Origin of the sequence: Enterobacter sp. NFIX58 (genome assembly GCF_900110475.1) — a bacterium.
GTDB classification, from domain to species: Bacteria; Pseudomonadota; Gammaproteobacteria; order Enterobacterales; family Enterobacteriaceae; genus Enterobacter; species Enterobacter quasiroggenkampii.
In genome coordinates this window covers 401,226-515,212 of sequence record NZ_FODW01000004.1, presented here as the reverse complement: position 1 = coordinate 515,212, position 113,987 = coordinate 401,226, and the positions used below count along the sequence as shown (strand labels likewise).

The 113,987-nt window shown below is 55.7% G+C and carries 101 protein-coding genes (1 of these 101 only partly in view); 42 read left to right on the top strand and 59 right to left on the bottom strand.

Annotation, left to right across the window (positions count from 1 at the left end; all coding sequences use genetic code 11):
• Positions 1-424 precede the first annotated feature (424 nt).
• Positions 425-991 (bottom strand): D-glycero-beta-D-manno-heptose 1,7-bisphosphate 7-phosphatase, encoded by a 567-nt coding sequence (gene gmhB / locus BMW97_RS18715; RefSeq protein ID WP_045907848.1) that lies wholly within the window; start codon positions 989-991, stop codon positions 425-427.
• Between the two features lie 188 nt (positions 992-1,179).
• Here gmhB and metN point away from each other — a divergent pair, with 188 nt between their 5' ends.
• The 6 genes from metN to proS all read left to right on the top strand — a co-directional run bounded on the left by metN (position 1,180) and on the right by proS (position 6,759).
• Positions 1,180-2,211: a methionine ABC transporter ATP-binding protein MetN gene (gene metN / locus BMW97_RS18710; RefSeq protein WP_045907847.1), complete on the top strand. Its 1,032-nt coding sequence runs from the start codon at positions 1,180-1,182 to the stop codon at positions 2,209-2,211.
• The gene (locus BMW97_RS18705; RefSeq protein ID WP_003856130.1) at positions 2,204-2,857 is read left to right on the top strand and encodes a methionine ABC transporter permease MetI; all 654 of its coding nucleotides are present in this window, start codon (positions 2,204-2,206) and stop codon (positions 2,855-2,857) included. Before metN ends, BMW97_RS18705 begins: the two co-directional genes overlap by 8 nt.
• Before the next feature lie 40 nt (positions 2,858-2,897).
• A complete protein-coding gene (gene metQ, locus BMW97_RS18700; protein WP_014168729.1) occupies positions 2,898-3,713 on the top strand; it encodes a methionine ABC transporter substrate-binding lipoprotein MetQ in 816 nt (271 codons plus the stop codon).
• A 106-nt stretch (positions 3,714-3,819) separates the two neighbouring features.
• Complete coding sequence (gene rcsF / locus BMW97_RS18695) at positions 3,820-4,224, top strand: Rcs stress response system protein RcsF (RefSeq protein WP_008501883.1); 405 nt, start codon at positions 3,820-3,822, stop codon at positions 4,222-4,224.
• Positions 4,221-4,928 carry a tRNA (N6-threonylcarbamoyladenosine(37)-N6)-methyltransferase TrmO gene (gene tsaA, locus BMW97_RS18690; RefSeq protein ID WP_045907846.1) on the top strand — a complete coding sequence of 236 codons (708 nt, stop codon included), beginning with the start codon at positions 4,221-4,223 and terminating at the stop codon, positions 4,926-4,928. Before rcsF ends, tsaA begins: the two co-directional genes overlap by 4 nt.
• Before the next feature lie 112 nt (positions 4,929-5,040).
• Positions 5,041-6,759, top strand: a complete 1,719-nt coding sequence (proS, locus tag BMW97_RS18685; RefSeq protein ID WP_045907845.1) for a proline--tRNA ligase — start codon at positions 5,041-5,043, stop codon at positions 6,757-6,759.
• Positions 6,760-6,806: 47 nt separating this feature from the next.
• Here proS and nlpE read toward each other — a convergent pair whose 3' ends face one another.
• Genes nlpE through BMW97_RS18670 form a run of 3 tightly spaced genes read right to left on the bottom strand, consistent with a single transcriptional unit; the run spans position 6,807 to position 8,504 of the window.
• Positions 6,807-7,505: an envelope stress response activation lipoprotein NlpE gene (nlpE, locus tag BMW97_RS18680; protein WP_045907844.1), complete on the bottom strand. Its 699-nt coding sequence runs from the start codon at positions 7,503-7,505 to the stop codon at positions 6,807-6,809.
• Between the two features lie 34 nt (positions 7,506-7,539).
• Positions 7,540-7,962 (bottom strand): alternative ribosome rescue aminoacyl-tRNA hydrolase ArfB, encoded by a 423-nt coding sequence (gene arfB, locus BMW97_RS18675; RefSeq protein WP_028018285.1) that lies wholly within the window; start codon positions 7,960-7,962, stop codon positions 7,540-7,542.
• A complete protein-coding gene (locus BMW97_RS18670) occupies positions 7,959-8,504 on the bottom strand; it encodes a YaeQ family protein (RefSeq protein WP_021240481.1) in 546 nt (181 codons plus the stop codon). Before BMW97_RS18670 ends, arfB begins: the two co-directional genes overlap by 4 nt.
• Before the next feature lie 196 nt (positions 8,505-8,700).
• On the opposite strand from BMW97_RS18670, the gene BMW97_RS18665 reads away from it, so the two are divergent.
• Positions 8,701-8,901 carry a YaeP family protein gene (locus tag BMW97_RS18665; RefSeq protein WP_008501889.1) on the top strand — a complete coding sequence of 67 codons (201 nt, stop codon included), beginning with the start codon at positions 8,701-8,703 and terminating at the stop codon, positions 8,899-8,901.
• Complete coding sequence (gene rof / locus BMW97_RS18660; RefSeq protein ID WP_024907532.1) at positions 8,888-9,148, top strand: Rho-binding antiterminator; 261 nt, start codon at positions 8,888-8,890, stop codon at positions 9,146-9,148. Before BMW97_RS18665 ends, rof begins: the two co-directional genes overlap by 14 nt.
• Before the next feature lie 28 nt (positions 9,149-9,176).
• On the opposite strand, the gene tilS is transcribed toward rof, so the two are convergent.
• From tilS to rpsB, 20 genes are all read right to left on the bottom strand, one after another.
• Entirely contained in the window at positions 9,177-10,466 is a 1,290-nt protein-coding gene (tilS, locus tag BMW97_RS18655) for a tRNA lysidine(34) synthetase TilS (protein WP_045907843.1), read from the bottom strand.
• 58 nt (positions 10,467-10,524) lie between these two features.
• Complete coding sequence (locus BMW97_RS18650) at positions 10,525-10,914, bottom strand: VOC family protein (protein ID WP_023293230.1); 390 nt, start codon at positions 10,912-10,914, stop codon at positions 10,525-10,527.
• A gap of 65 nt (positions 10,915-10,979) precedes the next feature.
• Entirely contained in the window at positions 10,980-13,112 is a 2,133-nt protein-coding gene (locus BMW97_RS18645) for a lysine decarboxylase LdcC (protein WP_045907842.1), read from the bottom strand.
• A gap of 100 nt (positions 13,113-13,212) precedes the next feature.
• Entirely contained in the window at positions 13,213-14,172 is a 960-nt protein-coding gene (accA, locus tag BMW97_RS18640) for an acetyl-CoA carboxylase carboxyl transferase subunit alpha (RefSeq protein WP_008501895.1), read from the bottom strand.
• A 12-nt stretch (positions 14,173-14,184) separates the two neighbouring features.
• Positions 14,185-17,667: a DNA polymerase III subunit alpha gene (gene dnaE, locus BMW97_RS18635; RefSeq protein WP_045355195.1), complete on the bottom strand. Its 3,483-nt coding sequence runs from the start codon at positions 17,665-17,667 to the stop codon at positions 14,185-14,187.
• Positions 17,668-17,705: 38 nt separating this feature from the next.
• Positions 17,706-18,302, bottom strand: coding sequence for a ribonuclease HII (rnhB, locus tag BMW97_RS18630; RefSeq protein WP_045907841.1), 597 nt, complete (start codon positions 18,300-18,302; stop codon positions 17,706-17,708).
• A complete protein-coding gene (gene lpxB / locus BMW97_RS18625; protein WP_045907840.1) occupies positions 18,299-19,447 on the bottom strand; it encodes a lipid-A-disaccharide synthase in 1,149 nt (382 codons plus the stop codon). The genes rnhB and lpxB overlap by 4 nt, the downstream gene beginning before the upstream one ends.
• Complete coding sequence (gene lpxA, locus BMW97_RS18620; RefSeq protein ID WP_045907839.1) at positions 19,447-20,235, bottom strand: acyl-ACP--UDP-N-acetylglucosamine O-acyltransferase; 789 nt, start codon at positions 20,233-20,235, stop codon at positions 19,447-19,449. Before lpxA ends, lpxB begins: the two co-directional genes overlap by 1 nt.
• A gap of 3 nt (positions 20,236-20,238) precedes the next feature.
• Positions 20,239-20,694, bottom strand: a complete 456-nt coding sequence (gene fabZ, locus BMW97_RS18615) for a 3-hydroxyacyl-ACP dehydratase FabZ (RefSeq protein ID WP_010426706.1) — start codon at positions 20,692-20,694, stop codon at positions 20,239-20,241.
• 102 nt (positions 20,695-20,796) lie between these two features.
• Positions 20,797-21,822: a UDP-3-O-(3-hydroxymyristoyl)glucosamine N-acyltransferase gene (gene lpxD / locus BMW97_RS18610; protein WP_023345460.1), complete on the bottom strand. Its 1,026-nt coding sequence runs from the start codon at positions 21,820-21,822 to the stop codon at positions 20,797-20,799.
• Positions 21,823-21,825: 3 nt separating this feature from the next.
• Entirely contained in the window at positions 21,826-22,320 is a 495-nt protein-coding gene (gene skp / locus BMW97_RS18605) for a molecular chaperone Skp (RefSeq protein ID WP_045907838.1), read from the bottom strand.
• Between the two features lie 122 nt (positions 22,321-22,442).
• Positions 22,443-24,860: an outer membrane protein assembly factor BamA gene (gene bamA, locus BMW97_RS18600; RefSeq protein ID WP_045907837.1), complete on the bottom strand. Its 2,418-nt coding sequence runs from the start codon at positions 24,858-24,860 to the stop codon at positions 22,443-22,445.
• A gap of 31 nt (positions 24,861-24,891) precedes the next feature.
• Entirely contained in the window at positions 24,892-26,244 is a 1,353-nt protein-coding gene (gene rseP, locus BMW97_RS18595; RefSeq protein ID WP_024907524.1) for a sigma E protease regulator RseP, read from the bottom strand.
• 11 nt (positions 26,245-26,255) lie between these two features.
• On the bottom strand, positions 26,256-27,113 hold the full coding sequence (gene cdsA, locus BMW97_RS18590; RefSeq protein ID WP_045907836.1) for a phosphatidate cytidylyltransferase: 858 nt from the start codon (positions 27,111-27,113) through the stop codon (positions 26,256-26,258).
• Between the two features lie 12 nt (positions 27,114-27,125).
• Positions 27,126-27,884 (bottom strand): (2E,6E)-farnesyl-diphosphate-specific ditrans,polycis-undecaprenyl-diphosphate synthase, encoded by a 759-nt coding sequence (gene ispU, locus BMW97_RS18585; protein ID WP_045907835.1) that lies wholly within the window; start codon positions 27,882-27,884, stop codon positions 27,126-27,128.
• 186 nt (positions 27,885-28,070) lie between these two features.
• Complete coding sequence (gene ispC, locus BMW97_RS18580; protein WP_045907834.1) at positions 28,071-29,270, bottom strand: 1-deoxy-D-xylulose-5-phosphate reductoisomerase; 1,200 nt, start codon at positions 29,268-29,270, stop codon at positions 28,071-28,073.
• Between the two features lie 93 nt (positions 29,271-29,363).
• Positions 29,364-29,921, bottom strand: a complete 558-nt coding sequence (gene frr, locus BMW97_RS18575; RefSeq protein ID WP_008501909.1) for a ribosome recycling factor — start codon at positions 29,919-29,921, stop codon at positions 29,364-29,366.
• 167 nt (positions 29,922-30,088) lie between these two features.
• Positions 30,089-30,814 carry a UMP kinase gene (pyrH, locus tag BMW97_RS18570; protein ID WP_008501910.1) on the bottom strand — a complete coding sequence of 242 codons (726 nt, stop codon included), beginning with the start codon at positions 30,812-30,814 and terminating at the stop codon, positions 30,089-30,091.
• 150 nt (positions 30,815-30,964) lie between these two features.
• Entirely contained in the window at positions 30,965-31,816 is an 852-nt protein-coding gene (tsf, locus tag BMW97_RS18565; protein ID WP_014830708.1) for a translation elongation factor Ts, read from the bottom strand.
• 117 nt (positions 31,817-31,933) lie between these two features.
• On the bottom strand, positions 31,934-32,659 hold the full coding sequence (rpsB, locus tag BMW97_RS18560; protein WP_013095653.1) for a 30S ribosomal protein S2: 726 nt from the start codon (positions 32,657-32,659) through the stop codon (positions 31,934-31,936).
• A 321-nt stretch (positions 32,660-32,980) separates the two neighbouring features.
• Here rpsB and map point away from each other — a divergent pair, with 321 nt between their 5' ends.
• The 4 genes from map to BMW97_RS18540 all read left to right on the top strand — a co-directional run bounded on the left by map (position 32,981) and on the right by BMW97_RS18540 (position 37,869).
• Positions 32,981-33,775 carry a type I methionyl aminopeptidase gene (map, locus tag BMW97_RS18555; RefSeq protein WP_045907833.1) on the top strand — a complete coding sequence of 265 codons (795 nt, stop codon included), beginning with the start codon at positions 32,981-32,983 and terminating at the stop codon, positions 33,773-33,775.
• A 63-nt stretch (positions 33,776-33,838) separates the two neighbouring features.
• Complete coding sequence (gene glnD, locus BMW97_RS18550) at positions 33,839-36,514, top strand: bifunctional uridylyltransferase/uridylyl-removing protein GlnD (protein WP_045907832.1); 2,676 nt, start codon at positions 33,839-33,841, stop codon at positions 36,512-36,514.
• A gap of 32 nt (positions 36,515-36,546) precedes the next feature.
• The gene (gene dapD, locus BMW97_RS18545) at positions 36,547-37,371 is read left to right on the top strand and encodes a 2,3,4,5-tetrahydropyridine-2,6-dicarboxylate N-succinyltransferase (protein ID WP_008501915.1); all 825 of its coding nucleotides are present in this window, start codon (positions 36,547-36,549) and stop codon (positions 37,369-37,371) included.
• A 111-nt stretch (positions 37,372-37,482) separates the two neighbouring features.
• Positions 37,483-37,869 carry a DUF3461 family protein gene (locus tag BMW97_RS18540; RefSeq protein ID WP_014168696.1) on the top strand — a complete coding sequence of 129 codons (387 nt, stop codon included), beginning with the start codon at positions 37,483-37,485 and terminating at the stop codon, positions 37,867-37,869.
• Positions 37,870-37,961: 92 nt separating this feature from the next.
• Here the strand turns inward: BMW97_RS18540 and cdaR are convergent, their stop codons facing one another.
• The 3 genes from cdaR to dgt form a co-directional block, all read right to left on the bottom strand.
• Positions 37,962-39,119, bottom strand: coding sequence for a DNA-binding transcriptional regulator CdaR (cdaR, locus tag BMW97_RS18535; protein WP_045907831.1), 1,158 nt, complete (start codon positions 39,117-39,119; stop codon positions 37,962-37,964).
• Between the two features lie 146 nt (positions 39,120-39,265).
• Positions 39,266-40,702, bottom strand: a complete 1,437-nt coding sequence (degP, locus tag BMW97_RS18530; RefSeq protein WP_025756813.1) for a serine endoprotease DegP — start codon at positions 40,700-40,702, stop codon at positions 39,266-39,268.
• Positions 40,703-40,833: 131 nt separating this feature from the next.
• On the bottom strand, positions 40,834-42,348 hold the full coding sequence (gene dgt, locus BMW97_RS18520; protein WP_045907830.1) for a dGTPase: 1,515 nt from the start codon (positions 42,346-42,348) through the stop codon (positions 40,834-40,836).
• 82 nt (positions 42,349-42,430) lie between these two features.
• Here dgt and mtnN point away from each other — a divergent pair, with 82 nt between their 5' ends.
• The 3 genes from mtnN to BMW97_RS18505 are packed head-to-tail and all read left to right on the top strand — an operon-like array spanning position 42,431 to position 44,573.
• Positions 42,431-43,129 (top strand): 5'-methylthioadenosine/S-adenosylhomocysteine nucleosidase, encoded by a 699-nt coding sequence (mtnN, locus tag BMW97_RS18515; protein ID WP_008501920.1) that lies wholly within the window; start codon positions 42,431-42,433, stop codon positions 43,127-43,129.
• Positions 43,122-43,922: a vitamin B12 ABC transporter substrate-binding protein BtuF gene (gene btuF, locus BMW97_RS18510; protein WP_045907829.1), complete on the top strand. Its 801-nt coding sequence runs from the start codon at positions 43,122-43,124 to the stop codon at positions 43,920-43,922. The genes mtnN and btuF overlap by 8 nt, the downstream gene beginning before the upstream one ends.
• A gap of 27 nt (positions 43,923-43,949) precedes the next feature.
• Entirely contained in the window at positions 43,950-44,573 is a 624-nt protein-coding gene (locus tag BMW97_RS18505) for a TRIC cation channel family protein (RefSeq protein WP_045907828.1), read from the top strand.
• A gap of 58 nt (positions 44,574-44,631) precedes the next feature.
• Here the strand turns inward: BMW97_RS18505 and erpA are convergent, their stop codons facing one another.
• Positions 44,632-44,976 (bottom strand): iron-sulfur cluster insertion protein ErpA, encoded by a 345-nt coding sequence (erpA, locus tag BMW97_RS18500; protein ID WP_013095643.1) that lies wholly within the window; start codon positions 44,974-44,976, stop codon positions 44,632-44,634.
• Positions 44,977-45,061: 85 nt separating this feature from the next.
• The gene (gene clcA, locus BMW97_RS18495; protein WP_045907827.1) at positions 45,062-46,462 is read right to left on the bottom strand and encodes a H(+)/Cl(-) exchange transporter ClcA; all 1,401 of its coding nucleotides are present in this window, start codon (positions 46,460-46,462) and stop codon (positions 45,062-45,064) included.
• 176 nt (positions 46,463-46,638) lie between these two features.
• Between clcA and hemL the strand changes: the two genes are divergently transcribed.
• Complete coding sequence (gene hemL / locus BMW97_RS18490) at positions 46,639-47,919, top strand: glutamate-1-semialdehyde 2,1-aminomutase (protein ID WP_090393065.1); 1,281 nt, start codon at positions 46,639-46,641, stop codon at positions 47,917-47,919.
• Positions 47,920-48,003: 84 nt separating this feature from the next.
• On the opposite strand, the gene fhuB is transcribed toward hemL, so the two are convergent.
• The 6 genes from fhuB to hrpB form a co-directional block, all read right to left on the bottom strand.
• Positions 48,004-49,986, bottom strand: a complete 1,983-nt coding sequence (fhuB, locus tag BMW97_RS18485) for a Fe(3+)-hydroxamate ABC transporter permease FhuB (RefSeq protein WP_045907825.1) — start codon at positions 49,984-49,986, stop codon at positions 48,004-48,006.
• Entirely contained in the window at positions 49,983-50,873 is an 891-nt protein-coding gene (gene fhuD, locus BMW97_RS18480; protein ID WP_045907824.1) for a Fe(3+)-hydroxamate ABC transporter substrate-binding protein FhuD, read from the bottom strand. The genes fhuB and fhuD overlap by 4 nt, the downstream gene beginning before the upstream one ends.
• Positions 50,873-51,670, bottom strand: a complete 798-nt coding sequence (gene fhuC / locus BMW97_RS18475; protein WP_045907823.1) for a Fe3+-hydroxamate ABC transporter ATP-binding protein FhuC — start codon at positions 51,668-51,670, stop codon at positions 50,873-50,875. Before fhuC ends, fhuD begins: the two co-directional genes overlap by 1 nt.
• 50 nt (positions 51,671-51,720) lie before the next feature.
• Positions 51,721-53,931 (bottom strand): ferrichrome porin FhuA, encoded by a 2,211-nt coding sequence (gene fhuA, locus BMW97_RS18470; RefSeq protein WP_045907822.1) that lies wholly within the window; start codon positions 53,929-53,931, stop codon positions 51,721-51,723.
• Between the two features lie 234 nt (positions 53,932-54,165).
• Positions 54,166-56,691, bottom strand: a complete 2,526-nt coding sequence (gene mrcB / locus BMW97_RS18465; RefSeq protein WP_045907821.1) for a bifunctional glycosyl transferase/transpeptidase — start codon at positions 56,689-56,691, stop codon at positions 54,166-54,168.
• A 142-nt stretch (positions 56,692-56,833) separates the two neighbouring features.
• On the bottom strand, positions 56,834-59,263 hold the full coding sequence (hrpB, locus tag BMW97_RS18460) for an ATP-dependent helicase HrpB (protein ID WP_090393063.1): 2,430 nt from the start codon (positions 59,261-59,263) through the stop codon (positions 56,834-56,836).
• Positions 59,264-59,336: 73 nt separating this feature from the next.
• Here hrpB and thpR point away from each other — a divergent pair, with 73 nt between their 5' ends.
• The 9 genes from thpR to panD all read left to right on the top strand — a co-directional run bounded on the left by thpR (position 59,337) and on the right by panD (position 66,276).
• Entirely contained in the window at positions 59,337-59,891 is a 555-nt protein-coding gene (gene thpR / locus BMW97_RS18455; protein ID WP_045907819.1) for an RNA 2',3'-cyclic phosphodiesterase, read from the top strand.
• Positions 59,881-60,585, top strand: coding sequence for a DNA/RNA nuclease SfsA (gene sfsA / locus BMW97_RS18450; RefSeq protein WP_039265695.1), 705 nt, complete (start codon positions 59,881-59,883; stop codon positions 60,583-60,585). The genes thpR and sfsA overlap by 11 nt, the downstream gene beginning before the upstream one ends.
• Positions 60,586-60,761: 176 nt before the next feature.
• Entirely contained in the window at positions 60,762-61,217 is a 456-nt protein-coding gene (gene dksA / locus BMW97_RS18445; protein ID WP_001155232.1) for an RNA polymerase-binding protein DksA, read from the top strand.
• 59 nt (positions 61,218-61,276) lie between these two features.
• Positions 61,277-62,167 (top strand): tRNA glutamyl-Q(34) synthetase GluQRS, encoded by an 891-nt coding sequence (gluQRS, locus tag BMW97_RS18440; RefSeq protein WP_045907818.1) that lies wholly within the window; start codon positions 61,277-61,279, stop codon positions 62,165-62,167.
• Positions 62,168-62,209: 42 nt separating this feature from the next.
• On the top strand, positions 62,210-63,607 hold the full coding sequence (gene pcnB / locus BMW97_RS18435) for a polynucleotide adenylyltransferase PcnB (protein ID WP_080347332.1): 1,398 nt from the start codon (positions 62,210-62,212) through the stop codon (positions 63,605-63,607).
• Positions 63,604-64,083, top strand: a complete 480-nt coding sequence (folK, locus tag BMW97_RS18430) for a 2-amino-4-hydroxy-6-hydroxymethyldihydropteridine diphosphokinase (RefSeq protein WP_045907816.1) — start codon at positions 63,604-63,606, stop codon at positions 64,081-64,083. The genes pcnB and folK overlap by 4 nt, the downstream gene beginning before the upstream one ends.
• A 123-nt stretch (positions 64,084-64,206) precedes the next feature.
• Complete coding sequence (gene panB / locus BMW97_RS18425; RefSeq protein ID WP_008501941.1) at positions 64,207-64,998, top strand: 3-methyl-2-oxobutanoate hydroxymethyltransferase; 792 nt, start codon at positions 64,207-64,209, stop codon at positions 64,996-64,998.
• Positions 64,999-65,009: 11 nt separating this feature from the next.
• Positions 65,010-65,861 (top strand): pantoate--beta-alanine ligase, encoded by an 852-nt coding sequence (gene panC / locus BMW97_RS18420; protein WP_008501942.1) that lies wholly within the window; start codon positions 65,010-65,012, stop codon positions 65,859-65,861.
• Between the two features lie 34 nt (positions 65,862-65,895).
• Complete coding sequence (panD, locus tag BMW97_RS18415; protein ID WP_006810068.1) at positions 65,896-66,276, top strand: aspartate 1-decarboxylase; 381 nt, start codon at positions 65,896-65,898, stop codon at positions 66,274-66,276.
• Positions 66,277-66,279: 3 nt separating this feature from the next.
• On the opposite strand, the gene BMW97_RS18410 is transcribed toward panD, so the two are convergent.
• The 4 genes from BMW97_RS18410 to BMW97_RS18395 all read right to left on the bottom strand — a co-directional run bounded on the left by BMW97_RS18410 (position 66,280) and on the right by BMW97_RS18395 (position 69,830).
• Positions 66,280-67,527 (bottom strand): polysaccharide deacetylase family protein, encoded by a 1,248-nt coding sequence (locus BMW97_RS18410; protein ID WP_045907815.1) that lies wholly within the window; start codon positions 67,525-67,527, stop codon positions 66,280-66,282.
• Positions 67,528-67,591: 64 nt separating this feature from the next.
• The gene (locus tag BMW97_RS18405) at positions 67,592-68,032 is read right to left on the bottom strand and encodes a PTS sugar transporter subunit IIA (RefSeq protein WP_045907814.1); all 441 of its coding nucleotides are present in this window, start codon (positions 68,030-68,032) and stop codon (positions 67,592-67,594) included.
• Between the two features lie 104 nt (positions 68,033-68,136).
• Complete coding sequence (locus tag BMW97_RS18400; protein WP_032675960.1) at positions 68,137-68,907, bottom strand: ABC transporter permease; 771 nt, start codon at positions 68,905-68,907, stop codon at positions 68,137-68,139.
• Positions 68,904-69,830, bottom strand: a complete 927-nt coding sequence (locus BMW97_RS18395; RefSeq protein WP_008501946.1) for an ABC transporter ATP-binding protein — start codon at positions 69,828-69,830, stop codon at positions 68,904-68,906. The genes BMW97_RS18400 and BMW97_RS18395 overlap by 4 nt, the downstream gene beginning before the upstream one ends.
• 107 nt (positions 69,831-69,937) lie before the next feature.
• Here BMW97_RS18395 and can point away from each other — a divergent pair, with 107 nt between their 5' ends.
• Entirely contained in the window at positions 69,938-70,600 is a 663-nt protein-coding gene (gene can / locus BMW97_RS18390) for a carbonate dehydratase (protein ID WP_008501947.1), read from the top strand.
• Positions 70,601-70,687: 87 nt separating this feature from the next.
• Here can and hpt read toward each other — a convergent pair whose 3' ends face one another.
• Positions 70,688-71,224: a hypoxanthine phosphoribosyltransferase gene (hpt, locus tag BMW97_RS18385; protein WP_008501948.1), complete on the bottom strand. Its 537-nt coding sequence runs from the start codon at positions 71,222-71,224 to the stop codon at positions 70,688-70,690.
• Positions 71,225-71,432: 208 nt separating this feature from the next.
• Between hpt and BMW97_RS18380 the strand changes: the two genes are divergently transcribed.
• Complete coding sequence (locus tag BMW97_RS18380) at positions 71,433-73,823, top strand: glucose/quinate/shikimate family membrane-bound PQQ-dependent dehydrogenase (protein WP_045907813.1); 2,391 nt, start codon at positions 71,433-71,435, stop codon at positions 73,821-73,823.
• A gap of 86 nt (positions 73,824-73,909) precedes the next feature.
• On the opposite strand, the gene cueO is transcribed toward BMW97_RS18380, so the two are convergent.
• On the bottom strand, positions 73,910-75,478 hold the full coding sequence (cueO, locus tag BMW97_RS18375) for a multicopper oxidase CueO (RefSeq protein WP_090393061.1): 1,569 nt from the start codon (positions 75,476-75,478) through the stop codon (positions 73,910-73,912).
• Between the two features lie 145 nt (positions 75,479-75,623).
• On the opposite strand from cueO, the gene BMW97_RS18370 reads away from it, so the two are divergent.
• The 3 genes from BMW97_RS18370 to speD all read left to right on the top strand — a co-directional run bounded on the left by BMW97_RS18370 (position 75,624) and on the right by speD (position 77,751).
• Positions 75,624-75,971: a YacC family pilotin-like protein gene (locus tag BMW97_RS18370; protein WP_045327862.1), complete on the top strand. Its 348-nt coding sequence runs from the start codon at positions 75,624-75,626 to the stop codon at positions 75,969-75,971.
• Between the two features lie 115 nt (positions 75,972-76,086).
• Positions 76,087-76,956: a polyamine aminopropyltransferase gene (gene speE / locus BMW97_RS18365; RefSeq protein ID WP_039265690.1), complete on the top strand. Its 870-nt coding sequence runs from the start codon at positions 76,087-76,089 to the stop codon at positions 76,954-76,956.
• The gene (speD, locus tag BMW97_RS18360; protein WP_008501953.1) at positions 76,957-77,751 is read left to right on the top strand and encodes an adenosylmethionine decarboxylase; all 795 of its coding nucleotides are present in this window, start codon (positions 76,957-76,959) and stop codon (positions 77,749-77,751) included. It begins immediately after the preceding gene.
• A gap of 31 nt (positions 77,752-77,782) precedes the next feature.
• Here speD and yacL read toward each other — a convergent pair whose 3' ends face one another.
• Positions 77,783-78,145, bottom strand: coding sequence for a protein YacL (gene yacL, locus BMW97_RS18355; protein ID WP_045907811.1), 363 nt, complete (start codon positions 78,143-78,145; stop codon positions 77,783-77,785).
• 190 nt (positions 78,146-78,335) lie between these two features.
• On the bottom strand, positions 78,336-80,933 hold the full coding sequence (acnB, locus tag BMW97_RS18350; RefSeq protein ID WP_032645211.1) for a bifunctional aconitate hydratase 2/2-methylisocitrate dehydratase: 2,598 nt from the start codon (positions 80,931-80,933) through the stop codon (positions 78,336-78,338).
• An 893-nt stretch (positions 80,934-81,826) separates the two neighbouring features.
• Here acnB and BMW97_RS18340 point away from each other — a divergent pair.
• Complete coding sequence (locus tag BMW97_RS18340; protein ID WP_045907810.1) at positions 81,827-83,395, top strand: DUF3300 domain-containing protein; 1,569 nt, start codon at positions 81,827-81,829, stop codon at positions 83,393-83,395.
• 10 nt (positions 83,396-83,405) lie between these two features.
• Positions 83,406-84,197 carry a DUF2950 family protein gene (locus BMW97_RS18335; RefSeq protein WP_045907855.1) on the top strand — a complete coding sequence of 264 codons (792 nt, stop codon included), beginning with the start codon at positions 83,406-83,408 and terminating at the stop codon, positions 84,195-84,197.
• Between the two features lie 55 nt (positions 84,198-84,252).
• On the opposite strand, the gene traT is transcribed toward BMW97_RS18335, so the two are convergent.
• From traT to pdhR, 5 genes are all read right to left on the bottom strand, one after another.
• Positions 84,253-84,939 (bottom strand): complement resistance protein TraT, encoded by a 687-nt coding sequence (gene traT, locus BMW97_RS18330; RefSeq protein ID WP_045907809.1) that lies wholly within the window; start codon positions 84,937-84,939, stop codon positions 84,253-84,255.
• Positions 84,940-85,007: 68 nt separating this feature from the next.
• Entirely contained in the window at positions 85,008-86,432 is a 1,425-nt protein-coding gene (gene lpdA / locus BMW97_RS18325; protein WP_003856313.1) for a dihydrolipoyl dehydrogenase, read from the bottom strand.
• A 175-nt stretch (positions 86,433-86,607) separates the two neighbouring features.
• Positions 86,608-88,503 (bottom strand): pyruvate dehydrogenase complex dihydrolipoyllysine-residue acetyltransferase, encoded by a 1,896-nt coding sequence (aceF, locus tag BMW97_RS18320; RefSeq protein WP_023326706.1) that lies wholly within the window; start codon positions 88,501-88,503, stop codon positions 86,608-86,610.
• Positions 88,504-88,517: 14 nt separating this feature from the next.
• Complete coding sequence (aceE, locus tag BMW97_RS18315) at positions 88,518-91,181, bottom strand: pyruvate dehydrogenase (acetyl-transferring), homodimeric type (protein ID WP_008501959.1); 2,664 nt, start codon at positions 91,179-91,181, stop codon at positions 88,518-88,520.
• Positions 91,182-91,304: 123 nt separating this feature from the next.
• Entirely contained in the window at positions 91,305-92,069 is a 765-nt protein-coding gene (pdhR, locus tag BMW97_RS18310) for a pyruvate dehydrogenase complex transcriptional repressor PdhR (RefSeq protein WP_008501960.1), read from the bottom strand.
• A gap of 538 nt (positions 92,070-92,607) precedes the next feature.
• On the opposite strand from pdhR, the gene aroP reads away from it, so the two are divergent.
• The 3 genes from aroP to BMW97_RS18295 all read left to right on the top strand — a co-directional run bounded on the left by aroP (position 92,608) and on the right by BMW97_RS18295 (position 96,501).
• On the top strand, positions 92,608-93,978 hold the full coding sequence (aroP, locus tag BMW97_RS18305) for an aromatic amino acid transporter AroP (RefSeq protein WP_024907477.1): 1,371 nt from the start codon (positions 92,608-92,610) through the stop codon (positions 93,976-93,978).
• Positions 93,979-94,142: 164 nt separating this feature from the next.
• Complete coding sequence (locus BMW97_RS18300; protein ID WP_090393059.1) at positions 94,143-95,540, top strand: glycoside-pentoside-hexuronide (GPH):cation symporter; 1,398 nt, start codon at positions 94,143-94,145, stop codon at positions 95,538-95,540.
• 10 nt (positions 95,541-95,550) lie between these two features.
• Positions 95,551-96,501, top strand: a complete 951-nt coding sequence (locus BMW97_RS18295) for a glycoside hydrolase family 43 protein (RefSeq protein ID WP_045907807.1) — start codon at positions 95,551-95,553, stop codon at positions 96,499-96,501.
• 18 nt (positions 96,502-96,519) lie between these two features.
• Here the strand turns inward: BMW97_RS18295 and ampE are convergent, their stop codons facing one another.
• Together ampE and ampD are read right to left on the bottom strand one after the other, a co-directional pair.
• Entirely contained in the window at positions 96,520-97,374 is an 855-nt protein-coding gene (gene ampE, locus BMW97_RS18290) for a beta-lactamase regulator AmpE (RefSeq protein WP_045907806.1), read from the bottom strand.
• Between the two features lie 9 nt (positions 97,375-97,383).
• A complete protein-coding gene (gene ampD / locus BMW97_RS18285) occupies positions 97,384-97,935 on the bottom strand; it encodes a 1,6-anhydro-N-acetylmuramyl-L-alanine amidase AmpD (RefSeq protein WP_045907805.1) in 552 nt (183 codons plus the stop codon).
• 87 nt (positions 97,936-98,022) lie between these two features.
• Here ampD and nadC point away from each other — a divergent pair, with 87 nt between their 5' ends.
• From nadC to hofC, 4 genes are all read left to right on the top strand, one after another.
• Positions 98,023-98,916, top strand: coding sequence for a carboxylating nicotinate-nucleotide diphosphorylase (nadC, locus tag BMW97_RS18280; protein WP_021240514.1), 894 nt, complete (start codon positions 98,023-98,025; stop codon positions 98,914-98,916).
• 176 nt (positions 98,917-99,092) lie between these two features.
• A complete protein-coding gene (gene ppdD, locus BMW97_RS18275; RefSeq protein WP_045907804.1) occupies positions 99,093-99,530 on the top strand; it encodes a prepilin peptidase-dependent pilin in 438 nt (145 codons plus the stop codon).
• A 10-nt stretch (positions 99,531-99,540) separates the two neighbouring features.
• Complete coding sequence (gene gspE, locus BMW97_RS18270; protein ID WP_045907803.1) at positions 99,541-100,923, top strand: type II secretion system protein GspE; 1,383 nt, start codon at positions 99,541-99,543, stop codon at positions 100,921-100,923.
• Positions 100,913-102,097 (top strand): protein transport protein HofC, encoded by a 1,185-nt coding sequence (gene hofC / locus BMW97_RS18265; RefSeq protein WP_045907802.1) that lies wholly within the window; start codon positions 100,913-100,915, stop codon positions 102,095-102,097. Before gspE ends, hofC begins: the two co-directional genes overlap by 11 nt.
• 41 nt (positions 102,098-102,138) lie before the next feature.
• Here hofC and BMW97_RS18260 read toward each other — a convergent pair whose 3' ends face one another.
• Positions 102,139-103,182, bottom strand: coding sequence for a GMP reductase (locus BMW97_RS18260; protein ID WP_023293282.1), 1,044 nt, complete (start codon positions 103,180-103,182; stop codon positions 102,139-102,141).
• A 228-nt stretch (positions 103,183-103,410) separates the two neighbouring features.
• On the opposite strand from BMW97_RS18260, the gene coaE reads away from it, so the two are divergent.
• From coaE to yacG, 3 genes are read left to right on the top strand one after another with little or no spacing between them, the layout of a single operon-like run.
• The gene (gene coaE, locus BMW97_RS18255) at positions 103,411-104,031 is read left to right on the top strand and encodes a dephospho-CoA kinase (RefSeq protein WP_045907801.1); all 621 of its coding nucleotides are present in this window, start codon (positions 103,411-103,413) and stop codon (positions 104,029-104,031) included.
• A complete protein-coding gene (zapD, locus tag BMW97_RS18250; RefSeq protein ID WP_008501972.1) occupies positions 104,031-104,774 on the top strand; it encodes a cell division protein ZapD in 744 nt (247 codons plus the stop codon). The genes coaE and zapD overlap by 1 nt, the downstream gene beginning before the upstream one ends.
• A 9-nt stretch (positions 104,775-104,783) precedes the next feature.
• Positions 104,784-104,978 (top strand): DNA gyrase inhibitor YacG, encoded by a 195-nt coding sequence (yacG, locus tag BMW97_RS18245; RefSeq protein WP_045907800.1) that lies wholly within the window; start codon positions 104,784-104,786, stop codon positions 104,976-104,978.
• Between the two features lie 25 nt (positions 104,979-105,003).
• Here yacG and mutT read toward each other — a convergent pair whose 3' ends face one another.
• The 8 genes from mutT to BMW97_RS18205 form a co-directional block, all read right to left on the bottom strand.
• Positions 105,004-105,405, bottom strand: a complete 402-nt coding sequence (gene mutT / locus BMW97_RS18240) for an 8-oxo-dGTP diphosphatase MutT (protein WP_045907799.1) — start codon at positions 105,403-105,405, stop codon at positions 105,004-105,006.
• A 57-nt stretch (positions 105,406-105,462) separates the two neighbouring features.
• Positions 105,463-108,168, bottom strand: a complete 2,706-nt coding sequence (secA, locus tag BMW97_RS18235; RefSeq protein WP_021240521.1) for a preprotein translocase subunit SecA — start codon at positions 108,166-108,168, stop codon at positions 105,463-105,465.
• Positions 108,169-108,226: 58 nt separating this feature from the next.
• Positions 108,227-108,730: a secA translation cis-regulator SecM gene (gene secM / locus BMW97_RS18230; RefSeq protein WP_175481449.1), complete on the bottom strand. Its 504-nt coding sequence runs from the start codon at positions 108,728-108,730 to the stop codon at positions 108,227-108,229.
• Between the two features lie 279 nt (positions 108,731-109,009).
• Positions 109,010-109,927, bottom strand: a complete 918-nt coding sequence (gene lpxC / locus BMW97_RS18225; protein ID WP_010426966.1) for a UDP-3-O-acyl-N-acetylglucosamine deacetylase — start codon at positions 109,925-109,927, stop codon at positions 109,010-109,012.
• Positions 109,928-110,028: 101 nt separating this feature from the next.
• The gene (ftsZ, locus tag BMW97_RS18220; protein ID WP_008501978.1) at positions 110,029-111,180 is read right to left on the bottom strand and encodes a cell division protein FtsZ; all 1,152 of its coding nucleotides are present in this window, start codon (positions 111,178-111,180) and stop codon (positions 110,029-110,031) included.
• Between the two features lie 63 nt (positions 111,181-111,243).
• On the bottom strand, positions 111,244-112,500 hold the full coding sequence (gene ftsA / locus BMW97_RS18215) for a cell division protein FtsA (protein WP_006173845.1): 1,257 nt from the start codon (positions 112,498-112,500) through the stop codon (positions 111,244-111,246).
• Positions 112,497-113,339 carry a cell division protein FtsQ gene (gene ftsQ, locus BMW97_RS18210; protein WP_023293285.1) on the bottom strand — a complete coding sequence of 281 codons (843 nt, stop codon included), beginning with the start codon at positions 113,337-113,339 and terminating at the stop codon, positions 112,497-112,499. The genes ftsA and ftsQ overlap by 4 nt, the downstream gene beginning before the upstream one ends.
• 1 nt (position 113,340) lies before the next feature.
• Positions 113,341-113,987: the 3' portion of a D-alanine--D-alanine ligase gene (locus tag BMW97_RS18205; protein ID WP_045907798.1), read on the bottom strand. 274 nt of this gene lie beyond the right edge of the window; the window shows 647 of its 921 coding nt (coding positions 275-921); its start codon lies beyond the right edge, outside the window; its stop codon occupies positions 113,341-113,343.

The following is a 113,987-nucleotide window of genomic DNA, read 5'->3' as shown; positions in this document are numbered from 1 at the left end:
ATGTGTTAGGCCTGCCGCCAGCGTTCAATCTGAGCCATGATCAAACTCTTCAATTTAAGTTTGATGCTCGTGAATTAAACTTCGTAATGAATTACGCATGTTCACTCAGAGACTTGGTATTCATTTATTGTCCGAAGACATTAAGAATCCATGTCACTTTGAGTGCCCACACAGATTGTCTGATAAATTGTTAAAGAGCAGTGCAACGCGGCTTTCGCTCACCGTTGCGAGGTGGCGTATATTACGCTTTCCTCTTTCAGAGTCAACCCGTTATTTCAGGATTTTTTCTCTTCAACCTACCGCGTTGTCTGTGAAGTGTTTCACATCCGCCGTGTCGATGGAGGCGCATTATAGGGGGCCGCCGAGGAATGACAAGCGGAAAAATGCATTTTTATTTCAACCGCTCATCTTTTCACCAGAAAGGCTATTTTTGGTGCTTTTTAATCTCTTTTGGCAGCTCGGCCAGACTATTAATCACCCAATCCGCCGCATTCTCAGCTTCTGGCGTCACAGGCTTGCCGGTGCGCACTAATATTTTGGTCCCTACACCCGCTGCTGCAGCTGCCTGCATATCTTCCAGTTTATCGCCCACCATATAAGAAGCCGCCATATCAATGTGCAGGAACTCCTGCGCAGAGATGAACATTCCCGGATGCGGCTTACGGCAATCACAGGTCTGACGATATTCTTCTACGGTTCCCTGTGGGTGATGCGGACAATAGTAGATGCCATCGAGATCCACACCGCGGTCGGCCAGTGACCAGTCCATCCATTCCGTCAGCGTCTCAAACTGCGCTTCGGTAAATTTACCGCGTGCAATACCGGACTGGTTCGTCACCACCACCAGCGCATAGCCCATCTCTTTCAGCTGGCGCATGGCATCTATTACGCCCTCGATAAACTCGAACTCATCAATCTCATGGACATAACCGTGATCCACATTAATAGTGCCGTCACGATCGAGGAAAATTGCGGGTACTGATTTTGCCACCGGTTTGCTCCTGAAAAAGGCATGTTCGACTAGTATCTCATGAATCGCAGCGCAATAAAGTGCTCATCGTACAGAGTTGGATTGATTTAGACGTCTGGATGCCTTAACATCCGTTTTGTTTACGGTCATCACCCGTATCTGGCAGAAGAAAATGCCACGGCTAACTTACATACGATAAAAATAATCTAATGATTAAACTTTCCAATATCACCAAAGTGTTCCAGCAGGGGAACCGAACCATTCAGGCGCTGAACAACGTCAGCCTGCATGTTCCTGCTGGTCAAATTTATGGCGTCATTGGCGCATCGGGTGCAGGTAAAAGCACGCTGATCCGTTGTGTTAACCTGCTTGAGCGCCCAACCCAGGGCAGCGTAGAAGTTGGCGGCCAGGAACTTACCGCCCTTTCAGAGAAAGAACTCACCAAAGCGCGTCGTCAGATTGGCATGATTTTCCAGCACTTTAACCTGCTGGCCTCCCGCACCGTGTTCGGCAACGTTGCCTTACCGCTTGAGCTGGATAACACGCCGAAAGAAGAAGTGAAGCGTCGCGTCACCGAGCTGCTCGACCTCGTGGGTCTGGGCGACAAACAGGATAGCTACCCGGCAAATCTGTCCGGTGGGCAAAAACAACGTGTGGCCATTGCCCGCGCGCTGGCAAGCAATCCTAAGGTACTGCTGTGCGATGAAGCCACCAGCGCACTGGATCCGGCAACCACGCGTTCGATTCTGGAACTGCTGAAGGACATTAATCGTCGCCTGGGCCTGACGATCCTCCTTATTACGCATGAGATGGACGTGGTGAAACGCATCTGTGACTGCGTGGCGGTCATCAGCAACGGTGAACTGATCGAGCAGGACACGGTAAGTGAAGTGTTCTCGCATCCGAAAACCCCGCTGGCGCAGCAGTTCATCCAGTCCACGCTGCATCTGGATATTCCGGAAGACTATCTGGAGCGTTTGAAAACCGAACCCGCTGCTGACAGCGTCCCGATGCTGCGCATGGAGTTCACCGGTCAGTCCGTTGATGCTCCCCTGCTTTCCGAAACCGCACGTCGCTTTAACGTGAACAACAACATCATCAGCGCGCAGATGGATTACGCCGGTGGCGTCAAGTTCGGCATCATGCTGACAGAAATGCACGGCACACAAGAAGAAACCCAGGCAGCCATTGCCTGGCTGCAAGAACATCACGTAAAAGTAGAGGTACTGGGTTATGTCTGAGCCGATGATGTGGCTGCTGGTTCGCGGCGTTTGGGAAACGCTGGCAATGACCTTTGTCTCTGGCTTCTTTGGTTTTGTGATTGGCCTGCCGGTCGGCGTGTTGCTGTACGTGACGCGTCCGGGTCAAATCATTGAGAACGCGAAGCTGTACCGTACGCTCTCTGCGCTGGTGAATATTTTCCGTTCTATCCCGTTCATTATTTTACTGGTGTGGATGATTCCGTTTACCCGCGTGATCGTCGGAACGTCTATCGGTCTCCAGGCGGCGATCGTTCCGCTGACCGTTGGCGCTGCGCCGTTTATCGCCCGTATGGTGGAAAACGCCCTGCTGGAAATCCCAACCGGTTTGATCGAAGCTTCCCGTGCGATGGGTGCCACACCGATGCAGATCGTCCGCAAGGTTCTGCTGCCGGAGGCACTGCCAGGGCTGGTGAATGCGGCAACCATTACGCTTATCACCCTGGTCGGTTATTCGGCGATGGGCGGTGCCGTAGGCGCGGGCGGTTTAGGTCAGATTGGTTACCAGTACGGCTATATTGGATATAACGCGACCGTGATGAATACCGTTCTGGTATTGCTGGTTGTGCTGGTTTACTTAATCCAGTTCTCTGGCGATCGCATCGTCCGGGCTGTTACGCATAAATAACGTTACACACAACACAAACTCTACGAGTTAAGGATAAAACATGGCGTTTAAATTAAAGACCTTCGCAGCAGTAGGCGCGCTGATCGGCTCTCTGGCACTGGTGGGTTGCGGTCAGGACGAAAAGGATCCAAACCACATTAAAGTGGGCGTTATCGTAGGTGCAGAACAGCAGGTTGCGGAAGTTGCTCAGAAAGTGGCAAAAGAGAAGTATGGCCTGGACGTGGAGCTGGTGACCTTCAACGATTACGTTCTGCCGAACGAAGCGCTGAGCAAAGGCGATATCGACGCGAACGCCTTCCAGCATAAGCCATACCTGGACCAGCAGATCAAAGATCGCGGCTATAAACTGGTGGGTGTCGGTAACACCTTCGTTTATCCGATTGCCGGTTACTCTAAGAAAATTAAATCACTGGACGAACTGCAGCCGGGCTCTCAGGTTGCCGTGCCTAACGACCCAACTAACCTTGGTCGTTCCCTGCTGCTGCTGCAGAAAGTGGGCCTGATCAAACTGAAAGACGGTGTTGGCCTGCTGCCAACCGTTCTGGACGTCACCGAGAACCCGAAAAATCTGAAAATCGTTGAACTGGAAGCACCGCAGCTGCCACGTTCTCTGGACGATGCGCAGATTGCTCTGGCCGTTATCAACACCACGTACGCCAGCCAGATTGGCCTGACGCCAGCCAAAGACGGTATCTTCGTTGAAGATAAAGACTCCCCGTACGTTAACCTGATCGTGACTCGCGAAGACAACAAGGACGCGGAAAACGTGAAGAAATTCGTTCAGGCCTATCAGTCAGACGAAGTTTACCAGGAAGCCAACAAAGTGTTTAACGGCGGCGCTGTTAAAGGCTGGTAATCTCACCTCAGTGTAATATCATCAGGACGGGCTTATGCCCGTCTTGTCATTTGTGCAGTCAACTGATTCAATATCTGACGTTTTGATTATCCATTGAGGAAATATTATGCGTGCTTTACCGATCTGTCTTTTAGCACTCATGCTGAGCGGCTGTTCTATGCTAAGCAGATCTCCCGTTGAACCTGTTCAAAGCACGGCAACCCCGCCAAAGACCGAGCCTGCGAAACCGAAAGTGGTTCGCCCTGCGCCGGTTCGCATTATCACGAAAGCGGACGAACTCGTCGGTAAACCGTTCCGTGAACTGGGCGAAGTGAGCGGCGAATCCTGTCAGGCGACTAATCAGGACTCACCACCGAATATTCCGACTGCGCGTAAACGCATGCAGATTAATGCCGCAAAAATGAAAGCTAACGCGGTCCTGCTGCACAGCTGTGAAGTCACCAGCGGCACGCCGGGCTGCTACCGTCAGGCGGTGTGCATCGGTTCTGCGCTGAATATCACGGCGAAATGAGTGCATTTCAGTTCGAGCAGATAGGCGTTATCCACTCTCCTTATAAAGAGAAGTTCGCCGTCCCCCGCCAGCCCGGTCTTGTCACCAGCGGACGCGGTGAGCTTCACCTGATTGCGCCTTACAATCAGGCCGATGCGGTACGCGGGCTCGAGGCGTTCAGCCATCTGTGGGTGGTGTTCGTGTTTCACCAGACGATGGAAGGCGGCTGGCGTCCTACCGTGCGTCCTCCTCGTCTTGGCGGCAATGCGAGAATGGGGGTGTTTGCGACGCGCTCGACCTTTCGTCCAAACCCGGTTGGCATGTCGCTGGTTGAACTGAAAGGCATACGCTGCCAGAAAGATCAGGTGATACTCGAGTTAGGTAGCCTGGACCTGGTCGACGGCACGCCGGTGATCGACATCAAACCCTATTTGCCCTTCGCCGAAGCCCTTCCGGACGCGCGTGCAAGCTATGCCCAGGACGCACCACCGGCGGATATGCCGGTGTATTTTACCCCTGAGCTCGCCTCGCTGCTCGGTCAACTGGAGAAACGCTATCCTCGCTTACGGGATTTCATCACCGAAGTGCTGGCACAGGACCCACGTCCGGCCTACCGTAAAGAAGAGGAAGCGGGAAAAACGTACGCCGTCTGGCTGCTGGATTTTAACGTTCGCTGGCGCGTCACCGGGGCAGGTTTTGAAGTGTTTGCCCTGGAACCCAGGTAATTTTGTTCTCCTCTCTTTTGGCATCTTTGCCACACTGGTAAACTAAACCACTTTTTTTGTGTCAGGCTGGTGTTTCAGCCTGTTCCAATCGTCGAAATGGAACCGTAACAACATGCGTACTAGCCAATATCTGCTCTCCACTCTGAAGGAGACGCCTGCCGACGCCGAAGTGATCAGCCATCAGCTGATGCTGCGCGCCGGGATGATCCGCAAGCTGGCCTCCGGGTTATACACCTGGCTGCCGACCGGCGTGCGCGTCCTGAAAAAAGTCGAAAATATCGTGCGTGAAGAGATGAACAACGCCGGTGCTATCGAGGTGTCCATGCCTGTGGTTCAGCCCGCTGACCTGTGGCAGGAGAGTGGCCGTTGGGAACAATATGGCCCTGAACTGCTGCGCTTCGTCGATCGCGGCGAGCGTCCGTTTGTTCTCGGCCCAACGCATGAAGAAGTCATTACCGACCTGATTCGTAATGAGCTGAGCTCTTACAAACAGCTGCCGCTGAACTTCTTCCAGATCCAGACCAAGTTCCGTGACGAAGTTCGCCCACGTTTCGGCGTTATGCGCTCTCGCGAATTCCTGATGAAAGATGCCTACTCTTTCCATACCTCTCAGGAATCCCTGCAAGAGACGTACGACGCAATGTACGCGGCATACAGCAAAATCTTCTCCCGCATGGGTCTGGATTTCCGCGCGGTGCAGGCTGATACCGGCTCCATCGGCGGTAGCGCATCCCATGAATTCCAGGTTCTGGCGCAGAGCGGTGAAGACGATGTGATCTTCTCTGACTCCTCTGATTACGCGGCGAACATCGAATTTGCAGAAGCGCTGGCACCAAAAGAACCGCGTGCTGCGGCAACGCAAGAGATGACGCTGGTTGATACGCCAAACGCGAAAACCATTGCCGAGCTGGTTGAGCAGTTCAACCTGCCGATCGAAAAAACCGTTAAGACCCTGCTGGTGAAATCCACCGAAGGGAGCGCTTACCCGCTGGTTGCCCTGCTGGTGCGTGGCGATCACGAGCTGAACGAAGTGAAAGCCGAGAAGCTGCCGCAGGTCGCCAGCCCGCTGACGTTCGCCACGGAAGCGGAAATCCGCGCCGTGGTCAATGCTGGGCCAGGTTCTCTCGGTCCGGTGAATATGCCGGTGCCTGTTGTTATTGACCGCACGGTAGCCGCGATGAGCGACTTCTCCGCTGGTGCGAACATCGACGGTAAACACTACTTCGGCATCAACTGGGATCGCGACGTGGCGACGCCGGAAGTGGCTGACATCCGTAACGTGGTCGCAGGCGACCCAAGCCCGGACGGTCAGGGTACCCTGATGATCAAGCGCGGTATCGAAGTGGGTCACATCTTCCAGCTGGGCGATAAATACTCGCGCGCGCTGAACGCCGCCGTTCAGGGTGAAGATGGCCGTAACCAGATCCTGACCATGGGTTGCTACGGTATCGGGGTGACGCGCGTGGTAGCTGCGGCGATTGAGCAGAACTACGACGAGCGCGGCATCGTCTGGCCGGACAACATCGCGCCGTTCCAGGTCGCTATTCTGCCAATGAACATGCACAAGTCTTACCGCGTACAGGAGCTGGCCGAGAAGCTGTATGCCGAGCTGCGTGCGCAGGGTATCGAAGTGCTGATGGATGACCGTAAAGAGCGTCCGGGCGTGATGTTTGCCGATATGGAACTGATCGGTATCCCACACACCGTCGTGATCGGCGACCGTAACCTCGATAGCGACGAGATTGAATACAAATACCGTCGCAGCGGCGAAAAACAGATGATCAAGACCGGCGACATTCTTAATTACCTGGTGAAAGCCATCAAAGGCTAAACAAAAAACCCCGCTCAGGCGGGGTTTTTTAATGGCGCTACGTCAGCTTATTTGCTGTTACAGTCTTTGCCCGCAATAAATTTCGCGTCTTTGTCCGCCACCAGCGTTTTCACCATCTCTCCACTATCCGGGTTTGGCTCCAGCGTAAAGTGACCGTCCACCGTCAGCAATATCGGCTTGCTGTCATTGCCGCGCGCCACAGCGTAATCGCGTTCAAGCTGGGCATTGTTTGCCACGCTGAGCTTCTTGCCGGTTGCGCAGTCGGTAAAGATCGCCGCATCCGCCATATAGAAGTACATCCCGCGCATTGCCATCGGCGTCGCGGGCAGAGCCGCTTTCACCGGTGCCAGAGTGTAGTTGAACTGGGATTCAATAGGATTACCTTCTCGGTCGAGCATCTCCATGCTGTCACCTTTAGGGCGGAACCAGGTTTTCTCGCCGGAGGTATCGGTGAGGACAAGTTTCTCCGCCGTACGCGCCCATGTTCCATAAGTCGCAAAAGAAGAAGGCTCTTTCCCGCCCTGATAGCGCTGATTCATCACCCAGGTGCCGTCTTTTTGCAGGAACAGGGACGTTTCAATGCCTTCACAGTCCGCGCAAGGTAATACGCCGCGCCAGCTCTGCTGCATTGGTTTTAATTCTTCCGTTTGCGTGGGTTGCAAAACCTGCGTTTCTGAACGGTTGTTACACCCGAAAAGCGCAAACAGCGTACTCACTGCCAGCGCTGACCATAATGCTTTTTTCACAATGAATTCCTTATGAAATTTGTGTTCCCTTTCGTCACTCTGTCGGGCGACGAACTTTACCGCGTAATGCTTTCACTGTGGATTTTTGGGCCTTCGAGGACAGCCGACGCTCTTTCGATGCGCGGGTTGGCCGCGTTGCCCGGCGGCTTTTTTGTACTGCCGTTAATTCTTTGATGACCGCCACCAGCCTGGCGATGGCCGCTTCCCGGTTGAGCTCCTGGCTGCGGTATTCCTGGGCTTTGATCACCATCACGCCATCGCTGGTGATGAGGTGATGGCTGGCAGCAAGCAGACTTTCTTTATAATACTCTGGCAGGCTTGAGGCCCGAATGTCAAAACGCAAATGGATAGCCGTTGAGGCCTTGTTGACGTGCTGCCCACCGGCCCCCTGAGCACGGATGGCGGTGATCTCCAGCTCGTTGTCCGGAATGCTGACGTTTCGGGACAAGACGATCATGAGGCCGGTTGCCACGCCGTTAAATGAATTTCCAGATTATTCTGAGAATCAGAAAGCCAGATGGCACCGTCCTGAATCGTCGCCTGCAACACCATGGTCCGGCTGGCAAAGTCGCTCAGCTGCGCCAGTTGCTCATCATCCAGATACCAGACGGTGAGATTTTTAAACTGTCCGCACTTGCTCTTGTTTTGCTGCCACCAAATCTCTGCAGCACGCTGATTATACGCGAATAAGGCCACTTCAGCGGACTGGGTGCAGGCCTTCTTAATTCTGCGCTCGTCCGGCAGTCCAAGTTCGATCCACAAATCGATACCCAGATGATCGTTGCGCAGCCAGGCTTCAGGCTCGTCTTCTGCACTTAACCCACGGGTAAACTGCAGACGCTCGTCAGCGTATTTAATCCACGCCAGCAGGCGCAGCATCATGCGCTCCTGGGTTTCGGAGGGGTGGCGTGCCAGCGTCAGCGAGGCGTCCAGGAACTGGTTGCGATCAAGATCGGCCACATTGACCACTGCTTTATAGATTGTCGCTTTCAGCGCCATGAGAGAACTCCATTCGAATCAGGCGCACATTGTAGCGAAAACCGCGGCAAAAGGCTGTTACGGGGTAATAAATACACCGCTATCAAGGCGCTGATATTGCTTAAATGAGTATGGTATAGTCACCTTGCTAAACCGAGTTTATCTTCGTAGGCTTAATGATATCTCACAGTAAGTCAGTGCGCTGGCGGGAGGGGATGTGAATAATTATTGTGAGTTAATTCGCAAACGGTATGCGGAAATCGCCAGCGGAGATCTGGGGTATGTCCCGGACGCGTTGGGCTGTGTATTGAAAGTGCTTAATGAAGTGGCCTCTGATGAGAGCCTTTCAGAGTCGGTCAGGGAAAAAGCAGCGTATGCTGCGGCGAATTTACTGGTGAGCGATTATGTCGATGAATGATACTTATCAACCCATCAATTGTGATGACTATGACAACCTCGAACTCGCCTGCCAGCATCATTTATTACTGACGCTGGAGCTAAAAGATGGCGAAGTGTTGAAGGCGAAAGCCAACGATCTGGTTTCACGTAAGAACGTGGAATACCTGATAGTGGAAGATGCCGGTGCGACGCGTGAGCTGCGTCTGGATAAAATAGCCAGCTTCAGCCACCCGCAAATCGGCACCGTCGTGGTGAGCGAATCCTGATGACACTAACGGGCAGCCAGGCTGCCCGTTACGCTTTCTGCCACTCAAACCTGACCCCGTCTTCCGCCCATCCCGCTTCCGTGATGAAAACCCCTGCCGCAGCAATCAACGTTTCACCATAGAACAGCAGCGGCGTGGAGTCGCGCAGCCACGGCGGTACGTTGCACTCCTGCCAGATTTTCTTCAGCTTGCGTCCCCCGTTGCGCCCGACAATATGCAGCATGCCGCCAGCCTTAAAGCGTACCGTTACCGGTTCACCGGGCTTCGGCAGCCGCACATGACCAGACGGTATGAGGGAGACACGTCCTGCCTCAGCGGGCAATATCAGCGGAAGCTCAGGAGAAAGCCAGTCAAGCACCACATCGGTCAGGCAGGGCGTTGATTTTACCCACCAGAGTTCCCCTTTATAGCGTCTTACGTCAAAACCGTTCAGGTGGACGCGCGGGGAAGCATCGTCCCGCGCCAGGGCAACCTCGTCCCAGATACGGCTCAGCATCGCCCGCGACGGCATCGCAGCGTAATGAGAGGCCAGCCAGCGTCGTAGCAGCGCGGCGCGACGTACCGGGCTCATCGCTGTCAGCGGTGCAATCGCCAGCGCCCCGTCTTTAGAAATCAGTTCAGTCAGCTCGTCACTCAATAGCTCGTCCAGCAGCGTTTCCTGTTCGGCACACAGCATAGCGCTTCTTGCCGTCGCGTCGGCGAAATGCGGCCAGCGCTCGCTCAATAGCGGGAGGACGCGCAGACGCAGAAAGTTACGATCATACCCGTCATCCTGGTTGCTCTCATCTTCAATCCAGCTCAGCTGATGTTCTCGCGCCCAGGCTTCAAGCGAGGCGCGCGTCTCGCCAAGCAGCGGACGCAGTAACGTTGTGCCGGCAAATGCCGAACGCGCCGGCATGGCAGAAAGCCCCGCCGGTCCGCTTCCCCGCTTAAGCGCCAGCAGAAAGGTTTCACACTGATCGTCCAGGTGCTGGGCCGTGACCAGGGCTTCTCCTGTACGCAATGCCCCGGCAAAGGCGGCATAGCGGGCTTTACGCGCCTGCGCCTCAATACCCAGCCCTTCCTCTACCAGCGTGACGCGCTCGACGAGGAGCGGGATCGCCCATGCCGCACACAAGGCTTCGCAGTGCGCCACCCACTCCTCTGCGTGAGGACTTAATCCGTGATGAACATGTATCGCCCGCAGCTGGACGTCAGGCTCCTGGTCGCGCCAACGCTTAAGACGATGGAGCAGAACGGTGGAATCCAGGCCACCGCTAAACCCCACCAGCAGCTGGCGGTACGGTGAAACGGCGTGTGCGATAGCGGGTAAGGTCATAGGGAATTACACATAAAAAATGCCCGAACTGAGCGGGCATTATCACACAGGACGAAGATTACTGCTGATAAAGCTCCAGCGGCAGGCCGTCCGGGTCGTTGAAAAAGGTAAAGCGCTTGTCGGTGAACGGATCGACGCGGATTGCTTCACACGTCACGCCGTGCGCTTCCAGATGTTTGACTGCGCTATCCAGGTCATCGACGCTGAAGGCAAGATGGCGCAGGCCGCAGGCTTCCGGGCGGGACGGACGTGCAGGCGGAAAAGGAAAAGAGAACAGTTCAATCACATACTGCCCGTTTAACGCCAGATCGCCCTTCCAGGAGTCGCGCTCCTCGCGGTACGCCTCGCTCAACAGCGTAAAGCCGAGAATGTCGCAGTAGAAGGCCTTACTCTTCGCGTAATCGGTCGCAATGATCGCAATATGATGAACCTGTTTTAAACCCAGCATAGCTTCTCCTTTTTATGATGCCTGAACGTTACAACCGAAAACCCGCACCATGCAAGCGGTCACCCTTATTTTAGGACTCGCACCCAGTAAACGCCGTTTTCGTCGCGCTTCGCACCGTGGATATCCGTCTCAAAACCGGGGTAGTGACGCCCTACCGAACAGAGCATCAGCAGGAAATCGAGCACCGCCCGACTCTCCTCGGTAATCATCTCTCCTGGCATCAGAAGCGGTACGCCCGGCGGGTAAGGCAGGATCATGTTGGCCGATACGCGTCCAACCAGATTTTCCAGTTCGACGGTTTCGACCTCCCCCCTCACCTGGCGCTGCCACGCCTTGTGCGGGGTAAACTTCATCTCCGGCAACACATCAAACGCCTGAAGCATGAGACGCGGCAGATCGTGCTGACGGATCAGCCTGTGGATCCCCTGAGCCAGATCCTGAATGCGCATATTACGGTAGAAGTCGGGATCCTCCGCATAGAGATCCGGCAGCATGTTCTTCACCCGCAGGTTGAGATCGTAGGCGCGCTTGAACTCCATCAGACCGCGCAACAGCCCCATCGCCCGGGTTTTATCAATACCAATACTGAACAGGAACAGCAAATTATAGGGGCCTGTTTTCTCCACCACCACGCCGCGTTCATCAAGGAATTTCGCCACCAGCGCGGCCGGGATCCCTTCCTCGCTCATCTTGCCCTGCTCATCCATACCCGGCGTCAGGATCGTCACTTTTACCGGGTCGAGGAACATATGGTCGCTATCGGCATCCCGAAAACCATGCCAGTCTTCGCCGGGCGAGACGGGCCAGCACTCCGCCTCATCAATCTCTTCCGGCTGCCAGATATCAAAGAACCAGCCGTCGGCTTCCTCTTTCAGCCGCTGAACCTCTTTGCGGAAATGCAGCGCACGCTCCACCGAACGGTTGATGAGACGTTTGCCCGGATTGCCGCGCAGCATCGCCGCGGCCGTTTCGATAGACGCCACCAGCGGATAGCTCGGTGAGGTGGTGGTATGCATCATAAAGGCTTCGTTAAAGGTCTCTTCATCGTACTCGCCTTTGATGTGAATCAGCGAAGCCTGGGAAAACGCCGCCAGCATTTTGTGCGTCGACTGCGTTTCGAAGAACACTTTACCCGGCACGCGCTCACCGCTCATGCCGCTCTTACCCGCGTAAATCGGGTGGAAATTGGTGTACGGTACCCACGCGGAATCGAAGTGGATCGACGGCACATCCAGCGTCTTTTTGATCCAGTTCGTGTTGTACAGCAGACCGTCATAGGTCGAGTTGGTGATCACCGCATGGACAGGCCAGCCTGCGCCGGGCACTGCCGCAACCTTGCTTTCAATGGCTTCATGCGTGAACTCCCGGCGCGGAATGCCGCCAAGAATACCGAGCGCGTTACGCGTGGGTGACAGCCAGAGCGGTACGACGTCGCTCATCATCAGTAGGTGCGCCAGCGACTTATGGCAGTTACGGTCAATCAGCAGGGTACTGCCCGCAGGCGCGGCGTACATCCCGACGATTTTGTTCGAGGTCGAGGTGCCGTTGGTCACCATATAGCTCTGCTCGGCCCCAAAGGTGCGGGCGATATACTCTTCAGCTTCCAGATGCGGGCCGGTATGATCCAGCAGCGAGCCTAGTTCGGTGACTGAAATGGACACGTCCGCTTTCAGCGTGTTGCCACCGAAGAAATCATAGAACAGGCAGCCCACCGGGCTTTTTTGGTAGGCCGTTCCCGCCATATGCCCTGGCGTACAGAAGGTATATTTCCCCTCTTTCACGTAGGTGAAGAGCGCCCGGGTAAACGGTGGCGTAATGTTATCGAGATATTCATTCGTGTACTGCTGAATGCGGGTCGCAATGTCTTCCGCCACGCCGAGTGAATATTCAAAGAACCACAGCGCCATACGCATATCATTGGCGCTGACGTCCATGGTTGAGTGGGTATTAATAAAGGCGTACAGCGGGAGATATTCGTTCAGCTTGTTGATATCGCTGCACAGTTCGAGGTCATATTCATCCCAGTCGAAGATCACGCCGCAGATACGCGGGTTATGCTCGATGAACTTCAGCAGATCGGCACTGTTGTGCGGCCAGATTAGCTGATACCCGCGCGACTGCAGGGCTTGCTCCAGCTCCTTAATCGGCTCATCTTTATAAAAGACGCCGTGTGGCCCCATAACGGCAATGATATTCATGGGCTTCCTCCTTAAAAAACATTAGCTAAGCATAGTCCGGCTAAACCGCAGGTATAAAAAAAGCCGCAACATTGTGCGGCTTTTCAGATAATTGTGAAGCTTACGCGTAGCCGTAAGTCATCAGACGCTGGTAACGGCGGTTGAGCAGATCTTCTTTGCTCAGCACGTCCAGGTCTGCCAGATCGGCCAGCAGCTGCGCTTTCAGGGACGCGGCCATCACTTCCGGCTTACGATGTGCACCACCCAGCGGTTCCGGGATGATGGAATCGATCAGCTTAAGCTCTTTCAGACGTGGCGCAATGATGCCCATCGCTTCGGCAGCCAGAGGTGCTTTGTCGGCACTTTTCCACAGAATGGATGCACAGCCTTCCGGGGAGATAACGGAATAGGTGCTGTACTGCAGCATATTCACTTTATCACCCACGCCAATCGCCAGCGCGCCACCGGAACCCCCTTCACCGATAACGGTACAGATGACCGGCACCTTCAGACGAGACATCTCGCGCAGGTTGCGCGCGATGGCTTCAGACTGACCGCGCTCTTCCGCGCCCACGCCAGGGTAGGCACCCGGCGTGTCGATGAAGGTGATGATAGGCATATTAAAACGCTCAGCCATCTCCATCAGACGCAGGGCTTTACGGTAGCCTTCTGGGGCTGGCATACCGAAGTTACGACGGATTTTCTCTTTGGTTTCACGACCTTTCTGATGACCAATGATCATCACCGGGCGTCCGTCCAGACGCGCGATACCACCTACGATAGCTTTGTCGTCAGCGTATGCGCGATCGCCTGCCAGTTCGTCAAATTCGTCAAACGCCAGGCGGACATAATCCAGGGTGTACGGACGCTGTGGATGGCGAGCCAGCTGGGCCACCTGCCATGCGCCGAGATCGGCAAAGATTTTGCGCGTCAGCTCTACGCTTTTCTCGCGCAGACGATGCACTTCTTCGTCGATGTTAATATCCAGTTTTTCATCCTGACGGCTTACCGCTGTCAGAGAATCGATTTTCGCTTCCAGCTCAGCAATCGGCTGTTCGAAATCAAGGAAATTCAGACTCATAGTATTCCTGTATTAGTCAAACTCCAGTTCCACCTGCTCCGAACCAATGAGGCCACGGAGATCGTTCAGTAAACGATCGCTCGGAGAGACACGCCACGTTGCACCAAAGCGCAACCGCGCACGTGCATCCGCCCTCTGATAGTAGAGATGTACTGGAATTGTCCCCGAGCGGTGGGGTTCCAGAGACTGACGGAGTCGGTTTAAAAGCTGGTCATCAATTTGCCTGTCCGTCAGCGAGATAGCAAGCCCGCGAGCATATTTTTCCCGGGCTTCGTCAATGTCCATCACTTCGCGGGCGGTCATTTTAAGCCCCCCACTGAAGTCATCAAAGCTGACCTGTCCGCTGACGATAAGTATGCGGTCTTTTTCCAGCAATTGCTGGTATTTATCCAGCGCGTCGGTGAACAGCATCACCTCCAGACGCCCGGAACGGTCATCCAACGTACAGATGCCGATACGATTGCCGCGCTTGGTGACCATAACCCTTGCAGCAATCACGAGCCCCGCAGCCGTGGTGATTTTACCACGTTCTGTCGGATGCATGTCTTTTAGCCTGTGGCCGCCGACATAGCGCTCAATTTCTTTAATGTACTGGTTGATCGGGTGACCCGTCAGGTACAAGCCTAACGTTTCACGCTCGCCGTCCAGCACCACCTGTTCTGGCCACGGCTGGCAGTTGGAATACGACTGTTCAATCTGCTCCGGCTCTTCCGCCAGCACCCCGAACATATCCGCCTGGCCAATGGCTTCCGCTTTCGCGTGCTGATCCGCCGCTTTCAGGGCGTCGCCCAGCGAGTTCATTAGCGCGGCGCGGTGCGGCCCCAGCCTGTCGAACGCGCCGGACATGATCAGTTTTTCCAGCACGCGGCGGTTCAGTTTTTTGGTATCGGTACGGGCGCAAAGATCGAACAGCTCGCGGAAATAGCCGCCGTTGTTGCGCGCTTCGATGATCGCCTCGATCGGCCCCTCACCTACGCCCTTGATCGCGCCAATCCCGTAAACGATCTCCCCGTCGTCGTTGACGTGGAAATGATAAAGACCCGAGTTGATATCCGGCGGCAGGATCTTCAGCCCCATGCGCCAGCACTCATCCACCAGCCCCACCACCTTCTCGGTGTTGTCCATATCCGCGGTCATTACCGCAGCCATAAACTCAGCAGGATAGTGGGCCTTCAGCCACAGCGTTTGATACGACACCAAAGCATAGGCGGCGGAGTGGGATTTGTTAAATCCGTACCCGGCGAATTTCTCCACCAGGTCGAAGATTTTCATCGCCAGTTCGCCGTCAACACCGTTTTTCTTCGCACCATCTTCAAAGATGGAGCGCTGCTTGGCCATCTCTTCCGGCTTTTTCTTACCCATAGCACGACGCAGCATGTCCGCGCCGCCGAGGGTATAGCCGGAAAGCACCTGGGCGATCTGCATCACCTGTTCCTGGTACAGGATGATGCCGTAGGTGGGCTCCAGCACCGGCTTCAGGCTTTCGTGCTGCCACTGAACGTCCGGGTAGGAAATCTCTTCGCGCCCGTGCTTACGGTCGATAAAGTTATCTACCATTCCTGACTGCAGCGGGCCCGGACGGAACAGGGCAACCAGTGCGATCATATCTTCGAAGCAGTCGGGCTGCAGACGCTTAATCAGATCTTTCATGCCGCGGGATTCAAGCTGGAAGACGGCGGTGGTCTCCGAGCGCTGCAGCATGTCGAAACTTTTCTTGTCATCCAGCGGGATGGCCGCGATATCCAACGGCGGCTCGCCGTTCTTCTCGCGACGGGCGTTGATCATCTCCAGCGCCCAGTTAATGATGGTCAACGTACGCAGGCCAAGGAAGTCGAACTTTACCAGCCCGGCGTATTCTACGTCGTTCTTGTCAAACTGGGTAACCGGGTGTTGGCCCGCTTCATCGCAGTAAAGCGGTGCAAAATCCGTAATTTTAGTCGGGGCGATAACCACGCCCCCTGCATGCTTACCGGCGTTACGCGTGACGCCTTCCAGCTTGCGCGCCATGTCGATCAGCGCTTTGACTTCTTCGTCCGCTTCGTAGATTTCCGGCAGCTGCGGTTCAGCCTCAAAGGCTTTTGCCAGCGTCATGCCCGGATCGGGCGGCACCAGTTTAGAGATGCGATCGACAAACCCGTACGGGTGGCCCAGCACGCGGCCCACGTCACGGATAACCGCTTTCGCCGCCATCGTACCGAACGTAATGATCTGCGATACCGCATCACGGCCGTACATATCGGCCACGTGCTCAATCACCTGGTCGCGTTTCTCCATGCAGAAGTCGACGTCGAAGTCGGGCATCGAGACACGTTCCGGGTTGAGGAAACGTTCGAACAGCAGGTCGAATTCCAGCGGATCGAGGTCGGTAATTTTCAGCGCATATGCCACCAGCGAACCTGCACCGGAGCCACGCCCCGGTCCGACCGGCACGCCGTTATCCTTCGACCACTGGATAAACTCCATAACGATCAGGAAGTAGCCCGGGAAGCCCATCTGGTTGATCACCTGGAGTTCAATGTCCAGGCGTTCGTCATATTCAGGGCGACGCTTTTTACGCTCTTCTTCATCCGGGAACAGGAATTCCAGACGCTCTTCCAGACCTTCTTTTGATTTCGCGACCAGGAAATCTTCCGTGGTCATGTCTCCCGTCGGGAATTGCGGCAGGAAGTATTCGCCGAGGCGGACGGTGACGTTGCAGCGCTTGGCAATCTCTACGCTGTTTTCCAGCGCTTCGGGGATATCGGAGAAGAGCTCACACATCTCCTCCTCGCTGCGCATGTACTGTTGTGCGGAGTAATTACGCGGCCGCTTCGGATCGTCGAGGGTGAAACCATCGTGGATCGCCACGCGAATCTCATGCGCGTCGAAATCACCCGCCTCAAGGAACCGCACGTCGTTGGTGGCCACCACGGGCAACCCGCGCTCTTCTGCGAGCGCCACCGCGGCATGAAGATAGCTCTCTTCATCCTGACGGCCGGTACGGATCAACTCCAGGTAATAACGATTCGGGAAATATTCTTCATAGAACGAGACGCATTGATCCACTAGCGCACTATTGCCGCGCAGCAGACATTTGCCGACGTCACCCATACGGCCACCCGAGATCAGCAGTAGCCCTTCGTTCAGCTCGGCCAGCCAGTCACGGTCGATCCACGGCCCCAGCGCGCCATAGCCGCGCTGATAGGCTTTTGAGATAAGCAGGGTGAGGTTTTGATAACCCGTGTTGTTCATCGCCAGCACGGAGATTTGCGTCATTTCATCGCCGATGAGATCGCTCTGCACATGAAAATCTGCACCGACGATGGGCTTCATCCCCGCGCCGTGCGCCGTTCCGTAGAACTTCACCAGGCCACACAGGTTGGTAAAATCGGTGATCGCCAGCGCGGGCATGCCAAGGGAGGCCGCCTTTTTTACCAGCGGCCCGGTCTTCGCCAGCCCATCGATCATGGAGTAGTCGCTATGCACCCGCAGGTGTACGAAACGTGGTTCAGCCATCTTCAGATTCCGCGTTACTTAATTGCTTGCGTAATGATTCAGGACACCCGTCCCAGGGCGCGTTTCACCGGGCCAAAACTGCGCCGATGGTGTTCGGTTGCGCCATGTTCAGCCAGCCTCTCCAGGTGGAAAGGTGTGGGATATCCCTTATGCTGGGCGAAACCATACTGAGGGTAAGTGAGGTCGAGCGCGGCCATTTCGGCGTCGCGTGTCACTTTGGCAATAATAGAAGCTGCGCTAATTTCTGCGACCCGGCTATCGCCTTTGACCACTGCCATTGAAGGCATGGGCAGTGCCGGACAGCGGTTGCCGTCAATCAGGACATATTCAGGGGCGATTTTCAGCCCCGCTACCGCACGCTGCATCGCCAGCATCGTGGCATGCAAAATATTCAGCTCGTCTATCTCATGCGGCTCAGCGCGCCCGAGACTCCAGGCCAGCGCTTTCTCCTGAATCTCACTAAACAGCGCCAGCCGGCGCTTTTCAGACAATTTTTTAGAGTCGTTCAGCCCGACGATCGGCCGAGCCGGATCGAGGATCACCGCAGCGGTCACCACGGCTCCCACTAACGGACCACGACCCACTTCGTCCACACCCGCCACAAGGTGGGTGTGAGGATAAACAAATTCCATCATTTTGCTAACTCCAGCACCGCATCGGCCGCTTGCTCATCAGCATGACAGCGGATCAGTTGATGCAGTTCGCGGAAGGTATCGTGCATCTGGTGGCTGGTTTTACCGTTGGCCAGCAGCGGCAGCAGCGCCTCCGCAAGCGCCTGCGGCTGGCACTCATCCTGCAGCAGCTCTTTCACCAACTCGCGCCCGGCAAGCAGGTTTGGCAGGGAGACATAATCCGTTTTCACCAGACGTTTTGCCAGCCAGAAGGTAAACGGCTTCATGCGATAACCGACCACCATCGGGCATTTCGCCAGCATACACTCCAGCGCCGCCGTGCCGGAGGCCAGCAGTGCGGCATCGCTCGCATACATTGCTTCCCGCCCTTGCCCGTCCAGAAGACGGACGTGAAGATCTGGGGCGACGTCTGCTTTGATGCGCTCAAACTGCTCGCGGCGTTTGGCATTCACCAGCGGCACGACCACTTCGAGATCGGGGTACGTCTGGCGAAGAATTTGCGCTGTCTTGAGGAAATCAGCACTCAGCATCTCCACTTCTGCGCCACGGCTGCCGGGCAGCAAGGCCAGACAGTGCACATCATGGGGGATGCCCAGCACGTCGCGCGCCGCGTTTTTATCCGGATCCAGTGGCATCGCATCCGCCATGGTATGACCGATAAAACGGCACGGAACATTAAATCTGTCGTAAAACGCTTTTTCGAAAGGCAGGAAAGCCAGCACCAGGTGGGTGGACCGTCCGATTTTGAAAACGCGTTTCTGTCGCCACGCCCAGACGGACGGACTAACGTAGTGAATGGTTTTAATACCCTGCTTTTTCAGATTCCCTTCGAGGGTAATATTGAAATCAGGTGCATCGATACCGACAAACACATCGGGTTTGAGTTCGGTAAAGCGGCGGGTGAGATCGGCACGAATGTGCAGCAAACGGCGCAGCCGTCCCAGCACCTCAACGATACCCATCACGGCCAGCTCTTCCATTTCGTACCAGGCTTCACAGCCTTCGGCCTGCATCAGCGGGCCAGCAACGCCGACAAAGCGAGCATTGGGTACACGCGCCTTAAGCGCACGGATGAGACCTGCACCAAGAATATCGCCGGAGGTTTCTCCGGCGACCAGGGCTATCGTAAGCGGACGACTGTCGACCATTAACGAATCAGACCCCTTGTTGAACGGTCAAAGAACTCCATGAACGCGTCCACTTCCGGGTGCTTTTTCGCCAGTTCGGCAATTTCCGGCTTCGCCTCTTCCAGCGTTTTACCGCTGCGGTACAGCAGTTTGTACGCGTTGCGGATGGCAGTAATCGCTTCGCGACTAAAGCCACGACGCTTGAGGCCTTCGATGTTCACGCCAAACGGCGTGGCATGGTTGCCCTGCGCAATCACATACGGTGGGACGTCCTGCGCCACACCGGAGCATCCACCGACCATCACGTGCGCACCAATGATGCAGAACTGATGGACTGCGGTCATGCCACCAATGATGGCGAAGTCATCAACCGATACGTGTCCTGCCAGCGTGGCGTTGTTGGCAAGAATACAGCGGTCACCCACGGTACAGTCGTGCGCGATATGCGCATTCACCATAAACAGGTTATCGCTGCCCACCTTCGTCAACCCACCACCCTGTACTGTTCCACGATGAATGGTGACGCTTTCGCGAATACGGTTACGATCGCCAATTTCCAGACGGGTCGACTCACCAGCATATTTCAGATCCTGGTTAACTTCGCCGATGGAGGCGAACTGATAGATCTCATTATTGCAGCCAATGGTCGTGTGACCATTCACGACAACGTGAGATTTCAGTACTGTACCCTCACCAATTTCGACATGGGGTCCAACAATACAAAACGGGCCAATGTGGACGTTAGCACCAATGATGGCACCGGTTTCCACAATCGCGGTAGGATGAATAAAGGCGGATTTATCAATCACGTATCAGGACTCCCGGCTACGAGCACACATCATCGTCGCTTCGCAAACAACTTTGCCGTCAACCAGCGCTACGCCTTTGAAGCGAGTCAGGCCACGACGCGTTTTTTCAAAAGTGACTTCCATGATCATCTGATCACCAGGCACGACAGGGCGCTTAAAGCGCGCTTCATCAATACCCGCGAAGTAATACAGCTCACCTGGCTCCAGTTTGCCGACGCTTTTGAACGCCAGAATACCGGTAGCCTGAGCCATCGCTTCCAGAATCAACACACCCGGGAAGATAGGCTTACCAGGGAAGTGCCCCTGGAAGAACGGCTCGTTCACGGAAACATTTTTCACTGCGCGCAGAAAACGACCTTCTTCAAAATCCAGCACACGGTCTACCAGCAGAAACGGGTAGCGGTGCGGCAGAAGTTCTAAAATCTCTTCAATATGCAGAGTATGAGTGTCAGTAGTCAAAATACTCTTCCTGTCAAAATGTACTGATAACAATAATAACACGGCCTGCCGGTTTATTAGAAAGCCGACAGGCCGGGAAAAATAGCGTTCAACGGATGGCGCTTAGTCTTGTTGATCGATCTTACGCTCAAGGGACTTGAGGCGCTTGCTCATATCATCAATGTTCATCACCAGAGCTGCTGTTTTACGCCATACCTTGTTGGGCTGAAGCGGAATGCCGGAGGAATAGACGCCAGGTTCAGTGATAGGACGCATTACCATGCCCATTCCCGTCACGGTCACCTTGTCGCAAATTTCCATATGGCCATTAATCACGCTCGCACCGCCAATCATGCAATAACGGCCAATTTTCAGGCTGCCCGCCATGATGACGCCACCTGCAACCGCGGTATTGTCGCCAATCACAACGTTATGCGCAATCTGGCACTGGTTATCGATGATAACACCATTGCCAATGATCGTGTCGTCAAGCGCGCCACGGTCAATGGTGGTACAGGCGCCGATCTCCACGCGATCGCCAATAATGACGCGACCAAGCTGCGGGATCTTCACCCAGTTACCGCGATCGTTAGCGTAACCAAAGCCATCAGAACCAATCACGGTGCTGGACTGAACGAGGCAGTTTTCGCCAATTTCCACGTCATGATAAACGGACACATTGGCCCACAAACGGGTCCCCGCGCCGATTTTCGTATTTTTCCCAACGAAGCAGCCTGGGCCAATGACGACGTTATCGCCCAGCACAACGCCGGATTCGATAACCGCATTCGCCCCAACGGCGACGTTGTTACCCAGCCTGGCCGTCTCATCAATCGCTGCGCTGGCAGCAATGTTCTGGGCCGGTTGCGGCGTGGTATCAAGAATTTGAGCCATGCGTGCATACGTCAGGTAGGGGTTTTTCACTACCAGCGCGCTTACAGTGGCAAATGGAAGATCGTCCTGCGTCAGAACAACAGCTGACGCCTGGCATTGAGCCAGTTGCTCACGGTACTTAGGGCTTACCATGAAGGTAATCGTGCCAGCTTTAGCAGATTGCATGGACGCAACAGCGGTGATGACGATATCGCCATCACCGTGTAATTCTGCATCCAACTGCTGAGCTAAATCAGCCAGTCGAATTGAAGGCATTACTTATTTAACCTGTTTCAGAACATCAGCAGTGATGTCTTTAACATCTTTGCTGTTGAAAGCAACGGCGTTCGCATCAACAACCAGATCGATGCTCTGATCGGCAGCCACTGCTTTAACAGCGGTCTGAATGCGAGTCACCAGCTTGCCGCGTTCTTCGTTAGAACGACGCTGACGATCCTGCTCGAAAGCCTGCGCTTTCTGGGAGAACGTCTGGCGCTGAGCCATTACGTCTTTTTCCAGCTTGCTGCGGTCGCTTGCTTTCATGGTAGAACCATCACGCTGCAGACGCTGCATTTTGGACTGAAGATCGTTTTCCATACCCTGCAGTTCGCTTGCACGGCCTTTGAATTCGTTTTCCAGAGTCGCAGAAACACCTGTTTTCTGTGCAACCTGCTGGAACAAATTACCCATGTTGACGATTGCAATTTTGTCTGCTGCCTGAGCAGAAGTTGCCATCGCTAAACCGAGACCTGCAGCTAATAACCACTTTTTCACAATTAACTCCTTACCATCCCATTGGCACCAGAAGGTACCGTTCTTTGCGTGGCAAGGCGACCGTGTTACCGATCGCCAGTTGTCAGCGCTACACTGCCAACGCATTCCTTTGCTGCGGATTATTACCAGGTTTTACCAATGTTAAACTGGAATTGCTCCGACTTATCTCCATCATATTTCTTAAACGGCTGGGCGTAAGAGAAGACCAACGGCCCCAGCGGTGACATCCATTGTAATGCGATACCGGCAGACATGCGAATATTGCTCGGATCGCTGTAGTCAGGAACACCTGCCGCACGCATCTGGGCCGTATTCTGCCAGTTGGTATCCCACACCGTGCCCGCATCCCAGAAGAAGGACGTACGGACGGAGTTCGCGTATTTATCGCTGATAAACGGCGTTGGAGTGATGAACTCCAGGCTGGCAACGGCCATCGCGTTACCGCCCACCGCATCGTCAGAACTACAGACTTCAGATGAGGAGGACTTATCGCAGTTATCTTTGTCGTTCCCGCCGTAATAGACCGCTTTCGGACCAATGTTGTTGGACTGGAAACCACGAACGGTGCTCGAACCACCGGCATAGAAGTTTTCATAGAACGGCAGTTCTTTGCCGCCTAAACCATCACCATAGCCCCAGCGGGTCCGACCCAGAACCACCCACTTATGATCGTCATCGATCGGGAAGTAGGATGCGGTATCCAGCGTCACCTTATAGAACTCGTTATCGGAGCCCGGCACGGTGACTTTACCGTTCAGGTTGACGCGAGAACCTTCGGTTGGGAAGTAGCCACGGTCGAGACGGTTATAGGTCCAGCCGTAGTTGAAGGTGAAGTCATCCGCCGCGAAACCGTTGTTATCGCTGTTTTTGCTAGCCGACTGGCCAATAGAATCCAGATAACGCCACATCGCCACCTGCGGTTGCATATTGGACAGGTCGTTATGCACGTAACCTAAGCCCGCACGCAAGGTGTTGTATTCGTTGATCGGGAAGCCAAGCGTACCGTCCACACCGTAACTCTTGTTGGTGTACGAGGACAGATCCGCATCGTCTGCTTTAAAGTCGTTATAGAAGATACGACCGCCCAGGCTCACACCGTCAACGGTGAAGTATGGGTTCGTTACAGAGAACTCAGAGTAGGTCTGGTAGTCGTTTTTGGTACCGTTAATACCAACAGAGTAACCCGTACCCAGCCAGTTATCCTGCTGCACGCCGACCTGGAAGCTGACGCCGCTTTCGGTACCGTAGCCCACACCGAAGTTGAAGCTACCGGTGTTACGCTCTTTCACTTTATAAACGACATCAACCTGATCCGGGCTGCCCGGTACGCGCTGGGTGTCGGTGTCCACCGTTTCAAAATAGCCCAGACGGTTCAGACGCTCTTTACCCTGATCAACGAGATCGCTACCTAACCATGCGCCTTCCATCTGACGCATTTCGCGACGCAGAACGGAGTCTTTGGAGGTGTCGTTACCGACGAAGCGGATCTTACGCACGTAGAAACGGTTACCCGCGTCAACATTCACGTGCAGCTTAACGGTTTTATCCGCGTCATTGATTTCCGGCTGAGTCTGTACGCGCGGATAGGCATAACCATAGCGGCCGAGCAGCTTCTTAATGCTGTCTTCCATTTTGGTGACCTTGGAACCGCTATAGAGATCGCCTGGCTGAATTTTGGTCAGCGATTCGATTTCAGCAGAATGCCCCGCCAGGTTACCACTTACCTCAACACCCGAAAGCTTGTACTGATCGCCTTCCGTGATGTTGATCGTAATGTAGATGCCTTTCTTGTCCGGCGTCAGACTCACCTGAGTCGAGTCGATATTGAAACGCGCGTAACCACGATCCAGATAGTAGCTGCGCAGGGTTTCAAGGTCGCCCGCCAGTTTCTGTTTCTGGTATTTACGATCGCCTACCACGTTCCACCACGGCACTTCATCGCGCAGCTGGAAGGTGGAGATCAGTTCGTCGGTGCTGAACGCGTGGTTGCCGACAATGTTGATCTGCTGGATCTTCGCAGAAACACCTTCCTGGAAGACCAGCTTCAGGTCAACACGGTTACGTGGCAGCGGAGTAACAACCGCTTTCACGCTGGCGCTGTATTTACCGACGCTGTAGTAGAAGTCTTCCAGACCTTTTTCAATGTCTGAAAGGGTTGTGCGGTCCAGAGACTCCCCCACACGAACACCGGATGCTTCAAGGTTTTGCTTGAGCATGTCATCTTTCACCGACTTGTTGCCGGAGAAAGTGATACTGGCGATCGTTGGACGTTCTTTTACCTGTACCAGCAGCGTATCACCATCGCGCAGGACGCGGACATCCTCGAAGTTGCCGGTGGCAAACAGAGCACGGATGGTGTTACTGATATCATCATCATTAACCGTATCGCCGGGGCGCACAGGCATACTGAGGAGGGCCGCACCAACGGCGACACGCTGAAGGCCTTCGAAATGAATGTCTTTCACTACGAACCCGTCAGCACCGTATACGGTGGCGCTGCTAAACAGCAGCGACGCTATGAGCAACTTTTTCATCGCCATCGTTATTATGCGTTCTTCCTAACTAACTCTCTTACAACCGAGAGAAATCATTGAAAAGTGCAAGCCCCATTAACAGCACCAGCAAAATCGAGCCAATGCGATAACTAAAGTCTTGAACTCGCTCGGATACCGGTCCGCCTTTTAGCTTTTCAATCGCTAAAAACAGCAGATGACCCCCGTCTAAAACGGGAAGCGGGAACAGGTTGATTATCCCAAGGTTCACGCTAATGAGCGCGAGGAACATGAGATAGTAAATCACCCCGAATTCCGCTGACATCCCAGCCCCCTGAGCAATCGAAATTGGCCCACTGAGGTTGTTCAGTTTCACATCACCGGTTATCAATTTCCCCAACATGTTGACCGTCAGCTTCATCAGTTGCCATGTTTTATCCGTGGCTTCAAGGATGGCGCTGAACGGCCCATACTGGCGTATTGTCTTGTACTCATCTGGCAGCGGGATCACTTTTGGCACAACGCCTGCAAACCCTTCTGCCTTCTTGCCGACCGACTTCGTATCCGGGATCAGCGTCAGCGAAAGCGGACTGCCCTGCCTTTCAACTTCCAGCGCGAGAGACGTACCCGGATTATCGCGCACCAGAGTAACAAAGGTCATCCACTCTGTTAATGGTTGACCATCGACTTTAACGATCCTGTCGCCTGCTTGCAAACCCGCTTTGCTCGCCGCCGAGTTGGCCTGGACTTCGGCTAATACCGGCTCGATCTGTGCGCCGCGTGGACGAATGCCCAGCGCAGCGACGGGATCCTCTTTGTCCGGCTCGAAACGCCAGTGACGTAAATCGAGCACTTTGTCCTGACGGGCGTCTGACCCAAACGGCGATACGCTGATGGTGGTCTGCGGATCGCCAATTTTAGCAACCAACTGCAGTCGCACGGCATCCCAATCAGGGGTTTCGATACCATCAATCGCTTTAAGTTCCATCCCGGATGTAATTTGCGCACTCGCCGCGATGGAGTTGGGGGCAATTTCACCGACCACCGGACGTACGCCAGGGACGCCGATGATAAACACCAGCCAGTAAGCGAAAATCGCAAAGATGAAGTTGGCTACCGGTCCGGCAGCGATGATGGCGGCGCGTTGTCCAACGGTTTTATTGTTGAATGCGCTATGTCGCAGCTCAGGCGCGACAGGCTCGACGCGTTCGTCGAGCATTTTGACGTAGCCGCCCAGCGGGATAAGGGCGATGACAAATTCCGTGCCGTGGCGATCGGTGCGCGTCCAGAGTGATTTACCAAAACCGATGGAAAACCGCTCTACGCGCACACCACAGCGGCGAGCAACCCAGAAATGGCCAAATTCATGCACGGTAATCAGTACACCCAGTGCAACTATGAACGCCGCCAGATTCCAGAGAATGCTCAGCATAAAACCTTCCGTTAAATCGTCCCGAATACCAGTAAAAGCAAACACGCAAACACGGGAACAGCCGCTGTCAGGCTATCAATGCGATCCAGTATACCGCCATGCCCTGGAATCAGGTGTCCACTGTCCTTAATCCCTGCTTCACGCTTGAACATACTTTCGGTTAAATCACCGAGCACGGAGGCAAGCGCAGCAAAAATCGAGCACACCAGCAGTATTGACGGTGCCACTTCAAGATTCGCCCAGACGCCGTAGCCCCAGGATATGATCGCGGCCGTAAACAAACCGCCGATGAATCCTTGCCAGGTTTTGCCCGGAGAAACCTTCGGCGCCAGCTTATGTTTGCCAAACAGTTTACCAAACATATAGGCCCCGGAGTCAGCCCCCCAGACGAGAATCATCACATAAAGCAGCCAGATCGCACCGCTGTAGTGGTTTTCGTCGTAGTGCCAGGCGCGCAGCGCAACCATACCCCAGAAAAAAGGAATAATGGTGAGCAAACCAAAAATCAGTCGCAGCACTTTTGAATGACGCCATAACGCCGCGGAGCCGGGATAAAACAGCACCAGCAACAGCGCGGCCACCCACCAGGCCAACGATATCCACAAGGAACCGGCCACCAGTGGCTGATGAATATCATGATGATATTCAGGCAACGTAAACAGCATTATGGCCAGGATAAAGCCACACAGTACCGCAAGCCATACTCGCTGCGTGCGCGAGGTAAAGCCGCTAAACTGTCCCCATTCCCACGCGGCGAGCATGCACACCACCAGCGTAACAATAGCGAATCCCACCGGGGGCAGTAAAAACAGCGCCGCAATGACAATGGGTATTAATACAAAAGCGGAAATCAGGCGATACTTCAGCAAAAGCTACCCCCATCAGGCGTTATCGCCACCAGGCTCGGTGCCGCCGAAACGACGCTCTCGATTGGCAAAGGCATGCAGCGCACCTTCAAAGTCTTGTTCATCAAAATCGGGCCAAAGAACATCCGTAAAGTAAAGTTCAGCATAGGCAATTTGCCATATCAAAAAGTTACTTATGCGATGTTCCCCCCCTGTCCTAATTACCAAATCCACAGGTGCCTGTTCATTCATGCAGATTTGCTTGCTCAGCGCCTCTTCATCAATTTGGTCGGGTCTCAACAGCCCTTCCTGAACCTGTTCGGCCAGACGCCGAACGCCCTGGATAATATCCCAGCGTCCACCGTAATTCGCCGCAATATTCAACGTCAGACCGGTATTATTTTCCGTCAGCGCTTCTGCTTTGCGAATCCGTTCCTGCAAACGTGAGTTAAAACGACTGGTATCGCCAATGATACGCAGGCGGACGTTGTGGCGGTGCAGGCTTTTTACTTCGCTGTCTAGCGCCCACACAAACAATTCCATCAACGCAGTCACTTCCTGCAGTGGTCGATTCCAGTTTTCACTGCTAAAAGCATAGAGCGTTAACGCATCAATGCCGTTATTGGCGGCAAAAGAAACGGCGCGGCGAACAGATTTCGCCCCAGCTTTATGCCCAAAGGCTCGTATTTTCCCTTGTCTTTTCGCCCAGCGGCCATTGCCATCCATAATGATTGCTACATGACGGCAGCCATGCGCTGGCAAGTTTTCGCTTATTGGTTGATTCGCAGACAACATAACGCGTTTTTTGTCCCTGAAAAGGATTTAACGGTACTCAGGAATACTGAAGCCGATACATAAAAAAGCCGTGTCAAACCACGGCTCACCTGACCACGTAAAGTCAAATACCTGCGATCAGGTGGCGCAGACTATATCACTGAAGCCCAACGCTAACAAATAGCACGACGACTAGTGGTTGCTTTATCACCAGCTTGCGAGACGTGTCACCTGTTGGCGCGCAATATTACGCGCAGCCGCATCCACCGCCAGCACCTCTTCCACGCTCTGTGGTTCGCGCAAATCCATCATCTCCAGTACCGCTAAATTCAACGCCGCGATATCGGTAAAACGAATTTGCTGATTCAGAAATGCTTCAACGGTAATTTCATTGGCTGCATTCAGTGCCGTTGTCGCCGCCTGCCCCTGGTCAAAGGCCGTCATCGCAAGCTTCAGACAAGGGTAACGGTCGTAGTCTGGCTCACTGAACGTCAGGGAACTTAGCTTGCAGAAATCAAGCGGCTTCACGCCGGACTTCACTCGATTCGGCCACGCCATGGAATGGGCAATTGGCGTACGCATATCCGGTTCGCCCAACTGCGCCAGCACGCTGCCATCCTGATAACGCACCATCGAATGAATCACCGATTGTGGGTGAATCAGTACTTCCATCTGTTTCGCTGACGCATTGAACAGCCAGCGCGCTTCAATGTATTCCAGACCTTTGTTCATCATGGTGGCAGAGTCAACGGAGATTTTACGCCCCATCGACCAGTTCGGATGACGGCACGCCTGATCCGGCGTCATGGCACGCAGTTCAGACAGTGGCGTTTCACGGAACGGGCCACCAGACCCGGTAAGCAGAATAGACACGACGCCATTCTGCTCCAGGTCAGCGTACCCCAGGTTCTGTTGAAAAGGTTGCGGTAAACTCTGAAAAATCGCGTTGTGCTCGCTGTCGACAGGCAAAAGACGCGCCCCGCGCTGCTTCACCGCCTCCATAAACAGGCGTCCGCAGGTCACCAGCGACTCTTTATTGGCCAGCAGAACGTCCTTACCGGCATCAATCGCGGCAAGCGTCGGCAATAATCCTGCCGCCCCGACGATGGCCGCCATCACCTGATCCACGTCATCCAGCGCCGCCATGTCGCAGGCCGCCTGTTGACCACTCAGCACCTCGGTTCGGCTGCCCTTCTCAAGCAGCTGTGCTTTGAGCAGGCGCGCGCTCTCTTCGTCATCCATCACCGCATAGCGGGGCGTAAACTCCAGGCACTGCTCAACCATTCGCTGCACATTCTTACCGGCCACCAGCGCTGTCACGGTGTAAAGTTCAGGATTATGGCGAACGACGTCGAGAGTACTGCAACCGATAGAGCCGGTTGAGCCGAGGAGTGTTAAATGCTTCATGAGATGCCCGAAAAGTTAGACCAGATAAAAGCAAAACGCCGCCAGCAAGACCCTAAGTCTCTCTGAACGGCGTTTATCAGTGTACGACAGAAATCAGAACTGCATCAGTTCCGCTTCTTTATCTGCCAGCGCCGCATCAATTTTCTTGATGGCAGCGTCAGTCATTTTCTGAATGTCGTCCTGGGAACGACGATCGTCATCTTCACTGATCTCTTTTTCTTTCAGCAGCGCTTTGACTTTATCGTTCGCGTCGCGGCGAACGTTACGCACGGAGACACGACCCTGCTCAGCTTCGCCACGCACCACTTTGATCAGGTCTTTACGACGCTCTTCGGTCAGCGGTGGCAGTGGAACGCGGATGTCAGCACCCGCAGAGCTTGGGTTCAGACCGAGGTCAGACGCCATGATCGCTTTCTCAACCGCCGGGCCCATAGAACGATCGAATACGTTAATTTTCAGCGTACGGGTATCTTCTACCGTCACGCTCGCCAGCTGACGCAGAGGGGTTGGCGTACCGTAGTACTCGACGATGATGCCATCCAGCAGGCTTGGGGAAGCACGGCCAGTACGGATTTTGCTGATTTGGGTTTTGAACGCTTCTACGCATTTTTCCATGCGTACTTCAGCATCTTTTCTGATGTCGTTAATCACGTTACGAATCCTTGAAAACTTGTCTCAGGCAGACTATCCGCCAGCACAGCGCTACAGGTGTGCTAAGTATAGTCGCGTTTAATTCATGACAACGCCAAAGGCGCGCCCGGGTAAGATACCACTACAAAATAAAGCGGAATCTTACCTGTATTTATCGTCAACGGAAATTATTCCGTGATCAAAGTGCCTTCTTTTTCGCCCATGACCACGCGACGCAGTGCGCCAGGTTTGTTCATGTTGAAGACACGGATCGGCAGTTTGTGGTCACGAGCCAGCGTGAAGGCGGCAAGATCCATTACTTTCAGCTCTTTATCCAGCACTTCGCTGTAGCTCAGCTGATCATACATGGTTGCAGAAGGATCTTTTGCCGGGTCGGCAGTAAACACGCCATCGACTTTGGTCGCTTTCAGTACCACATCAGCTTCGATCTCGATACCGCGCAGGCAGGCAGCGGAATCGGTCGTAAAGAACGGGTTACCCGTACCGGCGGAGAGGATCACCACGCGGTTGTTGCGCAGCAGGCTGATAGCTTCTGCCCAGCTGTAATTATCGCATACGCCATTCAGGGGGATCGCGGACATCAGGCGGGCGTTCACATAGGCGCGATGGAGCGCATCACGCATCGCCAGGCCATTCATCACGGTTGCCAGCATACCCATGTGGTCGCCCACAACGCGGTTCATCCCCGCTTTCGCCAGACCAGCACCACGGAAAAGGTTGCCACCGCCAATGACCACGCCAACCTGGATGCCCAGTTCGACCAGTTCTTTGATTTCCTGTGCCATGCGATCAAGGATGCTTGCGTCAATACCGAAGCCTTCCGATCCCTGCAGCGCTTCGCCACTCAGCTTAAGCAGAATGCGTTTGTACACGGGTTTTGCATTGGTAGCCATGTTTCTTTCCTGAGACTGTCAACGATTAAGATGGGGGTTAATTCTGGCGACATGATATGCCGCAAATCAGTACAGCGATACTGGAGCCTGTCTGATTTCCTGTGACGGGTGACAAAAAGAAGCCGCCCTCAGGCGGCTCCTTTTCAATCATTAAGACTGCTTGGACATTGCAGCAACTTCTGCTGCGAAGTCAGTCTCAACTTTCTCGATGCCTTCGCCCACTTCGAAGCGGATGAAGCCAGTTACGTCAGCGTTGTGCTCTTTCAGCAGCTGAGCAACAGACTTGCTTGGATCCATAACGAATGGCTGGCCAGTCAGAGAAACTTCGCCGGTGAATTTCTTCATGCGGCCTTCAACCATTTTCTCTGCGATTTCTTTTGGTTTACCAGACTGCATCGCGATGTCCAGCTGAACCTGGTACTCTTTCTCTACCACTTCAGCAGACACGTCTTCTGGCTTAACGAATTCTGGCTTGCTTGCAGCGATGTGCATAGCCAGCTGTTTAACCAGCTCTTCATCAGCGCCTTTAGCCGCAACCAGAACACCGATACGTGCACCGTGCTGGTAAGAGCCCAGAACGTCGCCTTCCAGAGAAGCAACGCGACGGATGTTAATGTTCTCACCGATTTTAGCAACCAGCGCAACACGTTCTTCTTCGAACTGTGCTTTCAGAACTTCAACGTCAGTGATTTTGCCAGCAACCGCTGCGTCCAGAACTTTGTTAGCAAATGCCTGGAAACCACCATCTTTAGCAACGAAGTCAGTCTGGCAGTTAACTTCCAGAATGATGCCGTAGGTGCCGTCGATTTTAGTGATGATCACGCCGTCAGCAGCAACGTTGCCTGCTTTTTTAGCTGCTTTGATCGCACCGGATTTACGCATGTTTTCGATTGCCAGCTCGATGTCGCCGTTCGCTTCAGTCAGCGCTTTTTTGCAATCCATCATGCCTGCGCCAGTACGCTCGCGCAGCTCTTTTACCAGGGATGCGGTAATTTCAGCCATTCTTAAATCCTCGGGAGATGTGAACTGCCCGGCCGGGGGCCAAACAGTGTAAATTGAAAAAAGGGGCCGGTAATGGGCCCCTATTCATACACGGTACTAATAAGGGGTAAAACCTTATTATTCAGCTTCTACGAAGCTTTCTTCCGCCTGAGAAGCCAGATCCTGGGAACGGCCTTCACGAACGGTAGCAGCTACAGCGCTCAGGTACAGGCTAACAGCACGGATTGCGTCGTCGTTACCCGGGATAACGAAGTCAACACCGTCCGGATCGGAGTTGGTATCAACGATAGCGAATACCGGGATACCCAGGTTGTTAGCTTCTTTGATTGCGATGTGCTCGTGGTCTGCATCGATTACGAACAGCGCGTCTGGCAGGCCGCCCATATCTTTGATACCGCCCAGGCTGTTTTCCAGCTTGTCCAGTTCACGAGTGCGCATCAGCGCTTCTTTCTTAGTCAGCTTGTCGAAAGTACCGTCCTGAGACTGGGTTTCCAGATCTTTCAGGCGCTTGATGGACTGACGAACAGTTTTCCAGTTGGTCAGCATGCCGCCCAACCAGCGATGGTTCACGAAGAACTGGTCGCAGCTGTTAGCAGCATCTTTCACAGCTTCGCTTGCAGCGCGCTTAGTACCAACGAACAGAATCTTACCTTTACGGGAAGCGATCTTGTTCAGCTCAGCCAGGGCTTCGTTGAACATTGGTACCGTTTTCTCAAGGTTGATGATGTGAACTTTGTTACGTGCGCCGAAGATGAAAGGCTTCATTTTCGGGTTCCAGTAACGGGTCTGGTGACCAAAGTGAACACCAGCCTTGAGCATGTCGCGCATGGAAACAGTTGCCATGTTTAAAACCTCTATATTGAAAGTTGGGGTTATGCCTCCACGTATCCCATATTACCGACCCCGAAGGGCACCCCGGAATATGTGTCGATACGTGTGTGTTGTTACACAAAGTGAGATTTGTCGCTCCCGTCCAGCCTGTGTATCTGAGATGGATCGGAAGTCCGGCGCGCTTTATACCACAAAACACGACCAGAAACCAACAGTTGTTGGCGGAGTGTGCTGTTAATGATTCTCAATTTGGCACGAAGCGTGCCTGACTGATACCATTGACGACACTTAGACTAGTATTGTCGAAAAAATCGACACCGATGGACAGATTACATGGCTATCTCTATTAAGACACCTGAAGAAATTGAAAAGATGCGCATCGCCGGTCGTCTGGCCGCGGAAGTGCTGGAAATGATCGAGCCGTTCGTGAAGCCGGGCGTCAGCACCGGTGAACTGGACCGCATCTGTAACGACTATATTGTGAACGAGCAGCACGCGGTTTCCGCCTGCCTCGGCTACCACGGTTTCCCGAAATCCGTCTGCATCTCTATTAATGAAGTGGTGTGTCACGGTATTCCGGACGATGAAAAACTGCTGAAAGACGGCGACATCGTTAACATCGACGTGACCGTCATTAAAGACGAGTACCACGGTGACACCTCAAAAATGTTCATCGTTGGCAAGCCGACCATTCTTGGCGAGCGTCTGTGCAAAGTGACGCAAGAGAGCCTCTACCTGGCGCTGAAAATGGTGAAACCGGGTATTCGCCTGCGCACCATCGGTGCGGCAATCCAGAAATTTGTCGAAGCAGAAGGGTTCTCCGTGGTACGCGAGTACTGCGGTCACGGCATTGGCCGCGTCTTCCACGAAGAGCCGCAGGTTCTGCACTATGATGCCGATGACGGCGGCGTGGTGCTGCAAAAAGGCATGACCTTTACCATTGAGCCAATGGTCAACGCGGGTGATTACCGCATCCGTACCATGAAAGACGGCTGGACGGTGAAAACCAAAGACAGAAGCTTGTCTGCGCAGTACGAGCATACTATTGTGGTAACAGACAACGGCTGCGAAATTATGACGTTGCGCAAGGATGACACCATCCCGGCGATACTGACGCACGACGAATGATAAAAAAGCCGGCAAATGCCGGCTTTTTTAATGGCTATAGCTTTTTCTTATGGGTGGCGCACGATGAGTAATCTTTTACCCGAACAGTATGCTAACACAGCCCTTCCCACCCTCCCCGACCAGCCCGATAACCCGGGCGTCTGGCCGCAGCACGAGCTGACCTGTGCCGGCATCAAGGCGCACATGGATGTCTTTCACCGCTGGCTGGGCAGCGCATTTGATGCGGGCATATCAGCAGAACAGCTGATTGAGGCGCGCACCGAATTTATCGACCAGCTGCTGCAGCGCCTGTGGATCGATTATGGGTTTGGACAAATCAGCGATGTTGCGCTTGTTGCCGTCGGAGGCTATGGCCGCGGTGAGTTGCATCCGCTTTCCGATATCGATCTCCTGATCTTAAGCCGCAAAAAGCTGCCGGACGAACAGGCGCAAAAAATCGGCGAGCTGCTGACCCTGCTCTGGGACGTAAAGCTGGAAGTCGGCCACAGCGTGCGTACCCTGGAAGAGTGTCTGCTGGAAGGGCTGTCGGACCTGACCGTTGCCACCAACCTGATTGAAACCCGCCTGCTGATTGGCGACGTCGCGCTGTTCCTGGAGCTGCAAAAACACATCTTCAGCGACGGCTTCTGGCCGTCAGAAAAGTTCTTCGCCGCGAAGGTCGAGGAGCAAAACCAGCGCCACCAGCGCTACCACGGTACCAGCTATAACCTTGAACCCGATATTAAAAGCAGCCCCGGCGGCCTGCGCGACATCCACACGCTACAGTGGGTCGCCCGCCGCCATTTTGGCGCCACCTCGCTGGACGAAATGGTTGGCTTCGGCTTTTTAACCGAGGCGGAGCGTAACGAGCTCAACGAGTGTCTGCACCTGCTCTGGCGCATCCGCTTTGCCCTGCATCTGGAAGTTACGCGCTACGATAACCGTCTGCTGTTTGACCGCCAGCTCAGCGTGGCGCAGCGCCTGAATTACCAGGGCGAGGGTAACGAGCCGGTTGAGCACATGATGAAGGATTTCTTCCGCATCACCCGCCGGGTGACCGAGCTGAACCAGATGCTGTTGCAGCTGTTCGACGAGGCCATTCTGGCCCTGACGGCCGACGAAAAGCCGCGCCCGATTGATGACGAATTCCAGCTGCGCGGCACGCTTATCGATCTCCGCGACGAAACGCTGTTTATCCGCGAGCCGGAAGCGATTCTGCGGATGTTCTATACCATGGTGCGCAACAGCACCATCACCGGGATCTACTCCACCACCCTGCGCCATCTGCGCCACGCGCGCCGCCATTTGACGGAGCCGCTGTGCTATATCCCGGAAGCCCGTTCGCTGTTCCTGAGCATGCTCCGCCACCCGGGTGCCGTCAGCCGAGGCCTGCTGCCGATGCACCGTCACAGCGTGCTGTGGGCCTATATGCCGCAGTGGTCGCACATCGTCGGGCAGATGCAGTTCGATCTGTTCCACGCCTACACGGTGGATGAACACACGATCCGCGTGATGCTTAAGCTGGAAAGCTTTGCGAAAGAAGAGACGCGCTCCCGCCACCCGCTGTGCGTCGAGCTGTGGCCGCGCCTGACCCATCCGGAGCTGATCCTGATTGCCGCCCTGTTCCACGACATCGCCAAAGGTCGCGGCGGCGACCACTCGGTGCTCGGCGCGCAAGACGTGCTGAAATTTGCCGAGCTGCACGGCCTGAACTCACGTGAAACGCAGCTGGTGGCCTGGCTGGTGCGCCATCACCTGCTGATGTCGGTCACCGCACAGCGCCGTGACATCCAGGACCCGGAAGTCATAAAACAGTTCGCCGAAGAGGTCCAGACGGAAAATCGTCTGCGCTATCTGGTCTGCCTGACGGTGGCCGATATCTGCGCCACCAACGAAACCCTGTGGAACAGCTGGAAGCAGAGCCTGCTGCGCGAGCTGTACTTCGCCACCGAAAAACAGCTGCGTCGCGGGATGCAGAACACGCCAGACATGCGCGAGCGCGTGCGTCACCACCAGCTGCAGGCGCTGGCGCTGCTGCGGATGGATAACATTGATGAAGAGGCGTTACATCAGATTTGGGCCCGCTGCCGCGCCAACTATTTTGTCCGCCATAGCCCAAACCAGCTTGCGTGGCACGCGCGGCATCTGCTCAAGCACGATCTGTCCCAGCCGATGATCCTGCTGAGCCCGCAGGCCACCCGCGGCGGGACGGAGATTTTCATCTGGAGCCCGGACCGCCCTTATCTGTTTGCTGCGGTCTGCGCAGAGCTGGACAGGCGTAATTTGAGCGTGCACGACGCGCAGATTTTCACCACCCGCGACGGCATGGCAATGGACACCTTTATTGTGCTGGAGCCGGACGGCAGCCCGCTGTCGTCAGACAGGCATGAAGGGATACGTTTTGGTCTGGAGCAGGCGATCACCCAGCGCAGCTGGCAACCCCCGCAGCCGCGTCGCCAGCCGGCGAAATTGCGCCACTTCACCGTGGATACCGAGGTCAATTTCCTGCCAACCCACACCGATCGTAAATCGTTCCTTGAGCTGATCGCGCTCGACCAGCCGGGGCTGCTCGCCCGCGTCGGCCAGGTTTTTGCCGATCTGGGAATTTCGCTTCATGGAGCCCGAATTACAACCATTGGCGAGCGAGTAGAAGATTTATTTATAATCGCCACCGCCGACCGGCGTGCCCTTAATAATGACCTGCAGCTTGAAGTGCAACAACGGTTGACAGCAGCCCTCAATCCAAACGATAAAGGGTGATATGTTTTTTAGTGAAATGGAAAGAGTAAACAATGCAGCAGTTACAGAACGTTATTGAGTCCGCTTTTGAGCGTCGCGCCGAGATTACCCCGGCAAATGTGGATACCGTGACCCGTGAAGCGGTAAACCAGGTGATTTCCCTGCTGGATTCCGGCGCGCTGCGCGTGGCAGAAAAAATCGACGGTCAGTGGGTCACTCATCAATGGCTGAAGAAAGCCGTGCTGCTCTCTTTCCGCATCAACGATAACCAGGTTATCGACGGAGCAGAAAGCCGCTACTTCGATAAAGTGCCAATGAAGTTCGCTGACTACGACGAAGCGCGTTTCCAGAAAGAAGGTTTCCGCGTGGTACCGCCTGCGGCAGTGCGCCAGGGCGCCTTCATCGCACGTAATACCGTGCTGATGCCATCCTACGTGAACATCGGTGCCTACGTTGACGAAGGTACCATGGTCGACACCTGGGCAACTGTCGGTTCCTGCGCGCAGATCGGTAAAAACGTTCACCTGTCCGGCGGCGTGGGCATCGGTGGTGTTCTGGAGCCACTGCAGGCTAACCCGACCATCATCGAAGATAACTGCTTCATCGGCGCGCGCTCTGAAGTGGTTGAAGGCGTGATCGTGGAAGAAGGCTCCGTGATCTCCATGGGCGTTTACATCGGCCAGAGCACCCGTATTTACGATCGTGAAACCGGCGAAGTGCATTACGGTCGCGTTCCGGCGGGCTCCGTCGTGGTGTCCGGCAACCTGCCGTCAAAAGATGGCAAATACAGCCTGTACTGTGCGGTTATCGTGAAGAAAGTGGATGCGAAAACGCGCGGTAAAGTGGGCATCAACGAATTGCTGCGCACCATCGATTAATCGGGTATAACAAAAAGCGGGGGCAACCCCGCTTTTTTTATATCTGAGGGTGGCGAAAATAGATTTTTTCGTTAATTATTCAAAGGTTATGTTGAGATCAAGGGTACCGCTATGTACGATAATCTGAAAAGTCTGGGCATTACCAATCCTGATGAAATTGATCGTTACAGCCTCCGCCAGGAAGCCAACAACGATATTTTGAAAATCTATTTTCACAAGGACAAAGGAGAGTTTTTCGCCAAAAGCGTGAAGTTTAAATACCCACGCCAGCGTAAGACCGTTGTTGCTGACGGTGTAGGACAGGGATACAAAGAAGTACAGGAAATCAGCCCTAACCTGCGCTATGTGATCGATGAACTCGATCAGATCTGCCAGCGCGACCGCACCGAAGTCGATCTCAAGCGTAAGATCCTTGACGACCTGCGTCACCTTGAAAGCGTTGTTACCAATAAGATCAGCGAGATTGAAGCGGATCTTGAGAAGTTAACCCGGAAATAAAAGCAAAACGGCAATCCTTGATTGCCGTTTTTAGTGTTTGCGCCCTCTCCCCGTGGGAGACGGATGGAGTGAGGGCACCAGACCGCACTCAGTCATCTCTGCTCGTCCAGCTGCAGCGCCACATACAGCAGTAGCCTGTCGTCGAAATTCCCCAGATCCAGCCCCGTCAGCTCTGAAATTCGGTTTAACCGATACTCCAGGGTATTGCGGTGGATAAACAGCGCTTTTGACGTCGCCAGCGGCTGCACGTTATGACGGAACCACGCCTGCAGGGTCCGGCGCAACAGGCCGTTATTGTCCATGGCTTTCAGGCGCGCCAATGGCCGCGCCAGCTCATTGGCCTGCCAGCCACCGCGCAGGCTGTCGAGCAGCACCGGCAGCATCAGGTCCTGATAAAAATAACTGCGGCTCTCCGGCATTCGCTGCTTGCCCACCATCATGGTGGTGCGTGCGGTACGCCAGGAGCGGGCGATACTGCCCGGCCCGGTAAAATAATTGCCCAGCGCAACGCGAAAACGCAGCTGGCCATTCTCCTTCATTCGGGCGATCAGCAGCTCCACGCGACGACGATGATCGTCCGCATCCCAGCGGCCGAACGCATTAAGCGCCGGTTTGAGCACCACCATTTCCGTCAGAGAAACGATCGCCACCAGGTTATCGCGCTCCGGCGTCGCCAGCGCATTTTGCAGCTGCTGCAGTTCGGCCATCGCGCTGTCTACGCCCAACTGGCCGCTATCGACTTCAATCACCGCTACCACGCGCGGCTGGTTCAGATCGATCCCCAGACGCTGCGCCCATTCACTGAGCGCAGGCGTATGCTCTTCCGCCTGAATAAGGTTCATCACCAGCTCCTCACGCAGGCGGCTGTCCTGAGCGAGCAGGTGCATCAGGCGCGACTGCTCGAGCATCATCTCCGCCGTCATGCAGACCAGCTCACCGTATTTTCGCAGTGACTCGGGCTCGCCGGTGAGACCGATGACCCCCACAATCTCGCCTTCAAGGCGCAGCGGTAAATTGATGCCCTGACGGACGCCGTGCAGGTGTTTCGCTACCGCATCGTCGATATCGACCACGCGCCCCTGGGAGAGCACCAGCAGCGCGCCTTCGTGCAATTCCCCAATACGCTCGCGATCGCCGCTGCCAATAATGCGCCCGCGGGCATCCATTACGTTGATATTGGTATCAATGATGCGCATGGTGCGCGCCACGATATCCTGCGCCATTTTGGTATCAAGATGCCAGCCAGCCATAGAACCCTCCTGTGAGCAGAGCTCAAGCATAGGGATGTTCAGCGACGGCTGCATTGTGCGAATGCACAAAGAGAGAGGAAGAAGTATGGACTTGTGGGAAGGGTCACAGAAACGAGAAAGCCCCTGCGAACAGGGGCTTCAGAGGATTACTGCATCAGCAGGTAAATAGAGGTATCACCACGCTGGATATTCAGCGCCAGCACGGAAGGCTTGCTGTCGAGAATTTTACGCAGTTCAGCGATATTTTTCACCGGCTGCTGGTTAGCGCCCATGATCACATCGCCTTTCTTGAGGCCGATACGGGCTGCCGGTGAATTCGCTTTCACGTTGTTCACCACCACGCCTTTGTCTGCGCCTTTGTTGCTCATCTCGGCGCCTTCAATCCCGCTGAAGATGGTGCTGGAGTCCACCTGATTCTGGCTGCTCTGCTGCAGCTCCAGGCTCACGTTAACCGCCTTACCGTCGCGCAGCAGACCAAGGGTCACTTTGCTGCCGATAGGCATAGAGCCGACTTCCGCACGCAGGGCGGCAAAGCTGCTGATCGGTTTACCGTTCAGGGAGGTGATCACATCCCCCGCTTTAATGCCCGCTTTAGCGGCAGAGGAGTTCGGCATCACCTGGCTGACGAATGCCCCGCGCTGGGCGTCAACCTTCATCGCCTTCGCCAGCTCGGAGTTCAGCTCCGTACCGAGGATACCCAGCTCACCGCGTTTCACCTGGCCATACTGCACCATCTGCGCGGTCAGGTTTTTCACCATGTTACTTGGGATAGCAAAACCGATCCCGATGTTGCCGCCGTCCGGGGCGAGGATCGCGGTGTTGATACCGATCAGTTCGCCGTTCAGGTTGACCAGCGCACCGCCGGAGTTACCGCGGTTGATCGCCGCATCCGTCTGGATGAAGTTCTCATAGTTCTCGGCATTGAGACCGCTACGGCCCAGCGCAGAGACGATACCCGAGGTCACGGTTTCACCCAGACCGAACGGGTTACCGATCGCCACGGTATAGTCGCCCACGCGCAGCGCGTCGGAGTCGGCAATTTTAATCGCCGTCAGGTTTTTCGGATCCTGAATCTGGATCAGTGCAATGTCAGAACGCGGGTCTTTGCCGACCACTTTGGCGTCAAACTTACGGCCATCGCTCAGCTGAACCTTAATGCTGTTCGCGTTATCGACAACGTGGTTGTTAGTGACGACATAGCCTTTCGCTGCATCAATGATTACCCCCGAGCCAAGCGCCATGAATTTCTGCTGCTGGCCGCCGCCCTGGCTGTCATCCCCTGCGCCACCGCCCTGACAGAACGGAGAGCTCTGGAATGGCGAACCGTCCTGGCAGAACGGCGAGTTGTCGCCGAAGAACTGCTGGAAGTTACGCGGCATGCGCGGCGTATTGACGGTCGTGCTACCCTCAACGTTAATACTCACCACCGATGGCATCACTTTTTCGAGCATCGGTGCCAGGCTTGGCATCTGCTGCGCGGTTGCTGCCGACGACGCGGTCTCGGCTGCAGTAGCAGTCAGAGGAGACAGCGCTAAACCTAAACTCAGAGCCAGTGCACTCATTGCTAATGTGGTTTTTTTCATGTTTCTCAATCTCGATTTACAGGTAACGCAAAATTGCTGTGTAACTCAGATTCGTTTTATACCGCTTAGTTCCGGCGATAAGTTTATGGAAAAGGTAAAAATTTATTGGCCGTCTTTACAAAACTCCGGCGTTATTCCACCGCCATCAGCTTGCGATATTCATCCCAGGCATACAAATCCGTCATGCCGCTGATATAGTCCTGGATAAGACGGCAGCGATAATAATATTCCATCACCGGCCACTGGGGAGAATGACGATCCAGCTTGCCAATCGCTTCGACATACGCCAGACGGTGTCGGGTAGAGAGTTTCTGATAAAGTCGGGATTCGATGGGGATGCGGCGCACGCGCTCGTGTTCCACCAGCTCGCTGAATTCGTCAACGGACAGCTGGAGCAGCGGGGCATAAATTTCCAGTAACCCGCTGATCACCCGGTAGCCCTGCAGCTCTAACTGTTCGACATCCGGATGGCTGAAGACATGCCGCATCGCCACATGTTTATAAAGCTCGAGGAGCTGGCTGAAACTGCTGTCATCTTCCAGTAGCGCATGGTTGAATTCCCCGCTGAAAATCAGCGGCAAATTATCAATAAAGCGCGACGCCGCGTACGGCACCAGCTTATTTAATGTATTGACCCGCAAATACATAAAGAACTGATCTTCCGTACTGCGGCTTAATGTATTTGAGCGCGATTTATCCCATGCATTTTCGACAACCTGCGCAAACAGCGAGCCTTTTTCATGGGTGCCCCAGGCCGTATAAAGATGCTGATAAAGCTCCTCGACGCTGAAGATTCTTTTCTCAACCGCGTCTTCCAGATCGGCCACGCAATAGGAAATATCATCGGCGGCTTCCATAATCCAGGTCAATGGAAAGCGGCCGTTTGGCGTCAATGAAAGTTCTTTACGTAGCCGTTCAATATAGGCCTCTTCGGAAAGATAATAGCCCGGTTTTTTCATTAAATAACTGTGGGACGCGGGCGTCTCCCCCGTCCACCACGCGGGGCGCGTATATTTCAGAATGCAGCCGACCTGTGCCCAGGTCAGGTTCATACGCATCAGGGAGTGGACCAGCCGGATCCCCTGCGCGTTGCCCTCAAAATGACAGAGATCCTGGCGCACCTTGCGGCGCAAATCGTTCAGCCCCTCTTCGCCTTCACGCAGGCGTAAATCGCGTACGATGCAGCGGTCGTCGCTCAGCGGCTGGCTTACCGCATCCGAAGGGTAAAGCCGTTGTTTAAACCAGTCATTAATTGCCGCCTCACCAAAATGACCGAAAGGCGGGTTGCCGATGTCATGCATCAGGCAGGCCATCTCAACGATACTCTCGAAAGGCCCCGTCAGCTCGTCCAGACCATAGGTTTCCAGCAAGCGCTGCTCTTTGAGACGGCTCAAAATCTCTTTGGCTATATAGCGCCCGACCTGCTGCACCTCCATAGAGTGGGTTAAGCGCGTGCGCACCGCGGCGTTACGCTCCAGCGGAAAGACCTGGGTTTTTTGCTGCAGACGGCGGATGGCGGGCGAGTTAATGATCCGCCCGCGATCGCTTTCGAAGATACGCAGGATCTCATGTTCGCTCTTGTCGCCCTGCGGCGAACGGAAACGTCGGTGCCAGTTAATTTTGGTGCGAAAATCGATTGGTGACATGTGCTCCCCCGCGTGAGAATGCGTTTCCCCTTAACCGCATGATAGACTATGCATCTTAACAAGGCACATCGCGAGTAAATCTATGAAAATCGGCATTATTGGTGCAATGGAAGAAGAAGTTACGCTCCTGCGTGACAAAATTGAGAACCGTCAGACCCTCTCTCTGGGGGGTTGTGAGATCTATACCGGTCAGCTAAACGGTGTTGACGTGGCTCTGCTGAAATCAGGCATCGGTAAAGTCGCTGCGGCGCTGGGTGCCACCCTGCTGCTTGAGCGCTGCAAGCCGGACGTGATCGTGAATACCGGCTCTGCGGGCGGCCTGGCGCCGACGCTGAAGGTGGGTGATATCGTTGTTTCCGACGAAGCGCGTTACCACGATGCTGACGTCACCGCGTTCGGTTACGAGTACGGCCAGCTTCCGGGCTGCCCGGCAGGGTTTAAAGCGGACGACAAACTGATTGCGGCGGCAGAGACCTGCATTGCGGAGCTCAACCTCAACGCGGTACGCGGTCTGATTGTCAGCGGTGACGCGTTCATCAATGGTTCCGTGGGTCTGGCGAAAATCCGTCATAACTTCCCTCAGGCGGTGGCCGTTGAGATGGAAGCGACTGCGATTGCGCACGTTTGCCATAACTTCAACGTACCGTTCGTGGTGGTTCGCGCCATCTCTGACGTGGCTGACCAGCAGTCCCACATCAGCTTCGACGAGTTCCTGACCGTTGCGGCAAAACAGTCCACCGTGATGGTGGAACGCCTGGTGCAGAATCTGGCACGTGGCTAAACATCCCCTCAGGGCGCTTGCCGCCCTGCTTCTGCTCGCTCCGCTGTGGCTCTATGCTGTACCGCGCGTGATTACGCTCTCTCCCGCCAATACGGAGCTGGCGTTTGCCGCCGGCATTACGCCCGTCGGCGTGAGCAGCTTTTCCGATTATCCGCCGCAGGCCGCGGGGATTGAGCAAGTGGCCACCTGGCAAGGGATGAACCTTGAGCGCATCGTGGCGCTGAAACCGGATCTCGTGCTGGCCTGGCGTGGCGGCAACGCCGAGCGGCAGGTCAACCAGCTCACTTCCCTTGGCATAAAGGTCATGTGGATTGATGCCGTCAGCATTGAACAGGTCGCACAGGCGCTACGCGCCCTGGCACCCTATAGCCCAATCCCCCAAAAAGCCGAGGCTGCGGCGAAACAGATGCTGAGCGACTATGCCGCGCTGAAATCCCGATACGATACCCCAGTTAAAAAGCGCATCTTCCTGCAGTTTGGCAGCCAGCCGCTGTTCACCACCGGAAAAGGGTCGATTCAAAACCAGGTGCTGGAAGTTTGTGGCGGTGAAAACATCTTTGCAGCCAGCCGGGTGCCGTGGCCTCAGGTAAGCCGTGAGCAGGTTCTGGCGCGCCAGCCACAGGCCATCGTCGTGGTCGGAAATGCGAGTGAAATTCCCAAAATTGAGCAATTCTGGCAAAAGCAGCTAAAAATACCGGTAATACCCCTCAACAGCGACTGGTTTGAACGCGCCAGCCCGCGTATTATCCTCGCCGCAAAACAGCTCTGTGCCGCGCTGGCAGAGAGTCACTAACATAAGACCCTTTTCGAGGATTTAACGATGCTCGTTTATTGGCTGGATATTCTTGGCACAGCCGTTTTTGCTATCTCCGGCGTCCTGCTCGCCGGAAAACTACGCATGGATCCGTTTGGCGTGCTGGTGCTGGGCGTAGTGACCGCCGTGGGCGGCGGGACAATCCGCGATATGGCGCTGGCTAATGGCCCGGTGTTTTGGGTGAAAGATCCGACCGATCTGGTGGTCGCGATGGTCACCTGCCTGTTAACTATTGTGCTGGTTCGCCAGCCCCGCCGATTACCAAAATGGATCTTGCCGGTACTGGATGCCGTCGGTCTGGCCGTGTTTGTCGGTATTGGCGTCAATAAGGCGTTTAATGCGGGCACCGGTCCGATGGTGGCGATCTGTATGGGCGTATTAACCGGCGTAGGCGGCGGGATCATTCGCGACATTCTGGCGCGTGAGGTACCGATGATCCTGCGTACTGAAATTTACGCAACGGCCTGTATCGCGGGCGGCATTGTCCACGCGACCGCGTACTACACGTTTGCCCTTCCGCTGGAAAACGCCGCGATGCTGGGGATGGTCGTGACGCTGGTGATACGTTTAGCGGCGATACGCTGGCACCTGAAGCTGCCGACGTTTGCGCTGGATGAAAATTCAAGATAGGCGTCGTTTATAAGCCCGGTGGCGCTTCGCTTACCGGGCCTACAATCCGCATTCAGGCTTAAATGCTGAACGAAGAACCACACCCGCAGGTGCTTGTTGCGTTCGGGTTGGTGACCACAAAGCGCGAACCTTCCAGACCCTCGGTGTAATCCACCGAACCGCCCACCAGATATTGCAGGCTCATCGGGTCAACCACCAGCGCAACGCCCTGTTTCTCGATGGTCATATCGCCATCGTTAACCTGATCGTCAAAGGTAAAACCGTACTGGAAGCCGCTGCAGCCGCCGCCGGTAATATAGACACGCAGTTTCAGATCCGGATTGTCTTCGTCGGCAATCAGGGTTTTCACTTTGTTGGCTGCTGCTTCGGTAAACTCCAGCGGCAACGCTACATCATCACTCATCTTATGCTCCCATGAATACTGCTACTGCTATTGGGTAAAATTCACCCAATTCTTTGTGTCATTATCTAATACCCTGGTAATTCATTCAAGTATTCTGCGTTGCGGCCCGCTCCGCCTCTTGTTTTGCCAGAGTACGTGCAAGAATGGTGGAGTATAGCGGTTTTCCACCCAGGAACTGGGCTAATAGTGTCGCGCCAAGACAGGTAATGATCATTGGCAAAATGAGCTGGTAATTATCCGTCATCTCCAGCACCAGCACGATCCCGGTCAATGGCGCGCGCAGGGAGGCGGCAAGCAGCGCGCCCATTCCGGCCACCGCAAAGGTCCCGGCGTCAAGGTGATAGGCGGGAAAGCCCGCTTCCGCCGCCATACCAAACGCGGTGCCCAGCAAGGTTCCCAGCGCCAGCATCGGGGCGAATATCCCGCCGGGCGCGCCGGAGGAAAAACAGAGCACCGTCGTGATGACGCGGGAGATAAACATAAACAGCAGCAGACCCACGCTAAAGTTCCCCGCCGCCGCAATGGGGATCAGCCCGAAACCGCCGCCAGCGGCATTCGGCTCGATAAACCCCAGCACGCCGCAGATTCCGCCCAGCAGGCCGCCCATCAGCACCCATTTGGTCGTATTCCCACCGTGAATACGCTGGAACATATCCTGAGCGCGTAAGATAAAGGTATTAAACAGCGGCCCCACCACGCCAAAAATCATGCCGAGGATCAGATAAAGCCACAGGGTGTTCACCGGCGCGTTGGTCAGTTTACCCACCTCAATGACCGCCCCTTCGCCATTAAAGAGGCGAAACACGATGCTCGACATAATGACGCCGGTAAACACCGCTTTAATGGAGATCAGGTTGTAGCGAAACTGCGCGCGCATCTCTTCGATGATAAACAAAATGCCCGCCAGCGGCGCGTTAAAGGCCGCCGACAGCCCCGCGGCCGCACCGGTTGCCAGCAGCGTATGGCGCGCTTCGGCGCTGCGCATCCGAAACAGATCGCCCACCATGCGGCCGACGTTCCCGCCCAGCTGAACCGTAGGCCCTTCCCGGCCAAGAACCATCCCCGCGCCCAGCGTACCCATGCCGCCGATAAATTTCACCGGGATGACACGCCACCAGCGCACCGGACGCAGCTCCTCCAGCGCCCCTTCAATTTCCGGGATGCCGGACCCGCCCGCCTCCGGCGCAAATTTACGCACCAGGAAATACCCCACCATGGCAAACAGCGCCGACAGCCCGAACGCCGCAACCCAGACCAGCCATCGGCTGTCGGCGAAACCGGCCACGGTTCCCACTCGCCAGTTGAGCACGGCATTAACCGCTTTTTCAAATGCCACGCCCACCAGACCGGCGAGTGTTCCCACCACGGCAGCGGCCAGCAGGATCGCCAGCGGCGTTTTATCGCGATTGAGCAGCCGCCGAATACTGATTCGATGCTGGGCGCGCGTAAACTGTTGTTCTTCAAAAGACGGAGAATCTGATTTCATGTCCTGTACTTATTCGTCATACAAAAGCCGCGAGGATTTTACCAGAGACAGCCCCACCGTCTCCTGAAAATTACTTAACAAATCTTAAAGCATTACCCGGCTAAAAATTTCATAACCTTCCCCGAATCACTTAGAATAGTGGGCTTAATCATTTTATACGAACCAGGAACGACGCCATGAGCAAGTCTGAAAACCTCTACAGTGCAGCCCGCGAGCTTATTCCGGGTGGCGTGAACTCACCTGTGCGCGCCTTTACCGGCGTGGGCGGCACGCCGCTGTTTATCGAACGTGCTGACGGCGCGTATCTGTATGATGTCGATGGCAAAGCCTATATCGATTATGTCGGCTCCTGGGGCCCGATGGTGCTGGGACACAACCACCCGGCCATTCGTAACGCGGTGATTGAAGCCGCTCAGCGCGGCCTGAGCTTCGGTGCGCCAACCGAAATGGAAGTGAAAATGGCGGAGCTGGTTACCGAGCTGGTCCCGACCATGGACATGGTGCGCATGGTGAACTCCGGTACCGAAGCGACCATGAGCGCCATCCGCCTGGCGCGCGGCTTTACCGGTCGCGACAAGATTATCAAGTTTGAGGGTTGCTACCACGGTCATGCGGACTGCCTGCTGGTGAAAGCGGGTTCCGGCGCGCTAACGCTCGGCCAGCCGAACTCACCTGGCGTACCGGCTGACTTCGCGAAGCATACCCTGACCTGCACCTACAACGATCTGGACACCGTTCGCGCGGCGTTCGAGCAGTATCCGCAGGAGATCGCCTGCATCATCGTTGAGCCGGTTGCGGGCAACATGAACTGCATTCCACCGCAGCCTGATTTCCTGCCGGGCCTGCGTGCCCTGTGCGATGAGTTCGGTGCGCTGCTGATCATCGATGAAGTGATGACCGGCTTCCGCGTAGCGCTGGCGGGCGCCCAGTCTTACTACGGCGTCGAGCCGGACCTGACCAGCCTGGGTAAAATCATCGGCGGCGGCATGCCGGTCGGCGCATTCGGTGGGCGTAAGGACGTCATGGAAGCGCTGGCGCCAACCGGCCCGGTTTACCAGGCGGGCACGCTCTCCGGTAACCCTATCGCGATGGCGGCGGGCTTTGCTTGCCTGACCGAAGTGGCTCAGCCAGGCATCCACGAAACCCTGACCGACCGGACCACGCAGCTGGCAAACGGCCTGCTGGAAGCGGCAGAGGAAGCCGGTATTCCGCTGGTGGTTAACCACGTGGGCGGCATGTTCGGGATCTTCTTCACCGAGGCGAAAATCGTGACCTGCTATCAGGACGTGGTGAAGTGCGACGTTGAACGCTTCAAGCGCTTCTTCCACCTGATGCTGGAAGAAGGCGTATACCTGGCACCGTCAGCGTTCGAAGCGGGCTTTATGTCCGTGGCGCACAGTGAAGAAGATATCAATAACACCATTGACGCGGCGCGTAAGGTGTTTGCGAAGCTCTAAGGGCATTGCCGGGTGGCGCTAACGCTTACCCGGCCTACGGTGTTCTCCCTCTCCCCGCAGGAGAGGGCATCAGGCCGCACCTGACTACCGACTCTGCTTTCTCAACAGATAAATAAAATACGGCGCACCGATAAAGGTCGACAGCAGACCCGCCGGGATCTGATACGGGAACAGCACCATTCTTCCGCACCAGTCCGCAAACACCAGCATCACCCCGCCCGTCAGGGCCGACATCACGATATGCGGCATCGTCCGGCGGAACCCCATCATTCTGGCAATGTGCGGCGCCATTAGCCCCACAAAACTCAGCGGGCCAATCGTCATGGTCGCCGTCGCCGTCAGGCACGCAGCGAGCAGCAGCAACGCGATACGCGCTGGCGTCAGCGCCATTCCCACCGCGCGCGCGGTTTCCCCGCCGAGCGGAAGGATGGTCATCCAGCGACGGCACAGCGGCACCATCGCCAGCAGTACGATCATCACGATCCCGGACCCGATCGCCTGGCTGCCGGTCGCACCGTACGTTGAGCCGGATATCCAGGTCAGGATCTTCGCCATACGCGGATCGCCGCTTGCCTGCAGCATCATTAGCAGCATCGTGAATGCAGTGCTGAGCGCCATCCCCGCCAGCAGCATACGGTGCGGTGAAAATCCGCCTCGACCGGCGGCAATCAGGATAATCATCAGCGTAACCGCCGCCCCGAGACTGCCGGCAGGCATCAGCCAGCCAAACGCATTGCCCGGCACGAAGAACAGCATCAGCACCACGCCAAAGGCGGCGCCAGAGCTGATCCCGAGCACTTCCGGGCTCGCCATCGGGTTACCGGTCAGACGCTGAATAATGCATCCTGCCACCGCCAGCATCACGCCTGCGATCAGCGCAGCGAGGATACGCGGCCAGCGCCACTGCAGCAGGGCGTTGAGTAAATCACCCGTTGCCCAGTGCCAGCCCGCGGCATCGCGTCCGAATGAGAGCGCCGCGAACGAGGCGATAATCAGCACCGCCAGCCCGACAAGGCTAAACCACAGTACCGACTGACGCTCAGTATGGACTTTATCGCCCGCATCCATCGCCGGTGCGCTCATGCTGCGCAGGCGCGGAAGCAGCCACAGGAGCAGCGGCGCCCCGATCAGCGCGGTGACCGAGCCGGTGGAGACTTCACGCCAGACCTGCGCCAGCCAGAGAATAAGCTGATCGGAAAGCCAGAGGATCAGCGCCCCAATCAGCGGCGCCAGCATCAGACGCGCCAGCAAGCGACGCGCTCCGAGCATCTTCGCCAGCAGCGGGGCAAACAGGCCGATAAACCCGATGATGCCGACCGCGTTCACCAGCAGGGCGCTCAATACAATCGCCAGCGTCAGCGCCGCCAGGCGAGCCAGCGAAAGCGCCAGCCCCAGGTTGCGCGCCACGCCATCATCCAGTCCCATCAGCGTCAGAGGACGCAGGAGCAGCAGCGTCAGCACAACACCGCCAGCCAGCTGCGGCCACAGGCGCTGCACCACGCTCCAGTCGGTCTGGGTCAGCGTTCCGGTACTCCACATGAACATGCTTTGCAGCTGATCGTGGTGGAACAAGACCAGCAGCTGATTGATCGCCCCGCAGTACAGGCTGACCACCAGCCCGGCCAGAATCAGCGTCACCGGGGAAAGGCGTTTCCCCCAGGCCACGCCGAAGACCAGCGCGCCCACCGCACACGCTCCGGCAAGCGCCGCAAACTGCGAGGCTAACGCCCCCGGCAGCGTCCACAGCGTGGTGATGGTGATCCCAAGCTGGGCGCCGGTCGCGACGCCGAGTGTGGTGGGTTCCGCCAGCGGGTTACGTAAAACCTGCTGGAACAGCACCCCCACCAGCCCTAAACCGGCACCAACCAGCAGGGAGACTGCCAGACGCGGCAGCAGGCTGTAGTGGAACAGCATCTGCTGAATATTGTCGATATCCGGCGAGGCCAGCGCGGCCCCCCACTGCGCGCGCGGTAATGCGGCCGAGAGGTTAAACCCGGTTAACGCCAGCGCGGCAAGGAAAATCAGCACCAGCAGAAGCGCCGGGAAGCGGGCAATCCGTGAACTCATGCTTTACCTCCCAGCGCGTTATCCAGCACGCGGGCAAAATGCATGGCCGAGAGCGTCGCGCCGTAGAACCAGACCGCCGGGGCGCGCTGGAAGCGTTGCTCACGGACAAACGGCATCGCCTGCCAGAGCGGCGTCGCCATCAGGGTTTGCATGGCGCGCTCGTTGCCGTGATCGAAGCACAGCACATCCACGTCGCGAAACGCCGCGAGACGATCGATACCCACAGCGGTACTGCCCCAGAACGTCATCTCCCCTTCCCAGGCATTACGAATACCAAAACTGTCGAGGACTTCCTGGAACAGGCAGTTTTTACCGAAAACCAGCATATGGCGGGCATCCAGCAGCGTCACCATCAGCAGCGGACGATCGCCACGGTGAGCAAAACGCGGCTTCAGAGCGTCAATCAGGGCATCGAATTCGTCGAGATGTTTTTTAGCCTCCGCTTCCCGGTTGAGGAAATGCGCCATCTCGTTAACCGACTTTTTCGCCATCGCCAGCGGTTTTTTACCGTCGCTGAAAGCGAATCCACGTCCGGGCGCAATGCGCGCCATGGTCTCTTCTGACGGACCGTAGCCCGCGGACCAGAACAGGAACGACGGTTTCATCTGGGTGAGCAGCTCGAGGTTTGGCTCCGTCCGCAGGCCGACGTCGATTACCGAGTCCGGCAGCTTCGGCTCGTTCACCCAGAGGTTATAGTTAGGAATGTCCGCCACGCCGTAGGGCGTGACGCCGAGCGCCATCATCAGCTCGACCGGCAGCCACTCCAGCGCCACTATGCGGTGCGGATCGACGGCGGCGGCACGCGCCGTATTCATTTTTAACAGCAGCGGTGAGAGGGCCATCGCCGTCAGCAGGCGACGGCGGCTAATGCGCATGTTGTCGAGCATCAGTAGACGAAGCTCACCGGTGCAGCCCCGGCCGGGTGAGGCAGAATACCCATCGGAATACCATAAATATGTTCCAGCGTTTCGCTGCACATCAGCTCGGACGGCGTTCCCTGCGCAATCATTTCGCCGCCGCGCAGCGCAACAAGGTAGTCGCAATAGCGCGCCGCCATGTTGATGTCATGCAGCACCGCAATCACCGTCAGACCGCGCTGCTGGCTTAAGCGGTGCACCAGCGCCAGGACATCGACCTGATGGGCGATATCGAGCGCGGAGGTGGGTTCATCAAGGAGCAGGCAGCGGCTGTCCTGGGCCACCAGCATCGCAATCCACGCGCGCTGGCGTTCACCGCCGGACAGGCTATCCACCAGACGGTGCGCCAGCGGCTTCAGCCCGACCAGCGTAATCGCCTCTTCCACTTTCTCTCTGTCGGCCACGCCGAAGCGTCCAAGCGCGCCATGCCACGGATAACGCCCAATCGCCACCAGCTCTCGCACCGTCATCCCCTCCGCCTGCGGCAGCTGCTGCGGCAGATACGCCACTTTGCGGGCAAACGCTTTGCTGCTCCAGCTCTCGAGCGGTTGGTCATCCAGCAGGATGTCGCCTTCTGACGGCGGCTGATGGCGTCCCAGCATCTTAAGCAGCGTGGACTTACCGGAACCGTTGTGACCAATCAGGCCCGTGACTTTACCTGCGGGGAACGTCAAAGAGAGCGGATGCAGCAAGGTGCGCCCGGGTACGCGAAAGGAGAGATGGTTGAGCGTAAAGGTGGTGTCAGGTTGCGTTTGATTATCCTGCATTTCAGCCAACTTAAATAAAAAGGGCACGGCGAACCGTGCCCGGACAGAGATTAGAAGCGGAAGGTCGCGGTGGCAACAACCTGACGTCCTGCGCCCCAGTAGCATGCATATTCGCTGTAGCAGCTGGAGACGTATTCACGATCGAAGATGTTGTTCACGTTGACGCCGACGGATGAGCCCGGCAGTCCAAAGCGTGCCAGGTCGTATTTCACGGTCGCGTCCGCCAGTGCGTAGCCCGCGACGTTGAACGACTGGTAGGCTTTTGACGACGAGGCAGAGTAGTAGGACACGGTGTTACCGATGTAACGGGTGCCTGCCCCTACCGTCAGACCGCTCAACGCCGTCTCGTGGAAGGTGTAATCTGCCCACAGAGACGCCATGTTACGCGGCACTTCCGCCGGACGACGGCCTTCATACCAGGTATCGTGCGTGTATTCCGCATCAGTAAAGCTATAGGAAGCCGTCACGTTCACGTTGGCAGATACTGCCGCTTTCGCTTCCAGTTCGAAACCGCGAGAGCGAATTTCACCGCCCTGTACGCTAAAGCCGCTGGTCGGGTTCGCCGGATCGGCCGTCAGGTTGTTGTTTTTGGTCAGCTGATACACCGCAGCGGTGACCACAACAGGCAGATCTTTCGGTACATACTTCACGCCCGCTTCATACTGCTTGCCGCGAGCCGGATCGAACGGTTTGCCGCCCTGGGTTGCGCCGGAAATAGGCTCGAAGGATTCGCTATAGCTGAAGTACGGCGTAATACCGTTATCAAACAGGTAGTTGATCCCGCCGCGCCAGGTGAATGCCCGATCGTTGATTTCAGCCGTCGTGTTGGAGGAACGCGTCAATGTGGACGTTTTGGCAAAATCATAGCGTCCACCCAGGGTCAGTACCCACTTATCCCACTCAGCCTGATCCTGCGCGTACAGGCCCGTTTGCTCCTGACGATTGAGCACGGCATACGGGAAGTTCACGTTGATATTGGCATTGTTGTGCTGCGGATCCGTCATGCTGATAGGGTCAGCGCTGCCGTAATCTGCATCAATATCGTTACGCATGCGCAGGTAATCGACGCCCGTCAACAGGGTATGATCCACTGCACCGGTCGCAAATTTGGACTGCAGCTGGGTATCGACCGTGAACGAGTTGAGGTTTTCATCAGAGCGCACGTACGCGCGGCTGATCTGAGCCGGTGCAATATAGCCGTTACCGTAAACGGAACGGTAAAGCGTATTGATTTTGGTGTAGCGCAGGTTTTGACGCACGGTAAAGGTGTCATCAAACTGATGCGAGAAGCTGTAGCCCACCATTTTCTGGCGACGGGAGATCTTATTGTCTTCGTCACCTTCGTTGAAATCGGTCGGCAGCTTATGCGCGTTGCCGTTGGCGTCATAGTAAGGCACAACGGTACCTTCCCGCGGCAGCCAGCCGTAATAGCCTGCATCCGGATCGCTCTGGAAGTTGCTCAGGAAAGTAAAATCGGTTTTATCGTCAGGACGCCAGCTGAAAGCAGGTGCAATAGCGTAGCGGGAAGATTTCACCATCTCCTGCTGCGCATTTTCGCTGCGCCCCAGACCGGTCAGACGGTATGACCACACGCCGTCATCATCAATCGCATCGCTGAAATCAAACCCGGTCTGCCACAGATTATCGGTACCCATTTTGAACTGAATTTCTTTCAGTGGCTCGGTGGTTGGCCGCTTGCTGACCATGCTGACCACGCCACCCGGGTGGCTTTTACCGTACAGAACGGACGTAGGGCCGCGCAGCAACTCGACGCGCTCAAGGAAATACGGATCCATGGACGCTTCAGAATAGTTATCTCCCTGCAGCTTCATCCCGTCCAGATACTGGTTGGTATTCACGGTACTGGAGGTGGTGAACCCACGAATAGAAACAACATCATACGTTGTTGACGCACCGCGTGTTGCGAACACGCTCGGCGTATAGGCCAGCGCCTGTTTAACCGTCCCCGGCTGTTTCATGTCCATCTCTTCGCGGGTGACGACAGAAATAGACTGCGGGGTTTTCTCAATCGGGGTATCGGTCTTGGTCGCCGTGGCGGTGCGTTTGGCCGCAATCGTGGGTGCCGGTCCCCAGGCACTTTCCTGTGCCGCAGGTGCTGCGGTTACCGTGATGGTTTCTTCTTTTTTCGGGGTTTCTGCCGCATGAGCATACGCGGACACGCCGGCAACCGCTGTGGCGACGACGACCGCGAGTTTACGCAGCGACGTGTTCATTGGCTGAGCAGTATTGGAAAGCGCCATGATGTTTCTCTGATGGAAAAGTGAATGATAACGTAAACGAGAATTATTATTATGAGCGCCAGAATAATATGCGAAACGCGGGTTGCATAGCAAGCAGTAAGCGGCCCTACGAGAATTAAGGGTTTAAGAAATAGACAAGAGAAAACGAAGGGTTAATCAGAGTTAAAGTGAGGGTTAACGAAATGAGGTTTACGGGTAAAAAAAGCCCCCTTCCGAGGAAGAGGGCTTTAAAAGTTAGTTACCGCCAAACATGTCCTTAATCCAGCCGGCTACGCCATCGCTGTCTTTCTTCTCATTCTGCTGCTGCGGCTGTTGCTGCTGCGGCTGCTGTGGCTGAGAAGACTGATCGAACGGGTTGCCGGTCGGCTGTTCAGGCTGGCTCTGCTGGCACAGGGAATCCGGGTTGGTTGTCCAGACCGGCAGAGTACGCATTCCGCCGCCGCAGACGAAGTTACCGGAGCTGTCCACGCCCATATCGACGATATCTTCCGGCGCGACAAGGTTCAGCGGCACCGGTGACTGATTCGCCAGATAGCGCTGGTAAATCGACATCGCCCCGCTCGCCCCGTACAGCTTGGTCGGCTGGTTGTTGTCGCGTCCTACCCAGGTAATGACCACTTCACGGCCATCGATACCGGCAAACCAGGTATCGACGTTGTTGTTGGTGGTCCCGGTCTTACCTGCCAGATGCAGGCCCGGATACTTCGCACCCAGTTGACGACCCGTACCGCGCTGCACCACCTGCTGCATCGTCCACAGCGTCATGTAGGCCGCCTGAGCAGGAACGGCACGCTCCGCCTGCGGGAAGCTCTGATACAGCACGGAGCCATCTTCGGCAATCACCGAACGCAGGGCGGACAGCGGCGCGCGGTTACCGCCGCTGGCGATGGTCTGGAACGCCTGCGCCACTTCGATCGGCGTCAGGTTAAGCGCCCCGAGGATCATCGCCGGCACCGGGTGCAGCTGATCTTTCGCCACGCCCAGCTTCTGCCAGGTATCGACAATGGCCGGCAGGCCCAGCGACATGCCCAGGTTTACCGTCGGCACGTTCATGGAGCGCGTCAACGCATCCACCAGCATCACCTGACCGCTGAACTGCTTATCGTCGTTCTGCGGTGACCACACCTGGCCGTTAGGCTGGCGCAGGGAGATAGGCGCATCCGCAATCCAGGTATTCAGACGATACTGGTTTGGCTGACTCAGGGCAGTCAGATAGGTCGCCGGTTTTGCCAGAGAACCGATCGAGCGACGCGCCTGCATGGCACGGTTGTAGCCTGCAAACTGCGGCTCGGCACCGCCCACCATCGCACGAACTTCGCCGGAGTTGCGGTCAACCACCACCATCGCGGTTTCAAGATCGGAGAGCTTACGCTGTTTCTTCAGCGCCGGAATACCTTCCACCGCCGCTTTTTCTGCCGCATCCTGCGCCACGGAGTCAAAGGTGGTGAAGATCTTCACGCCGGAGAGATCTTTGACCTTATCGCCAAGCTTGCTTTGCAGCTCCTGACGCACCAGCTGCATAAACGCAGGCTGAGGCGAGATCACCCCACCGCGCGGCTGAACGCCAAGCGGACGTGCGCTCAGCATGTCGTACAGCTCCTGGTCGATCACCTGCTGTTGTTGCAGCAGACGCAGCACCAGGTTACGACGCTCCAGGGCCAGTTTCGGGTTACGCCACGGGTTATAAATGGACGCCCCTTTCACCATGCCCACCAGCAGCGCCTGCTGATCCAGGCTCAGCTCTTCCACCGGACGACCAAAGTAGTACAGGCTCGCCAGCGGGAAGCCGCGGATTTCGTTATCGCCGCTCTGACCGAGGTACACCTCGTTCATATACAGCTCAAGGATACGATCCTTGCTGTAGCGCGCGTCCATCAGCACGGCCATGTAGGCTTCGTTCGCTTTACGCCAGTAAGAGCGTTCGCTGGAGAGGAAGAGGTTTTTCACCAGCTGCTGAGTCAGCGTACTCGCTCCCTGCACGGTACGACCGGCAGTCAGGTTCGCCAGCACCGCACGACCAATCGAGTAGAGGCTGATGCCGTCGTGCTCGTAGAAGTGACGGTCTTCGGTCGCCAGCAGCGTATCGACCAGCAGATCCGGGAAGCCGTTACGCGCCACGAACAGACGCTGCTCGCCGTTTGCCGACGAGAGCATGGTGATCAGACGCGGATCGAGACGGAAGAAACCGAACTGGCGGTTGTTATCCATGTTCTCGATGGTATCCAGACGATCCCCGTCAAAGGTCAGACGCGCGCGCACCTGACCCTCTTTGCTGTCCGGGAAATCAAACGGACGACGGATCATCTCAATGCTGTTCGCCTGCACGGTAAATTCGCCAGGGCGCGTCATTTTTGACACCTGACGATACTGGGTGGCTTCCAGCAGTTTTACCATTTCGTTTTTCGTGATGGACATATCTGGCTCAAGGTTCACCATACGGCCATACACTGCCGCAGGTAACTGCCAGACTTTACCGTCGATACGGCTGCGGATCTTCTGATCCAGATACACGCCGTAAATTGCCATCAGCACAACAAAAACAATAAAGAGCTTCAGCAGCAGCCAGAACCAGCCGCGTTTGCCCCGAGGCTTGCGCCCTTTGCCTTTCCCTTTACGCGGCATCGGTTCTTCATCCTCATCATCGTCTTCATAGTCATCGTCATAGTCCTCATCTCTGAGGCGACGACGGCTTACTTTTTCTTTCGCCGGACGCGTTGGTTTTCCCTTACGTCCTATTGGCTCGCGGTCATTCCCCGCCATGCTTTTTCTCCGCAACTTTCAGGCGCAAAGGCCAGATTTTCTTTTCTTTCACAGGCCTGTGAAAGAAGAAATCTCTCAAAATTAGTTCTCCCTCTCCCTGTGGAAGAGGGCCAGGGTGAGGGCATCAGGCCGCACATCCCGTTCAGGAATACTTCTTCGTCCGCTTCGTCGGCGCCGTATTCGCCGGATCGTCCGGCCAGACGTGTTTGGGGTACCGCCCCTTCATCTCTTTCTGCACGTCACGGTAGCTCCCCGCCCAGAACGCCCCTAAATCTCGGGTGATCTGCAAGGGGCGATGCGCAGGCGACAGCAGTTCAAGCACCAACGGCACGCGTCCTTCAGCAATAGACGGCGTGGTTGCTTCACCAAACATCTCCTGCATCCGAACCGCCAGCGCCGGCGGATTATCCTCATGATAACGGATGGCAATCCGGCTTCCGGTCGGCACAGTGTAATGCCCTGGCAGTTCACTATCCAGACGTTGACGCAATGACCAGTCCAGTAAATTCTGTAACGCAGTCTTAACATCAAGCGCCTTAAGGGCGCGCAGAGAGTGCACGCCGCTCATCTGCGGCAGTAGCCAGCGTTCAAGCGTAGCCAGCAGCGTCTCGTCATCCATCGCTGGCCAGCCCTTTTCCGGTAGCCACTTTGCGGCGCAGCGCAGGCGAATGCGGTACTGTTCCGCCTCCGGCGTCCAGTTCAGCACGCTCAGCCCTTTTTCCCGAATGCCGTTCAGCATAGCCTGATGAAGCTCGTCTTCCGACGGCTTCGCCAGCGGCTTCGTCCCGAGCGTCAGTTTCCCAATCTGGCTACGACGAAACGCCTTCAGCGTGCCCTGCGCATCATCCCACTCGACGATGTCCGATTGCTTAAGCAACTGCGGACAGCTACGGGTCAGGGCGTCAATATCGACGGCAATCGCCTGCAGGATACGCGCGTCGGGGGAGTTGCTCCCCTGCAGCAGGAGCGGCGCAATCAGCCACTCATGACGCGTCAGGGCGTCATCGCTGTCCAGCATCGCCCCCATGCCGTTTGCCAGCTGATAGCGGCCGTCCAGCCCGCGCCGACGCGCAATTCGATCCGGAAACGCCTGCGCTAACAGCCGGGAAATCCTCTCGCTGTCTGGCACGCCGCCGCGGCTGTTAAGCCGTTTGCACAGTTGCTGCGCCCGCTGCTGCCAGTTCCCCTGATTGCGTGAAAACGCCTGCCCCAGATCGCTGCAGCCACCGCGCGGCGGCTCCTCAAGGATAGCCGCCAGTTTAGCCGCCGTGGCAATTTCATCATCCCCTTGCGCGGCCACCAGCATCGCGGCCAGACGCGGATCGTTGCCCAGCGCCGCCATTTTCTGGCCGCGTACCGTCAGACGTTCGCCTTCCAGTACGCCAAGCTCAGTCAACAGACTGCGCGCAGCAGCGAGGTTAACGGCAGGGGGAGAATCAAGCCAGGTAAGCTGTCCAGGATCCGGACAGCCCCACTGCAGCAGATCCATCACCAGGCCCGACAAATCACTTTGTAAAATTTCCGGCGTGCTTTGCTGCGCCGCGCGTTCTGCCTGTTCCGCGCTGGTCAAATGCAGGCAAATCCCCGGCTCAAGACGCCCCGCACGGCCCGCGCGCTGCACCATTGACGCCTGGCTGATGCGCTGCGTCAGGAGTTTAGTCAGCCCGGTACGCGGGTCAAAGCTTGCCACCCTCTCCTGCGCGCTATCCACCACCAGGCGAATACCTTCGATGGTCAAACTGGTTTCAGCGATGTTGGTTGCCAGCACCACCTTGCGCTGCCCCACCGGGGCGGGAAGGATAGCTTTACGCTGCTCCTGTAGCGACAGCGCGCCGTAGAGCGGGCACAGCAGTACATCACCGCCTACGCGAGAGGAAAGCTGCTCCTGCACGCGCTGGATCTCACCGACACCCGGCAAAAACAGCAGCAGGGAACCGGGCTCCTGGCGCAGCAGTTCAGCGGTGGCAACGGCGACCGCCTCGTCAAAACGCAGGTGGGAGGGAAGCGGTTGATAGCGGCGTTCAACAGGAAACGCCCGCCCTTCAGAGCTGATGACCGGCGCATCAGGTAGCGCCTGCCGTAGCCGCACATTGTCCAGCGTCGCCGACATTATCAGCAGACGGAGATCGTCGCGCAGCCCCTGCTGAACGTCCAGCAACAGCGCAAGGGCCAGATCCGCCTGCAGGCTGCGCTCGTGGAATTCATCCAGGATCACCAGCCCGATGCCGGTCAGCTCCGGATCGTTTTGCAGCATCCGGGTGAGAATCCCCTCGGTGACCACCTCAAGGCGCGTGGTCGGGCCCACGCAGGTCTCAGCGCGCATCCTGTAACCTACCGTTTCGCCGGGTTTTTCATTCAGCAGTTCCGCCAGGCGCTGCGCCACGTTGCGCGCGGCCAGCCTGCGCGGCTCCAGCAGGATAATTTTCCCGCTGATGTTCCCGTCTTTCAGAATTTGCAGCGGCAGCCAGGTGGACTTACCCGCCCCCGTCGGGGCATTCAGCAAAACCTGCGAGGCATGACGTAAGGCAGCGAGGAGGTCAGGAAGAACGACGGCGACCGGCAATGAGGACACTAACAGCTCCAGAGGGTTAACATTAGTCGGCGTACATTGTAGCATCGGCGCATATCATTACCGAGTCCTCCGTATGCCTGAGTCGAAACGGCTGTTTTTTGCCATTGAATTGCCCACAACACTACAGCGTCAAATTGTTCGCTGGCGCGCCGATCGCTTCCCGCCGGAAGCCGGTCGTCCTGTCGCGGCGGCTAACCTGCACCTGACGCTGGCCTTTTTGGGCGATGTCAGTGCCGAAAAACAGCGGGCGTTAGCCGCAATGGCCGGGCGTATTACCCAGCCGGAATTTACGCTACACCTCGACGACGCGGGTCAGTGGCTGCGTTCGCGTGTGGTCTGGCTGGGGACGCGTCAGCCTCCGCGCGGATTATTACAGCTGGCGAACATGCTGCGCGCGCAGGCGGCGCGCAGCGGCTGTTATCAAAGCCCACAGCCGTTTCATCCGCACATCACCCTGCTGCGCGATGCCGGTCAGGCCGTTGCCATCCCGCCGCCGGGTTTTCACTGGGCCTTTCCGGTCAACACATTCGCGCTTTATGAATCCGTCTTTGCACAGGGACGCACCCGCTATACGCCGCTACAGCGCTGGACGCTGGGCAACACCGAAAGGAACTCTGATGAAGTTTAGTCCTCCCCTGCAGCACGCTACGCTTATCCAACGCTACAAACGCTTCCTCGCCGATGTGATCACGCCTGAAGGCGAACCGCTCACCCTGCACTGCCCCAATACCGGTGCCATGACGGGATGCGCGACGCCGGGTGACAGGGTCTGGTATTCCACATCAGAAAATACTAAACGCAAATATGCCCATACCTGGGAAATGACCGAAACCCAGAACGGGGCATTTATTTGCGTTAATACCCTGCGCGCCAATCAACTGGTTAAGGAAGCGCTGACCCATGGCGTAATTCCCGAACTGGTCGGTTATGGCACGCATAAAAGCGAAGTGAAATATGGCGATGAAGGCAGCAGAATTGACTTCATGTTACAGGCGGAAGACAGGCCGGAGTGCTATATTGAAGTGAAATCAGTGACGTTAGCGGAACAGGAAAATGGCTACTTCCCGGATGCGGTAACGCTACGTGGCCAGAAGCATCTGCGAGAGCTAATGAGTGTTGCGGCGGCGGGCAAACGCGCCGTATTGCTGTTTGCAGTGTTGCATTCAGCCATTGAACGTTTCTCCCCTGCCCGCCATATTGATCCTAAATACGCGCAATTGTTGAATGAGGCACAAAAGCAGGGGGTAGAGGTTTTCGCTTATAAAGCGGAACTTTCTGCCGATAATATGACTCTGAGATCCTCTCTTCCCATTGTCTTATAAGGGATTAGACGATTGACGATTAAGTGTTCTGGCCGCGTGCGCAAATACGCTTTTCCTCACAGGCTTGTCAAGTGTTACGTTTAGATAATTGCCATACGGAAAAGCATCTGCTATTTATAGCGACCTGATTTTTCCCCCAACACGGGGATCGATAGTGCGTGTTAAGGAGAAGCAACATGCAAGAAGGGCAAAACCGTAAAACATCGTCCCTGAGTATTCTCGCCATCGCTGGGGTGGAGCCGTATCAAGAGAAACCGGGCGAAGAGTATATGAACGAAGCCCAGCTGTCGCACTTCAAGCGTATTCTTGAAGCATGGCGTAATCAACTCAGGGATGAAGTCGATCGCACCGTTACTCATATGCAGGATGAAGCTGCTAACTTCCCGGACCCGGTAGACCGTGCCGCTCAGGAAGAAGAGTTCAGCCTCGAACTGCGTAACCGTGACCGCGAACGCAAACTGATCAAAAAGATCGAGAAAACGCTGAAAAAAGTCGAAGACGAAGATTTTGGCTACTGCGAATCCTGCGGTGTTGAAATTGGCATTCGTCGCCTGGAAGCGCGTCCAACCGCCGATCTGTGCATCGACTGCAAAACGCTGGCCGAAATCCGCGAAAAACAGATGGCCGGTTAATACCAGCGCTGTTTACACACTCCAAAGGCGGGGGTCTCTCCCGCCTTGTTACTGTTGATATGTCTGAATCACACTATATTGGGCGCTTCGCGCCATCTCCTTCCGGTGAATTACACTTCGGCTCATTAATTGCCGCGCTCGGCAGCTACCTGCAGGCTCGCGCCCGCCAGGGAAAATGGCTCGTCCGCATCGAAGATATTGACCCTCCGCGTGAAGTTCCCGGTGCAGCAGAGACCATTCTGCGTCAGCTGGAACATTACGGTCTTCACTGGGATGACGAGGTTCTGTGGCAGTCAAAGCGTCATGAGGCCTATCGGGAACGTCTGGCCTGGCTTCGCGCTCAGGGGCTTTCCTATAACTGCACCTGCACCCGCGCGCGCATCCAGAGCGCAGGCGGCGTTTATGACGGCCACTGCCGCACGCTGAACAACGGTCCTGAAAATGCCGCCGTGCGCATCAGACAGCACTCCCCGGTGATGCACTTTAATGATTTACTCTCCGGTGAAATTCATGCCGATGAACGTCTGGCGCGTGAGGATTTTATTATTCACCGTCGCGATGGCCTGTTCGCCTACAACCTGGCCGTGGTGGTGGACGATCATTTTCAGGGCGTGACGGAAATAGTGCGCGGGGCGGATCTGGTCGAGCCGACCGTGCGACAAATCTCGCTCTATCACCAGTTTGGCTGGACGGCACCGGATTACATTCATCTGCCGCTGGCGGTTAATGCGCAGGGCTTAAAATTGTCAAAGCAGAACCACGCCCCGGCCCTGCCAGACGGCGATCCGCGTCCTGTTTTGATCGACGCGCTGCAATTTCTCAACCAGAATGTAACCAACGAATGGCAGGATCTGCGTATTGACGAACTGCTGAAAATGGCCATTGCTAACTGGACGCTCGCGGCAGTGCCAAAAATCCAGCATTCTCAAATGCGTTGCGCTGAGCTATGATTAGCCGCTTTTTTCATAACAAAACACACTACGAGGTGTACCATTTTTACCCGAGTCGCTAATTTTTGCCGTAAAGTGCTAAGCCGCGAAGAGAGCATGGCGAACGATGCTATTGCACAGCCACACATGTCGGTTATTCCGCGTGAGCAGCACACTATTTCCCGCAAAGATATCAGTGAAAATGCCCTCAAGGTGCTCTATCGTCTGAATAAAGCGGGCTACGAGGCCTATCTCGTGGGCGGTGGGGTGCGTGATTTACTGCTGGGCAAAAAACCCAAAGATTTCGACGTGACGACCAGCGCCACGCCTGAGCAGGTGCGCAAATTATTCCGTAACTGCCGTCTCGTTGGCCGCCGTTTCCGTCTGGCTCACGTAATGTTTGGGCCGGAAATCATCGAAGTGGCGACCTTCCGCGGTCATCACGAAGCGGGCGCGTCCGATCGCACGACGTCGCAGCGCGGCCAGAACGGTATGCTGCTGCGCGATAATATCTTCGGTTCTATCGAAGAAGATGCTCAGCGTCGCGACTTCACCATCAACAGCCTTTATTACAGCGTCGCGGATTTCACCGTGCGCGATTACGTCGGCGGCATGCAGGACCTGAAAGAAGGTCTGATCCGCCTGATTGGCACGCCGGAAACACGCTACCGTGAAGATCCCGTGCGTATGCTGCGCGCCGTGCGTTTCGCCGCCAAGCTGAATATGCGCATCAGCCCGGAAACGGCAGAGCCAATCCCGCGTCTGGCGACGCTGATTAACGACGTGCCGCCTGCTCGCCTGTTTGAAGAGGCGCTGAAGCTGCTGCAGGCCGGCCACGGTTTTGAAACCTACAAACTTCTGCGCGAATACAACCTGTTCCAGCCGCTGTTCCCGACCATTACCCGCTACTTTACCGAAAACGGTGACAGCCCAATGGAGCGGATGATTGCGCAGGTGCTGAAAAATACCGATACCCGCATTCGCAACGACATGCGCGTGAACCCGGCGTTCCTCTTTGCCGCGATGTTCTGGTATCCGCTGCTGGAAACGGCACAGCGTATTACCCAGGAGAGCGGGCTCGCCTATTACGATGCGTTCGCGCTGGCCGCCAACGACGTGCTGGACGAAGGCTGCCGCACGCTCGCCATTCCGAAACGGATTACCACCCTGGTGCGCGACATCTGGCAGCTTCAGCTGCGCATGTCCCGTCGTCAGGGCAAACGCGCCTGGAAGCTGATGGAGCATCCTAAATTCCGCGCGGCCTTCGATCTCCTGTCGCTGCGCGCGGAAATTGAACGCAACCAGGAGCTGCAGCGTCTGGCGCAGTGGTGGGCTGAATTCCAGGTCTCCGCCCCGCCAGAGCAGAAAGATATGCTGACCGGGCTGGATGAAGAGCCGGAACCGCGTCGCCGTCATCGTCGCCCGCGCAAACGCGCGCCGCGTCGTGAAGGAACAGCATGACCCTCGCGTATATCGCCATCGGCAGCAATTTAGCCTCTCCGCTGGAGCAGGTGAAGGCTGCCGTACAGGCGCTGGGCGACATCCCACAGAGTCGGATCGTGGCGGTCTCCTCGTTCTACCGCACACCGCCGCTGGGGCCACAGGATCAGCCAGACTACCTTAACGCCGCTGTGGTCCTTGAGACTGAACTGGGTCCCGAAGCGCTGCTGGACAATACCCAGCGTATTGAGCTTCAGCAGGGCCGTGTACGCAAAGCCGAACGCTGGGGCCCCCGCACGCTCGACCTCGACATTATGCTGTTTGGTCACGAGACGATTAACACTGAACGTCTCACCGTTCCGCATTACGACATGAAAAATCGCGGGTTTATGCTCTGGCCACTGTATGAAGTTGCCCCTTCCCTTACCTTCCCTGACGGGCTCTCGCTAAAGGCCGTTCTCAACGGTCTCGGTGCGGAAAAACCCGCTCGCTGGTAAAGCCGTTTTTTTATTGGTTAACCATAAAATATTTGTGGTTAATCGATTGCCTAAAATCATTGTTCCCTCGAATGTTACTGTTAGAATGCGCAAAGATTCGCTTTTGGGCTATCAGGAAACAGTATGAAACCAACCACCATCTCCTTACTGCAGAAATGCAAACAGGAAAAAAAACGCTTCGCCACCATCACCGCGTATGACTACAGCTTCGCCAAACTGTTTGCCGAAGAGGGGATCAACGTCATGCTGGTCGGGGATTCGTTAGGGATGACGGTACAAGGACATGATTCCACCCTGCCGGTGACGGTTGAGGACATCGCTTACCATACCCGCGCCGTGCGCCGTGGCGCTCCAGCCTGTCTGCTGCTTTCCGATCTGCCGTTTATGGCCTATGCCACGCCGGAACAGGCATTCGAAAACGCGGCGGCAGTGATGCGTGCCGGTGCCAATATGGTCAAAATTGAAGGCGGCGCCTGGCTGGTTGATACGGTGAAGATGCTCACCGAGCGCGCCGTGCCGGTGTGCGGGCATTTAGGCCTGACGCCGCAGTCCGTGAATATCTTCGGCGGCTACAAGGTGCAGGGCCGCGGCGATGCCGCCCAGACGCTGCTGGATGATGCTCTGGCGCTGGAAGCCGCAGGTGCACAGCTGCTGGTGCTGGAGTGCGTGCCGGTTGAGCTGGCGAAACGCATCACCGACGCGCTGTCCATTCCGGTGATTGGTATTGGTGCAGGCAACGTCACCGACGGTCAGATTCTGGTGATGCACGACGCCTTCGGGATCACCGGCGGACACATCCCGAAATTTGCCAAAAATTTCCTCGCCGAAGCGGGCGACATGCGCGCTGCGGTCAGGCAGTATATTGCCGACGTTGAATCCGGTGTTTACCCGGGTGAAGAACACAGTTTCCATTAAGGAGTCTCGTTGTGCTAATCATTGAAACCCTGCCGCTGCTTCGCCAGCATATCCGCCGCGCGCGTCAGGAAGGTAAACGTATCGCACTGGTCCCGACCATGGGCAATCTGCATGACGGCCACATGAAGCTCGTCGACGAAGCCCGCGCGCGGGCAGATATCGTGGTGGTCAGTATCTTCGTGAACCCCATGCAGTTTGACCGCGCAGACGATCTGGCGCGCTACCCGCGCACCCTGCAGGAAGATTGCGAGAAGCTCAAAAAACGCCACGCGGATATCGTCTTCTCACCTGCACCGGCGGATGTTTACCCGCAGGGTACCGAAGAGGCAACCTACGTTGACGTCCCGGGCATTTCCACCATGCTCGAAGGCGCGAGCCGCCCGGGCCATTTCCGCGGCGTTTCCACCATCGTCAGCAAGCTGTTCAACCTGGTACAGCCGGACGTTGCCTGCTTTGGCGAGAAAGACTTCCAGCAGCTGGCGCTGATCCGCAAGATGGTTGCGGATATGGGTTACGATATCGAGATTGTCGGCGTACCGATCGTACGCGCAAAAGACGGCCTGGCACTCAGCTCGCGTAATGGCTACCTGACCGCCGAACAGCGTAAAATCGCGCCGGGTCTCAGCAAGGTCATGAACACCATGGCTGAGCAGATGCTGGCAAAAGAGTTAACAGCAGAAGAGATTATCGCCCTTGCCGAGCAGGCGCTTAACGATAAGGGGCTTCGTGCTGACGACGTACAAATTCGTGATGCTGATACGCTGCTGGAATTAACCCAGAACAGCAAGCGCGCAGTCATCCTGGTGGCGGCCTGGCTAGGTCAGGCGCGTCTGATTGACAATAAAGTGGTTGAGCTGGCGTAGTTCCTTTCACCCCTGATAATTATAGGTAAACGTAATGATTCGCAAAATGCTGCAAGGTAAGCTTCACCGTGTGAAAGTCACGCAGGCCGACCTGCACTATGAAGGCTCCTGCGCCATTGACCAGGATTTCCTTGATGCAGCAGGTATCCTCGAAAACGAAGCGATTGATATCTGGAACGTGAACAACGGTAAACGCTTCTCTACCTACGCGATTGCCGCCGAGCGCGGTTCTAAAATCATCTCCGTTAACGGCGCTGCGGCGCACTGCGCGGACGTGGGTGATATCGTGATCATCGCCAGTTTCGTGATGATGTCTGACGAAGAAGCACGTCGCTGGCAGCCTAAAGTCGCCTACTTCGAAGGCGACAATGACATGAAGCGCACCGCAAAGGCAATTCCGGTTCAGGTTGCCTGATATTTATCCCTGCGGCTGATTGCTGATCAGCCGCGACATCGTCTCCAGCGAATCCGTTCTTAAGATATACAGGCGCTTCAGTAAGAACGGATTATCCCCCGGTTTGACCTTCCCTCGTACCGTCGTCACCGCCAGATGGAACCCGGCGTCATTCGCAGCTTTAATCGCCTTATCGTCATAACCGCCGAAGGGATACGAGAGGTAAAGGACGTGCGGGTTGAACTGCGCCAGGTCCCGACGCGAGCGCTTAAAATCAAACAAAATATTGTGATAGCTGCGGCTCAGTAAAATGGGCTGATGGTTGTCGTCGACACGGTGCAGGAAGTGCGTGTGGGACTGATAGTCAAACACGTCATGCATCTGCTCCAGCTCCGACACGCTCATAAACTGCAGGAATTTTGGCGCCCATTTTTGCGGGTGGCGCTTGATGCGCGACGAGATGATGAACGCCGTCGCCTTAAAGCCATACGCTTTGAGGATCGGGTAAGCATAGCGGTTAACGGACTTCAGGCCATCGTCGAAGGTAATCACCACCGATTTCGCCGGCAGGTTCATCCTATTGCGCACATACCCTTCCAGCTGATACAGGGTCAGGGTGGTATAGCCCTGATCGCGCAGCCAGGTCATCTGGTTGTTGAACGCACGCACGCTGGTGGTCGTGGAGGTATGGCGAAAACGGGTGTTCTCTTCGTCGCGCAAAATATGGTGGTAGGTAATGACCGGAATGCCGTTATCTTCCTGCGCGTCCAGGCTGCTGATCCAGGCCAGGCGGTTGCCGATGCGGATCTGGAACCAGGTCTGATTGAGGCGATCTTTGAGCTTGTTCAGGATCGGATAGCGAAGATTGGCGCTTAAGGTGCCGAAGGGTGCGCTACCGTTGTTCGGGGCGTTATAAACGGGCGTGTCTTTCCACGTTATCAGGTTTTGATTGCTCAGCGGTTTATTCAAATCCCCCAGGCCATCCTCGACGCGCTGTTTGCCCTGCACCGGCTCCAGGTGCCCCTTGTCGATAAAGCCCGTGCCAAATCCGAAGCGAAATTCATAGTAGTCCGCCGCCGCAGGCACCACCGCAAGGATCTGCCCTGCCCGCACGTTGCCGACGTTAATGACGCTGTTGCCGACCTGCGCCCAAATCGCCGCATCTTCGGTGGTTTGCATATATTGAGCAGGCAGTCTTTGCTGACTTAATAAACTGGCAGAAGAAGTGCCGGAGACGAACATCAATAGCAGGAAAACAATACGCGTGAACATGAGGGTCTTATTCGAAGCGGAAATACTTATGCCATTGTAGCAAAAGCGACATCAATACCAATGTTTAATTCTTATACAGGTCATGAAGCAGGACAAAGGGGGGATTTTTTTGCTGCTGATGCCACAAGCTGCTGACGCCCGGTGTACCCTGCGCGACGATAGCGTTACGGAACGCCGCGCTGGTTAATGTTTCGCGCTGGGGATACATCATTTCAAGCAATGGAAGGCTAATACCGGAGATTACCTCGCAGCCGTCGTGCTTATGGCTCATCAGAGCCGCAGCACGGTACGGCGCCGCGCCGGATTTATCAGTAAGAAAAATCACGCCCTCTCCGGTGTCGGTTTCATGCAGGGCATCGCACATCATCCGGCCAAGCATGTTGGTGCTCAAGCCGCGCCAGTAGTTGACGGCGCGACACTGTGGCAGTGGACCAAACCTGGCTTCCAGCTTCAGCAGCATGTCCTGCGCCCGTTCATCGTGGCAGGTGATAACCCATCCCAGCATAACTCTCTCCTTAGCAGGCAAGTAGTTTAGCGGAGTGAAGGTTAGCTTACGGTGATAACTGTCAAAGAAAATGCCCGGCAAACAGAATGTCGCCGGGCTGAGGGCTAGCTGCGCAGACCGCGTCCGCGCTGGATCAGGTACCAGCACAGCAGGTAGAAGACGATGATGAACACCGCCAGCACCGCCACCGTGGTAAACAGCGGCACATCGGTGATGCCGAGGAAGCCGAAGCGGAAGCCGCTGATCATGTAGACGATCGGGTTCAGGTGCGACAGCGCCTGCCAGAACGGCGGCAGTAGCGTCAGGGAGTAGAACACCCCGCCAAGATAGGTCAGTGGCGTCAGCACGAAGGTCGGGATCAGGCTGATGTCGTCAAACGTTTTGGCAAACACGGCGTTCAGCAAACCGGCCAGCGAGAAGAGGATTGCCGTCAGGAGCAGCGTCAGCGCGACGAACAGCCAGGAGTGCACCTGGAACGGGACAAAGAACAGCGAAATCGCCGTGACCAGGATCCCGACGCACAGCCCGCGCGCCACGCCACCGCCGACGTAACCGGCAATGATCACATGCGTTGGCACCGGTGCCACCAGCAGCTCTTCAATATTGCGCTGGAACTTGGCGCTAAAGAACGATGACGCCACGTTGGCATAGGCGTTGGTGATCACCGCCATCATGATCAGGCCCGGCACGATAAACTGCATATAGGTAAAGCCGTGCATCTCACCAATCCGGGAACCAATCAGGTTACCGAAGATGATGAAATAGAGCGTCATCGTGATGACCGGCGGCACCAGGGTTTGCACCCAGATGCGCATAAAGCGGTTAATCTCTTTCGCCCAAATGCTTTTCAGCGCGACCCAGTAAAGATGCGTCATGCCTTGTCTCCTTGTTTATCCTGCACCAGAGAGACAAACAGCTCTTCCAGTCGGTTCGCTTTGTTACGCATACTTAAGACCTGAATACCCTGCGCGCTCAGCTGTGAAAATACGCTGTTGATGCCCTGCTCGCGCAGCACTTCCACTTCCAGCGTCGAGGTATCGACGAGGCGGTATTGATAGCCTTCGAGCTTCGGCAGCGGGCTCTTTGCCGCCAGATCGAGAATAAAGGTTTCTGACTTCAGCTTGGAGAGGAGGTTCTTCATCGAGGTGTTTTCCACCAGCTCGCCGTGCTGAATGATGCCGATGTTGCGGCACAGCATTTCTGCCTCTTCCAGATAGTGGGTGGTCAGAATAATGGTGGTGCCTTTGTCGTTGAGGTCTTTGAGGAAGCCCCACATGGAGCGGCGCAGTTCAATATCGACACCCGCCGTTGGCTCATCAAGAATCAGCAGTTTTGGCTCGTGCATCAGCGCGCGGGCAATCATCAGGCGGCGCTTCATCCCGCCGGATAACATCCGGGCGCGTTCGTTACGCTTTTCCCACAGGTCGAGCTGCTTGAGGTATTTTTCGCTCCGCTCCAGGGCCTCTTTACGCTCAACGCCGTAATAACCCGCCTGGTTAACGACGATCTGCTGCACCGTCTCAAACGGATTGAAGTTGAACTCCTGCGGCACCAGACCCAGCTGGCGCTTGGCGTTCACCACATCTTTTTGCAGGTCGTAACCAAAGACGCTCACCCGGCCGGAGGTTTTATTGACCAGCGAACTGATAATCCCAATGGTGGTCGATTTCCCCGCGCCGTTCGGCCCCAGAAGCGCGTAAAAATCACCGGCCTCTACTTTTAGATCTATTCCGCGTAGCGCCTGAACGCCGCCCGGATAGGTTTTTTTAAGCTGCTCAAGCTCCAGTGCAATTGCCATGAAATTAACTTACCTTCAGTTCTGACACACGTTGTGTGGTTTCATTAAAAGTCGGGTTACCCTATAGTAGCGCAACGCAATTACTCGGTTACAGGTCGCTAACCTCCATGAACAACATAGATACACTCATCAGCAACAATGCACTATGGTCAAAAATGCTGGTGGAGGAAGACCCCGGATTTTTTGGAAAACTCGCGCAGGCGCAAAACCCACGCTTTCTCTGGATTGGATGCTCCGACAGCCGCGTACCGGCGGAGCGCCTGACCGGCCTTGAGCCCGGCGAACTGTTTGTTCACCGCAACGTTGCCAACCTGGTGATTCACACCGATCTCAACTGTCTTTCTGTTGTTCAGTATGCCGTTGACGTTCTGCAAGTCGAGCACATCATCATTTGCGGCCACTACGGCTGCGGCGGCGTGCAGGCGGCGGTTGAAAACACGGAGCTGGGGCTCATTGATAACTGGCTGCTGCACATCCGCGATATCTGGTTCAAACATAGCTCACTGCTGGGCGAAATGCCGCAGGAGCGTCGCATGGATACCCTGTGTGAACTCAACGTGATGGAGCAGGTGTATAACCTGGGCCACTCAACGATCATGCAATCGGCGTGGAAACGCGGGCAGAAGGTCTCGATCCACGGCTGGGCGTACGGTATTCACGACGGTCTGCTGCGCAACCTGGAGGTGACCGCCACCAACCGCGAAACGCTGGAGCAGCGTTACCGTTCGGGAATTGCCAACCTTCAGCTTAAGCACGTAAACCATAAATAAAGCCGGGTAGCGGCTGCGCCTTACCCGGCCTACATGTGCCCATTCGTAGGCCCGGTAAGCGCAGCGCCACCGGGCAACAAACCGCAATTATTCGTCCAGCAATACCACTTTCCCAACATACGGCAGATGGCGATAACGCTGTGCGTAGTCAATGCCGTAACCGACGACGAATTCGTCAGGAATAGAGAAACCGACAAACTCTACCGGCACCTGCACTTCACGGCGGTCAGGTTTATCCAGCAGGGTGCAAATCGCCAGCGATTTTGGCTCACGCAGGCTCAGGATCTCGCGCACTTTTGACAGCGTGTTGCCGGAGTCGATGATGTCCTCAACGATCAACACATCTTTACCACGAATATCTTCATCCAGATCTTTCAGGATTTTCACATCACGGGTGGTGGACATGCCGCTGCCGTAGCTGGAGGCGGTCATAAAATCGACCTCATGGGGCACGTGCACTTCACGGCACAGGTCGGCCATGAACATGAAAGAGCCGCGCAACAGACCGACCAGCACCATTTCGCTGCCGCTGTCCTTGTAATGTTCGGTGATTTGACGACCCAGTTCGGCGATACGCGCTTTGATCTCGGCTTCCGGGATCATCACTTCAACAGTATGTTTCATATTACTAACCAAATGATTTTAATGAAAATCTCTCAATACGGATGAGTTAATATCCAGCACTGATACGCAAGCCAGCCATTATATCAGCAAATGGATAACCCTGGCGTATGAGTTATAAAAAGCAAATATTGTGATTCCGATCACACTTGTTAATACCTATAATTAGTTGCTAGCAAATTATTAACAAAAACTGACGAGTACACTTTCTATGGCTGAAACAAACTCTAAACAGCCGCGTCTACTGGTGACATTAACAGCGCTATTCGCCGCCTTCTGCGGCCTGTACCTGTTAATCGGTGGCGTCTGGCTGGTCGCGATCGGCGGCTCCTGGTACTACCCGATTGCGGGCCTGGTTATGCTTGGCGTAACCGTCCTGCTCTGGCGTAGAAAACAATCTGCACTGTGGCTGTATGCCGCACTCCTTCTTGCCACCATGATCTGGGGCGTCTGGGAAGTCGGCTTTGACTTCTGGGCGCTGACGCCGCGCAGTGACATCCTGGTCTTCTTCGGTATCTGGCTGATCCTGCCGTTCGTCTGGCGTCGCCTGATCGTGCCGTCCAGCGGTGCCGTTGCGGCGCTGGTGGTGGCGCTGTTGATCAGCGGCGGTATCCTGACATGGGCTGGCTTTAACGACCCGCAGGAGATCAACGGTACGCTGAACTCAGAATCCACGCCTGCGGCAGCGATCTCACAGGTTGCTGACGGCGACTGGCCTGCCTATGGTCGTAACCAGGAAGGCCAGCGTTACTCTCCGCTGAAGCAGATCAACGCGGACAACGTTAAGAACCTGAAAGAAGCCTGGGTATTCCGTACCGGCGACCTGAAGATGCCGAACGATCCGGGGGAACTGACCAACGAAGTGACGCCAATTAAAGTCGGCGATATGCTTTATCTGTGTACGGCGCACCAGCGTCTGTTCGCGCTCGACGCGGCCACCGGTAAAGAGAAATGGCACTTCGATCCGCAGTTGAACTCCAACCCGTCCTTCCAGCACGTGACCTGCCGTGGCGTCTCTTATCACGAAGCGCGCGCCGATAATGCGAGCCCGGAAGTGGTTGCCGACTGTCCGCGCCGCATTATGCTGCCGGTCAACGATGGTCGTCTGTTCGCCATCAATGCCGAAACGGGCAAGCTGTGTGAAACCTTTGCCAACAAAGGTATCCTGAATCTGCAGACCAATATGCCGGACACCACGCCGGGTCTGTACGAGCCAACCTCGCCGCCCATCATCACCGATAAAACCATCGTGATTGCCGGTTCGGTAACGGATAACTTCTCCACCCGTGAAACCTCCGGCGTTATCCGTGGTTTCGACGTGAATACCGGTAAGCTGCTGTGGGCCTTCGACCCGGGCGCGAAAGATCCGAATGCGATCCCGTCGGACGAGCACACCTTTACCTTTAACTCGCCAAACTCCTGGGCACCTGCTGCGTATGACGCGAAGCTGGACCTGGTCTACCTGCCGATGGGCGTTACTACGCCAGATATCTGGGGCGGTAACCGCACGCCGGAGCAGGAACGTTATGCCAGCGCTATCGTGGCATTGAACGCGACCACCGGTAAGCTGGCCTGGAGCTATCAGACCGTACACCACGATCTGTGGGATATGGATATGCCGTCCCAGCCGACGCTGGCGGACATTACCGTTAACGGCAAAACCGTTCCGGTGATTTACGCCCCGGCGAAAACCGGCAACATCTTCGTACTGGATCGCAGCAACGGCAAGCTGGTTGTGCCGGCACCGGAAAAACCGGTTCCGCAGGGTGCGGCGAAAGGTGATTACGTCAGCAAAACCCAGCCGTTCTCCGATCTGAGCTTCCGTCCGAAGAAAGACCTCAGCGGGGCAGACATGTGGGGTGCCACGATGTTTGACCAGCTGGTGTGCCGCGTGATGTTCCATCAGCTGCGCTATGAAGGCATCTTCACGCCGCCTTCTGAGCAGGGCACGCTGGTCTTCCCGGGTAACCTGGGGATGTTCGAGTGGGGCGGGATCTCCGTTGACCCTAACCGTCAGGTCGCTATTGCTAACCCGATGGCGCTGCCGTTCGTTTCCCGTCTGATCCCACGCGGTCCGGGCAACCCAATGGAGCAGCCGAAAGACGCGAAAGGCAGCGGTACCGAAGCCGGTATTCAGCCGCAGTATGGCGTACCGTTCGGCGTAACGCTGAACCCGTTCCTGTCGCCGTTTGGTCTGCCGTGTAAAGAGCCTGCCTGGGGTTACATCTCCGGTCTGGATCTGAAAACTAACCAGATCGTGTGGAAAAAACGTATTGGTACCCCGCAGGACAGCATGCCGTTCCCGATGCCGGTTCCTGTGCCGTTTAATATGGGTATGCCAATGCTGGGTGGCCCAATCTCCACCGCCGGTAACGTGCTGTTCATCGCGGCAACCGCAGATAACTACCTGCGCGCGTACAACATGACCAACGGTGAGAAACTGTGGCAAGGCCGTCTGCCTGCGGGTGGACAAGCCACGCCGATGACCTATGAAGTGAATGGCAAGCAGTACGTTGTCATCTCCGCGGGCGGTCACGGTTCGTTTGGCACGAAGATGGGCGACTATATTGTCGCGTATGCACTGCCTGACGAAAACAAGTAACTGAAAAGCCCGGTGGCGCTTACGCTTACCGGGCCTACGGGTACACTATGTAGGCCGGGTAAGGCGAAGCCGCCACCCGGCTTTTTTTATACGGTAAAGCCCAGCATCATCCCCGTATCTTCATGCTCCAGCAGATGGCAGTGCGCCATATAGGCAAACTCCTTCGGCGCATCGTGGTCAAACTTCACCAGCACCTCGCTGACGCCGCCTTCCACCTTCACCGTATCCTTCCAGCCCGCGCGATGCGCGTCCGGCGCTTTGCCGTTCTCAGAAAGAATGCGGAACTGCGTACCGTGAATATGGAACGGATGCAGCATCATGTCCCCTTCACCTGAAATCACCCAGCGCTCAAACTGCCCTTTTGTCGCTGCAAACATCGGCGTGTTCATGTCGAACGCTTTACCGTTGATCATATTGGCGTTATGGAAATCAAAGCCATGGTCGCCGTGATTCATGTTCCCCATTCCACCCATTTTGCCGTGGTCCATATTCATGTGGCCCATCATCTGCCCGTGATGCATCCCCGCCATCGCCTTATCACCATATTTCGCCATCAGCGCCTGCATGCCCATCATATCGAGCATCGGGTTCATGGAGAGCTGCAGTTTGCGTTGCGTAAGCCCATCAAGCGACGGAAGGGCCGGCAGAGTGGTTAACGTATCAGGCAGCGTGCCGGAAGCGGTCACCTGTAACGGCTGAATACGCAGCACCGGATGCGGCTTGTCAAACGGCGCGACCGCCATCCCCATCTGACTAACCGGCAGGGTCACGAGGTCAAACGCCTTGCCGTCGCTGATATCCACCAGCACCTCAAAACGCTCCCCCATCAGCATCGGCAGTTCGTTGACCTTCACCGGCGCAGGCAGCAGCCCGCCGTCGCTGGCGACCACGTACAGCGGACGCTTATCGCTGGCGGCGAAGTTGAGTGAACGCGCGTTACAGCCGTTAAGCAGACGCAGTCGCAGCCAGCCTTTCGGCGCAGCGTGCTGAGGATAAATGGCGCCGTTGGTCAACAGCGTGTCGCCAAACCAACCTACCGCCGCGCTCATCACGTCCAGTTGGTAGTCAATTTGCCCGTCAGCGGTGAATTTCTTGTCCTGCACAATCACCGGCACATCGTCGATGCCCCACTGTTTCGGCAGGCGCAGCAGGCGGCTCTCATCGTCTTCAATCAGCACCAGTCCCGCCAGCCCCATCGCCACCTGATGGCCCGTTTTGCCATGCTGATGCGGATGGAACCAGCAGGTCGCCGCACGCTGGTCGGGCGTAAAGGTGACGCTGCGCGAACCGCCTGCTTTGATGATGCCCTGCGGCCCGCCGTCTACCTCGCCCGGCACTTCCAGTCCGTGCCAGTGCACCGTCGTCTCTTCAGCAAGCGTATTGTGGATATCCACCGTCACCGCCTTCCCTTTGCGCAGCTGCAGCGCCGGGCCGAGCAGATTGCCGTTATAGCCCCAGGTTGTCGCGTTGTGCGCACCGAACAGCGTGCTGCCGGACTGAACAACAAGCTTGATACGGCTACGGGCATCCGCGGTCAGCAAATCAGGGATGGGTAAGGCAGGCCTGTCAGCCGCAAAAACCGCGCGGCTCCAGAGAGGCAATGCGCTGGCAGCACCCAGAGCCACGGAATATTTTAAAAAATCACGACGTTGCATGTTCATTTCCTTATTTCCAGCAGGCGATCTTTTGAGCATAAACCCTCCCCTTACCGGAAGGTCAAGTAAAGCGGCAATAATAAAGATCGTCGCACTGGCATCAAGTATGCTAACGTTAATTTTCCGTGAAGAAGTGGTAGAAGCAATGAAGACGTTTTTCAGGACAATTTTGTTCGGTAGCCTGATGGCAATGTGTGCGAACAGCTATGCGCTAAGTGAAAATGAAGCGGAAGATATGGCCGATTTAACGGCGGTTTTTGTATTCCTGAAAAATGATTGTGGCTACCAGAATTTACCCAACGGGCAAATTCGCCGCGCGCTGGTCTTTTTTGCCCAGCAGAACCAGTGGGATCTCAGCAACTACGACAGCTTCGACATGAAGGCGCTCGGCGAAGACAGCTACCGTGACCTAAGCGGTATTGGCATTCCCACCTCTAAAAAATGCAAAGCGCTGGCTCGCGACTCACTCAGCCTGCTCGCCTACGTCAAATAACCTTCCCGACGCCTCCTGTTGAACCTATAGCCGTGCAACCACGGTTATAGTTAGCTATCATGTTTCGCTCATTTTTTGTGAGCGTAACGGATGTTAACAAAGGAGGAGTCCGCGTATGGCCGACCACACGTTGTGGCATGAAACACTGCATGACCAGTTTGGTCAGTACTTTGCCGTTGATAACGTGCTCTATCATGAGAAAACCGATCACCAGGATCTGATCATCTTCGAGAATGCTGCCTTTGGCCGCGTCATGGCCCTGGACGGCGTCGTGCAAACGACCGAGCGAGATGAGTTTATCTATCATGAGATGATGACCCACGTCCCGCTGCTGGCACACGGCCACGCGAAGCATGTCCTGATTATCGGCGGTGGCGATGGCGCAATGCTGCGTGAAGTTTCCCGCCATCGTTCCATTGAAACCATCACCATGGTGGAAATCGATGCGGGCGTCGTCTCTTTCTGCCGCCAGTATCTGCCCAACCACAATGCCGGCAGCTATGATGACCCGCGCTTTAGCCTGGTGATTGACGACGGCGTTAACTTCGTTAACCAGACCTCGCAGACCTTTGACGTGATCATCTCCGACTGCACCGATCCTATCGGTCCCGGCGCGTCGCTGTTTACCTCCTCGTTCTACGAAGGCTGCAAGCGCTGTCTGAACCCGGGCGGGATCTTCGTCGCCCAAAATGGCGTCTGCTTCCTGCAGCAGGATGAAGCGCTGGATAGCCACCGGAAGCTGAGCACCTATTTCGAGGATGTCAGCTTCTATCAGGCGGCAATTCCAACCTACTACGGCGGAATCATGACCTTTGCCTGGGCGACGGATAACGACGTCTTACGTCATCTCTCCACCGAAATTATTCAGGCCCGCTTCCATCAGGCCGGTCTTCAGTGCCGATACTACAATCCGGCTATTCATACCGCAGCGTTTGCTCTGCCGCAGTACCTGCAAGACGCATTATCCACTAAGGGGGTGAGCTAATTGAAAAAGCTTAAACTGCATGGCTTTAACAACCTGACCAAAAGCCTGAGTTTTTGTATTTACGATATCTGCTATGCCAAAACAGCGGAAGAACGCGATGGTTACATCGCCTATATCGACGAACTCTACAACGCCAACCGTCTGACCGAGATCCTGTCAGAAACCTGTTCCATAATCGGCGCCAACATCCTGAATATCGCCCGACAGGATTATGAACCTCAGGGTGCCAGCGTGACCATCCTGGTCAGCGAAGAGCCGGTCGACCCGAAGCTTATCGACAAAACGGAACATCCGGGCCCGCTGCCGGAAGTGGTGGTTGCCCACCTGGATAAAAGCCATATCTGCGTCCATACCTACCCGGAGAGTCACCCGGAAGGTGGGCTGTGTACGTTCCGCGCCGATATTGAAGTGTCGACCTGCGGCGTGATTTCCCCGCTCAACGCGCTGAACTATCTCATCCACCAGCTGGAATCGGATATCGTCACGATTGATTATCGCGTGCGCGGCTTTACCCGTGATGTCAACGGCATGAAGCACTTCATCGACCACGAGATCAACTCTATTCAGAACTTTATGTCCGAGGACATGAAATCACTGTATGACATGATGGACGTGAACGTGTATCAGGAAAACATCTTCCATACCAAGATGTTGCTTAAGGAATTCGACCTTAAGCACTATATGTTCCACACGAAGCCGGAAGATTTGAGCGAAGAAGAGCGTAAGGCGATTACTGACCTGCTCTGGAAAGAGATGCGCGAGATTTACTACGGCCGTAATATTCCGGCCGTGTAAGTGTTGCCCGGAGCAGGGACGCTTCGGGAAGTTACCGCTGTTTCATGAACTCGCGGTAGGCATTCACCACCTGAAGGAAGTCTTCTACGCCGCACAGCGACAGGCTTTCTTCGTCATAGTAGCTCATCCCCTCTTCCATCTCGTCGCCTGAAAACTCGAGCTGGTTGGCACGCACCATGACCTCTTCACCATCCATCCACAGCGTGTATTCGTGCCCGGCGCGTTGCCAGGAGCGTTCACTGCCTTTCACCGTATTTGCCGCCTGTTCAACCTCATCAAGAAGGGCGAGATTTTCTTTCACCTCTTCGTTAAACCAGTGTCCAACGGCTTCGTGGCCCATCGACATACGCACTTTCACCACTCCGGTGATGTCGCGCAGAAATTCGTAATCCATAGTGTTTTCCTCTGCAAAGCCATTAGGGTAATTATCGCAGCAGAGAGGAAGAAAAAAAGCGTGAGAGGTGGGAGGAATGAAAATAAAAAGGTGAGAGCAAGACCCTGCGGCCTGATGCCCTCACCCCGTCCCTCTCCCGTGGGAGAGGGTGCAAACACTAAAAACCGTCTCGTAGAGACGGTTTTGCTGTTTATACTGCCGTCTGGAAGATAACCCCGTCAGCCTTCTCGGTGTACTGAGAGAGCTGGTCGAAGTTCAGGTAGCGATAGGTATCCACCGCGGTCTTATCCACCTGAGCCACAAAGGTCTGGTACTCTTCCGGCGTTGGCAGTTTGCCAATCAGCGCCGCAACCGCCGCCAGCTCCGCAGAGGCCAGGAAGACGTTCGCACCGGTACCTAAACGGTTCGGGAAGTTACGGGTCGAGGTGGAAACCACCGTCGCGCCGTCGGCGACGCGCGCCTGGTTGCCCATACACAGGGAACAGCCAGGAATTTCAATACGCGCCCCGCTCTTACCAAACACGCTGTAGTAACCCTCTTCGGTCAGCTGAGCCGCGTCCATACGGGTTGGCGGCGCCACCCACAGACGGGTTGGCAGCTGGCCTTTGTGGGTATCCAGCAGCTTGCCGGCCGCACGGAAGTGACCGATGTTGGTCATGCAGGATCCGATGAACACTTCGTCGATCTTCTCGCCCTGAACTTCGGACAGCGGACGCGCGTCGTCCGGATCGTTCGGTGCACACAGGATTGGCTCTTTGATATCCGCCAGATCGATGTCGATCACCGCCGCGTACTCTGCGTCAGCATCAGCTTCCAGCAGTTGCGGATCGGCCAGCCATTTCTCCATGCCCTGGATACGACGCTCCAGCGTACGACGGTCGCCGTAGCCTTCTGCAATCATCCACTTCAGCAGCACGATGTTAGAGTTCAGATACTCAATAATCGGCTCTTTGTTCAGCTTGATGGTACAGCCCGCAGCTGAACGCTCAGCGGAGGCATCGGTCAGCTCGAACGCCTGCTCAACCTTCAGATCCGGCAGACCTTCGATTTCCAGGATACGGCCAGAGAAGATGTTTTTCTTCCCTTTCTTCTCAACGGTCAGCAGACCCTGTTTAATCGCATACAGCGGGATCGCGTGAACCAGGTCGCGCAGGGTGATACCCGGCTGCATTTTACCTTTGAAGCGCACCAGCACCGATTCCGGCATATCCAGCGGCATCACGCCCGTCGCCGCAGCAAACGCCACCAGACCGGAGCCCGCCGGGAAAGAGATACCGATTGGGAAACGGGTATGGGAGTCACCGCCTGTACCCACGGTATCCGGCAGCAGCATGCGGTTCAGCCAGGAGTGAATTACGCCGTCGCCCGGACGCAGGGAAACACCGCCGCGGTTCATGATGAAGTCTGGCAGCGTGTGGTGCGTGGTTACATCAACCGGCTTCGGATACGCCGCAGTGTGGCAGAAGGACTGCATCACCAGATCGGAAGAGAAGCCCAGGCACGCCAGGTCTTTCAGTTCGTCACGGGTCATTGGGCCAGTGGTGTCCTGAGAACCTACGGAGGTCATCTTCGGCTCGCAGTATGCGCCAGGACGAACACCGGCGACGCCGCAGGCGCGACCGACCATTTTCTGCGCCAGAGAGTAACCGCGGTTGCTCTCCGCCACGTCTTTCGCGTGACGGAATACATCACTGTGCGGCAGGCCCAGCGCTTCACGCGCTTTGGTGGTCAGGCCACGACCGATGATCAGCGGAATACGGCCACCGGCACGCACTTCGTCGATCAGCACGTCGGTTTTCAGCTCAAAGCTCGCCAGCAGTTCGTTGGTTTCGTGGTTACGCACTTCACCTTTGTACGGGTAAACGTCAATCACGTCGCCCATGTTCAGGTTGGAGACGTCCACTTCGATCGGCAGTGCGCCCGCATCTTCCATGGTGTTGAAGAAGATCGGTGCAATTTTACCGCCGAGGCACAGGCCGCCACCGCGTTTGTTTGGCACATGCGGGATGTCGTCACCCATGAACCACAGCACGGAGTTGGTCGCGGATTTACGGGAAGAACCGGTACCCACAACGTCACCCACGTAGGCCAGCGGGAACCCTTTTTTCTGCAGGGCTTCGATCTGTTTGATCGGACCAACGCTGCCAGGCTGATCCGGCTCAATGCCTTCACGGGCGTTTTTCAGCATCGCCAGGGCGTGCAGAGGGATATCCGGGCGAGACCACGCGTCCGGTGCCGGAGAGAGGTCATCGGTGTTGGTTTCACCGGTCACTTTGAAGACGGTAACGGTGATTTTTTCAGCAAGTGCTGGACGATTCAGGAACCATTCGGCATCAGCCCAGGACTGCATCACCTGCTTCGCATAGACGTTGCCTGCTTTGGCTTTTTCTTCCACATCGTAGAAGTTATCGAACATCAGCAGCGTAGACGAGAGCGCTTTAGCGGCAATCGGTGCCAGCTTGTCGTTATCCAGCGCATCAATCAGCGGATGAATGTTGTAACCACCCTGCATGGTGCCGAGCAGTTCAATGGCTTTTTCAGGAGTAACCAGTGGGGAGGTGGCTTCGCCTTTGGCGATAGCAGCAAGGAATCCGGCTTTTACGTAGGCAGCTTCATCTACGCCAGGCGGTACGCGGTTGATCAACAGATCTAACAGGAATTCTTCTTCGCCCTTAGGCGGGTTCTTCAGCAGCTCGACGAGCGCGGCCATTTGGGTTGCATCTAAAGGTTTGGGTACAATTCCCTCGGCGGCACGTTCTGCTACGTGCTTACGGTATTCTTCTAGCACGACGGTTCTCCTCGCTCTCATTGTCATATGCGGCGGGCGTTCTCTTCACGCTCCTGTGAGACAGCAGTTTGTAGGGTAAATGCCCGATACCGCGTCGGGCAGCATAGCAGGATTTCTGCACAGTGTTAATCCGTTTACAAAAAAGCAACATTAAAAAATTTGCTGAATCGTTAAGCATGGTGTAGCGGGGTGAGGGGGTGAATTTTAGGGACAAAAAAACCGCCTGATAGCGGTTTATTTGTTGCCTTGCGGTGGTAGCACACCGGGTTGGCAGATTTGCGGCAATGCACTCGTCATGAATAATGCTCCTGAGTATGTAGATACGCAAGCCCATATTTTGTGTTTACGAGCCGCCATCCAGTTTCGAATGAAAAAGAATGAAACTGCATTTCACCTCTTTTCAGTCCATTTAGGCTGTAATACTGTTGCGCTCGGCCTGCTTCGCTGGTGTAGCAACCAGTCACCGGGCCCGGGAGCAGTTCCGTAACCTACGCGGCAATGTACTCATTTGCCAGGTTCTGCCTTTCCCGGTGGAGAATGAACCCGCGTAGCCTGTACAGGAACGCACGCAATGGAGATGCGAATCACTGCGTTGATCGTTGTGACTGGTTTACTGCTAACCGCGCTGCACGGTGGCTGGAACATATCCGACATCACGGTGCTGTTTGTCGTCAACCTCGGCAACTAGCTGCTGGCCGCTCGTAAGAGCGGCCTTCTGAATTTCCTTCGGTTTTTCCCGCATCGCATATAATTGTGTAATAAATACTCACACTCTTTATCCGGACGTACCGGACGCTTCCCAATAAAAGTCAAAACAGTAAAAGACGGGTGAATAATACTCACGCCAACCGTAACGCCTCACGGCACAGCGCTTGTCTCGTTGGAGTCATTTTATGAAGTTGCCCTTTAAGCCACATCTGCTCGTCCTTCTGTGCAGTGCCGGGCTGCTTGCCGCCTCAGGCGTCATGTTTGTCAAAAGCCGCGCAACGGAACCCGTTGCGCCCGCCCCCGTCGCTCAACAACCGGCTGCACCCGCTGCACCGGCAGCAGCAACGCCCGCCCCAGTCGTCGCGCCAACCTATACTGCCGCGCAAATCGATCAGTGGGTTGCCCCTATCGCACTCTACCCGGATGCCCTGCTGTCACAAATCTTGATGGCCTCGACTTATCCGGCCAACGTGATTCAGGCGGCGCAGTGGTCAAAAGACAACCCTAAAATGGAAGGGGACGCCGCCATTCAGGCTGTTGCCAGCCAGCCATGGGATCCGAGCGTCAAATCGCTGGTCGCGTTTCCTCAGCTCATATCGCTGATGGGTGAAAACCCGCCGTGGGTACAAAATTTGGGCGATGCGTTTCTCGCGCAGCCGAAAGACGTGATGGATTCCGTTCAGCGCCTGCGCACGCTGGCACAGAAGACAGGCGCGTTACAATCCACGCCTCAGCAGACGGTCACCACCGTGACTAAACCGGCTCCGGCTAAAACCAGCACCACCGAGGCAACGACGACAACCACAACCACGTCTGCGCCCCCGCCAACGGTGATCAAAATTGAATCTGCCGATCCGCAGGTTGTGTACGTCCCCACCTATAACCCCAATACGGTTTACGGGACCTGGCCCAACACCGCCTATCCGCCCACCTATCTCCCGCCTACACCCGGGGAGCAGTTTGGCAACAGCTTCGTCAACGGCTTAGGCTTCAGCCTGGGTGTCGCCACAACCTATGCCATTTTCAGCAATATCGACTGGGATGACGACGATGACTGGGATCACCATCATGACGGTGACTGGGATAATCACGGCGGCTATAACCGCAACGGTGATAACAACATCAATATTAACGTTGAGAACTTCAATAAAATCAGCGGACAGCGTCTGACGGACGCCAACCGTACCTGGCAGCATAACCCGGCCTATCGGGAAGGTGTGCCCTATCCGACTAACCAGCTCAACACCCGTTTCCACTCCACCAGCACGACTACCGGGCTAAGCTCAACGCAGCAAAAACCGGTTAACCGGGACAGCCAGCGTCAGGCGGCCCTGAGCCAGATGGAGAAATCCACGGGTAAAACCCTCCCGCAAACGGCACGTCCCGGCACGAAAGACGTGCAGCGTCAGGCCTCAAGTGAACAGCTGAAGCAGATTTCCCAGCGCAATAACTACCGTGGCTACGACACCAAACCGCAGACGGCGAAGCGAACCACCATACAGCAGCGAGAAAATCGCCAGACCACCGCGCAGAGACAAGAGAAAGGGGTTTCGCAGCCCGCGCAGCAACGCACTCTGCAGCAGCGGAACAGCCAGCCCCGGGCCAATGCGCTGAGCGGCAACGACAGCCGCTCTGCGAACTGGCAGGCGCAGCAGCAGCGTGGTGCGCAAAGCAGACAGCTTGCGGCTCGCCAGCAGCAGCCGCGTCAGGCGTCTGGTGGACGCGCTGAACGCCGTGAAATTCGACATCGCTAAGGGAACCGACATGAAAAGTAAACTACTCAGTGGAATGGTGTTGTTCATGCTTTCGGCCTCGGCGATGGCGCAGCAGTCTTTCAGCACGCCCGATCAGGCGACCGATGCGCTGGCCAACGCCATTGGTGAGCATAATGAGCGCGCGATGAGCAATCTGCTTGGAGAGAACTGGCGCGATTTTCTGCCCCCTGAAGGCGTTGATCCGGATGCCGTCGATCGTTTCCTGCGCGACTGGAAAGTCCGTCATAACACCGTTGTCGAAGGGGATACGGCGCATCTTGTTGTCGGCGATAACAGCTGGCAGCTTCCCATCCCGGTGATCAAAACCGCCACCGGTTGGCAATTCGATATCAAAGAAGGGGCGGAAGAGATCCTGACCCGCGAAATCGGGCGTAATGAACTTGCCGCCATTGAAGCCTTACATGCCTATGTTGATGCGCAGCAAAGCTACTTTGCGATGAACCAGAAATACGCGCAGAAGATTGTCAGTTCGAAGGGCAAAAAAGACGGTTTGTACTGGCCCGCCTCTCCCGGCGAAGCGCCCAGTCCGCTCGGACCAGCATTTAGCCCAAAAGAGCCGGGTACCGGCTATCACGGCTATCGCTTCCGGATCCTGCCGGATAAAAACGGTTTCGCGATGGTGGCGTGGCCGGTCAACTACGGCCAGACGGGCGTGATGAGCTTTGTGATAAATCAGGACGACAAGGTGTACCAGTCCGATCTCGGCAGCGAGTCGGAGCAAAAGGCCCGGGCGCTGGCCTCATACGCGCCTGATAAAACCTGGCAGCCCGTCGAACCCTGAATACCCGCTCTGCCTGTAGGCCGGGTAAGGCGAAGCCGCCCCCCGGCTTTTTAACTTACAGAATATTGGCGACTGATTTCGCCAGCTGAGCTTCCAGAACCGGTTTGGCTTCTTCAAACTTCAGGTTTACTTTGTTAGCGTTCGACACCACGCGGGTTTGATACTTCGCACGGTCGCCCTGCTCGGAGCTGGTTTGCAGCTTCACGCCAGACGTTCCCTGACGCAGCGCCGCGATGTTGTCCGTGGTGACCTTCGCCTTGCTGCGCTCGGAGATCTGCAGGTCGGTCACCATCGTATAGTTTATGTCTTCCACCATCGCATCTGCCGCCATGCCGATCAGCCCCGCAGCCAGCCCCACGCCCAGCGCTGCGCCGGAGGAGTTGCTGTTGTAAGCCGTGATACCGGCACCCAGCGCGGCACCCACAGCGGCACCTTCATAGCCGGTTTTCAGGTAGCCCTGAGATTCACGCAGATCCATTTTGTCTGCTTTCAGAACGTTAGCCTGCACCCAATAGTATGCGCTGTCAGGAGAGCTGGTGACCTTGTATCCCTTGGCACTCAGATCGTTTGCCAGCAGCGTCTGCAGGTTGCTCATGTCTTTATCAGACGTGTTTTTAACCTGAATGTAGACCGTTTTTTCACTGGATGGCTCAAGCCAGATGGTTTCACTCATCTGCGTTTTTACTTCCAGGTTGCGTTTTTTCACCGCCGTCGTCATCGCACCGCACCCGGTCAGCGTCATCACTTAATGGGTAGTTTTCAGGCAAAAAAAACGCCTCCAGAGGAGGCGTTAGCAATCAGGGAAGAAACTTATTTCTTCTTCGCTTTCGCGTTTGGCAGGTCGGTGATGCTGCCTTCAAATACTTCTGCCGCCAGGCCCACGGACTCGTGCAGAGTCGGGTGTGCGTGGATGGTCAGCGCGATGTCTTCAGCGTCACAACCCATTTCGATAGCCAGACCGATTTCACCCAGCAGCTCGCCGCCGTTGGTGCCGACAATCGCACCACCGATTACGCGGTGAGTCTCTTTGTCGAAGATCAGTTTGGTCATACCGTCTGCGCAGTCGGACGCGATAGCACGGCCAGAAGCAGCCCACGGGAAGGTGGCGGTTTCGTAGCTGATGCCTTTCTCTTTCGCTTCTTTCTCAGTCAGACCAACCCATGCCACTTCTGGCTCGGTGTACGCGATAGATGGGATCACTTTCGGATCGAAGTAGTGCTTCATGCCGGCGATAACTTCAGCGGCAACGTGACCTTCGTGAACACCTTTGTGCGCCAGCATTGGCTGACCGACGATATCGCCGATAGCAAAGATGTGCGGCACGTTGGTGCGCAGCTGTTTGTCAACGCGGATGAAGCCACGGTCGTCCACTTCCACGCCAGCTTTGCCCGCGTCGAGGTTTTTACCGTTCGGTACACGACCGATAGCCACCAGCACGGCGTCGTAACGCTGTGGTTCGGATGGGGCTTTTTTGCCTTCCATGGAAACGTAAATACCGTCTTCTTTCGCTTCAACGGCAGTCACTTTGGTTTCCAGCATCAGGTTGAATTTCTTGCTGATGCGCTTGGTGAAGACTTTAACGATGTCTTTGTCAGCAGCCGGGATAACCTGGTCGAACATTTCAACCACGTCGATCTCTGAACCCAGCGCATGGTACACGGTACCCATTTCCAGACCGATGATACCGCCGCCCATAACCAGCAGACGCTTAGGAACGGTTTTCAGCTCCAGCGCATCGGTGGAATCCCACACGCGTGGATCTTCATGTGGAATGAATGGCAGTTCGATTGGGCGAGAGCCTGCCGCGATGATCGCGTTGTCGAAGTTGATCACGGTTTTGCCGTTTTCGCCTTCCACTTCCAGGGTGTTCGCACCGGTGAATTTACCCAGACCGTTTACCACTTTCACTTTACGGCCTTTGGCCATACCCGCCAGACCGCCGGTCAGCTGAGTGATAACTTTCTCTTTCCAGGTACGAATTTTGTCGATGTCGGTTTTCGGCTCGCCGAAGACGATACCGTGTTCAGCCAGCGCTTTGGCTTCTTCGATAACTTTCGCTACGTGCAGCAGCGCTTTAGAAGGGATACAGCCGACGTTCAGACAAACACCGCCGAGGGTGCTGTAACGTTCTACGATGACGGTTTCCAGACCTAAATCCGCTGCGCGAAATGCTGCGGAGTAACCTGCCGGGCCTGCCCCAAGTACTACGACCTGAGTTTTGATTTCTGTGCTCATCATGACCTCTTAGTTTATACCCGTCGTCCACCGGGTCGTTCTATCCGCCCGCAGTTTACAAAATTGTTAACAATTTTGAAACAACAAACGGCTCACGAATTGTCGCTTTCGCCAATAACCTCACAAACACCATGAGATTATCAGAAAAAAGCCGGCCGACTGGCCGGCTTTTCGATTACATCACCAGGCGGCGAATGTCGCTCAGCATGTTGTTGATGATGGTGATGAAACGCGCACCATCAGCACCGTCGATCACGCGGTGGTCGAAGGACAGAGAGATTGGCATCATCAGACGCGGCACGAACTCTTTGCCATTCCACACCGGCTCCATCGCGGACTTGGACACACCGAGGATAGCCACTTCCGGCGCGTTCACAATCGGCGCGAAGTGAGTGGTACCCAGGCCGCCGATGCTGGAGATGGTGAAGCAGCCGCCCTGCATTTCGCCGGCAGTCAGCTTACCATCACGCGCTTTCTTGGAGATGGTGGTCAGTTCACGGGACAGCTCAGTGATGCTCTTCTTGTTCACGTCTTTGAAGACCGGAACAACCAGACCATTTGGCGTATCAACCGCAACACCGATGTTGATGTATTTCTTCAGCGTCAGCTTCTGGCCGTCTTCGGACAGGGAGCTGTTGAAGCGTGGCATCTGTTCCAGAGCCGCAGCAACCGCCTTCATGATGAAGACCACTGGGGTGAATTTCACGTCCAGTTTACGCTTCTCAGCTTCGGCGTTCTGCTGTTTACGGAACGCTTCCAGATCGGTGATATCGGTCTTATCGAAGTGCGTAACGTGCGGGATCATCACCCAGTTACGGCTCAGGTTCGCACCAGAGATTTTCTGGATACGGCCCAGTTCCACTTCTTCAATCTCGCCGAACTTGCTGAAGTCCACTTTCGGCCATGGCAGCATGCCCGGGATACCGCCGCCAGCGGCTGCAGCTGGTGCAGCTTCGGCGCGTTTCACCGCGTCTTTAACGTAGGTCTGAACGTCTTCGCGCAGGATACGACCCTTACGGCCGGTCCCTTTCACTTTCGCCAGGTTCACACCGAATTCGCGCGCCAGGCGACGAATCAGCGGCGTCGCGTGGACGTAAGCGTCGTTTTCAGCGAACTCTGATTTTTCTGCTTTTGCAGCAGGGGCAGCGGCTGGTTTAGCAGCCTGAGCCGGTGCAGCAGCCGGTGCTGGAGCAGCCGCGGCAGCCGGAGCTGCGGCAGGCGCAGCGCCTTCCACTTCGAAGACCATGATCAGAGAGCCGGTAGACACTTTGTCGCCGGTGCTGATTTTGATCTCTTTAACGGTACCCGCGAATGGCGCAGGGACTTCCATAGAAGCCTTGTCGCCTTCAACGGTGATCAGTGACTGTTCAGCGGCAACTTTGTCGCCCACTTTTACCATCACTTCGGTGACTTCAACTTCGTCACCGCCGATGTCCGGTACGTTAACGTCTTTCGCGCCGCCAGCAGCGGCTGGTGCTGCGGCTGGTGCCGGAGCAGCGGCCTGTGCAGGCGCGGCAGCAGGTGCAGCACCTGCCACTTCGAAGATCATGATCAGGGAGCCAGTAGACACTTTGTCACCGGTGTTGATCTTGATCTCTTTAACGGTACCCGCAAACGGTGCTGGCACTTCCATAGAGGCTTTGTCGCCTTCTACGGTGATCAGTGACTGCTCGGCCGCAACGGTATCGCCCACTTTCACCAGGATCTCAGTCACTTCAACTTCGTCACCGCCGATGTCAGGCACATTCACTTCTTTCGCGCTCGCGGCAGCTGCTGGAGCAGCGGCGGCCGGAGCGGCTTTCTTCTCTTCCTGCGCAGGTGCAGCAGCGGCTGCACCGTCGGCGGAATCGAAAATCATGATCAGTTTGCCAGTCTCGGTTTTATCGCCAACAGAGACTTTGATCTCTTTAACGATGCCAGCCTGAGGAGACGGGACTTCCATAGAGGCTTTGTCGCCTTCTACGGTGATCAGCGACTGTTCAGCTTCAACTTTGTCGCCCACTTTGACCAGGATCTCGGTGATTTCAACTTCATCAGCCCCGATGTCCGGTACATTGATTTCGATAGCCATTATTCTTTTACCTCTTACGCCAGACGCGGGTTAACTTTTTCTGCATCGATGTTGAATTTGGTGATTGCGTCCGCAACCACTTTCTTATCGATTTCGCCACGTTTAGCCAGTTCGCCCAGTGCTGCTACAACCACGTAAGAAGCATCAACTTCGAAGTGGTGACGCAGGTTTTCGCGGCTGTCAGAACGACCGAAGCCGTCAGTACCCAGAACGCGATAATCATCAGCTGGAACGTAAGTACGAACCTGCTCAGCGAACAGTTTCATATAGTCAGTAGACGCCACCGCTGGCGCGTCGTTCATCACCTGAGCGATGTACGGAACGCGTGGGGTTTCCAGTGGGTGCAGCATGTTCCAACGCTCACAATCCTGGCCATCACGCGCCAGTTCAGTGAAGGAGGTCACAGAGTACACATCGGAACCGACACCGTAGTCTTTCGCCAGGATCTGTGCTGCTTCACGAACGTGACGCAGGATAGAACCGGAGCCCAGCAGCTGAACTTTACCTTTGCTACCTTCGATGGTTTCGAGTTTGTAGATACCTTTACGGATACCTTCCTCGGCACCTGCTGGCATTGCCGGCATGTGGTAGTTTTCGTTCAGGGTGGTGATGTAGTAGTAAATGTTCTCCTGCGCTTCACCGTACATGCGCTGCAGACCGTCATGCATGATGACTGCCACTTCGTACGCGTAAGACGGGTCGTAAGAGATACAGTTAGGGATAGTCAGAGACTGAATGTGGCTGTGACCATCTTCGTGCTGCAGACCTTCACCGTTCAGGGTCGTACGACCGGAAGTACCACCGATCAGGAAGCCGCGAGCCTGCTGGTCGCCTGCCTGCCAGCACAGGTCACCGATACGCTGGAACCCGAACATGGAGTAGTAAATGTAGAACGGGATCATCGGCAGGTTGTTGGTGCTGTAAGAGGTCGCAGCAGCCAGCCAGGATGCGCCTGCGCCCAGCTCGTTGATACCTTCCTGCAGGATCTGACCTTTCTCGTCTTCTTTGTAGTAAGCAACCTGCTCACGGTCCTGCGGGGTGTACTGCTGGCCGTTCGGGCTGTAGATACCGATCTGACGGAACAGACCTTCCATACCGAAAGTACGCGCTTCGTCGGCAATGATTGGCACCAGGCGATCTTTGATCGACTTGTTCTTCAGCATCACGTTCAGGGCACGAACGAAAGCGATAGTGGTAGAGATCTCTTTGTTCTGCTCTTCCAGCAGCTGAGAGAAGTCTTCCAGCGCTGGCAGTTCCAGCTTCTCGGTGAAGTTAGGCTGGCGAGCTGGCAGGTAGCCTTTCAGCGCCTGACGACGTTCGTGCAGGTACTTGTGCTCTTCAGAGCCTTCCGGGAAGGTGATGTAAGACAGGTTTTCTACCTGCTCATCGGTGACTGGAACGTTGAAACGGTCGCGGATATAACGCACGCCGTCCATGTTCATTTTCTTAACCTGGTGAGCGATGTTTTTACCTTCTGCGGTATCACCCATGCCGTAACCTTTGATGGTGTGGGCCAGGATTACAGTCGCTTTACCTTTGGTTTCACGCGCTTTTTTCAGTGCAGCGTAGATTTTCTTCGGATCGTGACCACCGCGGTTCAGGGCCCAGATCTGCTCATCAGTCCAGTCTGCAACCAGGGCTGCGGTTTCTGGATATTTGCCGAAGAAGTGCTCACGCACATAGGCACCGTCTTTGGATTTGAAGGTCTGGTAGTCACCGTCAACGGTTTCGTTCATCAGCTGGATCAGTTTACCGCTGGTGTCTTTACGCAGCAGTTCGTCCCAACGGGAACCCCACATGACTTTGATCACGTTCCAGCCAGCACCAGCGAAGATGCCTTCCAGTTCGTTGATGATCTTGCCGTTACCGGTTACCGGACCATCCAGACGCTGCAGGTTACAGTTGATGATGAAGCACAGGTTGTCCAGCTTCTCACGGGTCGCGATGGTGATCGCGCCTTTAGATTCTGGCTCATCCATTTCGCCGTCGCCCAGGAAGGCGTATACGGTCTGCTCAGAGGTGTCTTTCAGACCACGGTGTTCCAGATACTTCAGGAATTTCGCCTGGTAGATCGCACCGATTGGGCCCAGACCCATTGATACGGTCGGGAACTGCCAGAATTCAGGCATCAGTTTAGGGTGCGGGTAAGAAGACAGACCTTTACCGTGAACTTCCTGACGGAAGTTGTTCATCTGCTCTTCAGTCAGACGACCTTCCAGGAATGCACGTGCATAGATGCCCGGAGAGATGTGGCCCTGGAAGTACACCAGATCGCCGCCGTCTTTCTCGTTCGCTGCACGGAAGAAGTGGTTGAAGCACACTTCGTAAACGGTCGCAGAAGACTGGAAGGACGCCATGTGGCCACCCAGCTCCAGGTCTTTCTTGGATGCGCGCAGAACGGTCATGATAGCGTTCCAGCGAATTGCAGAACGGATACGACGTTCCAGATCCAGATTGCCCGGGTATTCCGGTTCGTCTTCGACGGCAATCGTGTTTACGTAGTTGCTAGCCCCTGCACCTGAAGCAACCTTCACACCGCCTTTGCGGGCTTCAGAAAGCAGCTGATCAATCAGATACTGAGCGCGCTCAACACCTTCTTCACGGATGACCGATTCGATCGCCTGTAGCCAGTCGCGAGTTTCGATCGGATCCACGTCATTTTGGAGACGTTCTGACATGGGGGTATTCCTTATCTATCTAATACGTTGATTTGTCTGGAACCTGTCCCATTGTGCTCTTGGGCAAGAACACAATAAGACAGGTTCTGCGTTTAGTTGCCGCGCTCTAAAAGTACCTGGCGCTTAATCCTTTCGTTGCTGTATGCGGCGTAATGAACGTTCGCGACGCGATTGTTCACGGCTGCGGTCCAGCAAGATTTCCTCAATGAAAGCCAGATGGCGGTGCGACGCTTCGCGCGCCTGCTCCGGTTCCCCGGCCATTATCGCCTCGAATACTCGGGTGCGATGGTTGCTTACCAGTGGGAGCATGTCCCGACGGGCATACAACAATTCAAAATTTTGACGAACGTTCTGGGCCAGCATCGGCTCCATGCAGCGTAGCAGATGGAGGAGCACCACATTGTGTGCCGCTTCGGTGACGGCGATTTGATACTGGACGACGGCGCTGGACTCGGCGTCTAAATCGCCGGACTGCTGTGCCCGTTCAATGGCCTGATGCAGTTCGCGGATACGCACGCGATCTTCATCAGTGCTGCGAAGGGCGGCGTAATAGGCCGCAATACCTTCCAGCGCGTGACGGGTCTCAAGCAGGTCAAACTGGGATTCTGGGTGGTCAGAGAGAAGTTCTACCAGCGGATCGCTGAAGCTCTGCCACAGGCTGTTTTGCACAAAGGTTCCGCCGCCCTGGCGACGAAGCAGCAAGCCCTTTGCTTCGAGACGTTGAATCGCCTCACGCAGAGAAGGACGTGAAACGTCGAACTGTTTTGCCAGCTCGCGTTCTGGCGGAAGTTTCTCACCCGGGCGCAGAGTCCCTTCGAGGATTAAAAACTCCAGCTGCTGCTCAATCACATCAGATAGTTTTGGTTGGCGAATTTTGCTGTAGGCCATATTCCCTGTCTTACGCCTTTTTGCCCGGAGTCAATTGGTCTTACCAATTTCTATTTCGTATCGCTAAAGTAACAAAGTATTCACCTTCTGTCCATATTGGTTTTGATTGAAATCAGTAAACCCTGCACATTTTAACAACCTTACAGAAATAACGTTTCAGAAATGTAACTTTGCACAAATGAGTTGATTACCCCCAAAGAGGGAGTTTTAACCATAATGAAACGAGGGTTTTTGCAATCTGAAGCGATTCAACAAGGCAAATAATGAAAATTCGCCCACTTAAGGCGCATTTCTATTCTATAGGTTGGGAGAGGAACAACGAGCGGGCCGATTTACAAATGCTTTCTTTTTATTCAAGTCGTCATCACCCCTTCATAAAGCAGGTGCATTCGCAGGCACTTACCACTATTCTGGCGCTTACGGAAGTCATCTCCGCTTTTTTTCGGTCTCGTTTACCGTAAAGAAATAAATACAGAATATGGATTTTCATAATTACACACGCTCAGCGTGAACATAACAACCACACACGAGGTTTCAAATGGAAGCTCAACAGCACGGCGATCAGCTAAAGCGCGGGCTTAAAAACCGCCATATTCAGCTCATCGCACTGGGCGGTGCGATTGGTACCGGCCTGTTTCTGGGCAGCGCATCCGTTATCCAGTCTGCCGGTCCGGGCATTATTTTGGGTTACGCGATTGCGGGTTTCATTGCTTTTCTGATCATGCGCCAGCTGGGCGAAATGGTCGTGGAAGAGCCGGTCGCGGGCTCCTTCAGCCACTTTGCCTATAAGTACTGGGGCAGCTTTGCCGGTTTCGCCTCGGGCTGGAACTACTGGGTGCTGTACGTTCTGGTTGCCATGGCCGAACTGACCGCCGTCGGGAAATACATTCAGTTCTGGTATCCTGAAATCCCAACCTGGGCTTCTGCTGCAGCCTTCTTCGTCATTATCAACGCCATTAACCTGACCAACGTTAAAGTGTTCGGGGAGATGGAGTTCTGGTTTGCCATCATCAAGGTCATTGCCGTGGTGGCGATGATTATCTTCGGCGGCTGGCTGCTGTTCAGCGGCAACGGCGGCCCGCAGGCCACCGTGCGCAACCTCTGGGAACAGGGTGGCTTCCTGCCTCACGGCATGACCGGTCTGGTGATGATGATGGCCATCATTATGTTCTCCTTCGGCGGTCTGGAGCTGGTAGGGATCACTGCCGCTGAAGCCGACAACCCGGAGCAGAGCATCCCGAAAGCCACAAATCAGGTTATCTACCGTATTCTGATCTTCTATGTGGGCTCACTGGCGGTGCTGCTCTCCCTGCTGCCGTGGACGCGCGTCACCGCTGACACCAGCCCGTTTGTGCTGATCTTCCACGAGCTGGGCGACACCTTTGTCGCCAACGCGCTGAACATCGTGGTACTGACCGCAGCGCTCTCCGTATACAACAGCTGCGTATACTGCAACAGCCGTATGCTGTTCGGCCTCGCCCAACAGGGCAACGCGCCGAAGATGCTGCTTAACGTTGATAAACGCGGCGTGCCGGTGAATACCATCATTGTTTCCGCCATCGTGACCGCCCTGTGCGTGCTGATTAACTACATGGCACCGGAATCGGCATTTGGCCTGCTGATGGCGCTGGTGGTCTCTGCCCTGGTCATCAACTGGGCGATGATCAGCCTGGCACACATCAAGTTCCGCCGCGCGAAACAGCAGCAGGGCGTCACCACGCGCTTCCCTGCCCTGCTCTATCCGCTGGGCAACTGGATCTGCCTGCTGTTCATGGCGGCCGTTCTGGTGATCATGCTGATCACGCCGGGTATGGCGATTTCCGTCTACCTGATCCCGGTCTGGATTGCGATCCTGGGCGTGGGCTATCTCTTCAGTCAGAAAAGCCGTAATGCCATGAAGGCGCACTAAGCCTCCCTCCGCGGTACCTGCTTTTGCGGGTGCCGCGCGTTGTTACCTTCCTCACACTTTCGCGCCCACAGCGCATTTATCCATATCACCGCCCTGATACTGCAACGCATATATCCCTTCGCCAGCGAATAATTCTCTCCATACCGTAAACCGGAGAGCTGTCGATGGATAACAACACACTGTCAGTAAAAGAAAAGATCGGCTATGGGATGGGCGACGCCGGATGCAACATTATCTTTGGCGCCATCATGCTGTTTGTTAACTATTTTTATACGGATATTTTTGGCCTCGCCCCTGCGCTGGTCGGCGTGCTGCTGCTGTCTGTCCGCGTGATTGACGCCGTAACGGACCCGATCATGGGCGCGATTGCCGACCGTACCCGCAGCAAATATGGCCGGTTTCGTCCATGGCTGCTGTGGATCGCTTTCCCCTACGCGCTGTTCAGCATCCTGATGTTCACCACGCCAGAGTGGAGCTATAACAGCAAAGTTATCTATGCCTTTGTCACCTATTTCCTGCTGTCGCTGACCTATACCGCCATCAACATCCCCTACTGCTCGCTGGGCGGGGTGATCACTAACGACCCGAAAGAGCGCGTCGCCTGCCAGTCGTATCGCTTCGTGCTGGTCGGCATCGCCACGCTGCTGCTCTCATTAATGCTGCTGCCGATGGCCGACTGGTTTGGCGGGGACAACAAAGCCAAAGGCTACCAGATGGCGATGACCGTACTAGCGCTGATTGGCACCTGCATGTTCCTGTTCTGCTTCGCCACCGTGCGCGAGCGCGTGCGCCCGGCGGTGCAGACCAACGATGAGTTGAAAAACGATCTGAAAGACGTGTGGAAGAACGACCAGTGGGTGCGCATTCTGCTGCTGACGCTCTGCAACGTCTGCCCCGGCTTTATCCGCATGGCGGCCACCATGTATTACGTTACCTGGGTGATGGGCCAGAGCACCCACTTCGCCACGCTGTTTATCAGCCTGGGCGTTGTTGGCATGATGCTCGGCAGCGTGCTGGCAAAAGTGCTGACCGACCGCTGGTGTAAGCTGAAGGTCTTCTTCTGGACCAATATCGTGCTGGCGATTTTCTCCTGCGCCTTTTATTTCTTCGACCCGAAAGCCACCGTCACCATCGTGGTGCTCTACGTCCTGCTGAACATCCTGCACCAGATCCCGTCTCCGCTGCACTGGTCGCTGATGGCCGACGTGGACGACTACGGCGAGTGGAAAACCGGGAAGCGCATCACCGGCATCAGCTTCTCGGGCAACATCTTCTTCCTGAAGCTGGGGCTGGCGATTGCCGGGGCGATGGTCGGGTTCCTGCTCTCCTGGTACGGCTACGACGCGGGCGCGAAAGCGCAAAGCGCGGACGCCCTTAACGGGATCGTGCTGCTCTTTACCGTCATTCCCGGCATTGGATACTTAATTACCGCGGGCGTGGTGCGTCTGCTGAAGGTGGATCGTGAAACCATGAAGCAGATCCAGGCCGATCTGGAGAAACGCCGCACCAACTACCGTGAACTGAACGACTATCAGGAACTTAAAGCCGCAGAGACAAAATAAGGAGAGCCAAATGCATCAGTGGCCAAACCCGTTTATCGAACAACGCGCCGATCCGTACATTTTACGCCATGAGGGGCAGTACTATTTTATCGCCTCCGTGCCGCAGTACGACAGGCTGGCGATCCGCCGCGCAGCGTCGCTTGAAGGCTTACGTCATGCCGAAGAAGTGGTGGTCTGGCGTAAACCCGACGCTGGCCCCATGAGCCAGCTGATATGGGCGCCGGAACTGCATCATATCGACGGAAAGTGGTACATTTATTTTGCCGCGACGCACACGCAGGCGCTCGATGCACTCGGGATGTTCCAGCACCGCATGTTTGCCATTGAATGTACCGACAGCGATCCGCTTACCGGCACGTGGGTGGAAAAAGGGCAAATCAAAACCCCGTTCGATACCTTTGCTCTGGACGCTACCACCTTTGTGCATCAGGGGAAACGCTGGTATCTGTGGGCGCAAAAGGCACCGGATATCACCGGGAACTCCAACCTTTATCTGTGCGAAATGGCGAACCCGTGGACGCTAAAAGGCGAGCCGGTGATGCTCAGCAAACCGGAGTATGACTGGGAGTGTCGCGGATTTTGGGTTAACGAAGGCCCGGCGGTGTTGGTTCACGGCGATAAGCTGTTTATCAGCTATTCCGCCAGCGCCACCGACGAGAACTACTGCATGGGACTGCTGTGGATAGACCTGAATGCCGCTCCGCAAAACCCTGCAAACTGGCACAAATCCCCGCGTCCCGTATTCGTGACCAGCTACGAAAACCGCCAGTTCGGCCCGGGCCACAACAGCTTTACACAAACGCCGGAAGGGGAAGATGTGCTGGTGTATCACGCGCGGAACTACACCGAAATTGAGGGCGATCCGCTTTACGATCCGAACCGTCATACCCGTCTGAAGCGCGTCCGCTGGAATGAAAACGGGATGCCTGATTTCGGCATCCCGCCTGCGGACACGCTTTAATCGTTACGGCGCGCTGGCTTACACCAGCGTGCCGTAGATCGTCAGTAGCGCCACGATAACCACCACCACAAACGACGTTTTCTTCGCCATGGAGACAGCGGCTTTCGGTGTTTCAATCTTGTCGGTATGCGGCTCACGCGCCAGCGAGAACTGCGCCAGACGCGTTAACACCTGGTACTGCGACGTATGGCGGTCGGCCAACGAAGCAAACCATGCGGGCAGCGCTTTCTCACCGTGTCCAATTAACGCGTACACCACACCCACCAGACGCACCGGGAGCCAGTCGAGCACGTGCAGGATGGCATCGATGCCGGACAGCAAACGTTCATGCGGCGTCAGATAGCGGGCAAGCCAAGTCTGCCAGGCGCGCAGGAACGCATACCCCATCAGCAAGACCGGTCCCCACGGGCCGCCCACCACAAACCAGAACAGCGGCGCCAGGTAGTAACGGAAGTTAATCCACAGCAGCGCGTTCTGCAGTTCGCGCAGAAACTCGCGCTCGTCGCAGTCCGGCGGCACGCCGTGGATCATCGTCAGCTCGCTCGCCATGGCACCGCGCGCATGGGCATCGTCACGGGAGGCGGCTTTCAGGTAGGCGTGATAGTGTAAACGCACCTTACCCGCACCAATGCACAGCACGCCGAGCAGGATCCACACCACCAGCAGCGGCACGTTGAAAAACAGTCCATGCAGCGCGCGCAACAGCAGGAACGTAATCACCATCACCCCAGCCATCATCAGCAGCGTACGCAGCAGAGAAAAGTGCTTAATCCGGCGGAAAAGCACCTCCAGCCGGTGATCCAGATGCCAGTGCTCGCCGAGCTTGAACAGGCGTTCAGCGATGATAACCAGCAGCATGGTAAACAACGTCATGGTATCTCCTTATTCTGACGACGCGGTGAGCATGGCGCGGAACCGCGGCCAGTCGAATGCCGGGCCGGGATCGGTTTTTCTCGCCGGGGCAATATCACTGTGTCCCGTAATATTGTCGGCGATGGCCGGATAGAGTCCGATAAGCGTGCGGGTCACAGCCGCTAACTGTTGATACTGTGAATCGGTGTAGGGCGTGGTATCCGTGCCTTCCAGTTCGATCCCGATAGAAAAATCGTTGCACCGTTCGCGCCCGTGATACATCGACACCCCGGCATGCCAGGCGCGCTTATCAAAGGGAACATACTGAACCACTTCACCATCGCGACGAATCAGGCAGTGAGCCGACACGCGCAGATGCGCAATCTCAGCAAAGAAAGGATGGGCATCGGGATCAATCGTTCCCGTGAATAACGCATCGATCCACGGGCCGCCAAATTCTCCCGGCGGGAGACTAATATTATGAACCACCAGCAGTGTGGGCTTTTCATCCTCCGGGCGGCAGTCGTGGTACGGCGAAGGCACATGCCGCGCATCCACCAGCCATCCGTTTTCTAACAACATGCTGGAACTCCTTATGTATGGTGCTGTTACTCGGTTCAGAGTAGCATGTTTCAATATTATGATTCGTTACCAATTTGGAGTTTTATCATGCCGCCTCGCCGCTACAACCCCGACCACCGACGTGAAGCGCTTCTGGAACGTATTAATATGGATATTCCGGCAAGCGTTGCCCATGCTTTGAAAGAAGACCTGGGCGGTGACGTCAATGCCGATAAAGATATTACCGCACAATTGTTGCCAAAAGAGACACGCTCCCACGCGGTCATTATCACCCGCGAAGAGGGTGTTTTTTGCGGCAAGCGCTGGGTTGAAGAGGTCTTTACCCAACTGGCGGGCGATGATGTGCAGGTAACATGGCACGTGGAAGATGGGGATAGCGTCACGCCAAATCAGCCGCTGTTCGAGCTGGACGGCCCCTCCCGCGTCTTGCTGACCGGCGAACGTACCGCGCTCAATTTTGTACAAACGCTCTCTGGTGTTGCCAGTGAAGTGCGCCGCTACGTTGACCTGCTGGCCGGCACCCGAACCCAGCTGCTGGATACCCGCAAAACGCTGCCGGGCCTGCGCACGGCGCTGAAGTACGCGGTGCTCTGCGGCGGCGGCGCAAACCATCGTCTGGGCCTGTCCGACGCTTTCCTGATTAAAGAGAACCACATTATTGCCTCGGGCTCCGTGCGCCAGGCGGTGGAGAAGGCCTTCTGGCTGCACCCGGACGTGCCGGTTGAAGTGGAAGTGGAAAACCTGGACGAGCTGGAGCAGGCGATTAAGGCCGGGGCCGATATCATCATGCTCGATAACTTCGAAACCGAGCAGATGCGCGAGGCGGTAAAACTGACCAACGGCCGGGCCCAGCTCGAAGTGTCCGGAAACGTCACCTTCGAAACAATCCGTGAATTTGCCGAAACCGGCGTGGATTACATCTCCGTCGGCGCGCTGACCAAGCACGTTCGCGCTCTCGACCTCTCGATGCGTTTTAAATAGTCATACCTCTCCCCTCTCCGCCCGGAGAGGGGAATTTCAGCCCCGCTCGCAAATCCGCTGTTCTTCCCTGCAACGCGGCATAAATTCTCTGAATGCGCTCTCCCGTTCCTTTTTTTGCCCCTCGTTTCTGCCCTTTCGCGCTGACAGAGTAGCGCCACCTAACGTAAGGAGCAGATATGAACAGACAACACGGATTCACTCTCATTGAGCTGATGGTGGTCATCGGCATTATTGCGATTCTGAGCGCCATCGGCGTACCTGCCTATCAGAACTACCTGCGCAAAGCGGCGTTGACCGATATGCTGCAAACCTTCGTTCCCTACCGCACCGCCATCGAGCTTTGCGCGCTGGATCACGGGGGCGTGGAGAGCTGCGATGCCGGCAGCAACGGCATCCCTTCCCCCACCACGACACGCTACGTGTCGGGAATGAGCGTAGCGAAAGGGATCGTGAACTTAACAGGACAGGAAAGTCTTAACGGGCTGGAAGTGGTCATGACGCCGCAGTGGAACGACGCTAACGGTATGACGGGCTGGACGCGTCTCTGCAACATCAGCGCTGATAGCGCCCTGAAGCAGGCCTGCGAAGACGTTTTCCGCTTCGACAATAACTGAGGAGCGGAAAATGAAGACCGATCAACTCGTGGCGCTTTGTCTTCGCCATCACGCACTGCTGCTTACCAGCGACAGTGAAATGGTCAGCATTGCCGTCGTGGGCAACCCCGCGGCTGAACTCATGGAGGCGCTGCGTTTCGCGACTCAGAAACGGATTGATATTGAGTGCTGGAGCGCTGAGCGCATGGAAAAACACCGGCAGCTCACGTCACAATCGCATCTGCCCGGTGTTTCGCAAACGCATTCAACGGTAGATATCCTCAACCACACGCTGCAGCAGGCAATTAACCAACGCGCCTCTGATATTCATATCGAACCGATGGAGCACGCGTGCCAGATTCGTTTACGTATCGACGGCGTACTTTGCCCGCAGCCTCCGCTTGCGGCGGAACTGGCTAACCTGCTCAGCGCGCGTTTAAAAGTGCTGGGTAACCTGGATATTGCTGAGCGCCGTTTACCCCAGGACGGCCAGTTTACGATTGAACTGGCCAACGAGCCGGTTTCGTTTAGGATAGCGACGCTTCCCTGCAGCGGCGGCGAGAAAATTGTGCTGCGTCTCCTGCAGCAGGTTCCGCAGGCCCTTGAGCCGAAAGCGCTTGGCATGAATGCTGAGCAGTTGGCCTGTTTTAATGCGGTTCTCCACCAGCCGCAGGGGCTGATTCTGGTCACCGGGCCTACCGGCAGCGGCAAAACCGTGACGCTGTACAGCGCGCTGCAGTCGCGTAACACCCCTGACGTCAACATCTGCAGCGTCGAAGATCCTATTGAGATCCCCCTTGCCGGATTAAACCAGACGCAGATTAATCCCCGGGCGGGTTTAACCTTCCAGAGCGTGCTGCGGGCGCTGCTGCGTCAGGATCCCGACATTATTATGGTCGGCGAAATCCGTGACGGTGAAACGGCCGGGATTGCCATTAATGCTGCCCAGACCGGGCACCTGGTGCTGTCGACCCTGCATACCAACTCGACGACGGAAACGCTGGTTCGCCTGGAGCAGATGGGCGTCGCACGCTGGATGATTTCCTCCGCGCTGACGATGGTGATAGCCCAGAGACTGGTTCGACGTCTGTGCCCGTACTGCCGACAGAAAAGCGGGGAGCATACGGACTTACCTCGATCAGTATGGCCCAGACCGCTTCCACGCTGGCAGCCTACCGGCTGCGAGCGCTGTTACCACGGTTTTTATGGCCGCGTGGCCATTTTTGAAGTACTTGGGATCGACAATGCCCTGCGGCAGGCCATTGCCAGCGGGGCGGGAACAGACGTCATCGAGGCGAGCGCCCGCCAGGCAGGGATGATTTCTCTTTTTGAACACGGCTGCATGGCCGTCGAACAGGGGCTAACCACGATTGAAGAGTTGCTGCGCGTCCTGGGAATGCCCAATGGCGGCTAATCAGCTCTGGCGCTGGCGTGCGCTCACCAAAGATGGAGACCCCCGAAGCGGGACACTCTGGGCCACGAACCGCAATGCGGCCTTCACCCGGCTAATGCGTAACGACCTCCATCCTCTGACGCTAACCCGATGCGCGCAGCGGCACCGCTGGCGGCAACACCACTGCGACGAGATGTTTTATCAGCTCGCCACGCTTCTGCAGGCTGGACTGACATTATCCCACAGTCTGCAAATGCTGGCAGAGCAGCATCCGTTAAAACCGTGGCAGGCGCTGCTGCAAAGCATTGCCGATGAGCTCAGTGAAGGATGCCCGTTTTCTGAGTCGCTAAAAAAGTGGCCAGCCGTTTTTAGCCCTCTGCATGTCTCGATGGTGAAGACCGGGGAGCTGACAGGGAAGCTGGAGGCGTGCTGTCGTCAGCTCGCGCAGCAACAAAAAGCGCAGCAGCAGCTCAGTGCAAAAGTGAAAAAGGCGCTGCGCTACCCGGCGATAGTTCTGACTCTGGCTGTAATGGTTGTGCTGGCGATGGTCACCCTGGTCCTGCCCGAGTTTGCCGCGATCTACAAAACGTTTAATACCCCGCTTCCCGTGCTGACACAGATGGTCATGGGAATGGCCGCCTTTATGCAGTCATATGCCCTCGCGTTGTTCGCCCTGCTACTAACCCCCTTTGCCGTCGCCTGGGCTCTGCGGCAGAACCCTCGCTGGCAGCAAATCCTGATGCAGACGCCCGTGATGGGCGCACTGGCAAAAGGCCAAAAGCTGGGACACATCTTTACCGTGCTGTCACTCACGCAACAGGCAGGCATCCCCTTTTTACAGGGTCTGGAGAGTGCAGAAGAAACCGTTGAGAGCCGGTACTGGCAAGGGATACTTCGCAACGTGCGGGAGGACATTGAAAAGGGTCTACCCGTCTGGTCATCCTTTCAGAAGGCGGCATTGTTTACCCCGCTCTGTATTCAGCTTTTACGAACCGGTGAGATGTCAGGTGCGCTGGACATCATGCTGGCAAACCTTGCCCGTCATCACACGGAACAGACCTTTCAACGAGCAGATAACCTGGCGGCGCTTCTGGAGCCGCTGCTACTGATTGTGACGGGGGTCATTATCGGTACGCTGGTGGTGGCCATGTACCTGCCGATATTCCACCTGGGAGATGCGATGAGCGCGGGATAGTACAACAGGGCTGGCGCACGGGCATGCGCCAGCAGAAGCCATTACAGGCTATTGAATACGCGGTTTTCCTGTTCCTGAACGCGAATAAACGTCGTACGCTTTGTCAACTCTTTCAGGCGGGATGCGCCCACGTAGGTGCAGGCAGAGCGCAGGCCGCCGAGGATATCGCGTGCGGTGTTTTCAACCGGGCCGCGCAGAGGCAGCTTCACGGTTTTGCCTTCTGCCGCGCGGTATTTTGCCACGCCACCGACGTGACGGGTCATCGCAGACTCAGAGCTCATGCCGTAGAACAGCATAAATTTCTCGCCGTTCTCTTCAACGACGGTACCGCCGCTCTCTTCATGGCCTGCCAGCATACCGCCGAGCATCACGAAGTCCGCGCCACCACCGAAGGCCTTTGCTACATCCCCCGGCATGGTGCAACCGCCGTCGCTGATGATCTGGCCGCCCAGTCCGTGCGCCGCGTCGGCACATTCAATGACGGCAGAGAGCTGCGGATAACCGACGCCGGTTTTGACGCGTGTGGTGCATACGGAGCCCGGGCCAATGCCTACTTTCACGATATCGGCACCGGAGAGGATCAGCTCTTCACACATTTCACCGGTCACCACGTTGCCCGCGATGATGGTTTTCGTCGGCCAGGCCTCACGCGCCTTGCTGACGAACTGCACGAAGTGCTCGGAGTAACCGTTCGCCACATCAATACAAACGAAGTTCAGCGCCGGGTTAGCCTTCAGGATCTGTTTGGTCTTCTCGAAATCCGCATCGGAGGTGCCGGTGGAGACCATCACGTGCTTCACCACATCAGCAGAGGCGGACGCAACAAACGCATCCCACTCTTCAGGGCTGTAATGTTTGTGCACGGCGGTGAGAATATCGAACTGTGCCAGCGCGGTTGCCATCTCAAAGGTTCCCACAGTATCCATATTGGCAGCGATGATCGGCACGCCAGACCAGGTCTGACCGGAATGCTTAAAGGTGAATTGACGTTCGAGTTCAACGTCTGAGCGACTTTTCAGTGTAGAGCGTTTAGGGCGGATAAGAACGTCTTTGAAACCTAACTTCAGATCTTCTTCGATACGCATGTGCGGATTCCTGGGGTTAGAGGCAAATATGTTAAAAGCACAACTCCAGTGACGCTATCATACGCACTAATACCTGCTCCGCAAGACTGCGAAATTCTCTTTTTTTACGCTACAATCCTATAAATTTACCTGGTAAAAAGCCGGTAAACAGGGCTAAACAGTGACTGGCGCATCTGTGATTTTTAATCAACTGATTTTTATAATGAATAATTCCCAGGATTTTATTTAATGGGGTATATCGTTGCATTAACCGGCGGCATCGGTAGTGGCAAAAGTACCGTTGCGGACGCGTTTTCTCGTTTGGGTATCACGATTATCGATGCCGATATTATTGCCCGCCAGGTGGTAGAGCCCGATACACCCGCGCTAAAGGCCATCGCAGAACATTTTGGTCAGGCCATCATCAATGCCGATGGCACCCTGAATCGCCGCCAGCTTCGCGAATGCATTTTTTCCGATTCCGCGGAAAAAGCCTGGCTTAATAGCCTTCTCCACCCCATCATCCACCAGGAAACGCAGCGTCAGATCGCCGCGGCCCGCTCGCCCTATGTCTTGTGGGTGGTTCCGCTGCTGGTTGAAAATCAGCTGCAGAAGAAAGCCGACCGGGTGCTGGTGATTGATGTCACCCCCGAAACGCAAATCCAGAGAACCATGACGCGCGACCACGTCTCGCGAGAACATGCGGAACACATTCTTGCCGCTCAGGCCACGCGCGCTCAGCGCCTTGCCGTGGCGGATGATGTCATTGATAATAACGGCGCACCAGATGCCATTGCATCGGATGTTGCCCGTCTGCACGCGCAGTATCTGACGTTTGCCGCGCAGGCCGTTGCACAGGAAAAACCATAATGTCGACACACATCCTTTTTGAGCATCCGCTCAACGAAAAAATGCGTACCTGGCTGCGCATCGAATTCCTCATTCAGCAGCTTTCACAACATCTGCCGGTTAACGATCACGCTACGGCGTTGCATTTCTTCCGCAATGTAGGCGATCTGCTGGATGTGATTGAACGCGGCGATGTCCGCACAGAATTGCTTAAAGAGCTGGAGCGCCAGCAGCGTAAATTACAGGCATGGGCTGAGGTTCCGGGGGTGGATGTAAGCCGTATCGATTCCCTTCGCCAGCAGCTTAAAACCAGCAGCAGCATCCTGATGGCTGCACCGCGCGTCGGGCAGTTTTTACGTGAGGACCGCCTGATTGGCCTGGTGCGCCAGCGCCTGAGCATCCCTGGCGGTTGCTGCAGCTTCGACCTGCCGACGCTGCATATGTGGCTCCATATGCCACAAGCCCAGCGTGACGCGCAGGTGAACAGCTGGCTGGCAAGCCTGGAGCCGATGCACCAGACGCTGTCGCTGATCCTCGATCTGATCCGTAACTCAGCGCCGTTCCGCAAGCAAACCAGCCTGAATGGTTTCTACCAGGACAACGGTGATGATGCCGATCTTCTGCGCCTGAATTTATCGCTTGGCGAACAGCTTTATCCGCAAATTTCCGGGCATAAGAGCCGCTTTGCGATTCGCTTTATGCCTCTGGACAGCGAAAATGGCACCGTGCCGGAACGCCTCGATTTTGAACTGGCCTGTTGTTAAGGAGTGCCGATGTCTGATGTCACCGCCGTAAACTGCCCTACCTGTGGCAAAACCGTTGTCTGGGGCGAAGTGAGTCCGTTCCGCCCATTCTGCAGCAAACGCTGCCAGCTTATTGACCTGGGCGAATGGGCGGCGGAAGAGAAACGTATTCCGAGTAAAGGCGATCTCTCGGACAGCGACGACTGGAGTGAAAACCAGCAGTAATCTGTAAAGCCTGCTGGCGCGTCGCTTAGCAGGCCTTCGGTTGTGCAACGAGCCGCAGGATCACAGGCTCATTAGCTGGCGGGAATTTTTCGGCATCACTTGCCTGAAGCGCCACCCAGTTACCCGGCTGCCCCTCTTTTCCCCAGGGTTCACCTTCCCAGTTTTCCACCAGCCAGAACCACAGCGTAATGTGCCTGTCCGGGAACTGGTATTCGAGCTTATCAAACAGCGTTGCGCCAAGCGGAGTGATCCCGACTTCTTCCTGAAGCTCGCGAACCAGCGCCGCTTCCGGGGTTTCACCAGCCTCAATTTTTCCGCCTGGAAACTCCCATTTGTTCGCCATATGGGCGTCGGCAGCGCGCTGGGTGATAAAGATTTGCTTTTGCGGGTTGCGAATAATCCCGACGGCAATTTGCAGTATTTTCATATTGTTACTTCCATAAAAAAGGCGCAGATGTCTGCGCCTTTTTGTTTTTTTATGAATTCAGCTCAGACGCCCGTGGCACGCCTTGTACTTTTTACCGGAGCCACATGGGCACGGATCGTTACGACCCACTTTACGATCGCCAGTCTGCGCGGCGATCGCCGCTGCAGCTTCGCTGTCGTCGGTCTGATGGCTCAGCTGTTGCATTTGTGCCAGACGCTCGGCTTCTTCACGACGCTGCTGCTCCATCGCTTCTACCTCTTCCGGCATACGCACCTGAACCTTGCTCAGGGTGCTGATCACTTCATACTTCAGCGACTCAAGCATAGAGGCAAACATGGAGAAGGACTCACGCTTGTATTCCTGCTTCGGATCTTTCTGCGCATAGCCACGCAGGTGGATACCCTGACGCAGGTAGTCCATCGCCGCCAGATGCTCTTTCCACAGGGAATCCAGCGTCTGCAGCATCACGCCTTTTTCGAAGTGACGCATCATCTCAGCGCCAACAACCTCTTCCTTACGCTTGTAAACATCCAGCGCGGTTTCGTAGATACGCTCGCGCAGGGTCTCTTCGTGCAGCTCAGGCTCTTTATCCAGCCACTCTTTGATAGGCAGATCGAGGTCAAAGTCGTTTTTCAGACGTTCCTGCAGGCCTTCGATGTCCCACATCTCTTCCAGAGACTGAGGTGGAATATGCGCATCAATCGTGGCTTTAAACACATCTTCACGAATGCTGTTGATGGTTTCGCTCACGTCGGATACGTCCAGCAGTTCGTTACGCTGGGTGTAGATCGCGCGGCGCTGATCGTTAGCCACGTCATCGTATTCCAGCAGCTGCTTACGAATATCGAAGTTGCGGCTTTCCACTTTACGCTGTGCGTTCGCGATCGCTTTGGTGACCCACGGGTGCTCAATGGCTTCGCCAGGTTTCATGCCCAGCTTGCGCATCATGCCGGACACGCGGTCGGAGGCGAAAATACGCATCAGCGCATCTTCCATCGACAGGTAGAAGCGGGAAGAACCGGCATCACCCTGACGACCCGCACGGCCACGCAGCTGGTTATCGATACGACGCGATTCATGACGCTCGGTACCGATAATGTGCAGACCACCGGATGCCAGCACCGCGTCGTGACGCACCTGCCAGTCGGCCTTAATCTGCGCAATCTGTTCAGGCGTTGGGTTTTCCAGCTCAGCCACTTCGGCCTGCCAGCTACCGCCCAGCATAATATCGGTACCACGACCCGCCATGTTGGTGGCGATGGTTACCGCAGCCGGATAACCTGCCTGCGCAACAATATCCGCTTCTTTGGCGTGGAATTTGGCGTTCAGTACGTTGTGTTTAATACCCGCTTTCGTCAGCTCGTGAGAAACCACTTCGGATTTTTCAATGGAGATGGTCCCCACCAGAACCGGCTGGCCTTTAGCAGTACGCTCGCGAATGTCTTCGATGATCGCCTGAATTTTTTCCGCTTCGGTCATGTACACCAGGTCCGGCATATCCTTACGGATCATCGGACGGTTGGTTGGAACGACCACGGTATCCAGCTTGTAGATGGAGCTGAATTCAAACGCTTCGGTATCGGCAGTACCGGTCATGCCCGCCAGCTTCTCGTACAGACGGAAGTAGTTCTGGAAGGTGATAGACGCCAGCGTCTGGTTTTCGTTTTGAATATCCACGCCTTCTTTGGCTTCTACAGCCTGGTGCAGACCGTCAGACCAGCGACGCCCCTGCATAGTACGGCCGGTGTGCTCATCGACAATGATCACTTCGCCGTCTTTCACGATGTAGTCGACGTCGCGGGTGAACAGCGCGTGGGCACGCAGCGCGGCGGTCACGTGGTGCATCAGCATGATGTTGCTCGGGGAGTACAGAGACTCGCCCTCTTCCATAATGCCTTCAGCAACCAGCAGCTCTTCAATTTTCACCAGACCACGTTCGGTCAGGTTCACCTGGCGCGCTTTTTCATCAACGGAGAAGTGGCCTTCACCCTGGAAGGTATCCGAGTCTTCTTTCTCCTGACGCAGCAGGTGTGGAATGATTTTGTCGACTTTACGGTACATCTCGGAGCTGTCTTCAGCCGGGCCGGAGATGATCAGCGGGGTACGCGCTTCATCGATCAGGATGGAGTCCACCTCATCCACCAGCGCATAGTGCAGCTTACGCTGGACACGCTCTTCAGGGCTGAACGCCATGTTGTCACGCAGGTAGTCGAAGCCGTATTCGTTGTTGGTACCGTAGGTGATATCCGCATTGTACGCTTCACGCTTGGCTGGCGCAGGCAGGCCGGACATGTTGATACCGACTGTCATACCGAGGAATTCGAACAGTGGACGGTTGTTTTCGGCGTCACGCTGCGCCAGATAGTCGTTGACGGTAACGACGTGAACGCCTTTACCGGTCAGCGCGTTCAGGTAAGCCGGCAGCGTTGCGGTCAGGGTTTTACCTTCACCGGTACGCATTTCCGCGATGCAGCGCTCGTTAAGCACCATACCGCCCAGCAGCTGAACGTCGAAGTGACGCATGCCGAACACGCGCTTACTTGCTTCACGCACAACGGCAAACGCTTCCGGGATCAGACTTTCTAAGGTTTCACCTTTTTCCAGACGCGCACGGAATTCCGCCGTTTTCGCTTTCAGCTCATCATCAGAGAGCTTCTCCATCGCCGGTTCCATACCGTTGATGACGGCAACAGCTTTGCGCATACGGCGCAGGGTACGATCGTTACGACTACCAAAAACTTTAGTTAATAATTTGATTAGCATAATAAATTCTCAAACGCCCCATCATGGGCAGATAAATTAAGGTATTGAAAAAGTTAATTTAGCTGAGGCGTTGAGGCCCGGCGCGAATGCCATGAACCTGGCTAATCCAGGTTGATACAGAGAATGAAACAGGAGGAACGATCGCGCGTTGCGCCGTCTCGCGCACCATGACCGGCGGCTGGCTGTCCTGCGTAAGCAGAGCATTAAGCGTGTCCAGCAGGGCAAGATGCTGTGCCTGCACCGGCAGCGTCTCTTCCGCCACAGGCATTGCCTGGGGCGCCATCGCGAAGGAGAGATGGCGGATAACCGTGCGGATAGCGTGCTGGTGCCAGTAATCAACGGAGAAATTTGGGCGGCGGCTGGCTTCAAGCCACGCGAGGTTTGTAAAGTTAACCCGCGTGTTGAGATCGTGTTTGGTGGTAGAGGTCTTCGCTGGCGTCGCCGCTTCGGCACTGTTGCTGAGCGCAGGCAAGCCGAGACTCGCCGCGACCATCCCTAATAAGAGATGCGGCCAGAAGTAACGTCTGCCAAATTGTCGCCAGCGCGTCAGTATTCCGCTCACTTGCTCCACCACATAAGCCAGCCTGTAACAGGCTACTTTTAAGTTATTTTTTTAAGCGCCCAGATATTACCACTAAAGCCAATGCACATCAGCAGGAATGAGGTGCCGCCGCGGGGAAAAACGGTCAAGAATGCAGCTAACGCACGCATTTTCTGCGCAAGACAAACAAGAGATAACGCTGGGGCAAACGAAGAAGGGCAAAAATAAAAACGACTGGTCTTCCTGGTCGGAGAGAGTACCAGGTTAACCAGTCGATTTTTTACGAAACGGCGTGAACCGTTACGCCAGAACCATGTTTGGCGCTTTGAAAGCCAGCGGCAGTTCTGCTTCGTCTTCGAAGGTCACATATTCCCAGGCTTCCTGTTTTGCCAGGACGGCCTGCAACAGTTTGTTGTTCAGCGCATGACCGGATTTGAACGCGGTAAATGCACCAATGATATTGTGACCACACATAAACAGGTCGCCGATAGCGTCCAGCATTTTGTGACGTACGAATTCATCTTCGAAACGCAGGCCGTCTTCGTTCAGTACGCGATAATCGTCAACAACGATGGCACAATCGAAGCTGCCGCCCAGGCACAGGCCGCGGGACTGCAGATATTCGATATCACGCATGAAGCCAAACGTACGGGCTCGGCTGATCTGGCGCATAAACGCATCAGCAGAGAAGTTCATCGCGTAGCGCTGGGTGCTGGAATCAATCGCCGGATGGTTAAAGTCGATGGTAAAGTCCAACGAGAAACCATTGTACGGTTTGAATTCAGCCCACTTGTCGCCATCTTCGACGCGAACGGTCTCTTTGATACGAACAAATTTCTTCGCGCAGTTCAGTTCTTCGATGCCGGCATCCAGCAACAGATAGACGAACGGTGCAGCACTGCCATCCATAATCGGGATTTCTGGCGCATCGACTTCAACAATAATGTTGTCGATACCCAGCCCCGCCAGGGCGGCGTTCAGGTGCTCTACGGTAGAAATCCGCACGTCATGCTCGTTCACCAGACAAGTACAGAGCATAGTATCACGCACAGATTTGGCATCGGCCGGAAAATCTACCGGTGGATTCAAGTCGGTGCGACGATAGATGACCCCGGTATTGGCCGGCGCAGGGCGTAACGTCAGCGTGACTTTCTTGCCGGTATGTAAACCGACACCCGTCGCCTGAACGATACGTTTAAGTGTCCTTTGTTTGATCATCGTATAATCTCGCCAAATTAACTATCCAACCGAGAGTGTATATCACTAACGGTGGGCCAGTTTAGCACAAAGAGCGCAAATCCCCTAATTCCAGCCAATTCTTAATCAGCTTGCTTACGCAGGAACGCCGGGATATCCAGATAATCTGGCTCTTTCGCCGTTTGCGGCGTTGGGTCGTTCACCACTTTCGCGGCCGGTTTCTGCTCCTGAGTCAGCGGAGACATACCGTGCTGCTGGTAACGATCCATTACCGGTTGCTGAGTCTGCTTGTTGGTCACTAAGGTGATCTCAGGACGCTTGTCCATACCGATACCAGTCGCAACAACGGTAACACGCAGCTCGTCGTTCATTTCAGGGTCAAGCGAAGTACCGATTACCACGGTAGCGTTGTCAGAGGCGAACGCACGGATAGTGTTACCCACGGTTTCGAACTCATCCAGACGCAGGTCAAAGCCAGCGGTAATGTTGACCAGCACGCCACGTGCACCAGACAGATCGATATCTTCCAGCAGTGGAGAAGAAATGGCCATTTCAGCCGCTTCTTCTGCACGGTCTTCGCCGCTCGCCACGCCAGAGCCCATCATCGCGTAGCCCATTTCGGACATCACGGTGCGAACGTCTGCAAAGTCAACGTTCATCAGGCCAGGACGGGTAATCAGTTCAGCGATACCCTGAACCGCGCCTTTCAGCACGTCGTTTGCTGCACCGAAGGCGTCCAGCAGGGAGATACCGCGACCCAGAACCTTCAACAGCTTGTCGTTCGGGATGGTGATCAGCGAGTCAACGTGCTTGGACAGCTCGGTGATACCCTGCTCCGCAAAGGCCATACGCTTCTTGCCTTCAAAATTGAAAGGCTTGGTCACGACAGCAACGGTCAGGATACCTAAATCTTTAGCCACTTCAGCTACAACAGGTGCTGCGCCGGTACCGGTACCGCCACCCATACCTGCTGCAATGAAGACCATGTCCGCACCTTCCAGTGCAGCGCGCAGGGCTTCACGATCTTCTTCAGCCGCATTGCGGCCCACTTCCGGGTTAGCCCCTGCTCCCAGCCCTTTGGTGATACCACCGCCGATCTGGATAGTCTGGCCTACAGCCGTCTTACGCAGTGCCTGTGCATCGGTGTTAACTGCAAAGAATTCAACACCTTCAATGCGTTCACGCACCATATGCTCTACGGCGTTACCGCCGCCGCCACCGACGCCGATGACTTTAATCACCGCGTCGTTGGTCAGTTCCATAGGTTCAAACATAATTTCTCTCTCCGTTGTGCCTGTCGCCCGAGACCGCTAATTCTCTCCGGTCTCTTAAAAAAATTAAAACTCTTTTCGCAACCAGTTGTTCAGTCGTTTGACCCACGACCCCACTGAGACGCGTTTTTCCACTTCCGCTTCACCACTGAGATGAGATTCCTTCCCGTAGTGGAGCAGGCCCACAGCCGTTGAATAATACGGCTCCTGAGCGTAATCCGTTAAACCGGTGATATTCAGCGGCGCACCAATACGCACCTGCGTATGGAACACGCGCTGTGCACAGGCCGCAAGACCTTCAATTTGCGCTGCACCGCCGGTTAATACAATCCCCGCCGCAAGATGATGTTTAACACCCTGCTGACGAAGCTGTTCCTGTAACTGTAAAATCTCTTCGTTGACCAGGTTGAGCAGCTCGGTATAGCGCGGCTCGATCACCTCTGCCAACGTCTGGCGCTGCAGGCTGCGCGGTGGACGACCACCGACGCTTGGCACTTCAACGCTCTCATCTTTGCCAACAATAGAGCCCAGCGCACAGCCGTGGCGCACTTTAATCGCTTCTGCATCGCTCGGTGGCGTACCAAAAGCGTAAGCAATATCGCTGGTCACGACGTTCCCTGCGTACGGGATCACTTTGGTGTGGCGCAACGCACCGCCGGTATACACGGCCATGTCCATTGTACCACCACCAATATCGACCACACAGACACCCAGTTCACGTTCATCTTCGGTCAGCACGGAATAACTTGCCGCCAGACCGGCGAAAATAAGTTGGTCAACTTTCAGGCCACAACGTTCAACGGCTTTTACAATGTTCTTCGCCATATCGTTGTGACATGTGATCAGGTGCACTTTTGCCTGCATACGAACGCCTGACAGACCAACCGGGTTCTTGATCCCTTCCTGGTAGTCAATCGCATATTCCTGCGGGATCACGTGCAATACGCGATGCTCATCGCGGACACGCACGGATTTCGCCGTATGCACAACGTTTTCAACGTCTTCCTGCGTCACTTCTTCTTCGGAAATCGGCACCATGCCGATTTCGTTCTGGCAGCTAATGTGCTTACCAGAGAGGGCCAGATAGACAGAAGAAATCTGGCAATCTGCCATCAATTCAGCCTGATCGATGGCGCGCTGGACGCACTTCACCACCGATTCAAGATCGTTTACCCCACCTTTATCCATACCACGGGACGGGCAACTGCCCACGCCAATGATATTGACCATACCGTCGGGCAGAACTTCCCCTACTAAAGCGGCAACCTTCGCGGTGCCAATCTCCAGTCCAACTACCAGTTTTCTGTCCGTCGCCTTGATCATTGTTGTTCTGCCTGTACCTGTGCCTGATTCTGTTGCTGATTAGGTTCCTCGACCGGAGCCGGTACCCAACCGACTGCTGCGCCTGAGTCATAGCGCAAATCAACGTAGCTTATCCGTTTGCCGTCAGTCTGTGCCTGCTGCTGTAAAACCGGGTAAAGTTCGACAAAACGCGCCAGACGCTTCATGGTGTCCCCGCGCCCCAGGTTGAGCTTAATGCCGTTCGTTAACGTAAGCTGCCAGGAACGGCGCGCCGTCATGGCAGCATCTTTTAACGTAAACCTGTCCTTCGCCAGAACCTGACCCATTTCACGAAAACCCTGTAACACTTCGTTTTCGCTGCCTTCAGGGCCATACAACATCGGTAAATTTTGCTTGTTGACACGATCGGCCGGGACGCTGAAGGAATTTCCGTCGACGTCAACCATGTGCTGATCATTCCAACGCGCAATGGGCACATATTCAACCAGATGAATCTTCAATTCATCAGGCCATTGCTTTCTTACGCTCGCCTGTTTTATCCATGGCAGACGTTCAATCTGGCTCTGGATAATATTGACGTCCTGAGTCATAAAGGTGCCAGGCGAGCCCAGTGCCAGTATTGACTGGCGAATATCGTCGTTACGCGTGTAGTGACGCTCACCGGTGACCACCAGCTTAGAAAGTGGCAACCGCTGCGCATCTTCCATCCAGCCCAGGACCATCCAGCCGCTGATAAACACGGTGCACAGCACCCCGAGCAGGAAAATGATGCCTGCAAGACGCGTTCCATTACTGCGGCGTGAAGAGGTGTATTCTTCCTCGTCATCGCGGTTGCGCGTGTTCAATGCAGCCTGAGACATATCAGCCCGCCTGGTCCAGAATGCGAACGACTAACTGCGAGAAGCTCATCCCCGCCTGACGCGCGGCCATCGGCACAAGGCTGTGGCTGGTCATTCCCGGAGAGGTATTGGCTTCCAGCAGATAAAATTGTCCATCCCGGTCCTGCATCACGTCGATGCGCCCCCAGCCCTGGCAACCCAGAACATGCCAGGCTTTAAGCACCAGGGACTGTAAATCGGCTTCACGCTCAGCTTCAAGACCACTTGGGCAGAAATATTGCGTCTCATCAGAGAGATACTTCGCCTCATAATCATAGAAGACTCCAGCGGGTTGGATACGGATTGACGGTAAAATTTCTTCGCCAAGCATCGCGACGGTAAATTCCGGCCCGCTAAGCCATTTTTCTACCAGAACTTCATCATCATGTTGAAATGCCAGCGCTAAAGCGGATGCTAAATCGTCAGCTTTGTCGACTTTAGACATTCCCACGCTGGAGCCTTCCCGGCTGGGCTTTACAATAACCGGTAAGCCCAGTTCAGCAATGCGTGCATTAACGCTATCCGACAGGCCCAATTCAAATTCGCGTCGCGTCAGCGCTACCCATGGTGCGACAGGTAACCCTGCGCCCTGCCACAGCAGCTTGCTGCGCAGTTTATCCATAGAGATAG

What these genes read in the sequence shown, in the direction of transcription:
- metN (WP_045907847.1), top strand. Translation starts at nt 1,180, where the DNA reads ATGATTAAACTTTCCAATATCACCAAAGTGTTCCAGCAGGGGAACCGA.
- BMW97_RS18705 (WP_003856130.1), top strand. Translation starts at nt 2,204, where the DNA reads ATGTCTGAGCCGATGATGTGGCTGCTGGTTCGCGGCGTTTGGGAAACG.
- metQ (WP_014168729.1), top strand. Translation starts at nt 2,898, where the DNA reads ATGGCGTTTAAATTAAAGACCTTCGCAGCAGTAGGCGCGCTGATCGGC.
- rcsF (WP_008501883.1), top strand. Translation starts at nt 3,820, where the DNA reads ATGCGTGCTTTACCGATCTGTCTTTTAGCACTCATGCTGAGCGGCTGT.
- tsaA (WP_045907846.1), top strand. Translation starts at nt 4,221, where the DNA reads ATGAGTGCATTTCAGTTCGAGCAGATAGGCGTTATCCACTCTCCTTAT.
- proS (WP_045907845.1), top strand. Translation starts at nt 5,041, where the DNA reads ATGCGTACTAGCCAATATCTGCTCTCCACTCTGAAGGAGACGCCTGCC.
- arfB (WP_028018285.1), bottom strand. Translation starts at nt 7,962, where the DNA reads ATGATCGTCTTGTCCCGAAACGTCAGCATTCCGGACAACGAGCTGGAG.
- BMW97_RS18670 (WP_021240481.1), bottom strand. Translation starts at nt 8,504, where the DNA reads ATGGCGCTGAAAGCGACAATCTATAAAGCAGTGGTCAATGTGGCCGAT.
- rof (WP_024907532.1), top strand. Translation starts at nt 8,888, where the DNA reads ATGTCGATGAATGATACTTATCAACCCATCAATTGTGATGACTATGAC.
- tilS (WP_045907843.1), bottom strand. Translation starts at nt 10,466, where the DNA reads ATGACCTTACCCGCTATCGCACACGCCGTTTCACCGTACCGCCAGCTG.
- BMW97_RS18650 (WP_023293230.1), bottom strand. Translation starts at nt 10,914, where the DNA reads ATGCTGGGTTTAAAACAGGTTCATCATATTGCGATCATTGCGACCGAT.
- BMW97_RS18645 (WP_045907842.1), bottom strand. Translation starts at nt 13,112, where the DNA reads ATGAATATCATTGCCGTTATGGGGCCACACGGCGTCTTTTATAAAGAT.
- accA (WP_008501895.1), bottom strand. Translation starts at nt 14,172, where the DNA reads ATGAGTCTGAATTTCCTTGATTTCGAACAGCCGATTGCTGAGCTGGAA.
- dnaE (WP_045355195.1), bottom strand. Translation starts at nt 17,667, where the DNA reads ATGGCTGAACCACGTTTCGTACACCTGCGGGTGCATAGCGACTACTCC.
- rnhB (WP_045907841.1), bottom strand. Translation starts at nt 18,302, where the DNA reads ATGATGGAATTTGTTTATCCTCACACCCACCTTGTGGCGGGTGTGGAC.
- lpxB (WP_045907840.1), bottom strand. Translation starts at nt 19,447, where the DNA reads ATGGTCGACAGTCGTCCGCTTACGATAGCCCTGGTCGCCGGAGAAACC.
- lpxD (WP_023345460.1), bottom strand. Translation starts at nt 21,822, where the DNA reads ATGCCTTCAATTCGACTGGCTGATTTAGCTCAGCAGTTGGATGCAGAA.
- bamA (WP_045907837.1), bottom strand. Translation starts at nt 24,860, where the DNA reads ATGGCGATGAAAAAGTTGCTCATAGCGTCGCTGCTGTTTAGCAGCGCC.
- rseP (WP_024907524.1), bottom strand. Translation starts at nt 26,244, where the DNA reads ATGCTGAGCATTCTCTGGAATCTGGCGGCGTTCATAGTTGCACTGGGT.
- ispU (WP_045907835.1), bottom strand. Translation starts at nt 27,884, where the DNA reads ATGTTGTCTGCGAATCAACCAATAAGCGAAAACTTGCCAGCGCATGGC.
- ispC (WP_045907834.1), bottom strand. Translation starts at nt 29,270, where the DNA reads ATGAAGCATTTAACACTCCTCGGCTCAACCGGCTCTATCGGTTGCAGT.
- pyrH (WP_008501910.1), bottom strand. Translation starts at nt 30,814, where the DNA reads ATGGCTACCAATGCAAAACCCGTGTACAAACGCATTCTGCTTAAGCTG.
- tsf (WP_014830708.1), bottom strand. Translation starts at nt 31,816, where the DNA reads ATGGCTGAAATTACCGCATCCCTGGTAAAAGAGCTGCGCGAGCGTACT.
- rpsB (WP_013095653.1), bottom strand. Translation starts at nt 32,659, where the DNA reads ATGGCAACTGTTTCCATGCGCGACATGCTCAAGGCTGGTGTTCACTTT.
- map (WP_045907833.1), top strand. Translation starts at nt 32,981, where the DNA reads ATGGCTATCTCTATTAAGACACCTGAAGAAATTGAAAAGATGCGCATC.
- glnD (WP_045907832.1), top strand. Translation starts at nt 33,839, where the DNA reads ATGAGTAATCTTTTACCCGAACAGTATGCTAACACAGCCCTTCCCACC.
- dapD (WP_008501915.1), top strand. Translation starts at nt 36,547, where the DNA reads ATGCAGCAGTTACAGAACGTTATTGAGTCCGCTTTTGAGCGTCGCGCC.
- BMW97_RS18540 (WP_014168696.1), top strand. Translation starts at nt 37,483, where the DNA reads ATGTACGATAATCTGAAAAGTCTGGGCATTACCAATCCTGATGAAATT.
- cdaR (WP_045907831.1), bottom strand. Translation starts at nt 39,119, where the DNA reads ATGGCTGGCTGGCATCTTGATACCAAAATGGCGCAGGATATCGTGGCG.
- degP (WP_025756813.1), bottom strand. Translation starts at nt 40,702, where the DNA reads ATGAAAAAAACCACATTAGCAATGAGTGCACTGGCTCTGAGTTTAGGT.
- dgt (WP_045907830.1), bottom strand. Translation starts at nt 42,348, where the DNA reads ATGTCACCAATCGATTTTCGCACCAAAATTAACTGGCACCGACGTTTC.
- mtnN (WP_008501920.1), top strand. Translation starts at nt 42,431, where the DNA reads ATGAAAATCGGCATTATTGGTGCAATGGAAGAAGAAGTTACGCTCCTG.
- BMW97_RS18505 (WP_045907828.1), top strand. Translation starts at nt 43,950, where the DNA reads ATGCTCGTTTATTGGCTGGATATTCTTGGCACAGCCGTTTTTGCTATC.
- erpA (WP_013095643.1), bottom strand. Translation starts at nt 44,976, where the DNA reads ATGAGTGATGATGTAGCGTTGCCGCTGGAGTTTACCGAAGCAGCAGCC.
- clcA (WP_045907827.1), bottom strand. Translation starts at nt 46,462, where the DNA reads ATGAAATCAGATTCTCCGTCTTTTGAAGAACAACAGTTTACGCGCGCC.
- hemL (WP_090393065.1), top strand. Translation starts at nt 46,639, where the DNA reads ATGAGCAAGTCTGAAAACCTCTACAGTGCAGCCCGCGAGCTTATTCCG.
- fhuB (WP_045907825.1), bottom strand. Translation starts at nt 49,986, where the DNA reads ATGAGTTCACGGATTGCCCGCTTCCCGGCGCTTCTGCTGGTGCTGATT.
- fhuD (WP_045907824.1), bottom strand. Translation starts at nt 50,873, where the DNA reads ATGCTCGACAACATGCGCATTAGCCGCCGTCGCCTGCTGACGGCGATG.
- fhuC (WP_045907823.1), bottom strand. Translation starts at nt 51,670, where the DNA reads ATGCAGGATAATCAAACGCAACCTGACACCACCTTTACGCTCAACCAT.
- fhuA (WP_045907822.1), bottom strand. Translation starts at nt 53,931, where the DNA reads ATGGCGCTTTCCAATACTGCTCAGCCAATGAACACGTCGCTGCGTAAA.
- mrcB (WP_045907821.1), bottom strand. Translation starts at nt 56,691, where the DNA reads ATGGCGGGGAATGACCGCGAGCCAATAGGACGTAAGGGAAAACCAACG.
- thpR (WP_045907819.1), top strand. Translation starts at nt 59,337, where the DNA reads ATGCCTGAGTCGAAACGGCTGTTTTTTGCCATTGAATTGCCCACAACA.
- sfsA (WP_039265695.1), top strand. Translation starts at nt 59,881, where the DNA reads ATGAAGTTTAGTCCTCCCCTGCAGCACGCTACGCTTATCCAACGCTAC.
- dksA (WP_001155232.1), top strand. Translation starts at nt 60,762, where the DNA reads ATGCAAGAAGGGCAAAACCGTAAAACATCGTCCCTGAGTATTCTCGCC.
- gluQRS (WP_045907818.1), top strand. Translation starts at nt 61,277, where the DNA reads ATGTCTGAATCACACTATATTGGGCGCTTCGCGCCATCTCCTTCCGGT.
- folK (WP_045907816.1), top strand. Translation starts at nt 63,604, where the DNA reads ATGACCCTCGCGTATATCGCCATCGGCAGCAATTTAGCCTCTCCGCTG.
- panB (WP_008501941.1), top strand. Translation starts at nt 64,207, where the DNA reads ATGAAACCAACCACCATCTCCTTACTGCAGAAATGCAAACAGGAAAAA.
- panD (WP_006810068.1), top strand. Translation starts at nt 65,896, where the DNA reads ATGATTCGCAAAATGCTGCAAGGTAAGCTTCACCGTGTGAAAGTCACG.
- BMW97_RS18410 (WP_045907815.1), bottom strand. Translation starts at nt 67,527, where the DNA reads ATGTTCACGCGTATTGTTTTCCTGCTATTGATGTTCGTCTCCGGCACT.
- BMW97_RS18405 (WP_045907814.1), bottom strand. Translation starts at nt 68,032, where the DNA reads ATGCTGGGATGGGTTATCACCTGCCACGATGAACGGGCGCAGGACATG.
- BMW97_RS18400 (WP_032675960.1), bottom strand. Translation starts at nt 68,907, where the DNA reads ATGACGCATCTTTACTGGGTCGCGCTGAAAAGCATTTGGGCGAAAGAG.
- BMW97_RS18395 (WP_008501946.1), bottom strand. Translation starts at nt 69,830, where the DNA reads ATGGCAATTGCACTGGAGCTTGAGCAGCTTAAAAAAACCTATCCGGGC.
- can (WP_008501947.1), top strand. Translation starts at nt 69,938, where the DNA reads ATGAACAACATAGATACACTCATCAGCAACAATGCACTATGGTCAAAA.
- hpt (WP_008501948.1), bottom strand. Translation starts at nt 71,224, where the DNA reads ATGAAACATACTGTTGAAGTGATGATCCCGGAAGCCGAGATCAAAGCG.
- BMW97_RS18380 (WP_045907813.1), top strand. Translation starts at nt 71,433, where the DNA reads ATGGCTGAAACAAACTCTAAACAGCCGCGTCTACTGGTGACATTAACA.
- cueO (WP_090393061.1), bottom strand. Translation starts at nt 75,478, where the DNA reads ATGCAACGTCGTGATTTTTTAAAATATTCCGTGGCTCTGGGTGCTGCC.
- BMW97_RS18370 (WP_045327862.1), top strand. Translation starts at nt 75,624, where the DNA reads ATGAAGACGTTTTTCAGGACAATTTTGTTCGGTAGCCTGATGGCAATG.
- speE (WP_039265690.1), top strand. Translation starts at nt 76,087, where the DNA reads ATGGCCGACCACACGTTGTGGCATGAAACACTGCATGACCAGTTTGGT.
- yacL (WP_045907811.1), bottom strand. Translation starts at nt 78,145, where the DNA reads ATGGATTACGAATTTCTGCGCGACATCACCGGAGTGGTGAAAGTGCGT.
- BMW97_RS18340 (WP_045907810.1), top strand. Translation starts at nt 81,827, where the DNA reads ATGAAGTTGCCCTTTAAGCCACATCTGCTCGTCCTTCTGTGCAGTGCC.
- BMW97_RS18335 (WP_045907855.1), top strand. Translation starts at nt 83,406, where the DNA reads ATGAAAAGTAAACTACTCAGTGGAATGGTGTTGTTCATGCTTTCGGCC.
- traT (WP_045907809.1), bottom strand. Translation starts at nt 84,939, where the DNA reads ATGACGCTGACCGGGTGCGGTGCGATGACGACGGCGGTGAAAAAACGC.
- lpdA (WP_003856313.1), bottom strand. Translation starts at nt 86,432, where the DNA reads ATGAGCACAGAAATCAAAACTCAGGTCGTAGTACTTGGGGCAGGCCCG.
- aceF (WP_023326706.1), bottom strand. Translation starts at nt 88,503, where the DNA reads ATGGCTATCGAAATCAATGTACCGGACATCGGGGCTGATGAAGTTGAA.
- aceE (WP_008501959.1), bottom strand. Translation starts at nt 91,181, where the DNA reads ATGTCAGAACGTCTCCAAAATGACGTGGATCCGATCGAAACTCGCGAC.
- pdhR (WP_008501960.1), bottom strand. Translation starts at nt 92,069, where the DNA reads ATGGCCTACAGCAAAATTCGCCAACCAAAACTATCTGATGTGATTGAG.
- aroP (WP_024907477.1), top strand. Translation starts at nt 92,608, where the DNA reads ATGGAAGCTCAACAGCACGGCGATCAGCTAAAGCGCGGGCTTAAAAAC.
- BMW97_RS18300 (WP_090393059.1), top strand. Translation starts at nt 94,143, where the DNA reads ATGGATAACAACACACTGTCAGTAAAAGAAAAGATCGGCTATGGGATG.
- BMW97_RS18295 (WP_045907807.1), top strand. Translation starts at nt 95,551, where the DNA reads ATGCATCAGTGGCCAAACCCGTTTATCGAACAACGCGCCGATCCGTAC.
- ampE (WP_045907806.1), bottom strand. Translation starts at nt 97,374, where the DNA reads ATGACGTTGTTTACCATGCTGCTGGTTATCATCGCTGAACGCCTGTTC.
- ampD (WP_045907805.1), bottom strand. Translation starts at nt 97,935, where the DNA reads ATGTTGTTAGAAAACGGATGGCTGGTGGATGCGCGGCATGTGCCTTCG.
- nadC (WP_021240514.1), top strand. Translation starts at nt 98,023, where the DNA reads ATGCCGCCTCGCCGCTACAACCCCGACCACCGACGTGAAGCGCTTCTG.
- ppdD (WP_045907804.1), top strand. Translation starts at nt 99,093, where the DNA reads ATGAACAGACAACACGGATTCACTCTCATTGAGCTGATGGTGGTCATC.
- gspE (WP_045907803.1), top strand. Translation starts at nt 99,541, where the DNA reads ATGAAGACCGATCAACTCGTGGCGCTTTGTCTTCGCCATCACGCACTG.
- hofC (WP_045907802.1), top strand. Translation starts at nt 100,913, where the DNA reads ATGGCGGCTAATCAGCTCTGGCGCTGGCGTGCGCTCACCAAAGATGGA.
- BMW97_RS18260 (WP_023293282.1), bottom strand. Translation starts at nt 103,182, where the DNA reads ATGCGTATCGAAGAAGATCTGAAGTTAGGTTTCAAAGACGTTCTTATC.
- coaE (WP_045907801.1), top strand. Translation starts at nt 103,411, where the DNA reads ATGGGGTATATCGTTGCATTAACCGGCGGCATCGGTAGTGGCAAAAGT.
- zapD (WP_008501972.1), top strand. Translation starts at nt 104,031, where the DNA reads ATGTCGACACACATCCTTTTTGAGCATCCGCTCAACGAAAAAATGCGT.
- yacG (WP_045907800.1), top strand. Translation starts at nt 104,784, where the DNA reads ATGTCTGATGTCACCGCCGTAAACTGCCCTACCTGTGGCAAAACCGTT.
- mutT (WP_045907799.1), bottom strand. Translation starts at nt 105,405, where the DNA reads ATGAAAATACTGCAAATTGCCGTCGGGATTATTCGCAACCCGCAAAAG.
- secA (WP_021240521.1), bottom strand. Translation starts at nt 108,168, where the DNA reads ATGCTAATCAAATTATTAACTAAAGTTTTTGGTAGTCGTAACGATCGT.
- lpxC (WP_010426966.1), bottom strand. Translation starts at nt 109,927, where the DNA reads ATGATCAAACAAAGGACACTTAAACGTATCGTTCAGGCGACGGGTGTC.
- ftsZ (WP_008501978.1), bottom strand. Translation starts at nt 111,180, where the DNA reads ATGTTTGAACCTATGGAACTGACCAACGACGCGGTGATTAAAGTCATC.
- ftsA (WP_006173845.1), bottom strand. Translation starts at nt 112,500, where the DNA reads ATGATCAAGGCGACGGACAGAAAACTGGTAGTTGGACTGGAGATTGGC.
- ftsQ (WP_023293285.1), bottom strand. Translation starts at nt 113,339, where the DNA reads ATGTCTCAGGCTGCATTGAACACGCGCAACCGCGATGACGAGGAAGAA.